At 62.8% G+C, this 111968-nt stretch carries 108 protein-coding genes, 1 tRNA gene and 4 pseudogenes (2 of these 113 cut by a window edge); 45 read left to right on the top strand and 68 right to left on the bottom strand.

Translation table 11 applies throughout. From position 1 onward, the window contains the following. Positions 1 to 1180: the 3' portion of a xanthine dehydrogenase molybdopterin binding subunit gene (gene xdhB, locus AC4P1R_RS11320; RefSeq protein ID WP_492176948.1), read on the top strand. The gene continues 1154 nt to the left of window position 1, outside the view; only the last 1180 of its 2334 coding nucleotides appear in the window; its start codon lies beyond the left edge, outside the window; the stop codon is at positions 1178 to 1180. Positions 1181 to 1240: 60 nt separating this feature from the next. On the opposite strand, the gene AC4P1R_RS11325 is transcribed toward xdhB, so the two are convergent. Then, entirely contained in the window at positions 1241 to 1525 is a 285-nt protein-coding gene (locus tag AC4P1R_RS11325) for a hypothetical protein (protein ID WP_492176949.1), read from the bottom strand. Positions 1526 to 1544: 19 nt separating this feature from the next. Between AC4P1R_RS11325 and AC4P1R_RS11330 the strand changes: the two genes are divergently transcribed. The 4 genes from AC4P1R_RS11330 (at position 1545) to AC4P1R_RS11345 (ending at position 6403) form a co-directional block, all read left to right on the top strand. Further along, complete coding sequence (locus AC4P1R_RS11330) at positions 1545 to 2444, top strand: LysR substrate-binding domain-containing protein (RefSeq protein WP_069458075.1); 900 nt, start codon at positions 1545 to 1547, stop codon at positions 2442 to 2444. Positions 2445 to 2620: 176 nt separating this feature from the next. Beyond that, complete coding sequence (locus AC4P1R_RS11335; RefSeq protein ID WP_225191273.1) at positions 2621 to 3853, top strand: urate hydroxylase PuuD; 1233 nt, start codon at positions 2621 to 2623, stop codon at positions 3851 to 3853. Beyond that, the gene (gene guaD / locus AC4P1R_RS11340) at positions 3850 to 5175 is read left to right on the top strand and encodes a guanine deaminase (RefSeq protein ID WP_492176950.1); all 1326 of its coding nucleotides are present in this window, start codon (positions 3850 to 3852) and stop codon (positions 5173 to 5175) included. Before AC4P1R_RS11335 ends, guaD begins: the two co-directional genes overlap by 4 nt. Before the next feature lie 91 nt (positions 5176 to 5266). Next, on the top strand, positions 5267 to 6403 hold the full coding sequence (locus AC4P1R_RS11345; RefSeq protein ID WP_492176951.1) for an alpha-hydroxy acid oxidase: 1137 nt from the start codon (positions 5267 to 5269) through the stop codon (positions 6401 to 6403). 25 nt (positions 6404 to 6428) lie between these two features. Here AC4P1R_RS11345 and uraH read toward each other — a convergent pair whose 3' ends face one another. The 6 genes from uraH to AC4P1R_RS11375 form a co-directional block, all read right to left on the bottom strand. After that, positions 6429 to 6791 carry a hydroxyisourate hydrolase gene (gene uraH / locus AC4P1R_RS11350; protein WP_069458079.1) on the bottom strand — a complete coding sequence of 121 codons (363 nt, stop codon included), beginning with the start codon at positions 6789 to 6791 and terminating at the stop codon, positions 6429 to 6431. Further along, positions 6788 to 7342 carry an ureidoglycolate lyase gene (locus AC4P1R_RS11355; protein WP_492176952.1) on the bottom strand — a complete coding sequence of 185 codons (555 nt, stop codon included), beginning with the start codon at positions 7340 to 7342 and terminating at the stop codon, positions 6788 to 6790. Before AC4P1R_RS11355 ends, uraH begins: the two co-directional genes overlap by 4 nt. Beyond that, positions 7335 to 7838, bottom strand: coding sequence for a 2-oxo-4-hydroxy-4-carboxy-5-ureidoimidazoline decarboxylase (gene uraD / locus AC4P1R_RS11360; protein WP_273360822.1), 504 nt, complete (start codon positions 7836 to 7838; stop codon positions 7335 to 7337). The genes AC4P1R_RS11355 and uraD overlap by 8 nt, the downstream gene beginning before the upstream one ends. Then, positions 7838 to 8767: an allantoinase PuuE gene (gene puuE / locus AC4P1R_RS11365; protein ID WP_069458208.1), complete on the bottom strand. Its 930-nt coding sequence runs from the start codon at positions 8765 to 8767 to the stop codon at positions 7838 to 7840. Before puuE ends, uraD begins: the two co-directional genes overlap by 1 nt. A gap of 113 nt (positions 8768 to 8880) precedes the next feature. Further along, complete coding sequence (locus tag AC4P1R_RS11370; protein WP_492176953.1) at positions 8881 to 9669, bottom strand: DUF1045 domain-containing protein; 789 nt, start codon at positions 9667 to 9669, stop codon at positions 8881 to 8883. Between the two features lie 107 nt (positions 9670 to 9776). After that, complete coding sequence (locus AC4P1R_RS11375; protein WP_069458083.1) at positions 9777 to 10910, bottom strand: NAD(P)/FAD-dependent oxidoreductase; 1134 nt, start codon at positions 10908 to 10910, stop codon at positions 9777 to 9779. 142 nt (positions 10911 to 11052) lie between these two features. On the opposite strand from AC4P1R_RS11375, the gene mnmC2 reads away from it, so the two are divergent. Continuing rightward, complete coding sequence (mnmC2, locus tag AC4P1R_RS11380; protein WP_492177742.1) at positions 11053 to 11769, top strand: tRNA (5-methylaminomethyl-2-thiouridine)(34)-methyltransferase MnmC2; 717 nt, start codon at positions 11053 to 11055, stop codon at positions 11767 to 11769. Positions 11770 to 11860: 91 nt separating this feature from the next. On the opposite strand, the gene AC4P1R_RS11385 is transcribed toward mnmC2, so the two are convergent. Then, positions 11861 to 12310 (bottom strand): host attachment protein, encoded by a 450-nt coding sequence (locus AC4P1R_RS11385; protein ID WP_069458084.1) that lies wholly within the window; start codon positions 12308 to 12310, stop codon positions 11861 to 11863. A 126-nt stretch (positions 12311 to 12436) separates the two neighbouring features. After that, on the bottom strand, positions 12437 to 13111 hold the full coding sequence (locus AC4P1R_RS11390) for a helix-turn-helix transcriptional regulator (protein WP_492176954.1): 675 nt from the start codon (positions 13109 to 13111) through the stop codon (positions 12437 to 12439). A gap of 145 nt (positions 13112 to 13256) precedes the next feature. Between AC4P1R_RS11390 and AC4P1R_RS11395 the strand changes: the two genes are divergently transcribed. The 3 genes from AC4P1R_RS11395 (at position 13257) to AC4P1R_RS11405 (ending at position 16503) form a co-directional block, all read left to right on the top strand. Next, positions 13257 to 13556: a hypothetical protein gene (locus tag AC4P1R_RS11395; protein ID WP_492176955.1), complete on the top strand. Its 300-nt coding sequence runs from the start codon at positions 13257 to 13259 to the stop codon at positions 13554 to 13556. A gap of 14 nt (positions 13557 to 13570) precedes the next feature. Continuing rightward, positions 13571 to 14671, top strand: a complete 1101-nt coding sequence (locus AC4P1R_RS11400) for a DNA alkylation repair protein (RefSeq protein ID WP_492176956.1) — start codon at positions 13571 to 13573, stop codon at positions 14669 to 14671. A gap of 323 nt (positions 14672 to 14994) precedes the next feature. Then, on the top strand, positions 14995 to 16503 hold the full coding sequence (locus AC4P1R_RS11405) for a DEAD/DEAH box helicase (RefSeq protein ID WP_069458087.1): 1509 nt from the start codon (positions 14995 to 14997) through the stop codon (positions 16501 to 16503). Positions 16504 to 16684: 181 nt separating this feature from the next. On the opposite strand, the gene AC4P1R_RS11410 is transcribed toward AC4P1R_RS11405, so the two are convergent. Further along, positions 16685 to 17596, bottom strand: a complete 912-nt coding sequence (locus AC4P1R_RS11410; protein WP_192803779.1) for a DMT family transporter — start codon at positions 17594 to 17596, stop codon at positions 16685 to 16687. A gap of 484 nt (positions 17597 to 18080) precedes the next feature. Here AC4P1R_RS11410 and AC4P1R_RS11415 point away from each other — a divergent pair, with 484 nt between their 5' ends. The 3 genes from AC4P1R_RS11415 to AC4P1R_RS11425 all read left to right on the top strand — a co-directional run bounded on the left by AC4P1R_RS11415 (position 18081) and on the right by AC4P1R_RS11425 (position 21345). Next, entirely contained in the window at positions 18081 to 19475 is a 1395-nt protein-coding gene (locus tag AC4P1R_RS11415) for a circularly permuted type 2 ATP-grasp protein (RefSeq protein ID WP_069458089.1), read from the top strand. Between the two features lie 4 nt (positions 19476 to 19479). Beyond that, positions 19480 to 20421: an alpha-E domain-containing protein gene (locus AC4P1R_RS11420; RefSeq protein WP_069458090.1), complete on the top strand. Its 942-nt coding sequence runs from the start codon at positions 19480 to 19482 to the stop codon at positions 20419 to 20421. Positions 20422 to 20496: 75 nt separating this feature from the next. Further along, entirely contained in the window at positions 20497 to 21345 is an 849-nt protein-coding gene (locus AC4P1R_RS11425; RefSeq protein ID WP_492176957.1) for a transglutaminase family protein, read from the top strand. Between the two features lie 164 nt (positions 21346 to 21509). Here the strand turns inward: AC4P1R_RS11425 and araD are convergent, their stop codons facing one another. The 6 genes from araD to chvE all read right to left on the bottom strand — a co-directional run bounded on the left by araD (position 21510) and on the right by chvE (position 30071). Next, positions 21510 to 23255: an L-arabinonate dehydratase gene (gene araD / locus AC4P1R_RS11430; protein WP_069458092.1), complete on the bottom strand. Its 1746-nt coding sequence runs from the start codon at positions 23253 to 23255 to the stop codon at positions 21510 to 21512. A gap of 169 nt (positions 23256 to 23424) precedes the next feature. Further along, positions 23425 to 24858: an aldehyde dehydrogenase family protein gene (locus AC4P1R_RS11435; protein ID WP_069458093.1), complete on the bottom strand. Its 1434-nt coding sequence runs from the start codon at positions 24856 to 24858 to the stop codon at positions 23425 to 23427. Positions 24859 to 24922: 64 nt separating this feature from the next. Continuing rightward, positions 24923 to 25918, bottom strand: coding sequence for an AraD1 family protein (gene araD1, locus AC4P1R_RS11440; protein WP_492176958.1), 996 nt, complete (start codon positions 25916 to 25918; stop codon positions 24923 to 24925). A gap of 148 nt (positions 25919 to 26066) precedes the next feature. Further along, on the bottom strand, positions 26067 to 27281 hold the full coding sequence (mmsB, locus tag AC4P1R_RS11445; RefSeq protein WP_492176959.1) for a multiple monosaccharide ABC transporter permease: 1215 nt from the start codon (positions 27279 to 27281) through the stop codon (positions 26067 to 26069). Then, complete coding sequence (gene mmsA / locus AC4P1R_RS11450; RefSeq protein ID WP_492176960.1) at positions 27281 to 28816, bottom strand: multiple monosaccharide ABC transporter ATP-binding protein; 1536 nt, start codon at positions 28814 to 28816, stop codon at positions 27281 to 27283. The genes mmsB and mmsA overlap by 1 nt, the downstream gene beginning before the upstream one ends. 187 nt (positions 28817 to 29003) lie before the next feature. Beyond that, positions 29004 to 30071 (bottom strand): multiple monosaccharide ABC transporter substrate-binding protein, encoded by a 1068-nt coding sequence (gene chvE, locus AC4P1R_RS11455; protein ID WP_492176961.1) that lies wholly within the window; start codon positions 30069 to 30071, stop codon positions 29004 to 29006. 273 nt (positions 30072 to 30344) lie between these two features. Between chvE and AC4P1R_RS11460 the strand changes: the two genes are divergently transcribed. Then, positions 30345 to 31319 (top strand): LysR family transcriptional regulator, encoded by a 975-nt coding sequence (locus AC4P1R_RS11460; protein ID WP_069458098.1) that lies wholly within the window; start codon positions 30345 to 30347, stop codon positions 31317 to 31319. Between the two features lie 66 nt (positions 31320 to 31385). Further along, positions 31386 to 31832 carry a hypothetical protein gene (locus tag AC4P1R_RS11465; RefSeq protein ID WP_069458099.1) on the top strand — a complete coding sequence of 149 codons (447 nt, stop codon included), beginning with the start codon at positions 31386 to 31388 and terminating at the stop codon, positions 31830 to 31832. Between the two features lie 28 nt (positions 31833 to 31860). Here the strand turns inward: AC4P1R_RS11465 and AC4P1R_RS11470 are convergent, their stop codons facing one another. Continuing rightward, positions 31861 to 32091, bottom strand: coding sequence for a hypothetical protein (locus AC4P1R_RS11470; RefSeq protein WP_069458211.1), 231 nt, complete (start codon positions 32089 to 32091; stop codon positions 31861 to 31863). A 347-nt stretch (positions 32092 to 32438) separates the two neighbouring features. Here AC4P1R_RS11470 and iolG point away from each other — a divergent pair, with 347 nt between their 5' ends. Then, a complete protein-coding gene (gene iolG / locus AC4P1R_RS11475; protein WP_492176962.1) occupies positions 32439 to 33431 on the top strand; it encodes an inositol 2-dehydrogenase in 993 nt (330 codons plus the stop codon). Positions 33432 to 33497: 66 nt separating this feature from the next. Here the strand turns inward: iolG and AC4P1R_RS11480 are convergent, their stop codons facing one another. Beyond that, positions 33498 to 34715 (bottom strand): ROK family transcriptional regulator, encoded by a 1218-nt coding sequence (locus AC4P1R_RS11480; RefSeq protein WP_492176963.1) that lies wholly within the window; start codon positions 34713 to 34715, stop codon positions 33498 to 33500. A 276-nt stretch (positions 34716 to 34991) separates the two neighbouring features. Between AC4P1R_RS11480 and xylF the strand changes: the two genes are divergently transcribed. The 4 genes from xylF to AC4P1R_RS11500 all read left to right on the top strand — a co-directional run bounded on the left by xylF (position 34992) and on the right by AC4P1R_RS11500 (position 38679). After that, the gene (xylF, locus tag AC4P1R_RS11485; RefSeq protein ID WP_492176964.1) at positions 34992 to 36032 is read left to right on the top strand and encodes a D-xylose ABC transporter substrate-binding protein; all 1041 of its coding nucleotides are present in this window, start codon (positions 34992 to 34994) and stop codon (positions 36030 to 36032) included. 250 nt (positions 36033 to 36282) lie between these two features. Then, positions 36283 to 37596, top strand: a complete 1314-nt coding sequence (locus tag AC4P1R_RS11490; RefSeq protein ID WP_492176965.1) for a sugar ABC transporter permease — start codon at positions 36283 to 36285, stop codon at positions 37594 to 37596. Positions 37597 to 37608: 12 nt separating this feature from the next. Next, positions 37609 to 38394 (top strand): ATP-binding cassette domain-containing protein, encoded by a 786-nt coding sequence (locus AC4P1R_RS11495; RefSeq protein ID WP_034856632.1) that lies wholly within the window; start codon positions 37609 to 37611, stop codon positions 38392 to 38394. A 208-nt stretch (positions 38395 to 38602) separates the two neighbouring features. Then, positions 38603 to 38679: transfer RNA gene (locus AC4P1R_RS11500), tRNA-Arg, on the top strand. A 343-nt stretch (positions 38680 to 39022) separates the two neighbouring features. On the opposite strand, the gene AC4P1R_RS11505 is transcribed toward AC4P1R_RS11500, so the two are convergent. After that, positions 39023 to 39724: a hypothetical protein gene (locus AC4P1R_RS11505; protein WP_492176966.1), complete on the bottom strand. Its 702-nt coding sequence runs from the start codon at positions 39722 to 39724 to the stop codon at positions 39023 to 39025. Between the two features lie 629 nt (positions 39725 to 40353). On the opposite strand from AC4P1R_RS11505, the gene AC4P1R_RS11510 reads away from it, so the two are divergent. After that, positions 40354 to 41454: a carboxynorspermidine decarboxylase gene (locus AC4P1R_RS11510; RefSeq protein ID WP_492176967.1), complete on the top strand. Its 1101-nt coding sequence runs from the start codon at positions 40354 to 40356 to the stop codon at positions 41452 to 41454. A gap of 34 nt (positions 41455 to 41488) precedes the next feature. Continuing rightward, a complete protein-coding gene (locus AC4P1R_RS11515) occupies positions 41489 to 42742 on the top strand; it encodes a saccharopine dehydrogenase family protein (RefSeq protein ID WP_492176968.1) in 1254 nt (417 codons plus the stop codon). A 113-nt stretch (positions 42743 to 42855) separates the two neighbouring features. On the opposite strand, the gene AC4P1R_RS11520 is transcribed toward AC4P1R_RS11515, so the two are convergent. Beyond that, the gene (locus AC4P1R_RS11520) at positions 42856 to 43431 is read right to left on the bottom strand and encodes an OsmC family protein (RefSeq protein ID WP_492176969.1); all 576 of its coding nucleotides are present in this window, start codon (positions 43429 to 43431) and stop codon (positions 42856 to 42858) included. A gap of 157 nt (positions 43432 to 43588) precedes the next feature. Here AC4P1R_RS11520 and AC4P1R_RS11525 point away from each other — a divergent pair, with 157 nt between their 5' ends. Next, positions 43589 to 44653, top strand: a complete 1065-nt coding sequence (locus AC4P1R_RS11525) for a GlxA family transcriptional regulator (protein WP_069458108.1) — start codon at positions 43589 to 43591, stop codon at positions 44651 to 44653. A gap of 5 nt (positions 44654 to 44658) precedes the next feature. On the opposite strand, the gene AC4P1R_RS11530 is transcribed toward AC4P1R_RS11525, so the two are convergent. The 9 genes from AC4P1R_RS11530 to AC4P1R_RS11570 all read right to left on the bottom strand — a co-directional run bounded on the left by AC4P1R_RS11530 (position 44659) and on the right by AC4P1R_RS11570 (position 53571). Next, positions 44659 to 45036, bottom strand: a complete 378-nt coding sequence (locus AC4P1R_RS11530) for a DUF488 domain-containing protein (protein WP_069458109.1) — start codon at positions 45034 to 45036, stop codon at positions 44659 to 44661. An 87-nt stretch (positions 45037 to 45123) separates the two neighbouring features. Continuing rightward, positions 45124 to 45525 carry an EF-hand domain-containing protein gene (locus AC4P1R_RS11535; RefSeq protein WP_492176970.1) on the bottom strand — a complete coding sequence of 134 codons (402 nt, stop codon included), beginning with the start codon at positions 45523 to 45525 and terminating at the stop codon, positions 45124 to 45126. A 94-nt stretch (positions 45526 to 45619) separates the two neighbouring features. Further along, positions 45620 to 47059 (bottom strand): FAD-binding oxidoreductase, encoded by a 1440-nt coding sequence (locus tag AC4P1R_RS11540; RefSeq protein ID WP_492176971.1) that lies wholly within the window; start codon positions 47057 to 47059, stop codon positions 45620 to 45622. A 163-nt stretch (positions 47060 to 47222) separates the two neighbouring features. Continuing rightward, on the bottom strand, positions 47223 to 47987 hold the full coding sequence (locus AC4P1R_RS11545; RefSeq protein ID WP_492176972.1) for an ABC transporter ATP-binding protein: 765 nt from the start codon (positions 47985 to 47987) through the stop codon (positions 47223 to 47225). Then, positions 47984 to 48817, bottom strand: a complete 834-nt coding sequence (locus AC4P1R_RS11550) for an ABC transporter ATP-binding protein (protein WP_069458113.1) — start codon at positions 48815 to 48817, stop codon at positions 47984 to 47986. Before AC4P1R_RS11550 ends, AC4P1R_RS11545 begins: the two co-directional genes overlap by 4 nt. Further along, positions 48814 to 49746, bottom strand: coding sequence for an ABC transporter permease (locus AC4P1R_RS11555; protein ID WP_069458114.1), 933 nt, complete (start codon positions 49744 to 49746; stop codon positions 48814 to 48816). The genes AC4P1R_RS11550 and AC4P1R_RS11555 overlap by 4 nt, the downstream gene beginning before the upstream one ends. Next, on the bottom strand, positions 49743 to 50804 hold the full coding sequence (locus tag AC4P1R_RS11560) for an ABC transporter permease (protein ID WP_492177743.1): 1062 nt from the start codon (positions 50802 to 50804) through the stop codon (positions 49743 to 49745). Before AC4P1R_RS11560 ends, AC4P1R_RS11555 begins: the two co-directional genes overlap by 4 nt. A 23-nt stretch (positions 50805 to 50827) precedes the next feature. Beyond that, a complete protein-coding gene (locus AC4P1R_RS11565) occupies positions 50828 to 52468 on the bottom strand; it encodes an ABC transporter substrate-binding protein (protein WP_069458116.1) in 1641 nt (546 codons plus the stop codon). A gap of 47 nt (positions 52469 to 52515) precedes the next feature. Next, positions 52516 to 53571, bottom strand: coding sequence for a dipeptidase (locus AC4P1R_RS11570; protein WP_069458117.1), 1056 nt, complete (start codon positions 53569 to 53571; stop codon positions 52516 to 52518). Positions 53572 to 53938: 367 nt separating this feature from the next. Between AC4P1R_RS11570 and AC4P1R_RS11575 the strand changes: the two genes are divergently transcribed. Beyond that, the gene (locus tag AC4P1R_RS11575; protein WP_069458213.1) at positions 53939 to 55168 is read left to right on the top strand and encodes an alpha/beta hydrolase; all 1230 of its coding nucleotides are present in this window, start codon (positions 53939 to 53941) and stop codon (positions 55166 to 55168) included. 12 nt (positions 55169 to 55180) lie between these two features. On the opposite strand, the gene AC4P1R_RS11580 is transcribed toward AC4P1R_RS11575, so the two are convergent. Together AC4P1R_RS11580 and AC4P1R_RS11585 are read right to left on the bottom strand one after the other, a co-directional pair. Beyond that, entirely contained in the window at positions 55181 to 55522 is a 342-nt protein-coding gene (locus AC4P1R_RS11580; protein ID WP_069458118.1) for a DMT family transporter, read from the bottom strand. Between the two features lie 94 nt (positions 55523 to 55616). Next, the gene (locus tag AC4P1R_RS11585; protein ID WP_492176973.1) at positions 55617 to 56177 is read right to left on the bottom strand and encodes a TetR/AcrR family transcriptional regulator; all 561 of its coding nucleotides are present in this window, start codon (positions 56175 to 56177) and stop codon (positions 55617 to 55619) included. 143 nt (positions 56178 to 56320) lie between these two features. On the opposite strand from AC4P1R_RS11585, the gene AC4P1R_RS11590 reads away from it, so the two are divergent. Together AC4P1R_RS11590 and AC4P1R_RS11595 are read left to right on the top strand one after the other, a co-directional pair. After that, complete coding sequence (locus AC4P1R_RS11590) at positions 56321 to 56707, top strand: globin domain-containing protein (protein ID WP_492176974.1); 387 nt, start codon at positions 56321 to 56323, stop codon at positions 56705 to 56707. Positions 56708 to 56713: 6 nt separating this feature from the next. Next, a complete protein-coding gene (locus tag AC4P1R_RS11595; protein ID WP_069458121.1) occupies positions 56714 to 57076 on the top strand; it encodes a DUF423 domain-containing protein in 363 nt (120 codons plus the stop codon). Positions 57077 to 57313: 237 nt separating this feature from the next. Here AC4P1R_RS11595 and hmuQ read toward each other — a convergent pair whose 3' ends face one another. The 5 genes from hmuQ to AC4P1R_RS11620 form a co-directional block, all read right to left on the bottom strand. Then, positions 57314 to 57628, bottom strand: a complete 315-nt coding sequence (gene hmuQ, locus AC4P1R_RS11600; protein WP_069458122.1) for a heme-degrading protein HmuQ — start codon at positions 57626 to 57628, stop codon at positions 57314 to 57316. Positions 57629 to 57631: 3 nt separating this feature from the next. Then, positions 57632 to 57898: a hypothetical protein gene (locus AC4P1R_RS11605; protein ID WP_069458123.1), complete on the bottom strand. Its 267-nt coding sequence runs from the start codon at positions 57896 to 57898 to the stop codon at positions 57632 to 57634. A 50-nt stretch (positions 57899 to 57948) separates the two neighbouring features. Then, positions 57949 to 58356, bottom strand: a complete 408-nt coding sequence (locus tag AC4P1R_RS11610) for a DUF2325 domain-containing protein (RefSeq protein WP_069458124.1) — start codon at positions 58354 to 58356, stop codon at positions 57949 to 57951. 212 nt (positions 58357 to 58568) lie between these two features. Beyond that, positions 58569 to 59483, bottom strand: a complete 915-nt coding sequence (locus AC4P1R_RS11615) for a TonB family protein (RefSeq protein ID WP_492176975.1) — start codon at positions 59481 to 59483, stop codon at positions 58569 to 58571. Positions 59484 to 59523: 40 nt separating this feature from the next. Then, positions 59524 to 59958: a hypothetical protein gene (locus AC4P1R_RS11620; protein ID WP_492176976.1), complete on the bottom strand. Its 435-nt coding sequence runs from the start codon at positions 59956 to 59958 to the stop codon at positions 59524 to 59526. Between the two features lie 228 nt (positions 59959 to 60186). Between AC4P1R_RS11620 and AC4P1R_RS11625 the strand changes: the two are divergent. The 4 genes and pseudogenes from AC4P1R_RS11625 to AC4P1R_RS11640 all read left to right on the top strand — a co-directional run. After that, a pseudogene (locus tag AC4P1R_RS11625) lies at positions 60187 to 60392 on the top strand (iron chelate uptake ABC transporter family permease subunit); the annotation flags it as partial. A 1-nt stretch (position 60393) separates the two neighbouring features. Beyond that, positions 60394 to 60764: pseudogene (locus AC4P1R_RS11630) on the top strand (ATP-binding cassette domain-containing protein); the annotation flags it as partial. A gap of 163 nt (positions 60765 to 60927) precedes the next feature. Further along, positions 60928 to 61290, top strand: a complete 363-nt coding sequence (locus tag AC4P1R_RS11635) for a hypothetical protein (protein WP_492176977.1) — start codon at positions 60928 to 60930, stop codon at positions 61288 to 61290. 103 nt (positions 61291 to 61393) lie between these two features. After that, a complete protein-coding gene (locus AC4P1R_RS11640; RefSeq protein WP_492176978.1) occupies positions 61394 to 61828 on the top strand; it encodes a phage holin family protein in 435 nt (144 codons plus the stop codon). 124 nt (positions 61829 to 61952) lie between these two features. Here AC4P1R_RS11640 and AC4P1R_RS11645 read toward each other — a convergent pair whose 3' ends face one another. From AC4P1R_RS11645 to AC4P1R_RS11655, 3 genes are all read right to left on the bottom strand, one after another. Continuing rightward, positions 61953 to 63455, bottom strand: a complete 1503-nt coding sequence (locus AC4P1R_RS11645) for a sensor histidine kinase (RefSeq protein WP_492176979.1) — start codon at positions 63453 to 63455, stop codon at positions 61953 to 61955. Between the two features lie 313 nt (positions 63456 to 63768). Further along, positions 63769 to 64323, bottom strand: coding sequence for an RNA polymerase sigma factor (locus tag AC4P1R_RS11650; RefSeq protein WP_069458131.1), 555 nt, complete (start codon positions 64321 to 64323; stop codon positions 63769 to 63771). Positions 64324 to 64330: 7 nt separating this feature from the next. Continuing rightward, positions 64331 to 64525: a NepR family anti-sigma factor gene (locus AC4P1R_RS11655; RefSeq protein ID WP_069458214.1), complete on the bottom strand. Its 195-nt coding sequence runs from the start codon at positions 64523 to 64525 to the stop codon at positions 64331 to 64333. Positions 64526 to 64708: 183 nt separating this feature from the next. On the opposite strand from AC4P1R_RS11655, the gene AC4P1R_RS11660 reads away from it, so the two are divergent. After that, the gene (locus AC4P1R_RS11660; protein WP_492176980.1) at positions 64709 to 65503 is read left to right on the top strand and encodes a response regulator; all 795 of its coding nucleotides are present in this window, start codon (positions 64709 to 64711) and stop codon (positions 65501 to 65503) included. A gap of 299 nt (positions 65504 to 65802) precedes the next feature. Here AC4P1R_RS11660 and AC4P1R_RS11665 read toward each other — a convergent pair whose 3' ends face one another. From AC4P1R_RS11665 to AC4P1R_RS11705, 9 genes are all read right to left on the bottom strand, one after another. Further along, on the bottom strand, positions 65803 to 67386 hold the full coding sequence (locus AC4P1R_RS11665; RefSeq protein ID WP_492176981.1) for an FGGY-family carbohydrate kinase: 1584 nt from the start codon (positions 67384 to 67386) through the stop codon (positions 65803 to 65805). 167 nt (positions 67387 to 67553) lie between these two features. Then, complete coding sequence (locus AC4P1R_RS11670) at positions 67554 to 68222, bottom strand: HAD family hydrolase (RefSeq protein ID WP_492176982.1); 669 nt, start codon at positions 68220 to 68222, stop codon at positions 67554 to 67556. Between the two features lie 3 nt (positions 68223 to 68225). Next, complete coding sequence (locus AC4P1R_RS11675) at positions 68226 to 69710, bottom strand: mannitol dehydrogenase family protein (protein WP_492176983.1); 1485 nt, start codon at positions 69708 to 69710, stop codon at positions 68226 to 68228. A gap of 27 nt (positions 69711 to 69737) precedes the next feature. Next, positions 69738 to 70511 (bottom strand): L-iditol 2-dehydrogenase, encoded by a 774-nt coding sequence (locus tag AC4P1R_RS11680; protein ID WP_069458136.1) that lies wholly within the window; start codon positions 70509 to 70511, stop codon positions 69738 to 69740. Next, complete coding sequence (locus tag AC4P1R_RS11685; RefSeq protein ID WP_069458137.1) at positions 70508 to 71509, bottom strand: ABC transporter ATP-binding protein; 1002 nt, start codon at positions 71507 to 71509, stop codon at positions 70508 to 70510. Before AC4P1R_RS11685 ends, AC4P1R_RS11680 begins: the two co-directional genes overlap by 4 nt. Positions 71510 to 71519: 10 nt before the next feature. Further along, complete coding sequence (locus AC4P1R_RS11690) at positions 71520 to 72350, bottom strand: carbohydrate ABC transporter permease (RefSeq protein WP_069458138.1); 831 nt, start codon at positions 72348 to 72350, stop codon at positions 71520 to 71522. Positions 72351 to 72354: 4 nt separating this feature from the next. Beyond that, a complete protein-coding gene (locus AC4P1R_RS11695; protein ID WP_069458139.1) occupies positions 72355 to 73227 on the bottom strand; it encodes a carbohydrate ABC transporter permease in 873 nt (290 codons plus the stop codon). A gap of 182 nt (positions 73228 to 73409) precedes the next feature. Next, a complete protein-coding gene (locus AC4P1R_RS11700) occupies positions 73410 to 74720 on the bottom strand; it encodes an ABC transporter substrate-binding protein (protein ID WP_492176984.1) in 1311 nt (436 codons plus the stop codon). 207 nt (positions 74721 to 74927) lie between these two features. Continuing rightward, positions 74928 to 75881 carry a sugar-binding transcriptional regulator gene (locus tag AC4P1R_RS11705; protein ID WP_492176985.1) on the bottom strand — a complete coding sequence of 318 codons (954 nt, stop codon included), beginning with the start codon at positions 75879 to 75881 and terminating at the stop codon, positions 74928 to 74930. Positions 75882 to 76078: 197 nt separating this feature from the next. Here AC4P1R_RS11705 and AC4P1R_RS11710 point away from each other — a divergent pair, with 197 nt between their 5' ends. After that, entirely contained in the window at positions 76079 to 77440 is a 1362-nt protein-coding gene (locus AC4P1R_RS11710) for an NAD(P)-dependent oxidoreductase (RefSeq protein WP_151611572.1), read from the top strand. A gap of 31 nt (positions 77441 to 77471) precedes the next feature. Then, positions 77472 to 78785, top strand: coding sequence for an NAD-dependent dihydropyrimidine dehydrogenase subunit PreA (gene preA / locus AC4P1R_RS11715; protein WP_151611573.1), 1314 nt, complete (start codon positions 77472 to 77474; stop codon positions 78783 to 78785). Positions 78786 to 78843: 58 nt separating this feature from the next. Here preA and AC4P1R_RS11720 read toward each other — a convergent pair whose 3' ends face one another. Next, a complete protein-coding gene (locus AC4P1R_RS11720) occupies positions 78844 to 79866 on the bottom strand; it encodes a zinc-dependent alcohol dehydrogenase family protein (protein WP_492176986.1) in 1023 nt (340 codons plus the stop codon). Positions 79867 to 79972: 106 nt separating this feature from the next. On the opposite strand from AC4P1R_RS11720, the gene AC4P1R_RS11725 reads away from it, so the two are divergent. Next, positions 79973 to 80872 carry a LysR family transcriptional regulator gene (locus AC4P1R_RS11725; RefSeq protein WP_069458145.1) on the top strand — a complete coding sequence of 300 codons (900 nt, stop codon included), beginning with the start codon at positions 79973 to 79975 and terminating at the stop codon, positions 80870 to 80872. A 64-nt stretch (positions 80873 to 80936) separates the two neighbouring features. Here the strand turns inward: AC4P1R_RS11725 and AC4P1R_RS11730 are convergent, their stop codons facing one another. Next, positions 80937 to 82232, bottom strand: a complete 1296-nt coding sequence (locus AC4P1R_RS11730; protein WP_492176987.1) for an IS701 family transposase — start codon at positions 82230 to 82232, stop codon at positions 80937 to 80939. 238 nt (positions 82233 to 82470) lie between these two features. Between AC4P1R_RS11730 and AC4P1R_RS11735 the strand changes: the two genes are divergently transcribed. After that, a complete protein-coding gene (locus tag AC4P1R_RS11735) occupies positions 82471 to 84144 on the top strand; it encodes an adenylate/guanylate cyclase domain-containing protein (protein ID WP_492176988.1) in 1674 nt (557 codons plus the stop codon). A gap of 76 nt (positions 84145 to 84220) precedes the next feature. Here AC4P1R_RS11735 and rutR read toward each other — a convergent pair whose 3' ends face one another. After that, a complete protein-coding gene (gene rutR / locus AC4P1R_RS11740; RefSeq protein WP_069458215.1) occupies positions 84221 to 84862 on the bottom strand; it encodes an HTH-type transcriptional regulator RutR in 642 nt (213 codons plus the stop codon). 276 nt (positions 84863 to 85138) lie between these two features. Between rutR and AC4P1R_RS11745 the strand changes: the two genes are divergently transcribed. Continuing rightward, positions 85139 to 86389, top strand: a complete 1251-nt coding sequence (locus tag AC4P1R_RS11745) for a Zn-dependent hydrolase (protein ID WP_492176989.1) — start codon at positions 85139 to 85141, stop codon at positions 86387 to 86389. Positions 86390 to 86471: 82 nt separating this feature from the next. Further along, positions 86472 to 87926, top strand: coding sequence for a dihydropyrimidinase (hydA, locus tag AC4P1R_RS11750; protein ID WP_492176990.1), 1455 nt, complete (start codon positions 86472 to 86474; stop codon positions 87924 to 87926). A 16-nt stretch (positions 87927 to 87942) separates the two neighbouring features. Here hydA and AC4P1R_RS11755 read toward each other — a convergent pair whose 3' ends face one another. Beyond that, the gene (locus tag AC4P1R_RS11755; protein ID WP_492176991.1) at positions 87943 to 88377 is read right to left on the bottom strand and encodes a cupin domain-containing protein; all 435 of its coding nucleotides are present in this window, start codon (positions 88375 to 88377) and stop codon (positions 87943 to 87945) included. Positions 88378 to 88498: 121 nt separating this feature from the next. Between AC4P1R_RS11755 and AC4P1R_RS11760 the strand changes: the two genes are divergently transcribed. The 8 genes from AC4P1R_RS11760 (at position 88499) to AC4P1R_RS11795 (ending at position 98508) form a co-directional block, all read left to right on the top strand. After that, a complete protein-coding gene (locus tag AC4P1R_RS11760) occupies positions 88499 to 89290 on the top strand; it encodes an ABC transporter ATP-binding protein (RefSeq protein ID WP_151611576.1) in 792 nt (263 codons plus the stop codon). 94 nt (positions 89291 to 89384) lie between these two features. Next, positions 89385 to 89774 (top strand): GNAT family N-acetyltransferase, encoded by a 390-nt coding sequence (locus AC4P1R_RS11765; protein WP_492176992.1) that lies wholly within the window; start codon positions 89385 to 89387, stop codon positions 89772 to 89774. Then, positions 89767 to 90651 carry an ABC transporter permease gene (locus AC4P1R_RS11770; RefSeq protein ID WP_069458151.1) on the top strand — a complete coding sequence of 295 codons (885 nt, stop codon included), beginning with the start codon at positions 89767 to 89769 and terminating at the stop codon, positions 90649 to 90651. Before AC4P1R_RS11765 ends, AC4P1R_RS11770 begins: the two co-directional genes overlap by 8 nt. After that, on the top strand, positions 90648 to 91517 hold the full coding sequence (locus AC4P1R_RS11775) for an ABC transporter permease (RefSeq protein ID WP_069458152.1): 870 nt from the start codon (positions 90648 to 90650) through the stop codon (positions 91515 to 91517). The genes AC4P1R_RS11770 and AC4P1R_RS11775 overlap by 4 nt, the downstream gene beginning before the upstream one ends. A gap of 139 nt (positions 91518 to 91656) precedes the next feature. After that, on the top strand, positions 91657 to 92649 hold the full coding sequence (locus tag AC4P1R_RS11780; protein ID WP_069458153.1) for an ABC transporter substrate-binding protein: 993 nt from the start codon (positions 91657 to 91659) through the stop codon (positions 92647 to 92649). 522 nt (positions 92650 to 93171) lie between these two features. Beyond that, positions 93172 to 94353 carry an efflux RND transporter periplasmic adaptor subunit gene (locus AC4P1R_RS11785; RefSeq protein ID WP_492176993.1) on the top strand — a complete coding sequence of 394 codons (1182 nt, stop codon included), beginning with the start codon at positions 93172 to 93174 and terminating at the stop codon, positions 94351 to 94353. A 15-nt stretch (positions 94354 to 94368) separates the two neighbouring features. After that, complete coding sequence (locus AC4P1R_RS11790) at positions 94369 to 97680, top strand: efflux RND transporter permease subunit (RefSeq protein WP_492176994.1); 3312 nt, start codon at positions 94369 to 94371, stop codon at positions 97678 to 97680. Between the two features lie 147 nt (positions 97681 to 97827). Further along, on the top strand, positions 97828 to 98508 hold the full coding sequence (locus AC4P1R_RS11795; protein ID WP_069458156.1) for a Crp/Fnr family transcriptional regulator: 681 nt from the start codon (positions 97828 to 97830) through the stop codon (positions 98506 to 98508). 12 nt (positions 98509 to 98520) lie between these two features. Here the strand turns inward: AC4P1R_RS11795 and ureG are convergent, their stop codons facing one another. From ureG to AC4P1R_RS11850, 11 genes and pseudogenes are all read right to left on the bottom strand, one after another. Then, a complete protein-coding gene (gene ureG, locus AC4P1R_RS11800; protein ID WP_069458157.1) occupies positions 98521 to 99132 on the bottom strand; it encodes an urease accessory protein UreG in 612 nt (203 codons plus the stop codon). A 48-nt stretch (positions 99133 to 99180) separates the two neighbouring features. Beyond that, the gene (locus AC4P1R_RS11805; protein ID WP_492176995.1) at positions 99181 to 99852 is read right to left on the bottom strand and encodes an urease accessory protein UreF; all 672 of its coding nucleotides are present in this window, start codon (positions 99850 to 99852) and stop codon (positions 99181 to 99183) included. Further along, positions 99845 to 100333, bottom strand: a complete 489-nt coding sequence (gene ureE, locus AC4P1R_RS11810; protein WP_492176996.1) for an urease accessory protein UreE — start codon at positions 100331 to 100333, stop codon at positions 99845 to 99847. The genes AC4P1R_RS11805 and ureE overlap by 8 nt, the downstream gene beginning before the upstream one ends. A 333-nt stretch (positions 100334 to 100666) precedes the next feature. Next, the gene (locus tag AC4P1R_RS11815) at positions 100667 to 101206 is read right to left on the bottom strand and encodes a peroxiredoxin (RefSeq protein ID WP_492176997.1); all 540 of its coding nucleotides are present in this window, start codon (positions 101204 to 101206) and stop codon (positions 100667 to 100669) included. Positions 101207 to 101432: 226 nt separating this feature from the next. Next, positions 101433 to 103145, bottom strand: coding sequence for an urease subunit alpha (ureC, locus tag AC4P1R_RS11820; protein WP_492176998.1), 1713 nt, complete (start codon positions 103143 to 103145; stop codon positions 101433 to 101435). 3 nt (positions 103146 to 103148) lie between these two features. Next, positions 103149 to 103799, bottom strand: coding sequence for a Urease operon accessory protein (locus AC4P1R_RS11825; RefSeq protein ID WP_492176999.1), 651 nt, complete (start codon positions 103797 to 103799; stop codon positions 103149 to 103151). A 2-nt stretch (positions 103800 to 103801) separates the two neighbouring features. Further along, positions 103802 to 104181 (bottom strand): annotated as a pseudogene (locus AC4P1R_RS11830) (lysozyme inhibitor LprI family protein). Then, positions 104178 to 104483 carry an urease subunit beta gene (locus tag AC4P1R_RS11835; RefSeq protein ID WP_069458163.1) on the bottom strand — a complete coding sequence of 102 codons (306 nt, stop codon included), beginning with the start codon at positions 104481 to 104483 and terminating at the stop codon, positions 104178 to 104180. Before AC4P1R_RS11835 ends, AC4P1R_RS11830 begins: the two are co-directional and overlap by 4 nt. A 125-nt stretch (positions 104484 to 104608) precedes the next feature. Then, complete coding sequence (locus tag AC4P1R_RS11840) at positions 104609 to 104911, bottom strand: urease subunit gamma (RefSeq protein WP_069458164.1); 303 nt, start codon at positions 104909 to 104911, stop codon at positions 104609 to 104611. Positions 104912 to 104937: 26 nt separating this feature from the next. Next, complete coding sequence (locus tag AC4P1R_RS11845; protein WP_151611579.1) at positions 104938 to 105771, bottom strand: urease accessory protein UreD; 834 nt, start codon at positions 105769 to 105771, stop codon at positions 104938 to 104940. A gap of 231 nt (positions 105772 to 106002) precedes the next feature. Then, a pseudogene (locus tag AC4P1R_RS11850) lies at positions 106003 to 106521 on the bottom strand (alpha/beta fold hydrolase); the annotation flags it as partial. Positions 106522 to 106758: 237 nt separating this feature from the next. On the opposite strand from AC4P1R_RS11850, the gene AC4P1R_RS11855 reads away from it, so the two are divergent. Next, positions 106759 to 107211: a MarR family winged helix-turn-helix transcriptional regulator gene (locus AC4P1R_RS11855; protein WP_492177000.1), complete on the top strand. Its 453-nt coding sequence runs from the start codon at positions 106759 to 106761 to the stop codon at positions 107209 to 107211. Positions 107212 to 107499: 288 nt separating this feature from the next. On the opposite strand, the gene AC4P1R_RS11860 is transcribed toward AC4P1R_RS11855, so the two are convergent. From AC4P1R_RS11860 to livM, 5 genes are all read right to left on the bottom strand, one after another. Then, positions 107500 to 108618 (bottom strand): branched-chain amino acid ABC transporter substrate-binding protein, encoded by a 1119-nt coding sequence (locus AC4P1R_RS11860; RefSeq protein WP_069458168.1) that lies wholly within the window; start codon positions 108616 to 108618, stop codon positions 107500 to 107502. Positions 108619 to 108732: 114 nt separating this feature from the next. Continuing rightward, a complete protein-coding gene (locus AC4P1R_RS11865; RefSeq protein ID WP_069458169.1) occupies positions 108733 to 109077 on the bottom strand; it encodes a DUF6867 family protein in 345 nt (114 codons plus the stop codon). 24 nt (positions 109078 to 109101) lie between these two features. Next, positions 109102 to 109827, bottom strand: coding sequence for an ABC transporter ATP-binding protein (locus AC4P1R_RS11870; protein WP_069458170.1), 726 nt, complete (start codon positions 109825 to 109827; stop codon positions 109102 to 109104). Next, the gene (locus AC4P1R_RS11875; RefSeq protein ID WP_492177001.1) at positions 109824 to 110711 is read right to left on the bottom strand and encodes an ABC transporter ATP-binding protein; all 888 of its coding nucleotides are present in this window, start codon (positions 110709 to 110711) and stop codon (positions 109824 to 109826) included. The genes AC4P1R_RS11870 and AC4P1R_RS11875 overlap by 4 nt, the downstream gene beginning before the upstream one ends. Beyond that, positions 110711 to 111968 carry the 3' portion of a high-affinity branched-chain amino acid ABC transporter permease LivM gene (gene livM / locus AC4P1R_RS11880; RefSeq protein ID WP_492177002.1) on the bottom strand. The gene runs 128 nt beyond the window's last position, so only the last 1258 of its 1386 coding nucleotides appear in the window; its start codon lies beyond the right edge, outside the window — the gene reads right to left on this strand; its stop codon occupies positions 110711 to 110713. The genes AC4P1R_RS11875 and livM overlap by 1 nt, the downstream gene beginning before the upstream one ends.

Raw genomic sequence — 111968 nt, forward strand, 5'->3', positions numbered from 1 at the left:
CATCCGCAAGCTGAATTTCTATGGCGACAAGGAGTCCGGCCGCGACATCACGCCCTATCACCAAAGGGTCGAGGACAACATCATCCGCCGGATCGTCGACGAGTTGGAGGCAAGCGCCGATTATCAGGCGCGGCGCACTGCGATCATCGAGTTCAACCGGTCCAGCCGGGTAATCCGCAAGGGTATCGCACTGACGCCGGTGAAGTTCGGCATTTCCTTCACGCTTACCCATCTCAATCAGGCGGGCGCGCTCGTCCATATCTATTCGGACGGCTCGGTGCATCTCAATCACGGCGGCACCGAAATGGGCCAGGGGCTCTACACCAAGGTGGCACAGGTCCTTGCCGACAGTTTCCAGATCGACATTGACCGCGTGAAGATCACCGCGACGACCACCGGCAAGGTGCCGAACACCTCGGCGACGGCGGCCTCTTCGGGTTCCGACCTCAACGGCATGGCCGCCTTCGATGCTGCCCGCCAGATCAAGGAGCGGCTCGTCGCCTTTGCCGCCGAGCGCTGGCAGACCACTGCCGAGAATATCCGCTTCGTGGCGAATCACGTGAAGATCGGTGAAGAACTGGTGCCCTTCCCGGACCTGATCCGCCAAGCCTACATTGCCCGCGTGCAGCTTTCCGCCGCCGGCTTCTACAAGACGCCGAAGATCCATTGGGATCGTCCCACCGGCCGCGGCGCCCCCTTCTATTATTTCGCCTATGGCGCCGCCGTCTCCGAGGTCTCGATAGACACGCTGACGGGCGAATACCTGGTCGACCGCGTCGACGTGCTGCATGATGTCGGCCGCTCGCTCAATCCGGCGATCGATCTCGGCCAGATCGAGGGCGGCTTCGTCCAGGGCATGGGTTGGTTGACGACGGAAGAGCTCTGGTGGGACGAAAAGGGACGGCTGAGAACGCATGCGCCCTCCACCTACAAGATTCCGCTGGCCTCGGACCGGCCGAGGATCTTCAACGTCCGCCTCGCCGAATGGTCGGAAAACGCCGAACAGACGGTCGGCCGTTCCAAGGCGGTGGGGGAACCGCCGTTGATGCTGCCCATTTCGGTGCTCGAGGCCCTCTCCATGGCGGTCGCGAGTGTCGCCGATTACCGCGAATGCCCGCGACTGGACGCGCCGGCGACGCCGGAACGTGTCCTGATGGCGGTGGAGCGGTTGAGACATTGAGATTGCCCTTCGCAGGGAGAGGATGCCCGGCACGAGGGGCAGTCGCGAAACGGCTCCCGATCAAAGCCCTTCATCATCCAGCCGGGGCGGGCGTCCGTCCATGAATCCCATATCTCTCTTCATGTGATCCGACACGGCACCGATATCCAGCCGCGGATAGGAGGGCCGCATCAGCGTGCGTACGCCCGAGGCCAGCCCGGACATAAGCTCGCGCGGCAAAAGTGCTTTTCGTTCAGTGCGTTCCAGTGCATCGCAAGTCATCGTCGCAAATCCTTCGGAATGGGAAAGTCGACTTGCAGGATGTCGATAAGCATGCTCGAATTCCAATCGAATATCCATCTGCATGCATCAAGAGAACTTATCCATGAAGCTATCGAAGCAGTTCCCGCTGAATGCACTGAGGGTTTTCGAAGCGGCCGCCCGGCTCGGCAGCTTCACCAGGGCGGGTGAAGAGCTCGGCATGACCCAGACGGCCGTCAGCTATCAGATCAAGCTCATCGAGGAGAGTGTCGGTGAGCCTTTGTTCTTGAGGCGCCCGCGGCAGGTCACGCTGACGGAAGTCGGCGCCCGACTGGCCCCCAAGGTTACCGAGGCCTTTGAAATGCTCAAGGACGCGGTCGCGTCCGCCCGTGGCGACACTGAAGCGGCCCTGCTCATCAGCTCGACGGCGACCTTTGCCTCGCAATGGCTCGCCCGGGAAATCGGCACATTCCAGCTCGAACATCCGAATATTGCCGTACGCCTGGTGGCGAACGACGCGATCGTCGATTTCAGCAAGGAATCGGTCGACGTTGCGATCCGTTCCGGCAAAGGTGACTGGCCGGGGCTCGTCAGCCACCGCTTGATGCGAGTGGAGTTTGCCCCCATGCTCAGCCCCGCACTTGCCGAGACGATCGGTGGCGTGCGCACGCCGCGGGATCTACTGAAGCTCCGCATCATCGACCCTCGAGATCCCTGGTGGCCGTTGTGGTTCCACGCTGCCGGTGTGGACGATCCGGATCTGGCCAGCCGTCCCGTGAGCCGGCTCGGCGCACAGGTCTTCGAGGCTCGTGCAGCGGTGGCCGGCCAGGGCGTCGCGATCCTGATGCCGGAATTCTATAGCGACGACGTGGCGCTCGGCAGGCTTTACCAGCCGTTCAATCTGCGCTGCAGCGATACTCACGACTACTGGCTCGTCTATCCGCATGCTCGCCGAAACACGCCGAAGATCCGTGCTTTTCGCGATTGGATTCTGGGCGCGCTTAACCCGGATAGCATCACTTGATGCAAATGCTGAAATGACTGAATCGCACGCCCAGGACATCAATCTAAGCTTTTGTAATAGATCAGCTTCGCGAGACGCTCACCGTTCGGCGAAAATGCGGAGGGCAGCGAAATCGCCCCTTCCCCGCCATCGCTTTTTCTCGCAAGGTTGGGCGAACGAAGACAAAGGGGAACTGAATGTATGAATTCGCCATTGCCTGGGAATGGCTGGCTTTTGCCGTCCGCTGGCTGCATGTGGTCACCGCCATCGCCTGGATCGGCTCATCCTTCTATTTCATCGCGCTCGACCTCGGCCTGGTGATGCGCGACCACTTGCCGCCGGGCGCCCACGGCGAGGAATGGCAGGTGCATGGCGGCGGCTTCTACCATATCCAGAAGTATCTCGTTGCGCCCGAGAGGATGCCGGAGCACCTCACCTGGTTCAAATGGGAGTCCTACTCGACCTGGCTCTCCGGCTTCGCCATGCTCTGCATCGTCTATTATGGCGGCGCCGATCTTTTCCTCGTCGACCGGCATGTGCTGGACATTTCGGCAACGACCGCGATCGCACTCTCCCTTGCCTCGCTCGGGCTCGGTTGGCTCCTTTACGACCTGCTCTGCAAATCGCTCCTCGGCAAGAACACCTGGGGGCTGATGATCCTGCTTTACGTCGTGCTCGTCGCAATCGCCTGGGGCTATACGCAGGTCTTCACCGGCCGGGCCGCATTTCTGCATCTCGGCGCCGTCACGGCGACGATCATGTCGGCCAACGTCTTCTTCGTCATCATCCCCAACCAGAAGATCGTCGTTGCCGACCTGATCGCCGGGCGCACGCCCGATCCGCGGCTCGGCGCGCAGGCCAAGCAGCGCTCGTTGCACAACAATTACCTGACGCTGCCGGTCATCTTCTTCATGCTGTCGAACCACTACCCGCTTGCCTTCGCGACCGCCTTCAACTGGATCATCGCGGCGCTCGTCTTCCTGATGGGCGTCACGATCCGCCACTGGTTCAACACGACCCATGCGCGCAAGGGCACGCCGACCTGGACCTGGCTCGCCACCGTGCTTCTCTTCATCCTCATCATCTGGCTTTCGACGGTCCCGAAAGTCTTGACCGGCGAAGAACGAGCCGAGGCCGCGCCGGCCTTTGGCCGCTTTGCCGACAACGCGCATTTTCCGGCGGTGAAGGAGGCGATCTCCACCCGCTGCAGCATGTGCCACGCGGCCGAGCCCGTCTATGAGGGCATCGCTCGCCCCCCGAACGGGGTCACCTTCGAGAGCGACGGCGAGATTGCCGCGCGCGCACGCGAAATCTATATCCAGGCCGGGCGCAGCCATGCGATGCCGCCCGGCAACATAACCGACATGACGGCGAAGGAACGTGGCCTGGTCACAGCCTGGTTCGAAAGCGCCGTCGGGGAGACACGATGACACCCGCCCTCATTCGCGGCCGCACCCTGAGCTTCAACCGAGCACCGCAAAGCATCGACGACAGCGCCGCCTATGCTTACGAAAGCGATGGCGCCCTGCTGATCGAGAACGGGCTGATCAAGGCCGCCGGCACCTACACGGCGGTCAAGGCGGCGGCACCGGAAGGGGTGGAGGAGATCGACCACAGACCGCACCTCATCGTGCCGGGCCTGATCGACACGCACCTGCACTTTCCGCAGATGCAGGTCCTCGCCTCCTATGCGGCCAACCTGCTCGAATGGCTGAACACCTATACGTTTCCCGAGGAGTGCCGCTTCGTCGAGACCGCGCATGCCGAGCGTATCGCCGGGCACTTCTTCGACGAGATGGCCCGCCACGGTACGACGACGGCGACTGCCTATTGCTCCGTGCACAAGGCGTCCGCGGATGCCTTCTTTGCCGAGAGTCTTAGGCGCGGGACGTGCATGGTCGCCGGCAAGGTGATGATGGACCGCAACGCTCCGCAGGGCCTCCTCGATACACCGGAGACAAGTTATGACGAGACACGCGCCGTCATTGCCAACTGGGACGGCAAGGGCCGCAACCACGTCGCCATCACACCGCGTTTCGCCATCACCTCGACGCCGGAGCAGATGGAAGTCGCGCGATCGCTCCTCAGCGAATTCCCGCACCTGCACGTGCAGACGCATCTTTCCGAGAACCGCGACGAGATCGCCTACACATGCGAGCTCTTTCCGGAAGCGCAGGACTATACCGACGTCTATGCCCGCTACGACCTGCTCGGGCGAAAGAGCCTCTTCGGCCACTGCATCCACCTCTCCGAGCGCGAGGCCGATGCGATGAGTGAGAGCGGCTCCGTCGCCGTCTTCTGCCCGACATCGAACCTCTTCCTCGGCTCCGGCCTTTTTCCATTGCGCGTGCTGACAAGGCGCGAAAAGCCGGTGCGCGTCTCGGTCGCCACCGACATCGGCGGCGGCACCAGCTACTCGATGCTGAAGACGCTCGACGAGGCCTATAAGATCCTGCAATTGCAGGGCGAACGGCTGAACCCGTTCGAGACCTTCTACATGATGACGCGCGGCAATGCCGAGGCGCTGTCGCTTACCGACCGCATCGGCACGCTGGAGCCGGGCACCGATGCCGACCTCACGGTCTTGAATATGGCGGCAACCCCACCCATGGCGCTCAGGGCGGAAGTGGTCAATTCGCTTGCCGACGAGCTCTTCCTGCTGCAGACGATGGGCGACGACCGCGCCGTGGCCGAGACCTATGTGGGTGGTCGGCCGGCCAAATCGCCGCTCGACGCAATTCAAGCAGATTAGAAAGTGGTCAATTTTTTTTACCTCTGCTATTACGCCCCCGCCTGAAACGTGATAATGGCTCGGCAGTCATCATTGCTGAAGGCCGAGCCCCATGACGCAAATCCTCGACATCCACGATCTGAAGGCGCTCGCTAGGCGGCGCGTACCGAAGCTCTTCTTCGACTATGCAGACAGCGGCGCCTGGACCGAGGGGACCTACCGGGCGAACGAGGAAGACTTCCAGAAGATCAAGCTGCGCCAGCGGGTTCTGGTCGATATGACCGATCGCTCGTTGGAAACGACGATGATCGGCCAGCAGGTTTCCATGCCGGTGGCGCTCGCTCCGACGGGCATGACCGGCATGCAGCATCCCGACGGCGAAATGCTTGCCGCCCAGGCGGCAGAGGCCTTTGGCATCCCCTTTACGCTGTCGACCATGAGCATCTGCTCGATCGAGGACGTCGCGTCGGTAACGACGAAGCCTTTCTGGTTTCAGCTCTATGTCATGCGCGAGCGCGAATTCGTGCTCAACCTCATCGACCGGGCAAAGGCCGCAAAATGCTCGGCGCTGGTCCTGACGCTCGACCTGCAGATTTTGGGCCAGCGCCACAAGGATCTGCGTAACGGCCTGTCGGCACCGCCGCGCATGACGCCGAAGCACCTCTGGATGATGGCGACGCGGCCGCGCTGGTGCATGCAGATGCTCGGCACCAGCCGACGCACCTTCCGCAACATCGTCGGACACGCGAAAAGCGTCACGGACCTTTCCTCGCTCAGCGCCTGGACGGCCGAACAGTTCGACCCGCAACTCTCCTGGAAGGACGTCGAGTGGATCAAGGAGCGCTGGGGCGGTCCGCTCATCCTCAAGGGCATTCTCGACCCGGAAGACGCCAAGATGGCGGCAAAGACCGGCGCCGATGCGATCATCGTCTCGAACCATGGCGGCCGGCAGCTTGACGGCGCCCCTTCCTCGATCAGCATGCTGCCGCGCATTGTCGATGCCGTCGGTCACCAGATCGAAGTTCATCTCGATGGCGGCATCCGATCCGGCCAAGATGTTCTGAAGGCGATCGCACTCGGCGCCAAGGGCACCTATATCGGTCGCCCGTTCCTGTATGGCCTTGGCGCCTTGGGCAGGGAGGGCGTGACGCTCGCCCTCGAGATAATTCGCAAGGAGATGGACATCACCATGGCGCTTTGCGGCAAGCGCCTCATCACCGAAGTTGGACGCGACGTCATCGTGGAATAGCGACCGCAGAATGCGCCGCGGCGCTTCAGCTGCCCCGATAGGTGGAATAGCCGTAGGGTGAGAGCAGCAGAGGCACGTGATAGTGGCTTTCGGGATCGGCGACGCCGAAGCGCAAGGGGATGAGATCGAGAAAGGCCGGTTCTGAAAGCGCCACGCCCGCCGTCCGAAGATAGTCGCCGGCGTGGAAGACCAACTCGTAGGTACCCGCCGTGAAGCCGGCGCCTTCGGCAAGCGGACCGTCGATCCGGCCGTCGCTATTGGTCTCTGCCGTGCAAAGCAGGCGCCGTTCCTCGCCCTCCACCCGATAGAAATCGATGCACAGCCCCTGGGCAGGCTTGCCGCGCGCGGTGTCGAGAACATGGGTCGTCAGGCGGCCGGATTTGCTCATCGGATATTCTCCACGGAGAACGGATCGGGAATGATGAAGGGAGCCTCGTAAAAGAACTCCTCCAGATTGTCGCCCGGTCCTGCACGATCGACGACGAGGAAATTGCTTACGGCACCGATCGCCATCAGCGGATGATGCCAGACATTGCGGCCATAATTCACGCCCTGCCGGCCGCTCGCCAGGAACACCCGCGGCCGCAGCGGCCGCCCGCCTTCGTCCTCGGCGACCACCACAAGCCAGGGCCAATCCTCGAGCGGCGAGAAGCTTTGGCTGCCGAGCGGATGACGCTCCATCATGGTGAGTGCGTAGGGAAAGGCCCGCGGCTCGCCACGGAAGAGGTTGATCACGACGCGCGCGCCTTCGCCGACGACCTCGGCCTCCGCAAGCGCGTGAAACCGCTCGGTATTGCCGCCATTGATGAGGCGCATCGACGCCGGATCCGCTTCGATCACCGTTCCGAACGGCGCGAATGCCTCCCGCGTCAGCGGTTCGATCGACAGCAGATGCGACGTCGGGCCTTGCTTCCTGTCAGGAACGGCACCATCAGGCATAATCATCTCCCGGAAGCATGGATTTGAGACGCAGCCGTGCGATCTGCTCCACCTCAGCGCAGGCGGCTTCAAATTCCTCTTCCGCGGGATTGTCAATGCGCCGCGCGAAGGCCGCGAGAATATCGTCCTTCGTCAGTCCCTTCACCGCAATGATGAAGGGGAAGCCGAATTTCTTCGTATAGGCCTCGTTGAGGGCCGTGAAGCGTGCATGTTCCTCGGGCGACAATCGGTCCAGTCCTGCAGACGCCTGTTCCGCGCGCGAATCGGGGGTGAGTTCCCCAGCGACCGCCAGCTTGCCGGCGAGGTCCGGATGCGCCTTGAGGACGGCGAGGCGTTCCGCAGGCGAGGCGGCGCGAAAGGCAGTGCAGAGCGCCGAATGCACATTGCCGGCGGTCAACCCGACGGAGGCTGCGCGATCATAGGCCCGCTCCGCCACCCAGGGGGAATGTTCGAAGACGCCGCCGAAGCGGCGGACGAATTCTTCGCGTCCGGACATCAGCGCATTCCTTCCGGCTTGTGATGCTCGTACCAGTGGCGTGCAATATCGACGCGCTGCGGCACCCAGACCTTGTCGTGCGACAGGACATAGTCGATGAAGCGGGCGAGCGCCGCCGCGCGTCCGGGCCGGCCGACCAGGCGGCAATGCAGGCCCACATTCATCATCTTCGGGCTGCCCTCCTTGCCTTCCTCATAGAGCACGTCGAACGTATCCTTGAGATAGGTGAAGAACTGGTCGCCGGAGTTGAAGCCCTGATTGGTGGCGAAGCGCATGTCGTTCGCGTCGAGCGTATAGGGAATGATGAGATGCGGTTTGTCGGGTGTCGGCCCCGGCACCCAATAGGGTAATTCGTCCGCATAGGAGTCGCAGGAATAGAGGAAACCGCCCTCCTCCAGAACCAGCTTCAGCGTATTGACGGACGGCTTGCCCTGGTAGATGCCGAGCGGCCGTTCGCCCGTCAGTTCCGTGTGCAGCCGCACCACCTCGCGAATGTGCTGCCGCTCGACCTCCTCGGGAAAATCCTTGTATTCGAGCCAGCGCAGCCCATGGCTGGCGATCTCCCAGCCCGCCTCCTTCATCGCCGCGACCGCCTCGGGGTTGCGGGCCATGGCAAGCGTCACCCCGTAGACAGTCAGCGTCACGCCGCGGCTCGTGAACAGCCGCCATAGACGCCAGAAGCCAACGCGCGCACCATATTCGTAGATGGATTCCATGTTGAGGTTGCGCTGCCCGGGCCAAGGTTGCGCGCCGACGATTTCCGACAGCAGGCTTTCGGACGTCGGATCGCCGTCAAGAATAGAGCTCTCGCCGCCCTCCTCATAATTCAGCACGAACTGGACCGCGATGCGCGCGTCGCCAGGCCAGCGCGGATCAGGCGGCGTGCGTCCATAGCCGACGAGGTCGCGCGGATAGGTCTTCTCTGCCATCAAATCACCCTTCGATTTTTCCGGAACGGTAGCACCGCGGGCCGGATTGTCGAGATGCAAATGACGGCGAAAGCGGAACCGAAGCAGGTCCGGAAAGGCCATCGAAAATCCGCTTAGCGTGGCGTCGGCAAGGGCGCGACTGTGCGCGGCAAGGGGTCTACCTTAGGGCGACGCTCCGTCGGCCGCCTTGCACGATCTCCACGCGGACGCGCGGAAATCTTGCCGAGTGGATGCTGCGAATGCACGCGCATCGGCGCCCTGGCATCCTGTTCGACGAACAGCGCAAGGCTGTCGACCACGTGCGGCTCGGCCAGACGCGGCTCGAATAATTCGCGCAGCGGCGTCTCCAGCCGCCGTTCGGCGGCAGCGCTCAAGGGTCCCGTAAGCTTAAGATGGAAACGATACTCGTCCATCACGAAGGGGTCGCCCCAGCGGTGAAGATTGGAGAATTGCGGTGCCGTCAGCCGATCCGGATCCGTACGCTCGATCTCCTCCTCGCTAAGCGGCGCGCGAAAGCGGTCGAACGCCTCGATGACGCGGGCCGCAAGCAGATGCATCGCATGGAAAGGCACGTGCGGCACCAGTCCCCAGCACTGGCTGATGCGCGCCAGTTCCATACGCTCGACCGTCAGCGGCGTTTCGGCGGTGGTGAAGTGCATCAGCGCCTTCAAAAGCTGGCCCTCGTCGGTCTCCGGCGCCAGGCGGAACGGTGCCATGATCATGGCATGGAAGCCGAACCGGCGCGGCACGGCGGTATGGAAGGCGATTTCCGAAACACTGAGGGCGCCAACGGAAGGAAACTCAACCGCCTCGCCCGAATAGACGCTCCGTCCAAGCCAACTCGCCGCAACGGCAGAGAGCGGATCGCTCATCGGCGGGGTGAAACATATGGCATACCGCATGTCGCAGGCTCCGAAACCGGTTCAGAGCAGGACGAGGCAACCCGCTCCGATACACATCGGCCGCGTGTTAGGTGATTTGCGTGACAGATTGACGAATTCGAACGGGGCTATCTGAGCGCTTCCATATGGGTCGCGCAACGGAATGAGTCCGGAAGATCTACGCGAGCCTGCCGCCCGGCAATTTCGTCGATCACCCATTGCGCCAGCACATGCGCCATCCCGAAACTGATCTTAAAGCCCCCCGTCAAGACCGACAGCCGGCCATGGTCGGGGTGTCGGCCGACCATCGGTTCGCGCCCGATGGCCTTCGGGCGCAGGCCCGCCCAGCGCTCGACGACCGGAGCGCCTAGAAGCGCGGGCGCGAGTGCCGCCGCGCGGTCGATCAGCACCTGCAACTGCTCGTCCGTCGAAAACGGCGCGTCGAACCGATTTTCGCTCGTGCTTCCGACCGCCACGTGGCCATTGTCATGGGCAACGATATAAAGCCCGTCGGTGAAGATGATCGGCGACGCCGGGTCGATGTCGGCGCGAAGCAGGGCCGCCTGCCCTTTGATGGCGACGCCGCTCGGCGCCTGCCCACTGCGTGCCAAATGGTCGATGAAGGCGAAGCTCTCGACGCCGGCCGCAAGGATACAATGGCCGAAGACCAGCGCCCTGCCATCGGCAAGCAGGAGCCGACCGCGCTCCGGATCGACCGACGCAACCTCAGCGCCCTCCTCGATCCGGACATGGGAAAAACCGGCGATTGCGGCGCGGAGCACCCGAAGCAGGTCTCGCGGCGAAACCCGGGCGGCCAGGGTGTCGTGCACGATACCAAAGGGTGCCGCCTGGATCGCTGGCCAATCGCCGGTTCCGCCATCCTTCACGTGCCAGTGGAAACGCCGCTCGCCCGCGATCCAGTGCCGCGCGGCATCCTGTTCATGGCCGCGGGCGATGTCCTTGAGATGCGGTTTGCCGAGCGGCATGACCCGGCCGGAACGGCGATAGCCTGCCGACAGGCCGGTCTCCTCCTCGAGCCGAGCGATTTCCCCTTCCAGCGACACCAGCGCGTCGAATTGGAACTGCTTCTTCGCGTTCCAGCGGTCCGGCATATGCGGCATGAGCGCGCCGAGCAAGCCGCCGCTCGCTCCCGCACCAATCCTCTTGCCTTCGATGAGCCGCGTCTCAATGCCGATGCGCCCTGCCATGAGGGCGGCCCACAGGCCCATGATCCCGCCGCCGACGATCAAGACTTCGCTCATCGATTGACCTACCACTGCATAATTCCTTAGATCGTATTCGATCTGACGATCAAATTATGCCGCAACTCGAAGTGCTACTGCGAGCTTTGCGCGCCCCAGGGGGCGCGCGGCGCTGTAGATTGGGAAAATGATCCGCATTGACATGACAGCAATCGATCTCCGCCAGACGCAATCGCCCGCCGCGCAAAGCCTCGAATGGCACGGGGGCGATATGCCCTATTCGGTGGAATTTGGCGATCACTTTTATTGCCGCACGGACGGGCGGCTCGAATGCGGTCATGTCTTCCTCGCCGGCAACAGGCTGCCCGGGCGATGGCGAGGATGCGGCGCCTTTACCATCGGCGAACTCGGCTTCGGCACCGGGCTCAATTTCTGCGAAACCTGGCGGCAATGGAAACAGGCCTCGCCGAATGGCGGACGCCTGCATTTCGTTTCCTTCGAGCGCTTTCCGATGCAAGCCGAGGAAATCGCCCGGGCATTGTCGCACTGGCAGGAAATCGATGCCGAGCGCCAGGCGCTTGTCGCCAGTTGGCCTCACCTCCCGGCGAGCCGGATCGATATTGATCTCGGCAAAGTACGGCTGACGGTCGTCTGCGGCACGGCGATCGACGGCGTAACCGCCGCAGCGGAACGCTTCGACGCCTGGTATCTCGACGGCTTTGCGCCGTCCCGCAACCCGGACATGTGGTCCGAGGAATTGATGCGGCTCGTCTTCGAGAGGACGGTGCCGGGAGGTACTTTCGCAACCTATGCCGCGGCCGGTTTCGTTCGCCGCAACCTCACGGCTGCCGGCTTCGCCGTCGAGCGCCTGCCAGGTTTTGCCGGCAAGCGGGAGATGCTGCGCGGCGATAAGGTCTGACGCGGCACCCTCTTGTACTCGCGGCGGCGCAAACGAAGTCCAGTGGATCGCCCCGTCCCATCCGGATCGGTCAAATCCACTGCCGTTGGCTTCAGGGGAAGACCACGGATTTCACCGTTGCGATCAGTTGATCGGTCGGGGCCGCGACGCAGTTGCGGTCGATCTCGGCAAGCGTCCTTTCCCTGACCTGGTGCGACAGCAGCTTTCTCAAGTCGCCGAGCGTCTTCGGCGCGGCACAGATCACCAGGTTCTCGAAAGCATTCTCGAGCGCGTAGTGATCGATCTTCCCCGCGATCTCGGCGGCAAAGCGATGTTGCTCCTCGCGGACCGGATCGCTGCTGTACTCCATGGCCGACCGACCGTGACCGACCGATGAATGGCTGCGGCCGGGCTTGTCAGCCATGATGTCCTGGGCCCGTTTGCCCTCGATTTGGTAGGTCTCCTCTGCCGGATGCTGATGGCCGTCCTTCAGCAAATTGACGTCCTTGACGATGCGCGCCGCGTTTCCGTCGGCTGCCAGTATCCAAACCCGGTTCCGCACTACGTCCTCCGCTCATATCGTGGTTGGCAGATAGGTCGGCGAATGCACAGGAAACGGAACGGTTGAAACTCGCGTCAGGTTCCCAATCGCCGATAGTCCTTTTGTCCAAAATCTCACGCGGCTTGGCTACAGGCGGGCAAGATAGGCTTCGAAATTGCGGTCCGGCGTCGACTCGTATCGCTCGCGCTCGGTCTTAAGCGAGAGGATCCGGTCGACCCGGAAATCGCGAAAGTCCTGGCGCAGTTCACACCAGGCCGTCAGCAGCCAATGATGCCCGAAAATGCTGAGGCCGAGCGGCCAAATTGTACGCTCCGACAGTTCTTGTGCAAGGCTTTCATAGGTGATGCTGAGTTTGCGCTCTCCGGCAATGGCCTGGCGGATGTCGCCCAGCAGCGCCGGCGGGGCGGGCTGCAGCGCCGATCGGAAGGCGCGAAGCGGTGCGCGGCGCAATTTCTCCGCATGTTCGGGCGGAAGGCCGTGGCCGATTTTCTCCATCGCCTCGCGCGCCGCCTGCGCCAGGCGCCCGTCGCCGAGCATTTGCACGGCGCGCACGCCGAAGGCCAGCGCCTCCAATTGCTCGAAGGTGAAGGTGAGCGGAGGCGCATCGAAAGCCTCACGCAAGAGGTAACCGACGCCGCGCTCGCCGTCGATCGGCGCACCCGAAGCAATCAGGTGCTGCATATCGCGATAGATGGTGCGCGGCGCGACCTCCATCCTTTCGGCAATTTCGCCCGCCGTCATCGCCCGGCCTGTGGCGCGCATGAGTTGGATGATACGGAACAATCGGTCGGCAGGCCGCATGGTCTTCTCCAATTCCGGACGGGCGGAGCGGAATGGGGGCCGAGAGTCGGTCACGCCTTTCCTCAGACAGCTTAGCCGGCTATGGCCATAAGGCTGTCAGTTGGAATGTGCTTAAGTCAAGCCGCATTCAAACAAGGAGATCCCGATGACAACGAAACACGTTCTCGAACTCGCCGTATGCACGGTCCCGGACAAGGAGATCGCGATAGCGGCACGCGGCAAGGCCATGCAGGTCGTCTCGCGTTATCCGGGCTTCGTCTCCTGGCGCGCAGTTACCGCCTGCGAAACGACCGACATGCTTGCCGATCTTGTCGAATGGGAGACGCTGGAGGCGGCGCGAGAGGCCGGAAAGCGCGTCATGACCGACCCCGATTTCGCACCCTACATGGCGGCGATCGGCTCGGTTCAGCTCATGCAGCATTTCCTGACCGAACGACAGATTTGAACGACGGCAAGGCGATGGCGGAACCCCTGAAAAATCTCCTGCATCCGGGCGTCGTGATGGAGATCGCCGATCGCCTGTCCCGCTGCGCCCCCGGCTTCGACCGCGACCGATTTGTCGCTTCCGCCGGCGGTGGCCTCGAGTCGCTAGAACTGATGCAGCGCTCGCTCAAGATCCGAGATGCCCTCATCGAGGGTCTGCCCCTGGACTTTCCCGCGGCCGTCTCGATCCTCGATGCGGCGTTGCCGAACGGCAATGCGCCCGGCCTCACCGGCTGGGCGCTTCTGCCGACGAGCCAGTTCGTCGCGGTTCGCGGGCTTGGCGACTTCGAGCTTTCCCTGTCGTTCCTCCGTCGGCTCACCCCCCACTTCACCGGCGAGTTCGCGATCCGCCCCTTCATCCAGCAGGAACAGGACCGGGCACTGAAGACGATCCGCCGCTGGGTCGAGGATGACGATCATCACGTCCGGCGGCTGGCAAGCGAGGGCACGCGCCCTCGCCTGCCCTGGGCGATGCGACTGCCAAGGCTCATCCTCGATCCGCGGCCGATCCTCCCGATCCTCACGGCGCTTCTCGACGATCCGGAGGAATATGTGCGGCGCTCCGTCGCCAACAGCCTCAACGACATAGCCAAAGATCATCCCGACCTCGTCGCGGATTTCGTGGCCGCGCACATGGCAGGCGCATCGCCTGAACGCCTGAAATTGCTGCGGCATGCCTCCCGCACGCTCCTCAAGCAGGGGCACCGCGGCGCGCTTGCCAATTTCGGCTTCGAGCCGCCGCTCGGTGTCGCCGCCCACCTTGCACTCGTGACGCCGACCGTCCGGTTCGGCAACGATCTCGTCCTCGGATTGACCATGCGCAATGCGGATGGCTCCAGGCAGCGAGTCATGATCGACTATGCCGTGCACCATCGGAAGGCGAATGGCGACACGTCGCCGAAAGTGTTCAAATGGACGACCGTGACGCTCGACCCCGGCAGCACCATCGAGTTCAGGAAGCACCACCCGATGCGGCCGATCACCACGCGACGCTACTATGGCGGCGCTCATCGCGTCGTGATCCTGGTCAACGGGCAACCCGCCGCCCAGGCGGATTTCGAACTTGTCATGGCTTAGACGGGAACTTTACCAAAATGCCCCGGGTCGAGCGCTGAATTCGGACCCAGCAGAAGAAGCAGCTTGACTTTTGGAGCCAAAGCAACGACATGAGGGTGCGTCACCTTCCGGCCGCCGCGTGAGCGCGCCCTCGGCAACCACTTTCAAGCCGTGAAGAAGGAAAGCGCGTGACATCGCCGCGAATTGCGGTCAGCACAGGCGCTTGACGACTTTTCTTTAACCCACAAGTTCCCAATTCACGCGGGGTTCTTGACGCCAGACGACACCGGAATTGCATCCTGCGGTTCCGGCGAGAGCGTTTGGCGCCCCGAAAGGTATACGCATTGTCCACTTTTGAAGCGCTCGGTCTTTCCGAGCATATTCTGGCAACACTCTCGGCCAACGGTTTCGAAAAACCGACGCCCATCCAGGCGCAGGCCATTCCGATGGTATTGAAGGGCCATGACCTCATCGGCCTTGCGCAGACCGGTACCGGCAAGACCGCTGCTTTCGGCCTGCCGATGATCGAAAAGCTGGTTGCCGATGGCAAGCGCCCGGATCCGCGCAACATCCGCGCTCTCGTGCTTGCTCCCACTCGCGAACTCGTCAACCAGATCGCCGCCAATCTGAAGCTCTTCGTCAAGAAGAGCCCGCTCAAGATCGGCGTCGTCGTCGGTGGCGTCTCGATCAACAAGCAGACCGAACAGCTCGCCCGCGGCGTCGACATTCTCGTCGCCACCCCCGGCCGCCTGCTCGACCTCGTTGCTCGCAAGGCGGTGACGTTGACGCAGGCTCGCTATCTCGTCCTCGATGAGGCCGACCAGATGCTCGACCTCGGCTTCATTCACGACCTGCGCAAGATTTCCAAGCTGGTTCCGAAGAACCGTCAGACGCTGCTTTTCTCCGCAACGATGCCGAAACTGATTGCCGAGCTCGCCGGCGAGTATCTGACCGATCCGGTCAAGGTCGCGGTCACGCCTCCGGGCAAGGCCGCAGACAAGGTCGAGCAATATGTCCATTTCGTTCCGGGCAAGGACCTGAAGACGCAGATCCTCAAGCAGACACTGACCGCCAACCCGGATGGCCTGTCGCTGATTTTCAGCCGCACCAAGCATGGGGCCGAGAAGCTGATGAAGCATCTCGACCATGTCGGTTTCAAGGCCGCCTCGATCCATGGCAATAAGAGCCAGGGCCAGCGCGAGCGGGCGCTCAAGGCTTTCCGCGATGGCGAAATCCGCGTGCTCGTCGCGACCGATGTCGCCGCCCGCGGCATCGACATTCCGGGCGTCACCCATGTCTACAACTATGATCTGCCCGAAGTGCCGGATGCCTATGTGCACCGCATCGGCCGCACGGCCCGCAATGGCCGTGAGGGCATCGCGATCGCCTTCTGCGCCCCCGACGAAATCCGCCTGCTTCGCGACATCGAGAAGCTGATGGGCATCGAGATCGCCGTCGCCAGCGGCGAGGCGCCGGCCGATCAGGCTCGCCCGTCGAAGGGACGCGGCGGACGCGGCAATGGTCAGCACCGCGGCAATGGCCAGAACCGCGGCAATGGCGGTGGTCCGCGGCAGGACAAGGCACCACGCCGGAATCGCCCGGCGCGCGAGGCGGCAGTCGGCTTTGCCGGCGACGAGCTCCTCCTCGAAGATCGCCCGCAGAAGCACGAGCGGCGCGACCAGCGTGCGGCGGGTCATGGGCATCATGACGGCCGTTCGGAAGGCAACCGCAACCACGAGGCCAAAAAGCACCATCACGGTCGCCCGGGACCGCAAGACGGCCGCCGCGGCGTGAGCGACGGCAATCGCCGCCAGGACATGCGCCGCGCCGGCAAGGGCGGCCGTTCAGCCTAGCGCATTGGCCCGAAAATCGTACCCGATTTTCGGAAAGCTCGATGCGCAGATTCAAAGCGTCACAGCGATCTTTGCGCGTCTGAAAAGACGCGCGGCGCTGTAGCGCATCGGCCCGAAAAAGCAGAAACCCGGCCGCAGAAGCACGTCCACGGCCGGGATTCACCCGTCTCTCTCTATCGCCTCACACAGCGGCAGCCTTACCGGTCTGCCCCTCGGAACGTGCCTCGCTTTCGCTCTTGCGATTGGTGAGATAGACGCCGGTCACTGCAATGACCGTACCAACGATCATCGGCCAGGTGAGCGCTTCGCCCAGGAGGAGTGCCGCCTCAACGGCCGCAAGCGGCGGCACCAGATAGATCAGCGATGCGGCGCGAGAGACCTGACCGCGGCGAATGAGATAGAGCAGGAGGGCGATCGCTCCCATCGACAGGCCGAGGACCGACCAGGCGAGCGCGGCGACAAGTTCGACGCTCCAGGTCACGCGCATATCCTCGAGCGTCAGGGCCATGGGCACGGTGACGATCAGGGCGCCGGCATATTGCAGCGTCGCGATCGCCCGGATGTCGCCGGTCTGCAGGTGCCGCTTCTGGTAAAGCGTGCCATAGGTCACCGCACCCATTCCGAGCACATTCACCGCCACCGGAAATAGACTGATATCGGCGTCGATCGCCAGCACCTTCGGCAGCACCGCAAGCGCAATGCCGGAGAAGCCGAGCGCGAGCCCAAGTCTCTGCACCCGGGTAATATTTTCGCCGATCAGGTAAGGCGCCGCGACCGCGGTCATCAGGGGCTGGAGGCCGGCGATGATGCCGGAGATGCCTGCGGGCACCCCCTCGCCGATCGCCCACCATATCGCACCCAGATAGAGGCCATGGAGAAACATGCCGGAGATCACCGCATGGCCGATTGTCTTCCCCGAGCGCGGCCAACGCGCGCCGGTCGCGGCACAGAAGCCGATGAAGAGCAGGATGGCGATGCTGTAGCGCAGCGCCAGGAAGGTCAGCGGTTCGGCGAAAAAGGCCGCATATTTCGCAACCACCCAACCCGTGGACCAGAGCAGCACGAAGAGGGCCGGAGCCAGACGGGCAAGCAACATCGGTGTTTTCCCGAAGCAAGGCGGATCATGGAGGCCCGCATGAGCCTCATGCCTGCAGCGCCTGCGCGTCTTATTCAGACGCGCAAACCTCGCTGCAGCACTCTATTGCTGCATGCGGTAGAGCGCTCGCCTCGCCCGGTCAAAGCAATTTTTCTGATGGCTGCAATCAGCGAATCGGAATTATCAGGCGCAGCGGGGAATGGGCTCGATTGATTCGAGGGCAAATCCTCGGGGCCGCTCGACTAGATTGATGAATATTGAGGCATTTGCCCTGTCGGCGACCGCCTGTTGAAATCAGCAGCCGCACGCAGTGGGGGTTGCAGCGGCGGCGGGCAGGGCGGCGTGAGCAAAACGCTTTCAATTTGCCCGGCGTCTGCCCGAAATTTCTTCGCGGGCGGACGTGCACGCTTCTTGCATTGCGTCATACGATGTACTCAAATGGTCGCAAAATAAGGGGACCACGCCTTTGGCATTTGACGAAATGATGAATGCGGATACAAGTCCGCGCCAGCCATATTCGACCTATCATGAATGGTATGCCAGCCAGGACCGAAACCGGCTCATAGCGAAATCGAAGGAAGCCGAAAATATCTTCCGTAAGACGGGCATCACCTTTGCGGTCTACGGACATGCGGATTCCTCCGAGAAGCTCATTCCCTTCGATCTCATTCCCCGCATCATTTCCGGCCGCGAATGGCGCAGGCTCGCCCAGGGCATCGAGCAGCGCGTGATCGCGCTCAATGCCTTCCTGGACGACATCTACCACAAGCAGGAGATCATCCGCGCCGGCCGCATTCCGCGCGAGTTGATCGAGAAGAACGATGCCTTCCTGCCGCAGATGATCGGCTTCCGCCCGCCGGGCGGCGTCTATACCCATATCGTCGGCACCGACATCGTGCGCACCGGCGAGGATCAGTTTTACGTGCTGGAAGACAATGCGCGTACGCCGTCTGGGGTCAGCTACATGCTGGAAAACCGGGAAACCATGATGCAGATGTTCCCGGAGCTCTTCCACCAGAACCGCGTGCGGCCGGTGGAAAACTATCCCTATCTGCTGCGCCAGAGCCTGGCCTCGCTCGCCCCGCCCGGCTGCACCGGCAAACCGCGTGTCGCCGTCCTGACCCCCGGCATCTACAACTCCGCCTTCTACGAGCACGCCTTCCTCGCCGACATGATGGGCGTCGAGCTGGTCGAGGGCTCGGATCTCCGCGTTATCGACGGCAAGGTGAAGATGCGCACGACCCGCGGCTACGAGGCCATCGACGTGCTCTATCGCCGTGTCGACGACGATTTCCTCGACCCCCTCACGTTCCGCCCGGATTCCGCACTCGGCGTTCCCGGCATCATGGACGTCTATCGTGCCGGCAACATCACCATTGCCAATGCGCCCGGCACCGGGATTTCCGACGACAAGGCGATCTATTCCTACATGCCGGAGATCGTCGAGTTCTATACCGGCCGCAAGCCTCTGCTCGAAAACGTGCCGACCTGGCGCTGTTCCGAACCACCGAGCCTCAAATATGTGCTCGAACATCTGGAGGAACTCGTCATCAAGGAAGTGCACGGCTCCGGCGGCTACGGCATGCTCGTCGGACCGACGGCGACGAAAAGGGAGCGCGCCGCCTTTGCGGAGAAGCTGAAGGAGCGCCCCGGCAACTATATCGCGCAGCCGACATTATCGCTCTCGACCGTGCCGATCCTCGTCAACAAGGGCATTGCGCCCCGGCATGTGGACTTGCGTCCTTACGTCCTCGTCTCCGACAAGGTGCAGATCATTCCCGGCGGCCTGACGCGCGTCGCGCTGAAGGAGGGCTCTCTGGTGGTGAATTCCAGCCAGGGCGGCGGCACCAAGGATACCTGGGTACTGGAGGACTGAGGCCATGTTGGGAAGAACTGCGAACGGTCTCTATTGGATGTTCCGCTATATCGAGCGCGCCGAAAACGGCGCCCGGCTGATCGATGCGGGCCTGCGCATGTCGCTGACGCGCAGCGAAGCGACGGAGGACGATTGGGACGGCGTGCTGCAGAGCGCCGGCGTGCGCGAGCTTTACGACCAGGTGCACGACAGGCTGACGAGCAGCGACGCCATCGACTTCCTCTTGCGCGATCGCGCCAACCCGTCGAGCGTCATGTCCTGCATCGAGGCGGGCCGCCACAATGCCCGCATGGTCCGCACGGCTCTGACCCGCGAGACCTGGGAAGCAACCAACGAATGCTGGATCGCGATGAAGGAGAGCCTCACCAGAAAGGTGCGGCCCGCAGAAATGCCCGAGGTCATCGATGCCATCAAGCGGCGCACCGGCCTCATTCGCGGCGCCTTCCACGGCACGATGCTCCGAAACGAGATTTTCAACTTCTCCCGCATCGGCACCTTCATCGAGAGGGCGGACAACACCGCCCGCATTCTCGACGTGAAATATTATGTGCTGCTCCCGGCTGTCGCCGCTGTCGGGTCGTCGATGGACAACGTGCAGTGGGAATCGATCCTGCGCTCGGTTTCCGCGCATCGCGCCTATGGCTGGGTCTATGACGCGGAACTCAAGCCGGCGAATATCGCGGACTTCCTGATTTCCAACGGCCGCATGCCGCGATCGCTCGCCTATTGCTATGAGAAGATCGTCAGCAATCTCGGCTATCTCGCGCGCGAGTATGGCGAGAAGCATGCCGCCCACGAGACAGCGGAACAAACTCTTCAATCGCTACGCAGCCGCTCCATCGACGACATCATGGACCAGGGGCTGCACGAATATCTGGAAGAGTTCATCAGCCACAACAACCGAGTGGGACAGGAAATCACCGACGGATACCGGTTCTACAATTAGAAGAGATTAGAGCGGGATGCGGGCGGAAAACCGCGCACAGTTTTCCTCATCCCGCTCCAGACTCGGGAGAAGGGCATGCGCTTGAAAATCAGCCACAGGACCGAGTATCACTATGACGAGCCGGTGTCCTATGCCCTGCAGCGTCTGCGCCTGACGCCGACGAACCAGCCCGGCCAGACGGTTCTCAACTGGCGGACGCTCGTCGAGGGCGCCGTCGTCGAAGTCGCCTATGACGACCATTTCGGCAACCGGACGCATCTCGTCAGCGTCGACGCCAACCGAACGAGCTTTAGCGTCGAGGCAAGCGGCGAGGTCGACACCGACGACAAGGCCGGTGTCCTCGGCGCACACCAATCCTGCGTGCCGCTGTGGCTCTACCTACGCGAAACGCCGCTCAGCAAGCCCGGCAAGCGCGTTCGTGATCTGGCGAAGTCGGCCACGGGCGAGACGGATCTCGACCGCATGCACGCGCTCATGGCGATAATCCACGAGAGCGTCGAATACAGGCCAGGCGAGACTCACGTCGAGACCAGTGCCGAAGAGGCGCTCGAGCGCGGCAAGGGCGTGTGCCAGGATCACGCCCACATTCTCATCTCCGCGGCCCGCACCCTTGGGCTGCCCGCTCGTTACGTCTCCGGCTATCTGATGGTGGATGGGCATCCCGAACAGACCGCGAGCCATGCCTGGGCCGACGTCCACCTGACCGGCCTCGGCTGGGTCGGCTTCGACGCCGCCAACAAGATCTGCCCGGACGACCGCTATGTCCGCGTGGCCTCCGGCCTCTGCTACCCGGACGCCGCCCCGGTCTCCGGTCTCGTCCACGGCGCCGTCAACGAGACGCTGAAGGTGGCCGTGACGGTCGAGCGGCAAGGGCAGACGCAAAGCCAGAGCCAAGGCGGTCAGAGCCAGACGCAGAGCCAGTGAGGCTAAAGTCGGCCCCTCATCGGCCTGCCGGCGCCTTCTCCCCGCAGGCGGGGAGAAGGTAGATGTGGCGCCGCCTCGATCCATCTTCACGATCGCGGCTATTCAAGGGAAGGCGCAGGGTGGCGAAGCGACGCGGCGGGCAACCGCCCTCGCCTCACCCCACCTCAATGGCTGTCGCGATCCATCGGGATGCGATCACCGCGTGCACCGACGAGGAAATCGAGGTCGGCGCCGGTGTCGGCCTGCATGACGGTCTTGATGTAGAGGCCGCCATAGCCGCCGACGAGCGGCTTGACCGGCGAGATCCAGGCTTCGCGGCGGCGGGCCAACTCCTCGTCCGAGACATGGATATGCAGCTTGCGGTTCGGGATATCGACCTCGATTAGGTCGCCGTTCTCGACCAGCGCCAGCGGCCCGCCTTCGGCGGCTTCCGGTGCCGTGTGGAGGATGACGGTGCCGTAGGCGGTTCCCGACATGCGCGCGTCCGAAATGCGGATCATGTCGGTGATGCCCTTCTTCAGGACCTTCGGCGGCAGGCCCATGTTGCCGACCTCGGCCATGCCCGGATAACCCTTCGGTCCGCAATATTTCAGCACCATGATCGAGTTTTCGTCGATGTCGAGATCGTCGCGGTTGATGCGGGCGTGATAGTCCTCGATGCTCTCGAAGACGACTGCGGGGCCCTTGTGCTGCATCAGGTGCGGCGATGCCGCCGACGGCTTCAGCACGGCGCCGCGCGGCGCCAGATTGCCGCGCAGGACGGCGATGCCGCCGGACGCGGTGAGCGCCTTCTCCTGCGGCAGGATCACGTCCTCGTTGTAGTTGACGACGCCCTTCACGTCGTTCCAGATCGTGTCGCCGCTGACGGTGATGGCGTCGTTGTGCAGGAGTCCCATCTCGGCGACCGCCTTGATCACCACCGGCAGACCGCCGGCATAATAGAACTCCTCCATCAGATATTTGCCGGAGGGCTGCAGGTTGACGATCGTCGGCACGTCGCGGCCGAGCCGGTCCCAATCGTCGAGCGAAAGATCGACGCCGATGCGGCCCGCAAGCGCCAGCAGGTGTAGCACGGCATTGGTCGAGCCGCCGACGGCGCCGTTGACGCGGATGGCGTTTTCGAAGGCCTGTTTCGTCAGGATGTCGGAGGGCTTCAGATCCTCCTTGACCATCTCGACGATACGGCGGCCGGTGAGCTGCGAGATCACCCGGCGGCGCGCATCGACAGCGGGAATGGCGGCATTGCCGGAAAGCGTCATGCCCAGCGCTTCGGCCATCGAGGCCATGGTCGAAGCGGTGCCCATGGTCATGCAGCTACCGGCCGATCGGGCCATGCCCTGCTCGGCATCCATGAACTCCTCCAGCGTCATCTCGCCGGATTTGACCATTTCCGAGAACTGCCAGACCGCCGTGCCCGAGCCGACATCCTTGCCTCGCCACTTGCCGTTGAGCATCGGACCGCCCGAGACGACGATCGCCGGGATATCGACGCTGGCTGCCCCCATCAGAAGGCTGGGCGTGGTCTTGTCGCAACCGCCGAGCAGCACGACGCCGTCGACCGGATTGCCGCGGATCGCCTCCTCGACATCCATCGCCGCGAGATTGCGGAACATCATCGCCGTCGGGCGAAGCGTGCTCTCGCCGGTCGAAAAGACCGGGAACTCCACCGGGAAGCCGCCTGCCTCGTAGACCCCGCGCTTCACGCGTTCAGCAAGATCGCGCAAATGCGCGTTGCAGGGGGTGAGCTCGGACCAGGTGTTACAGATGCCGATGATCGGCCGCCCGTCGAAGGTGTCGGCGGGGAGTCCCTGGTTCTTCATCCAGGAGCGATGCATGATGGCGTTCTTGCCCGTACCGCCGAACCAATCCTGCGATCGCAGCTTGCGCGGCCACTCAGCTTTCTTCTTCATCTCTTCTTCCTTCAGGCCCGGGGACGGGCGGAACGGGCTGGCCCGCTGTATTTCCCCTAATCGACATGATGTCGGGAACATGCAGCAATTCAAAGGGCTACACGTCTGACGAGACGTGCGGCGCTGTGGGCCGGGATGCGGAATTCCACCCGCATCCCGGCCCGGTCGATCAGGCCAGGGTGTAGGCTGTCTTGACGGTTGTGTAGAATTCGGCGGCGTATTTGCCCTGTTCGCGCGGGCCGTAGGAGGAGCCCTTGCGACCGCCGAAGGGGACGTGGAAATCGACGCCCGCCGTCGGCAGGTTGACCATCACCATGCCGGCTTCGGCATTGCGCTTGAAATGCGTCGCATGCTTGAGGCTCGTCGTGGCGATGCCGGAGGAGAGCCCGAAGGGCGTGTCGTTGGCGATAGCGAGCGCCTCGTCATAGTCCTTGACGCGGATAACCGCGGCGACCGGTCCGAAGATCTCCTCGCGAGAGATGCGCATGGCGTTGGTCGCCTCGGTGAACAGCGCCGGCTGCAGGTAGAAGCCGGGCGTATCGCGCGTGATCAGCTCGCCGCCGAAGGCGAGCTGCGCCCCCTCCTGCTTGCCGATGGCGATATAGTCGGTGTCCTGGTTCAGCTGGCCCTGATCGACCACCGGGCCGATATGGGTGCCGGCCTTCAGCGCGTCGTCGACGACGAGGCCCCGCATGCGCTCACCCATCGCCGCGACGAACCTGTCGTGGATGCCCTCGGTGACGATGATCCGCGACGAGGCCGTGCAGCGTTGGCCGGTCGAGAAGAAGGCGGAGTTGACCGCCGCTTCGACCGCCACCGACAGATCGGCATCGTCGAGCACGACGAACGGATTCTTGCCGCCCATCTCCAGCTGGAACTTGCGATTGTGCTCGACCGAGGCCATCGCCACGCGTTTGCCGGTGCCGACCGAGCCGGTGAAGGTGATCGCATGGACGTCCGCGCTGTCGAGCATCGCCTGGCCGACGACCGAGCCCTTGCCCATCACGAGGTTCAGGACGCCTTTCGGCAGGCCGGCGCGGTGCAGGATGTCGACGATCGCCCAGGAGCAGCCCGGCACCAGCTCCGCCGGCTTGAAGACGACGGTGTTGCCGTAGCAAAGCGCCGGCGCGATCTTCCAGGCCGGAATGGCGATCGGGAAATTCCAGGGCGTGATGATGCCGACGACGCCGACCGGTTCACGGGTGATCTCGACGCCGATGTTCGGGCGCACCGACGGGACGACCTCGCCGGCCAGGCGCAGGCACTCGCCGGCGAAGAAGTCGAAGATCTGGCCGGCGCGCACCGTCTCGCCGATGCCTTCGGCAAGCGTCTTGCCCTCCTCCCGCGACAAGAGCCGCCCAAGCTCGTCCTTGCGCGCCATGATCTCGTCGGCGGTCTTCTTGAGGATTGCGTGGCGCTCAAGGATGCCGGAGCGCGACCAGGCCGGAAAGGCCGCCTTCGCCGCGGCGATCGCGGCTTTCGCATCCTCGGCGCTTGCCCGGGCATATTCGCCGACGACGTCGTTGGTATTCGACGGATTGATGTTGGCAACGCCGTCGCCGCCGACCCATTCGCCGGCAATCAGGTTCTGGTGAAGTGTCATGGCTTCAGCCTCCTTGTCTTGTCGCAAGCGGCCGCCCGTCGCGGCCAGCCAGTCGTTTTACATATCAGAGCTGGTGGATTGCGATTTCTTCTTCCTCGGAGATCGCCAGCGGATTACGCAGCGCCAGACCGAAGCCTGCGGCCTCGATCTCGAAAACATCGCCCGCCTCCGTGCGGATGCCGTCGCCGAAGGACAGCGTTGCAGTGCCGAACATGTGCACATGCACGTCGCCGGGCACTCGGAAGAGCTCATACTTGAAGTGGTGGTATTCCAGATTGGCGAAGCTGTGGGACATGTTCGCCTCTCCGGAAAGGAAAGGCTTCTCCCACAGGACCTTGCCGCCGCGCAAGATTCGCGAGGTGCCGCGAATGTCATCGGGCGCGGCGCCGACGCGGATCTCCGGACCGAAGCTCGCCTGCCTGAGCTTCGAATGTGCCAGCCACAGATAGTTGACCCGCTCTGTCTTGTGGTCGGAAAACTCGTTGGCGACGGCAAAGCCGAGCCGATAGGGCACGCCCTTGTCGGAAATGACATAGATCCCCGCCATTTCCGGCTCTTCGCCGCCGTCCTCCGCAAAGGAGGGCGACGTCAGCGGCTGGCCGGGCGCGACCGCGGCGCTGCCGTTGCCCTTGTAGAACCATTCCGGCTGGACGCCCTTTTCGCCAGGCTTCGGCTTGCCCCCTTCGAGCCCCATGCGGAACATCTTCATCGAATCGGTCAGCGTCTCTTCCGCCGCCTCGGTCGTCTTCTTGTGCATGGCGTCGCGCGTCGCGGCGGAGCCGAGATGCGTCAGGCCGGTTCCGGTCAGGTGCAGATGGGCCGGATCGGGATGGGTGATCGGCGGCAGCATCCGCCCCTCGGCATAGGCCTTTTCGAGATCGACGGCTTCGGCCAGCCCCTTGGCATCGACGACGTCCTTCAGGCTCTTGCCCCCGTTCGCCGCCTCCATGGCGAGCGCATAGACGCTTTCTGCGCCCTTGACGACGCGCGCCGCTTCGCCGGGCACCCGCACCGCGACCGCGACCGATCCGTCTTGCATTCTGATCTGAGAAATCAGCACGTTCCTGTCCTTCCTGACTTGGATCCGGGCGATGTGCCTTCACGGCGAAGGCAACGCGCCACCTTCGGGGCGGCCCCGTGACCGCCCGGCTCCGGCAGCCTGGGCTGCCATTTCATCTGCGAGGTAAGGCGGCCGACCGGCGAACCGGTCAGCCCTTGCCCTTGTTCTTGTTGTAGACGTCGAAGAACACGGCTGCGAGCAGCACGAGGCCCTTGATGAGCTGCTGGTAGTCGATGCCGATGCCCATGATCGACATGCCGTTGTTCATCACGCCCATGATGAAGGCGCCGATCACCGCACCGGTGATCTTGCCGACGCCGCCCGATGCCGACGCTCCGCCGATGAAGCAGGCCGCGATCACGTCGAGCTCGAAGCCGACGCCGGCTTTCGGGGTCGCCGAGTTCAACCGCGCCGTGATGATCATCCCGGCCAGTGCCGCGAGCACACCCATGTTCACGAAGGCATAGAAGGTCAGCCTCTCGGTGTTGATGCCGGAGAGCTTCGCCGCCTTTTCATTGCCGCCCATCGCATAGACCCGGCGACCGACGGTCGAGCGCGTCGTGATGAAAGTGTAGAGAGCGATCAGGACACCCATGACGACGAGAACATTGGGCAGGCCGCGATAGGTCGCGAGCTGGAAGCCGATGAACAGCGCGACGACGGCGATCACCGCCATCTGCGTGGCGAAGAAGATGAAGGGCTCGTTGTCGGTGCCGTGCAGCTCGTTGATCCGACGGTCGCGCAGGCCCGCATAGATCGCATAGCCGACGAGCAGCAGCACCGCCACGAGCGCCACCATGTTCTTGATGACATCCGGGCTCGGGTTCAGGAAATAGAGGAAATCCGGAACGAAACCCGTCGAAAGAATCTGGAATTCCTTCGGGAACGGGCCGATCGGACGGCCGCCGAGCACTACATAGGTGAGGCCGCGGAAGACCAGCATGCCCGCCAGCGTCACGATGAAGGCCGGGATCTTCTGATAGGCGACCCAATAGCCCTGGGCCGCCCCCATGATGCCGCCGACGACGAGACAGGCGGGAATGACGACGAAAGCCGGCAGTCCCCATTTGACCAGCATGATGGCCGAGGCGGCACCGATGAAGGCGACGATCGAGCCGACCGAGAGGTCGATATGGCCCGCCACGATGATCAGCAGCATGCCGAGCGCCATGATGACGATGAACGAGTTCTGCAGCACCAGGTTGGTGATGTTGACCGGCTTGAAGAGAACGCCGTTGGTCACGAACTGGAAGAACAGCATGATGATCACGAGCGCGACCAGCAGGCCGTATTCGCGGATGTTGTTCTTGAGGTAGTCCCCGATCGACGGTTTGGTGGTGTGGGTGCTCGTATCGGCGACCATTAGTGTTTCTCCCCTGAACGCATGATGGCACGCATGATGGTTTCCTGGCTGGCTTCTTCCTTGGAAAGCTCGGCCACGATGCGTCCCTCGTTCATGACATAGATGCGATCGCAAGTTCCGAGCAGCTCTGGCATTTCCGACGAGATCATCAGAATGCCTTTGCCCTCGGCCGCGAGTTGGTTGATGATGGTGTAGATTTCATATTTCGCGCCGATGTCGATGCCGCGCGTCGGCTCGTCGAGGATGAGGACCTCCGGATTGGTGAACAGCCACTTCGACAGCACGACCTTCTGCTGGTTGCCGCCCGACAGGTTCACCGCCTCCTGATAGATCGAGTGCGAACGGATGCGGAGCTTGGAACGATAATCGGACGCGACCTTCGCCTCCCTGCGCTCGTCGATGACGCCGCTTGCGGAAACAGCGCCGAGGTTCGAGAGCGTGGTGTTGTGCATGATGTTGTTGATCAGCACGAGACCGAGTTGCTTTCGGTCTTCCGTCACATAGGCAAGCCCCGCCTTGATCGCCCGCGGGATGGTGCTCACATCCACGGGCTGGCCGCGCATGGTCACCTCGCCGGTGATCTTGTGGCCCCAGGAGCGGCCGAAAATGCTCATCGCCGTTTCGGTGCGTCCGGCTCCCATCAGCCCCGCAATGCCGACGACCTCGCCGGCGCGGACCTTGAAGCTGACGTCGTGCAGGAACTGCCGGTCACGGTGCTGCTGGTGGAAGACGTTCCAGTTCTTCACCTCGAGCAGCGTATCGCCGATTTTCGGCTCGCGCGGCGGATAGCGATCCTCGAGCGCGCGCCCGACCATCCCCTTGATGATCCGATCCTCGCTGACGTCTTCCTTGTGACAGTCGAGCGTTTCCACGGTGCCGCCATCGCGCAGGATGGTGATCTGGTCCGCGACCTTCTTGATCTCGTTCAGCTTGTGCGAAATGATGATCGAGGTCATGCCCTGGTTGCGGAACTCCATGAGGAGCTTCAGGAGCGCGTCCGAGTCGTTTTCGTTGAGCGATGCGGTGGGCTCGTCGAGGATCAGAAGCCTGACCTTTTTGGAGAGCGCCTTGGCGATCTCCACCAGTTGCTGCTTGCCGACGCCGATATCGGTGATGAGCGTCGCCGGCGACTCGTTCAGCCCGACCTTCTTCAAGAGCTCCTGCGTCCGCGCGAAAGTCTGCGGCCAGTGAATGACGCCCTTGTTGGCGACTTCGTTGCCGAGGAAAATGTTCTCGGCGATCGAAAGCAGCGGCACCAGCGCCAGTTCCTGGTGGATGATGATGATGCCGAGTTCTTCACTGTCGGCGATCGTGCTGAAGCGGCGGACTTCGCCGTCGTAGTGGATTTCGCCCTCATAGGTGCCGGCGGGATAGACGCCGCTCAGGACCTTCATCAAGGTCGACTTGCCGGCGCCATTCTCCCCGACGAGGGCATGAATTTCGCCTTCGCGGACCTTGAACGAGACATTGTCCAGCGCCTTGACGCCGGGAAACGTCTTCGTGATGCCCCGCATTTCGAGAATGATATTGTCCATAATCAGCCATTCCAGCGGCAGTCTCTCGCGAGAGACTACAGGCTTCCTCCCGCTGCGCCAATTCCGGATTCACCACCCGGCGAACGTGCAGCAGTTCAAAGTTTTGGAGCGACCGACGTGCATCCGCTAGAGGCCGGTCGGCTCAGACAAAAGGGGCCCGCGGTCACCGCGGACCCCTTCGACTGGATCAGTTGTCGATCTGCTCTTCGGTGTAGTAGCCGGAGCCGACGAGGATTTCCTTGGCGTTCGTCTTGTCGACCGAAACAGGCTTCAAGAGGTAGGACGGAACGACCTTGACACCGTTTTCATAGGTCTTGGTGTCGTTCACTTCCGGCTCCTTGCCGTCCATGATTGCGTTGACCATGTTGACCGTGAACTTGGCGAGTTCGCGGGTGTCCTTGAACACCGTCGAATACTGCTCGCCGGCGAGGATCGACTTGACCGACGGCAGTTCGGCGTCCTGGCCGGTGACGATCGGCATCGGCAGGTCGCCGGAACCGTAGCCGACACCCTTCAGGGCCGAGATGATGCCGATGGAGAGACCGTCATAGGGCGAAAGAACGCCATCGACCTTGGCATCCGTGTAGGTGGAGGACAGCAGGTTTTCCATGCGGGACTGGGCGACGGAACCGTCCCAGCGCAGCGTGCCGACCTGGTCCATGCCCATCTGGCCGGACTTGACGACGATCTTGCCGCTGTCGATCAGCGGCTGCAGGACCGACATCGCGCCGTCATAGAAGAAGAAGGCGTTGTTGTCGTCCGGAGAGCCGCCGAAGAGTTCGATGTTTTTCGGTTCGGTGGCTTCGTCGAGCTTCAGCCCTTCGACGAGCGAGGTTGCCTGCAGCACGCCGACCTGGAAGTTGTCGAAGGTGGCGTAATAGTCGACATTGCCCGAATCGCGGATGAGCCGGTCGTAAGCGATGACCTTGACGCCCGAATCGGCAGCCTTCTGCAGGATGTCGGAGAGCGTGGTGCCGTCGATGGCGGCGATGACGAGAACCTTCGCACCCTTCGTCACCATGTTTTCGATCTGCGACAGCTGGTTCGGAATATCGTCGTCGGCAAATTGCAGATCCGGCGTGTAGCCGGCTTCCTTGAACAGCTTCTCCATGGTTTCGCCGTCGGAGATCCAGCGGGTGGACGTCTTCGTCGGCATGGAGACGCCGACCATGCCCTTGTCCTGGGCGAATGCCGGCGCAGCGAAAGACGCGACGGTCACGGCCGCGGCTGCGAGAAGCGAAGTAACAAATTTCATCAGATCTCTCCCTGAGTGTTGAAGCGGCGGGCCAGAGCCCCCCGCCTATGCACAGCGAACCCGCCTGCCGAGACTCCGGTCTCCGGCGGCGTTTCAAGATGAAGGAAGCCCTCCCCTCTTACATACTCCCGCATGCGCTGTCGCACAGGCTGCGAAACTGGAATCAATTGCCATAACTGTCAAATACAATATCGCTTTGCATGCATACCAAAATTGGTATACCACTAACAAAGAGTGTGATTTTTGAATCTCTTGATAAACGAGTTCGAAAGAATGGTCCCCGACAGCACGATTGCACCCGCGGGCGAACCGCTCGATGCCGGCCTTTTCCGGTCGGGATTGAAGATCAATCACCTGCGCCTCGTGCTGGCGCTCGACGACCATCGCCGCATCAGCGCCGCCGCCGAATCGCTCGGCATTTCGCAACCGGCCGCCTCGCGCATGCTCGCGGAAATCGAAGCCATCGTAAAGGCGCCGATCTGCGCGCGCGTCGCCCGCGGCGTCGAACTCACCCGCTACGGCGAGGCGCTTGCCCGGCGGGCCCGCACCATCTTTCTTGAATTACGCGAGGCCGCCCGCGAAATCAATGAATTGAAAAGCGGCAGCGGCGGGTCGGTTTCGCTCGGCTCCGTTACCGGCCCGGCGCTCGCTCTTGCCGTCCCTGCGATCCGCCAGGTTTCCACCGCCTATCCCGGCATCGAGATCAACGTGCAGATCGACAATAGCAATGTGCTGACGCGGGAATTGCTCGCCGCCCGCCACGATTTCGTCATTGGCCGCATTCCGGACGACCTAAATCCGCGCCTGTTTAACGTCGTCGAGGTCGGCTTCGAGGAGGTCTGTCTGATCGTACGGGAAGGTCATCCGCTGATCGGGAAAGCCTCGGTGAGCGCCGACGACCTGCCGGGTTACGACTGGGTGTTCCAGCCGCCGGGCACGCTCCTGCGCCGCGCCGTCGAAGACAGCTTCCTCTCCGCAGGCGTCCGGCTGCCCGCGACCGTCATCAACACCTCCTCCATCATCCTGACGCTGTCGATCGTGCGCAATACCAACGCCATTGCCCCGGTCGCGCTCGACGTCGCCCGGCTGGTGGCCGGCAACGGCACCCAGGCCGGCGAGATCCGCATCCTCAAGACCGAGTTCCCGGTCCGCATCAAACCCTACGGCTTGATCACCGCCGAGGGCCGGGCGCTTCCCCCGAGCGCCAAGCTGCTCTACGACCTGATCCTGAAGCAAAGCCGCATGTGATCAGGCCCGCATAACCTTCGCCCGGCAGGATGGCCCGATGGTCGAAAAGGGATTTGCGGAGGCTTCATGTTCGGCATGTCGGTGTTCCAGTCGGTGGTCGAGCGCCTCAAGGCCGAACGAGACATGGAAGGGGACGGGGACGCAGCCGGCGACGTCCAGGCGTGGCGTTCGCCGATCGATCGATCACCCGCCTTCGTCATGGCGACGCCCGCCTGCGCCACGCCAGCCCTCAACGCCGTCGCCCGGGCCTATCGAGAGCTGGCACCCGCCGAGAGGACGGAGCCGCCGGTCATGCCCGCCCATCTGAAGCGCACGAGCCTCGCCGATGTCGCCGAAGAGCTGGCGATCGCGGAAGACGAAACCACCCTGACGCTTGCGGCCAAGCGCAGGCACTTTGCCGCGGCGAACCATCCGGACAGGCTGCCGGCAGAATTCCGGGCGAATGCGACCGTTCGCATGAAACTCGCCAACATGCTGATCGACGAAGCGACGAGACGGCTTGTCCGGCCTTGAACGGTCGATTCGATCCGCGCTACCCCCATCACTTCGGCTCGTCAGGCGCACCCGCCTCTTTTTCCTCCGGCTCCTTCGGCCGGTAGAAGACGAGGAGAGCAGAACCGGCATAGGCGGTGACGACGAGAAAGATCGTCGCCCACATCATCTGCCCGCCATAGAACTCGACGCCCGTCCACACCGCGCAGAGGCCGACGATCAGCAGCCGGATCCACAAGGGCCGATAGAAAGGGTGGTCCGGATCGATGAATTTGATCATGCTCATGCCTCTGAAGTTAACGGCCAACAGACATTTCCTTAGCCCGTAACCGAGCCTGGGTAAAATCCTGTCGCAGCCGTAGCCCGCCATCTTGACGTCACTCGGACAAAATGGAATAAACGTTCTGAAAATTTGGCGGATGGCCATTTCGTTCCGATATGCGTAAAGATGTGCAGGCGGAGTCAGGGTGAAGGGCATGGGAGAGGAACCGAGGCGGGAAGCGCCACTATATTTCCCCCATTGATCTGCTATTCGCGGGGCCGGTCGTCCCGTGACGCCTTTGCGCGATGAGCGGCATATCATCGCGCCCCAACCCGGTTGCGGACCGGAATTCGAGAGAAACGAAGATGACAGTAAGATTTGGTCTTCTGGGCGCCGGACGTATCGGCAAGGTTCACGCGAAAGCCGTCAGCGGCAATCCGGACGCCGTTCTCGTCGCCGTCGCCGATGCCTTCCCGGCCGCCGCCGAGGCGATTGCCAAGGCCTATGGCTGCGAGGTCCGCACCATCGAGGCGATCGAGGCGGCCGGCGATATCGACGCCGTCGTCATCTGCACGCCGACGGATACGCATGCCGATCTGATCGAGCGCTTCGCCCGCGCCGGCAAGGCGATCTTCTGCGAAAAGCCGATCGATCTCGACGTCGACCGCGTCAAGGCCTGCATGAAGGTGGTTTCCGAGACCGGCGCGAAACTGATGGTCGGCTTCAACCGCCGCTTCGACCCGCATTTCATGGCCGTGCGCAAGGCGATCGACGAGGGCAGGATCGGCGACGTCGAGATGGTGACGATCACGTCGCGCGACCCGGGCGCCCCGCCGGTCGACTACATCAAGCGCTCCGGCGGCATCTTCCGGGACATGACCATCCATGACTTCGACATGGCGCGCTTCCTGCTCGGCGAGGAGCCCGTTTCGGTGACGGCAACCGCCGCCGTCCTCGTCGACAAGGCGATCGGAGCCGCCGGCGACTACGACAGCGTCTCCGTCATCCTGCAGACGGCCTCCGGCAAGCAGGCGATCATCTCCAACTCGCGCCGCGCCACCTACGGCTACGACCAGCGCATCGAGGTGCACGGTTCGAAGGGTGCCGTTTCGGCCGAGAACCAGCGCCCCGTCTCCATCGAAATCGCCAATGGCGAAGGCTATACGCGCCCGCCGCTGCACGATTTCTTCATGACCCGCTATACCGAAGCCTATGCCAACGAGATCGAGAGCTTCATCGCCGCGATCGAAAAGGGCGCGGAAATCAGCCCCTCCGGCAAGGACGGCCTCGCCGCCCTGGCGCTCGCCGATGCGGCCGTGAAGTCGGTCGCCGAAAAGCGCCAGATCAGCCTCGACTGACGCAGATCGTAAACCTGATCGAGACGGCCGGGCGCGATGCCCGGCCTTTTCCTGTCCGGCAGCGCGTCACGCGGCCTGCTGCCCGGCCGCCGCGATGTCGCCGTCGACCGCGGTGAGAGCACGGTTCAGATGCCCGTCGAAGACAAGCTGCTGCTCATCGGTGGCGACGGCGATTTCCGGCATGCCCTGCAGCCGCACCTGCAGCGATTGCTGCAGCCCCTCCTCCACGCCTTTCTGAAGCAGATCGAAATAGCGCAAGCCCGGACCGGTGACGAAGATCGGCATCGGCTCGTAAAGGCTGATGAGCCGGGAAATGCCGATGCCGAGCGCAAGACCCGCCTGACGGAAGGCATAGCCGGCCATACGCTGGCCCTGGCGCGCGCCGGCCGCGATCTTGTCCATCTCCACGAGCGGCACGAATTTCGCGGGTATCGTGTCGGACGGCACCTCGAAGGCGGTGCGCAGGATACCGTAGAAGCCCGCCGCCGCCTCGATGCAGCCATGGGCGCCGCAGCGACAGAGCCCGGCCGTGACCGCATGCAGCATATGGCCGAAATTCGGTGCGGAGACGTCGAACTCGCCTGAGCGGCTCCGTCTCGCCAGTCCCAGGCCGATGCTGTGGCCGAGCGAGATGGCGGCCAGCGCTCTCGGCGCTCCACCCTTGTTCTCCGCCTGCACCGCAAGCGCCTGGGCGACGAGCAGGGTCTCGTTGCTGAGCATGATCCGCCCGCGCCACCCGTCGCCGAGCAGGTCCGCGAAATCGAGTTCCTCATTGCCGAAGACCGGCGACCAGATGAGCCGCGCTCCATCGGCGGCGACAAGCCCCTTGCTGCTGATGGACACGGCCAGCACCTGCGCCTTGGCGATCCCGGAGCGCGCCAGCAGGCGCTCGAGCGCCGCCGCAAAACGGCGCCCGAAGGCGGCCGCACCGGCATGATCCTCGCCGCGCGCCTCGTCGAAACGGTCGAGCAGCACGCCGCCATAATCGGCGAGGGAATATTGCACGAGATCGGAGGAAATCCGCACGACGATCACGTAGCCGCAGTCGCGTTTCGGCGCGAAGAGCACGCGCGGCCGGCCCCTGCCCCCCTGGACGTGATGCTCGCTCTTGGCGATCGCGCCGATGCGCTCCAGTTCGGCGGTGATCGCGGAAACCGTCGCCGAGGCAAGGCCGGTCTGCTCGGCGATTTCCGTGTGGGCGAGCGCGCCCCTGCGGCGGAGCGCCGAAAGCACGAGGGCCGAGTTCTGCTGACGCACCAGTTCGGTGCTGGACTTGGTCAGCATTCCTCGCCCCCGCCGGTAGCGCCCGCTTGAAACACATACTCCTCCAAAGCAGCGGCGACCGCCTGAACAAGAACCCCATGCCCGGGAGACATGCAGTTTCGAAGTCCTGAAGTGCCCTTGTTGACAGCCTTTCAAAACTCTGACATTTATTTTCTCGACTGTCGAGAAAAAAGCCTGCCCGCCGTGGCAGCGATCTTCGAGACAGCATCAAACGGCTCGTCGGGTGCGCGCGGGAGGGTTCGTGCGCATCAACTCAAAGCCATTGGGAGGTAAATAATGAAATCCGTTTTGAAGCTGATGGCGGGTGCCGCCATCATCGCATCCATGCATTCCGCAGCGCTAGCCAAGGACCTCGTCATCGGCGTCTCCTGGTCGAACTTCCAGGAAGAGCGCTGGAAAACCGACGAGGCCGCAATCAAGGCCGCGCTTGAAGCCTCCGGCGACAAGTATATCTCGGCCGACGCGCAGTCCTCCGCCGCCAAGCAGCTGACCGACATCGAGTCGCTGATCGCCCAGGGCGCCAATGCGCTGATCGTGCTGGCGCAGGACTCCGACGCGATTGCGCCGGCGATCGAAAAGGCGACCGCCGAGGGCATCCCGGTCGTCGGCTATGATCGCCTGATCGAAAACCCGGACGCCTTCTACATCACCTTCGACAACAAGGAAGTGGGCCGCATGCAGGCGCGCGAGGTGTTCAAGGTGAAGCCGGAAGGCAATTACGTCTTCATCAAGGGCTCCTCCTCCGATCCGAACGCCGATTTCCTCTTCGCCGGCCAGATGGAAGTGCTGCAGGAAGCGGTTGACGCCGGCAAGATCAAGAATGTCGGCGAAGCCTATACCGATGGCTGGAAGCCGGAAAACGCCCAGAAGAACATGGAACAGTTCTTGACCGCCAACGACAACAAGGTCGATGCGGTCGTCGCCTCCAACGACGGCACCGCCGGCGGCGCGATCGCGGCGCTTTCCGCCCAGGGTCTTGCCGGCTCCGTTCCGGTCTCCGGACAGGACGGCGACCACGCCGCGCTCAACCGCGTCGCCCTCGGCACGCAGACGGTTTCCGTCTGGAAGGATGCCCGCGAACTCGGCAAGAAGGCGGCTGAGATCGCCGCAACACTCGCCGGCGGCAAGACCATGGACGAGATCGAAGGCGTACAGACCTTCAACGGCGGTCCGAAGGGCGTCGAGATGAAGTCGGTCTTCCTGGCGCCGATGCCGATCACCAAGGACAATCTGAACGTCGTCATCGACGCCGGCTGGATTTCCAAGGACGCCGCCTGCCAGGGCGTTCCTGCCGGCTCGGTTGCAGCCTGCAACTGACGGCCCTTGCATTGACCTCATCGACGCCGCAACGGCAGACCGTTGCGGCGTTTGCTTACAGCGCCGCGCGTCTTATCAGACGCGCAAAGGTCGCTGTAGCACTTTGAGTTGCTGCATGTCTTTGTCCTAAAATCGAGGACGTTTTAAGGAGACATGCAGTGAGGTCCGATCGCTCTTGTCTTGCGGGTGCTAAGATGGCGACGCCCAAGGGCGACCCGCGTGAAAGCAGAACAAGTGGGGGACGGCGGCCATGGCCGACACGACGAATACCGCACATTTCAATCGCGCCCGCAGCGCCACCGAAAGCCCGGTGAAGCGCTTCTTCCGCGCCACCGAAATCGACACCCGCCTGCTCGGCATGGTCGGCGCGATGCTGATCATCTGGCTCGGCTTCGACATGCTCTCCGGCGGCCTCTTCCTGACGCCGCGCAACCTCTGGAACCTTTCTGTCCAGACCGCCTCGATCGCCGTGATGGCGACCGGCATGGTGCTCGTCATCGTCACGCGCAACATCGATCTTTCGGTCGGCTCCATCCTCGGCTTCGTCGGCATGATCATGGGCGTGCTGCAGGCGGAAATCCTGCCGCAGCTCCTCGGCTTCAATCATCCTGCCACCTGGGTCATCACGCTTCTGGCCGGCCTCGCCCTCGGTGCGTCGATCGGCGCGCTGCACGGCATGATCATCGCCTTTCTGAACGTGCCGTCCTTCATCGTCACGCTCGGCGGCCTGCTCGTCTGGCGCGGCGCCACCTGGTTCGTCACCAGCGGCCGCACCGTCGCGCCGATGGACGCGACCTTCCGCCTGATGGGCGGCGGCACCGCCGGCTCGATTGGCGCGACCGCGAGCTGGATCGTCGGCGTCATCGCCTGCGTGGCGATCGTCGCCAGCATCCTGCACTCGCGCCGGCAGCGCAAACGCTTCGGCTTCCCGCTCCGCCCGGTCTGGGCCGAGTATTTCCTCTCCGTGGTCGGCTGTGCCCTCGTGGTCGGCGCGGTGGCGATCGTCAACAGCTACCCCTGGCCGGTCAACATCGCACGCCGCTACGCGGAGGCAAACAGCATCGCCTGGCCCGACGGCGGCCTCTTCATCGCCCACGGCATCGCCATTCCGGTGCTGATCGCGATCGTCATCGGCATCATCATGACCTTCATCGCGACGCGTCTGCGCTTCGGCCGCTACGTCTTCGCGATCGGCGGCAATCCCGAAGCGGCCGAACTCGCGGGCATCAAGACCCGCTGGGTTACCGTCCGCATCTTCGCGCTGATGGGCATGCTCTGCGCCATCGCCGCCGCCATCTCGACGGCCCGCCTCAACGCCGCCACCAATGCTCAAGGCGAGCTTGACGAGCTCTATACGATCGCCGCGGCCGTCATCGGCGGCACCTCGCTTGCCGGCGGCATGGGCACGATCGCCGGCGCCATGCTCGGCGCGCTCGTCATGCAGTCGCTGCAGTCGGGCATGGTTCTGGTCGGCATCGACAGCCCGCTGCAGCGCATCGTCGTCGGCGTCGTGCTCGTCACCGCCGTCTGGCTCGACACCGTCTACCGCGCCCGCGCCAAGTAAAGGAGTTCGAACATGACCGAACAACGCACTCCGCTCGTGGAAATGAAGAACATTTCCATCTCATTCGGCGGCATCCATGCGGTGGACAACGCTTCCGTCGATCTCTATCCCGGCGAGGTCGTCGCCCTTCTCGGCCACAACGGCGCCGGCAAGTCGACGCTGATCAAGATACTCTCCGGCGCCTATCGGCGCGATGCCGGCGAGATCCTGATCAATGGCGAGCCGGCCGAGATCAGCAATCCGCGCGACGCCAAGAAATACGGCATCGAGACGATCTACCAGACGCTCGCCGTCGCCGACAATGTCGACGCCGCCGCCAATCTCTATCTCGGCCGGGAGCTCCGCACCCCCTGGGGCACGCTCGACGACGTGGCGATGGAGGCGAAGGCCCGCGAGGTGATGGGGCGCTTGAACCCCAACTTCCAGCGCTTCAAGGAGCCGGTGAAGGCGCTTTCCGGCGGCCAGCGGCAATCAGTGGCAATCGCCCGCGCCATCCTCTTCGACGCCCGCATCCTGATCATGGACGAGCCGACGGCGGCGCTCGGCCCCCAGGAGACGGCGCAGGTCGGCGAGCTCATCAAGCAATTGAAGCGCGAGGGCATCGGCATCTTCCTGATCAGCCACGACATCCACGACGTCTTCGACCTCGCCGACCGCGTCTCGGTGATGAAAAACGGCCAGGTCGTCGGCCACGCCCGCACCGAGGACGTGACCAAGGACGAAGTGCTCGGCATGATCATCATGGGCAAGGTGCCGCCCAAGGCCATCCCCGGCCCCGGCGCGATGCAGATGGCCTGAGCCGCCTCGCCTCCCGATGCCGCATCCCTCGAGGATGCGGCATTTTCCTTGGGGTGATACCTCGCCGCGAGCGATGCATGGGGAACACAGGCCGGCAGGCGAAATCAAATTTCCCCCACGATCTCCTGCAATTGACCATTGAAGCGCGGCGCAAGCTAGGCTAAGAACCGCTCACAGCCTGCTTCGGCGGCCTTGGCCGCCAACGGATGCACCCGTAGCTCAGCTGGATAGAGTGTTGGATTCCGATTCCAAAGGTCACAGGTTCGAATCCTGTCGGGTGCGCCATTTCTTGGCTATGTCTTCGGTTTGTTATGGGCAATCGTCGCTATTATAATGTTTGCGCGCCGCTGTCTTTGGTGTGACGCGGCGCTGCCTTTGGCACAGATCAGCATCAATCTCGTACCCATGGTTATGCGCGGAAAGCCCCATTGCCGCTGACTACACAATTGATCGAGCACGACAAGCTCAACTTCAATATCATAGCTGAAGCCACCGCGGGCTGCGCGCCAAGGAGCGCGATGCGCCTTGCCCTCGGTCGCCCTCTCGAACGCCATCAAGTGGGCCGCGAACACGGTCGCGTCCCCCGGTGCCATGCGTTACCAGCTAACGTCAGAAGCCAACCGACGGCTCATTTTATCTTCATACAGATATCGCCTTGGTGACCATAACCAAGAACATAGACGTCTGAAAAGGAAAGTCGCTTCACTTCTTCGCTCTGGAGAAGCAGAGCTTCCAGATCACGAACCCGATCATCGGTCAAGGCATACATATCCGGCAGTATTTCAATAAGCAGCGTGTCTCCTTTGTGACGAGCCTTTCTCTTGGCGCGTGTCTCCACAGCATCGACGATAAGGCTGAAAAGCTGCTCGGTCGAATATGCTCCCACCTTGTCCGGATCGCCGGCGTGCTCCGCATGGCGCCTAAAGACGACCAGCTCTTCGTGATCCTGAACATTGATGATCCCGCGTACTTCGCCGCCCTTGATCGCCCGCTCCATCAGTGCAAGCCGTTCCTGGGCCCGTGCGACGGTAACCTCAATCTCTCGCTTGCAGCCGTGCCGATTGCGGACGACACAATCAGGATAAGTACCATCTAAGGCGAATTGAATTTCGTCATCAGGCCGGGCATGTCCCCTGACGAATCGGGCAGCGGGGGTGACCTCATCGCGCAGCTTGGCCATCCGTCTGCGTCCGAGCACGTAGCCGTCAATAAGGCCGATTGACTTAACGAACTGAAAGATTTGTTTGCGCCGCCGCAAGAAGTCGTCCACCGCAAGCCCCTCTTTTAGCGCCGCGTAGAAATCGTCGAGTGCGTCGCTATCTGGTTTCACTTCGATCTGTCTCCTTGGTCTGCGGCTCTTTCGTTCCAACCTAGTCCGTTGACAGCAATCCTCAAAGCGCTCGCTGCGGGGCCACCGCTTTAGGCGTGTTGTCGAAGAGGCCTTGGCGAACCTGCTAGAAATCGCAAGCTGGCAAAAGCTGAGCCCGGATGTGACGGCTGCCTTCCATGGCAAGTTGAGAGGAAGTTGGCGCTCCTAGGAATGCTGACAGAGCTATGAACATCCTCGACGTGCTTACCCTGACGCCGCCTCAATCAAGCACCCACCCATGTTGCCCTCCCCCACCCCCTGTGCTAGACACCGCCCCACTTTTGCAGGTTTCATCTGCTGGTTGGAGAGGACGCCATGGCTGACGACGCCCTCTTCCAATCGGGGATGGGCTCGGTCGATGCCCCCCGAACGGAAGAACGCTTTTTGATGCGCGCTGATGTAGCGCTCCCGGGGAAATCTTGTGAGGAGCCGGCCTGTCGCCGGGCCGCGGCGACGATTCCGACGTAACGTCGCCTCCAATTCCATCGATCCCGATCCTCAACCGGAGGCGCCGCCCGCGCACCCCGCGTTCAGGGTTACCGCTCGCCGAGGCCGTCCCGGCGATCCAAGGCAAATTGCAAGAAAACATCATGCATCTGACGACACCCTATTACCTGATCGACAAGTCCAGGCTCCTCCGCAATATGGAGAAGATCGCGCGGCTGCGAGAGGCATCCGGCGCCAAGGCGCTGCTCGCGCTGAAATGCTTCGCCACCTGGTCGGTCTTCGACCTGATGCGCGACTACATGGACGGCACCACCTCCTCTTCGCTCAACGAGGTTCGTCTTGGGCATGAGCGCTTCGGCGGTGAGACGCATGCCTATTCGGTCGCCTATGCGGATTACGAGATCGACGAGGTCGTCAGCCACGCCGACAAGATCATCTTCAACTCGATCGGCCAACTGGAGCGTTTCGCCGACAGGGCTTCCGGCATCGCCCGGGGCCTGCGCCTCAACCCGCAGGTGAGCTCCTCGAGCTTCGATCTCGCCGATCCCGCCCGGCCCTTCTCCCGCCTCGGCGAGTGGGATGTCGCCAAGGTCGAGCGGGTGATGGAGCGGATCTCCGGCTTCATGATCCACAACAATTGCGAGAATGCCGATTTCGACCTCTTCGACCGCATGCTCGGCGTCATCGAGGAGCGGTTCGCGCCGCTCTTGAAGAAGGCCGAATGGGTGAGCCTCGGCGGCGGCATCCATTTCACCGGCGAGGACTATCCGGTCGAGTGCTTCGCCGAGAGGCTGAAGCGCTTTTCCGGCGACTATGGGGTTCAGGTCTATCTGGAGCCGGGCGAGGCATCGATCACCAAATCGACGACGCTCGAGGTGACGGTGCTCGATACGCTCTATAACGGCAAACACCTCGCCATCGTCGACTCCTCGATCGAGGCGCACATGCTCGACCTGCTCATCTACCGCGAAAGCGCCAAGCTTCGGCCGAATAAGGGCTCACACCACTACATGGTCTGCGGCAAGTCATGCCTCGCCGGCGATATCTTCGGCGAGTTCGATTTCGAGAAGGAACTGAAGGTCGGCGACCGCATCTCGATCGAGGATGCGGCCGGTTACACCATGGTCAAGAAGAACTGGTTCAACGGCGTGAAGATGCCGGCGATCGCCATCAGGGAACTCGATGGCAGCATCACAACGGTCCGCGAATTCACCTACGCGGATTACGAACAGAGCCTCTCCTGAGGCCTTATCCGGATAGAAGGAGATATCCCGCAAAATGAAGAAGAACGTGCTCATCATCGGCGCCGGCGGCGTCGCACAGGTGGCGGCGCATAAATGCGCCCAGAACAACGACGTGCTCGGCGACATCCATATCGCTTCGCGCACCAGGGCGAAGTGCGACAGGATCATCGAGTCGGTCCATGAGAAGAAGGCGATGAAGCAGCCGGGCGTGCTCGAGGCCCATGCGCTCGACGCCCTCGACATCGAAGCGACCAAGGCGCTGATCCGCAAGACCGGCTCGCAAATCGTCATCAATGTCGGCACCGCCTTCCTCAACATGTCGGTTCTTCGCGCCTGCATCGACACGGGCGCCGCCTATATCGACACCGCCATCCATGAAGAGCCCGGCAAGATCTGCGAGACGCCGCCGTGGTACGGCAATTACGAATGGAAGCGCGCCGCCGAATGCGAGGAAAAGGGCATCACCGCCATCCTCGGCGCCGGCTTCGATCCGGGCGTCGTCAACGCCTATGCGCGGCTTGCCAAGGACGAGTATCTCGACAGGGTGACGGATGTCGACATCGTCGACATCAATGCCGGCAGCCACGGCAAGTATTTCGCCACCAACTTCGATCCCGAGATCAATTTCCGCGAATTCACCGGCGTCGTTTATTCCTGGCAGAACCAGCAATGGCAGGTGAATAAGATGTTCGAAATCGGCAAGGAATACGACCTGCCGGTGGTCGGCAAGCGCAAGGCCTATCTCTGCGGCCATGACGAGGTGCACTCGCTTGCCAAGAACATGGACGGCGCCGACGTGCGCTTCTGGATGGGTTTCTCCGACCACTACATCAACGTCTTCACGGTGCTGAAGAACATCGGCCTCCTCTCCGAGCAGCCGGTCAAGACGGCGGAGGGCCTCGAGGTCGTGCCGCTCAAGCTGGTCAAGGCCTGCCTGCCGGACCCGGCATCGCTCGCGCCGGAATACGAAGGCAAGACCTGCATCGGCGACTTCGTGAAGGGCATCAAGGACGGCAAGGAGCGCACCGTCTTCATCTATAATGTCGCCGATCACAAGGAAGCCTATAACGAGGTCGGCTCGCAGGGCATCTCCTACACCGCCGGCGTGCCGCCGGTGGCCGCGGCCATGCTGATCGCCACCGGAGAGTGGGACGTGAAGAAGATGGCGAATGTCGAGGAACTGCCGCCGAAGCCCTTCATCGACATCCTCAACCGCATCGGCCTGCCGACCCGCATCAAGGATGAGAACGGCGACCGGGCGGTGAGCTTCGAAATGGCCGCGGCCTGAAACGCATCGAGGCCGCACCGATCGAGGAATCGGTGCGGCCTCGCTGTACGAAACGCCGTCCTGTGTCACTTTGACTTGCAGCGCGTCTCCGGCGACATCCGGCGGCGGCTTTGCTAATCCATCGCGCGCTCGATGATGACCGGCACGGGCCGACAGACCGTATTGCAGACGGGCGAATGCTGCTGGGTGTAGGCCAGCAGATCGTCAAGATCCTTCTCCGGGCAGTCCGCCTTGACATGCATGCGGATGCGGATCTGCTCATATCCGGGCGAAACGGCGTCGTCGAGACCGAGCAGTCCCTGCAGGTCGATGTCTCCCTCGAGCTCTGTCCGGAGCTCACGGACGGTGATCCCGCGCGCCATCGCATGCAGGATGAAGGTCGTCGTGACGCAACCCGCCAGGGCATGCAGAAGAAATTCGACCGGATTGGCGCCCTCGTTGTTTCCGAGCAGCACCGGCGGCTCGCCATTGATGAACTCGAATGCCGACATGCGCGAGCAGTCTTCACGCCCGGCCCCGTAGAAATCCTTGATGGTCGAGCGGTTCTCCCCGCCGTCGATCCACCGGTTGCGCGCCCGGAATTCGAAACGGGCGAGGCTTTTGTCCGCCTTGATCGCGGCGATCGTCTCAAGCGCTGCCTGCACATTGAGACCGTTTACGCGGACGCTGTTCACGACGTGCTCATTCATGGGTCATCTCCATTCCTTTGATCTGCTTTGGCTCGCATCGCCGAGCGGTCTGCAATCGGGCAATGCCAACGAAGATCAGACTAGGGCTTGAGGCGCGTTGGCTTTAGGACGATTCTGGCCGAAAGCGATCCTTTCGTGCCAATATGGAGCGGTTAGCGTGAAACCAGCCGTCAAAGCCTTCATCGTGGCCCTGCCGGAAACCGCAGGCTCCGCGCTCTACGGAATTGTCGACGTCCTCGCCGCGACAGGCACGCTCTGGCGGGAACTGGTGGGCGCGGAACCCGGCGTCGGGCTCATACGTCCAATGATCGTCTCCCCGTCACGGCAATCGTTCCGCTGCGGAAACGGCATTCCGGTCTCCCCCGATCTCGCAATGGAAGAGGCGCGCGACGCGGACATCGTGATCGTGCCTGAACTCTGGCTCGCCCCCGACGACGACATGCGCACACGCTATCCGCAAGTGAAGCAATGGATAATCGATCGCTATCGGGAGGGAAGCACCATCTATTCCGCTTGCTCCGGTTCGGTGCTACTTGCGGCAACCGGTTTGCTCGATGGTCGCGAGGCGACATCGCATTGGGGATATCAGGATCTCTTCCGTCGGCGCTTTCCCGACGTGCGCTTCAATCCAACCCCCAACCTGGTCTTCGGCGATCCCGCCGGCCGCATCGTCACGGCCGGCGGGACGACCTCCTGGCACGATCTGGTGATCCACATCGTCGCGCGTCATTGCAGTCCCGGCGAAGCTCTGAGGATCGCCAAGGTCTATCTCTTGAAATGGCACGGGGAGGGTCAGCTTCCCTATACGAGCCTGGTGCGGCACCAGCCGCATGCGGATGCGGCGGTCCGACGGGCCGAGGAATGGCTCGCCGCCAACTTCCGGCTGCCAAATCCGGTCGCGGGCGCCGTGGCCGCTTGTGGCATCGCCGAACGAAGCCTGAAGCGACGGTTCAAGGCGGCGACCGGGTCGACCCCGATGGAGCGCGTACAGAACCTGCGTATCGAAGAGGCCAAACGACTCCTGGAAGCCGGCGGCGGGGCTTCGTCGGAAGATATCGCGCCGGAAGTCGGTTACGAGAACCCGGCCTTCTTCCGGCGGCTGTTCAAGCGCCATACCGGGCTGACAACCGCAGAATACCGGCGAATGTTTCGCTCTATCTCCCTGGCGGCCGACAGCCGGGATGAGCGGGAAGCTGCCGAGGGGCATGCCCGCGCCAGCTGAGACCGCTACCCCGGCGACCCCTCCCCCCGTCGCTCCAGCCAATCCTTCAGCGCGACCGCATTGTTGCGGCTCTCGTCGCGCGCCGCATAAAGCAGCGTCACCGGTCCTTGCGCCAGCCGGTCGAGAAGCTCGCCTGCCGCCGCCGCCTGTGCAGCCCCGCCTTCCAGTTCGCCGGCATAGGCTTCGCAGAACGCCTCCCAGTCGTCCGGCTTGCCATGGAAGCGCTTGCGCAGCGCGTCGCTCGGCGCGATCTCCTTCAGCCAGAGGTCGATCCGCGCCTTCTCTTTGGCGATGCCGCGCGGCCACAGCCGGTCGACGAGAATGCGCGTTCCGTCGTCCGGCCCCGGCGCTTCATAGACACGTTTCAGTCGCAGTTCCCCCATCCGTCCCCCGGAAGCACTTTACGTGAAGTGACCATCCATCCCGCCCGAATGCAAGAGTCCGGGCGAGATGCGGCGCCTCAGCGGACGCTATTCGCGCATGAAGGTCTCGACCTCCTCCTGCGTCACCTCGCCATTGCCGTCGGCGTCGATCGCGTCAAAAATGCGCTTGTGAATGGTGCTGATCTCCTCGAAGGAGAGCGCATCGTTGCCGTCGGCATCGGCGATCGCGAACATCATCTTCATCATGTGCCTGCGTCCCCCCATCATCCGGCCGTGATATCCCATACGGCCCTGCCGCATCATGTCGCGCGGCATCGCGCGCTGCTGCCCCGCCTGGGGCGCCTGATCCGGCGTTTCCGCCTGCGGCGCCTCCGGCGCGGCCTCCGGTTCCTGAGGCGCATCGGCCGCCTGGGCGGCGGCGATGTTCGTCGAGCCCAGGGTCATGATGACAGCGAGGGCGGCCACCGCTGGCAATCGCATCGATAACATGAGCTTCCTCCTTTGGTTGGACAGAACAGGGTGGGCGGGAAAGCGCGCCTTGCGCTTGACCCCCCCGCGCTTGCGTCGCGGCCTCCTCTCCGGTTCATGCCGCTCCGCGGGCGTCTACCGGCTGCACATTCTGGTTCATGCGGAACAGATTGCCAGGATCGTAGCGGCGCTTGACCTCGACGAGCCGGTGATAATTGCCGCCATAGGCCGCCTCCACCCGGTTGACCTCGTCGGCCGGCATGAAATTGACATAGACGGTGCCGGCGGCATGCGGCCTCATCGCCTCGTAAACCTGGCGCGCCCACCCGATACAGGTCTCGTCCATGGCCGGTTCGCGCCAACGGGCATGCACATTCATGACGAAATGCGAATGGCGCTGCGGAAATGCCGTCTCCTCCGCCGCGATCCGGCCGGCCAGGCCTCCCACATGGCCGATGAAAACCTCGCATTCCGGCCCCGGCAGCTTCCGGATCGCCTCGATCAGAACATCGATCGCTGCGTCGGAAAGCTCGAGGAGATCATGGCTCTTCCAGTAGTTGCGGGCCCCCGGCGTCAGCAGCGGATCGAAAGCCTGCTCCCAGGCGAGGAAGGGATGGGGCGAGACCACGTCCACGATCGGATTGCCGATCGCGCGCAGGGCGGCCGTTGCTTTCTCGCCCGCCGCGATGTCACCGCAATAGCAGATGGCGAGCACCACGACTTCCTTGCCGTGCCACTCCTCAGGAATGAACGGCAACGGTGGTGCCTGACGCAGGACGACCCAGCAGGTGAGTTCGTCCGGCGCCGCCTCCAGCGCCTGCCGGTATTGCGCAAGGACTTGGCGCGCATCGTCGAAGGGGTGCACGACCAGCCCCGAAAGCACCTCTGGGCCGAGCTCGTGCAGGGCGAATTCGAAAGCCGTGACGACGCCGAAATTGCCGCCGCCGCCCTTCAAGGCCCAGAAAAGGTCGCGATGCTCCGTGGGATTCGCGCGCAGCAGCTCGCCGTTCGCCGTCACCACGTCCGCGGAGAGCAGGTTGTCGCAGGTCAGGCCGAATTTGCGCGCGGTCCAGCCGAACCCGCCGCCAAGCGCCAGTCCCGCAATGCCGGTGGTGGAGTTGATGCCGACGGGCAGCGCCAGTCCGAAGGCCTGGGTTTCCTTGTCGACATCGGCGAGCGTCGCGCCGGGTTCCACCCAGGCCCGTTTCGTCGTCGCATCGACGCGCACGGATTTCATGGGCGAGAGGTCGATCATCAGCCCGCCGTCGCACACGGCATTGCCGGCGATGTTGTGGCCGCCGCCCCGCACCGCCACCAGCAACTGGCTCTCCGCCGCGAAGCGAACGGCATTGATGACGTCGGACGCGCCGGCGCATTGCACGATCAAGCCGGGCCTGCGGTCGGTCATCGCATTCCAGATCGAGCGAGCCTCCTCGTAACCCGGATCACCTTGCTTCAGCACCCGCCCGCGCAATCGGCCTTGAAGCGCTTCGACAGCCGCGGCGCCGACGGTTGTTTTTCCTGCTTGCAGATTGGTGAGGCTCATATCGTTCATGATCCGCTCCTCCCGCGGTGGACCTCTGCCCCAGCAGTCGAGCATTCTGCGCCCTTGTAGGTCGGCCCGCAAGCAAGGCCGGCCCCGGCCGTCTACACATCTGTGGGAGCGGCCCCGCTCATGACAAACTCAGCGGTTCTGCCCGCATCAAGGAAGGATGGGATCAACCCGGCGCCGGCGCGGCCTCTCGGCGGAAGCCCTCGCTCGCCACCATCAGGTTCAGCGTGTAATTCTCGGCAATGCGGCCGGCTACGAGATCGGCCGAGGTGAGCCGCTCGACGACGCGCCCGCCCTGCATCACCGCCAGGCGATCGCACATATGGGTGACGACGCCGAGATCGTGGCTGACCAGGAGAAATGTCAGCTTGCGCCGCTGGCGCACCTCTTCGAGTAGGTTCAGCACCTCCGCCTGAACGGAGGCATCGAGCGCCGATGTCGGTTCGTCGAGGAGCAGGATCGAAGGCTCGAGGATCAGGGCCCGCGCGATCGCCACGCGCTGCCTCTGGCCGCCGGAAAGCTGATGCGGATAGCGGAAGCGGAAGCCGGAGCCGAGGCCCACCTCGTCGAGCGCCGTCACGATACGCCGCTCGCTATCGCCGAACCCGTGGACCGCGAGCGGCTCCGCCAACTGCCGGTCGATCGTCTGGCGTGGATGCAGCGATCCGTAAGGATCCTGGAACACCATCTGCACCGCGCGGTAAAAGGTCTTGTCGCGCGCGCCTTCAAGCGCCCGCCCCTGGACCCGAATGATGCCTGCGCTTGTCGGCGCAAGCCCGGCGATCGCGCGCAGGAGCGTCGATTTTCCCGAGCCGGACTCGCCGACGAGGCCGAAGGATTCTCCCGCCGCGATCTCGACGCCGACGTCGTCCACCGCCTTGAAGCCGTCGAAGAGGACGCTGAGATTTTCAACCGATACGGCCGCGGTCATAGCGCCCACTCCGGCTTGCGGTCGAGCACCGGCAGGGGGTGGCGGTCGGCGCCGATCACCGGCATGCAGTTCAGGAGACCCTGCGTATAGGGGTGTTTCGCATTGGCGAGATCCAAGGCGGCGATCTCCTCGACGATCCGCCCCGCATACATGACGAGCACCCGGTCGCAGAAGGAGGACACGAGCCGCAGATCGTGTGAAACGAAGATCAGCCCCATGCCGCGCTCCGACACAAGTTTGTCGAGGATCGACAGCACCTCGAGCTGCACGGTCACGTCGAGGGCCGAGGTCGGCTCGTCGGCGATCAACAGTTCCGGCCCGGCAATCAGCATCATCGCGATCATCGCCCTTTGACCCATGCCGCCCGAGACCTCATACGGATAGAGGTCGAACACACGCTTCGGGTCGCGGATCTGCACCGCGGCCAGCATGTCGAGCGTCCGTTCGCGCGCCTCCGCGCGACTGACCTTCTCATGTTGCCGCAGCGTCTCGACGATCTGCCGACCAATGCTCATAACCGGGTTCAGCGAATATTTCGGGTCCTGCAGGATCATGGCGATCCGCTTGCCGCGCAGATCCCTGCGCCGCTTCGGCGGGGCGTTCAAGAGATCGATGCCGTCGAAGGACAGCGTCTTCGCCGTCACCTCTGCCTGCGGCGGCGTCAGCCCCATGATCGCCCGGCCCGTCTGCGACTTGCCAGAGCCGCTCTCGCCGACGATGCCGAGGCGTTCGCGCCCCAGCGTGAAGGACACGCCGCGGACCGCCTCGACCACGCCGGTGCGGGTCGGGAAGCGGACCTTCAGGTCCTCGACCGTCAGAAGGACGCTCATTGGCCGCTCTCCCGCGGGTCGAGCGCGTCGCGCAGACCGTCGCCCAGCAGGTTGAATCCGAGGCTGACGATGAGGATGGCGATGCCCGGCATGGTGGCGACCCACCATTGATCGAGAATGAAGCGCCGCCCCGAGGCGATCATCGCACCCCATTCGGGCAGCGGCGGCTGCGCCCCGAGGCCGAGGAAACCGAGGCCCGCCGCCGTCAGAATAATGCCGGCCATGTCCAGGGTGACGCGCACGATCAGCGATGACAGGCACATCGGCATTACATGGCGGAAGACGATGCGCGCCGGCGACGCCCCCATCAGCCGTACCGCGGCGATGTAGTCGGAGTGGCGCACCGTCAGCGTCTCGGCGCGGGCGATGCGCGCATAGGGTGGCCAGGAGGTGATCGCGATGGCGATGACGGCATTCTCGATGCCCGGCCCGAGGGCTGCGACGAAGGCGAGCGCCAGCACAAGCTTCGGAAAGGCGAGGAAGATATCGGTGATGCGCATGAGGACCGCGTCGATCCAGCCGCCGGCATAGCCGGCGACGGCGCCGACGATCAGGCCAACGGGGGCGGCGATGATCGCGACGAGCCCGACGACCACGAGCGTCAGACGCGAACCATGGATCAGCCGCGACAGGATATCGCGTCCCTGATCGTCGGTGCCGAGCAGATAGCCCTCGCTGCCCGGCGGCTGCAGCCGCGCGCCGGCGAGATTGCCGACGAAGGGCGAATGCGGTGCAAGGAAGTCGGCAAAAGCGGCGACGAGCACGAGTGCCATGAGGATCAGAAGTCCGGCAACGGCGAGGTGGTTTGCCGAAAACCGACGCCAGGTCATATAGGCGCGGCCAAGCCGCGCCTGCATCCGCGATTGCGGCCGGTCGGAAAGAAGCCATTCGCGCCGCGTCATCGGGCGGCTTTGGGATGCAAGGCTCATCGCGCGCGCGTCCTCGGGTCAAGCGTCCGATAAAGGAGATCGGACAGGAGATTGATGCCGATGAACGCCGAGCCTATAACGATGGTGCCGCCGAGCACGGCGTTCATGTCGGCATTCTGCAGCGAATTGGTGATGTAGAGCCCAAGCCCCGGCCAGGCGAAGACCGTTTCGGTCAGCACCGAGCCCTCGAGCAGCCCCGCATAGGAAAGCGCGATCACGGTCACCAGCGGCACCGCCGCATTGCGCAGTGCGTGGCCCCAGATGATCCGCACCTCGGAAAGTCCCTTAGCGCGCGCGGCGACGATATATTCCTGCTGCAACTCGTTCAGCATGAAGCTGCGGGTCATGCGGCTGATATAGGCAAGCGAGAAATAGCCGAGCAGCGAGGCCGGCAGGATGATATGCCGGAAGACGTCGCGGAAGACGTCCCACTGACCCTGCCAGAGCGCATCGAGAAGATAGAAGCCGGTAATCGGCGTGAAGCTATATTCGTAGACGATGTCGATGCGGCCGGGATAGGCGACCCATCGCAGCCGCGCATAGAAGACGAGGAGGGCGAGCAGAGCCAGCCAGAAGATCGGCACGGAATAGCCGACGAGACCGATGATGCGGACGATCTGATCGGCAAGACTGCCGCGTTTGACGGCGGCGAGCACCCCGAGCGGCACGCCGATCAGCGCGCCGATCAAGGTCCCGAGCGTCGCAAGCTCGATCGTCGCCGGGAAGACGCGGCGGATATCGGTCATCACCGGATTGGTCGTCAGCACGGAGGTGCCGAAGTCGCCGGAAAGCGCCTGCCGAACATAGATGAAGAACTGCTGGTAGAGGGGCAGGTTGAGCCCCATCGCCTCGCGCGTCCGTTCGACGACATGCGCCGGCGCGCGGTCGCCGAGCACCGCCAGCACCGGATCGATCGGAATCACCCGGCCGATGAAGAAGGTGACGGCGAGCAGGCCGAGATACGTGGTCGCCACCACGACGAGGAATTGCAGCGCCGCGGCAATGATCTTGCGGGGACGGGCGCGCCGTTGCCCGTTCTCCCGCTCTGTTGCACTCAAGCTCAAGGACACGGTCCTTCCGGCTATTCCTTGGAGACGTTCCAGACGAAGTTCGTATCGAAGCTCGGCCCGAGCTTGTAGTCCTTGACGTTGCCGCGCAGGCCCGCGACCTCCGTCTTCTGGTAGATAATCGCGAAGGGGCTATCCTCGAGAACGGCCTTCTGGAGCTCCTTGTAGATCTCGGCACGCTTGGCGCTGTCGCGCTCGAGAAGCGCCTCCCTGGTCTTCTTGCTCAATTCCGGAATATCCCAGGCGTTTCGCCAGGCAAGCGTCTTCACCTTGCCTTCGTCGGAATTGTCCGGATTGCTGGCGAATGTCTCGGCATTCGAATGCGGGTCGAAATAGTCCATCCCCCACTCGCCGATATACATGTCATGGTTGCGGGCGCGATATTTCGTGAGCGTCTGCTTGCCGTCGCCAGGAATGATTTCGAGCTTCACGCCGGCTTGCCCCAGCGTCTGCTGGAAGGACTCCGCAATGCCGGTGACGGGCTGGGTGTTGCGCACGTCCATCGTCACGGAAAACCCGTCCGGATAACCGGCCTTGGCCAGGAGGTCCTTGGCCTTGGCGACGTCGAGCTTATAGGGGTTTTCGTCGAGCGCGCCGAGCACGCCCTTCGGCAGGAACGTCTGGTGGATTTCACCGATCCCCTTGATCAAGGTCGCGCCGATCGCGTCATAGTCGACGAGATATTTGAAGGCCTCGCGCACCTCGGGTTTCGCGAGGTCTTCGTTCTTCTGGTTGAGACTGATGTAATAGATGGTGCCCTTCGCCGCGTCGGTCGTCCAGAGGTCCGCATTTTTCGAAACCGCCTCGTAGTCGCCCGGCTCGAGATTGCGCGCGACGTCGACATCGCCGGCTTCGAGCGCGAGGCGTTGGCCGGAGCTTTCCTTCATATGCCGGTAGATGACCCGGGCGAGCTTCGCCTGTTCGCCGTAGTAATTGTCGTTGCGCTCCAGCACGACAACCTCGTTGGCTCGCCATTCGCGCAGCTTGAAGGCCCCGGAGCCGGCATAGCCGGTCTTCAGCCACTCATTGCCGAAGTCGTTGTCGTATTTGTAGGTGTCGCTCGGCTCGACGGATTTCACATGCTCGAGCACCAGCTTCTTGTCGACCACCGAAGCAACGGTGGCGGTCAGGCAGTTGAGCACAAAACTCGGCGCGTAGGGCTGGTCAACCGTGAACACAAAAGTCCCTTCGTCAACGGCCTTGGCCTTTTCGGTGACGTTGTCTCCCGTCAGACCGAATTGCGTGAGAATGAAAGCCGGGCTCTTGTCGAGCTTGACGGCGCGTTCGAAGGAATAGGCAACGTCCTCGGCGGTGATCGGATTGCCGGACGCGAATTTCATGCCGGGCTTCAGCTTGAACGTATAGGTGAGGCCGTCGTCGGACACCTCCCAGCTTTCGGCGAGATCGCCGATCACCTTGCTCGTGTCGTTGAGATCGAGGCGGACGAGCAGGCTGTAGGTGTTGCTGGTCATCTCGGCGGTCGAAATCTCGAAGGCCTCACCCGGATCCATGGTGATGATGTCATCAATCGCCCAGGCCTGGACGAGCGTGTCTTTCGGCGTCTCGGCAAATGTCGGCTGAGCCACGCCCATGGCAAGTGCCATGGCCGCAGATGCAGCCAGGAGTCGAAAACGTCCATGGAGCTTGTGCATCATTTTACGCTTCCCTCTTTTTTGCCCTTTGCGGGCTCTTCTTCACGAATTCAGGCATCCTCGTGCCAGGCTTTTGCGAGAACTCTCAACCAGTTCTCGCCGCATATCTTCTTGAGCTCGCGATCGCCATAGCCGGCCTCCCTCAGCGCTGCGACGAGCCGCTGATTGCCCGCCGCGTCGCCGATTGCCTCCGGGATCGTCGCGCCGTCGAAATCCGAGCCGAGCGCGATGCAGTCGATGCCGAGGCGCTCGACCATGTAGTCGACATGACGGACCATGTCGGCAAGCGGCGTCGCGGCGTTTTCCTGTCCATCCGCGCGGAGCATCGTCGTCGCATAATTGAGGCCGACGAGCCCCTGGCTTTCCCCGATCGCATCGAGCTGCCGGTCGGTGAGATTGCGGGCGACGGGCGTCAGTGCATGCGCATTGGAATGGCTGGCGACGAGCGGCTGGTCGGTGGTCTTCGCGACGTCCCAGAAGCCCTTTTCGGTGAGGTGGGCGAGATCGACCAGGATGCCGAGCCGGTTGCAGGCGCGCACGAGTTCGAAGCCGGCTTCCGTCAGGCCGCCGCCGCTATCCGGCGACATCGGATAGGCGAAGGGCACGCCGTGGCCGAAGACATTGTGGCGGCTCCACACGGGACCGAGCGAGCGAAGCCCGGCCGCATGGAAGGTCTCGAGCCCAGCCAGGTCCGGTCCGATCGCCTCGCAGCCTTCCATGTGGAGCACTGCCGCGAAGACCCCGTCGTCGATCGCTCTCCGGATTGCGTCGGTCGAGCGGCAGAGCCGCCAGGCGCCGGCCCGGTCGAGCCTGAAGGCGATGTCTGCGATCTCAAGCGCAGTTGCGAGCGACGGCAGGTGGTCGAGCGGAGCGGAGAGCGGCGTCGCATAATGGCCATTGGTGTCCGGCACCCTCAGGACAAGATCGCCGGACGGGATGTATATGGCGCAGAGCCCGCCGATGAGGCCGCCCTCCCTCGCCCGCGGCGCATCGATATGCCCCTTGTCGGTTCCGTCGATAAACTCCGCCACCGGATCGCTGCCGCCGCGTTCGCGCTGCCAAAGCCGCAGGAGCACGTCGTTATGGCCGTCGAATACCGCCTGCATGCGCAGAATTCCTCGTTATATCAGGGAGATCGGATGGATCATCCGCCATGCCGCGCCCGTGGGTGGACCGGTCGATGCTATTGAAAGGCACCGGCCATTTCAATGAATTTCCAGGGGCCCGCCCGCGGGCACCTGTAGCGAAATGTTGCAGGAAAGCCGCAATCGCATGGCGAGGACCTGTCGAACGAGACGCGCAGGACGATCGAATTGGTGTCAGGCGAGCGAAAATCTGCGATAGCTATGCGCAAAGAGCCGATGACCGCCGGTCATGACGACCGTCTGCCGCATGTCTCCTCGAGAGGCAAGGCGCTGAAGGACAGGCCGAGGGGAATCTGACGTGTCGTCGATCGCTGTTCTCAACCTCGCAATGCGGCTGGCGCGCACCTTCATCTGCCTGGCGCTGATGTTCGGCATTGCCGGCTGCGGCGGGCGACCCGTCGGGGTTCTCGTTCCCTCCGGTTCCGCCGACGGCGCCTCCAAGGTCGATCTCCTGGTCGCCACCACCCGGAAACCCTCCGAGGATCCCGGCATCCTTTTCACCGGCGAGCGCGCCCGGCAATTGTCGCTGACGGAAATCGTCGTCTCGATACCGCCCGAGAAGAACCGAACGGTCGGCCAGGTGCAATGGCCGAAGAAGCTTCCGCCCGACCCGAGCCGCGCTTTCTCGACCGTCAGCGTCGAGCCGATCGAGGCGGGCCCGCAAACGCGCGCCTGGCTCGAGGGGCATCTGCCCCGGAGCCGGCGGGTGCTGATCTTCGTCCACGGCTTCAACAATCGCTTCGAGGATGCGGTTTATCGCTACGCCCAGATCGTCCACGATTCCGGCGCCGACGTCGCTCCAGTGATCTTCACCTGGCCGTCGCGCGCGAGCATCTTCGACTATAATTACGACAAGGAAAGCACCAACTACTCGCGCGATGCGCTGGAGGAACTGCTGCAGCGCGCATCCAAGGATCCCGCAGTCGGCGAGATCACGCTGATGGCCCATTCCATGGGCTCGTGGCTCACCGTCGAAGCACTCAGGCAGATGGCGATCCGCGACGGCCGCGTTGCGCCCAAGATCACCGACGTGATCCTCGCGTCGCCTGACCTCGACGTCGACGTCTTCTCGCAGCAGATGCGGGCGATGGGCAAGGATCGGCCGAAATTCACGCTTTTCGTCTCCCGCGACGACCGGGCGCTGACCGTCTCTCGGCGCATCTCCGGCAATATCGACCGGCTCGGCCAGATCGATCCCACCGTCGAACCGTATCGCAGCCAGCTCGAAAACGCCGGCATCACCGTGCTCGACCTGACGGCACTCAAGGGCGGGGATCGGCTCAACCACGGCAAGTTCGCCGAAAGCCCGGAAGTGGTGCGGCTCCTCGGCAACCGGCTGATTGCCGGCCAGACCGTGACGGATTCGGATGTCGGACTTGGGGAGCGTGTCGGCGCCGTCGCGCTTGGAACCGCGCAAACCGTCGGCAGCGCGGCCAGCGTCGCCGTCTCGACCCCGATCATGATCTTCGACCCGCGTACCCGGCAGACCTATGACGACCAGCTGCGCCGCCTGGGCCAGTCGATGGAAAACACCGTCGGCTCCGCGGTCGCGCCGTAAACGCCTACCGCCTCAATGGAAAGTCGATTTCGAAAAGAGATTGAGAACCAGAACTCCGGCAATGATGAGCGCCAGGCCGAGGATGGCGGCAAAGTCCAGCTTCTGCCCGAAGGTCATGTAACCGACGAGCGAAATCAGCACAATGCCGAGGCCGCTCCAGAGCGCGTAGGCGATGCCAACCGGAATGTAGCGCAGCGTATAGGATAGGAAGAAGAAGGCAACGGCATAGCAGACGACCATGAGCAGGGTCGGCGCAAGCCGGGTGAAATGCTGTGCCGCTTGCATGGCCGAAGTGCCGAGCACTTCGAAGACGATGGCGATCACCAGGACAGTATAGAGCATGGCGGGGTTCATGGGCGACGTCTCCGGTCGGTTAGAGCATGGGATTACAGCGCTGCGCGTCTCTTCAGTCGCGCAAAGGTCGCCGTAGCACCTCGAAATTCGCGCCTCACTGCAACGACAGCGCCTTCAGCCTTTCAAGCAGCTCGGCGCGCATCGCCGTGTGGAGCTTGTGACTCCGCATCAGGTCTGCGAGCCAGACGCCGTCGGCGGCAAACCGGGCGATCAGGCAGTTGGGCGAGCCGTCGGTCTTGGCGAACTCGACCGAACGCCGCGCCACCCAGTCTCGCCAGCGCGCCTTGAGCTGCGGTTCGGCAAGCAGCGCGATCGCCAGCACCTGCCAATCCTGTCCTTCCGCTTCTCCGTCGAGGGCGAAGCAGACGGCGAGATAGGCGCGAGTGAAACGTCCCCGTTCGATATCGTCTTCGGCCATCGCCGCCGCGATCGCCCGGTCGAAGCGGGCGACGAGTTCGTCGAACAGGCCGTCGAGCAGGGCCAGCTTGTTGGGAAAATGGTGCAACAGCCCGCCTTTGCTGACCCCGGCCGCCTGCGACACCCGATCGAGCGTCACCGCGGCGATGCCCTGTTCGAGCGACAGCCGCGCGGCAACCTCCAGCAATTGCTGGCGCACGCGCTCCGGCTGCTTCTTCCTCTGATGGGCACTGATCATCGCATATTAAACATACCGTCTGGACGGTTTGTCAAGAGGCGCATTTCAAATGCGGCGCCGCCGCGATGAAACGCCGCAAGCGGCGAGCAGGCATTGTCCGCGGGTCGGGCCCGCGATACGACATCCGTTCGAAGGAAACGGCGATGACGGAAACGACGACGCTTTACGAGGCGATCGGCGGCGACGCGACGGTGCGGACGCTGACGCGGCGCTTCTATGAACTCATGGACAGCCTGCCGGAGGCGACTCGCTGCCGCGCCGTGCATCCGCCGGACCTCGCGGGCAGCGAGGAAAAGCTCTACGAGTACCTGACCGGCTGGCTCGGCGGCCCACCGATCTATGTGGAGAAGCGCGGCCATCCGATGCTGCGCCGCCGCCATTTCATCGCCGGGATCGGACCGGCCGAACGCGATGAGTGGCTGCTCTGCTTCACCCGCGCCCTGGAGGAAACCGTCTCCCATCCGAAGCTCAGGGAAATCATTCTCGCGCCGATCACGCGGCTCGCCTTTCACATGCAGAACAAGGAATAGTGTCGAATGCCGAACGGGGCGCTGCGCTCGACCATGCTTTTCGTCGCCGGGCTGATGGGCCTCTTCGGCGTCGCCGCGGCCGCCGCCGCTTCGCACGGGGCCGATCCGCGGCTCCTCGGCGGCGCATCCGCCATGTGCCTCGCCCATGCGCCGGCGGTCGTCGCGCTCCATGCCGGATGGGCGCATTTTCGCACGGCGGCTATCGCGGCCCTGCTGCTCGCCGCAGGAACGGCCGTCTTCGCCGGTGACCTGACGCTCCGTCATTTCGCCGGCCACGGCCTCTTCCCGATGTCGGCACCCCTCGGCGGGCTGACGATGATGGCGGGGTGGCTCGCCGTGGCGCTCGGGGCGTTTTTTCCGCGTCGATAGTTTTGCTGGGTCGGAGGCGTTATTCGCGCTGGTGCCCTGGATACCCCCTCTGGCCTGCCGGCCATCTCCCCCACAAGGGGGAGAAAATGTGCGGTGCGCTTTGCGCCTCAAGGGGAGCTTTCCGCTGCAGAAGCCTTCGGTCGGAGCGAGGAGCTAGCCGCGTGTATTCTCCCCCCTTGTGGGGGAGATGGCCGGCAGGCCAGAGGGGGTAAGAACGGGCGCGCCTGAAGCCTTCCCCTACGCCCCCTCGACGACCGTATAGCCCTCGAACTTCGGCGGCCCCAGATACATGGCGCGATTGTCGCCGGCATTGCGGTGGGCCGCCCGGAAGTTTTCCGATTTCGTCCAGGTGAGGAACGCGTCCTTGCTTTCCCAGGTCGACTTGGAAATGAACGGCGTATAGCCCTCTTCCGGCACGCTCTCGCCACGCAGCAGATGAAAATCGATGAAGCCGGGCATTTCGGCAAGACCCGAATCGCGCCCCTTCCAGACGGCCTCAAAGGCCCCCTCCTGTCCGAGGGCGACACGGAAACGGTTCATCGCGAAATACATGGGCTACCTCCCAAGCGCCTTCTTCTGCGTAGCGCACCTCGCCTCCGCATCCGGGAATGGCAGGATAACGCCCTCGGGCGAAGGCACAAGACCGTGCGGCGCCCTGCCCGGCTGCCGCGCCGGGAACTCCGCCAAGCCGGGGTTGTCCTCCAGCATCCGCGCGCGGCGCGTCAGCAATTCGTAGAGTTCCGGCACCAGCCCATCCCCGAACTGGGAGGCCAGCTTATGAAGACCGATCATCATCATCTGATCGGGACGCTCGTCATTCATCGTCACTTCTCCATGCGCTGACGCCCGCTCGACGTCGATGTTGCCGGGGCTCAATCCTCGCTGCCGGCGGTGAGGTCGTTCAGTGCCCGCTCCAGGCTCGATTTCGAGCCGTTGCGCAGCGGCACGAAGGCCTTGCCCCACTTCTTGCAGCCGGTCTTCACGCGAAGACATGCATCATGGCTGATGCAGTCGATCGGGCAGAAGACACAGTCGACCGACGGCAAGACCCGGTCGATGCGCGAAACCGCCTCCCGTAAACCGCCATCGTGGTGGATGAGTTCCGCTCCGAAGGAACTGGCGATCTCGCGCAGATGCGCCACCTGGCAGTCGCGGCCGCCGACATAAAGGAAGCTGCGGCCTTCGAGCGTTGCCTTGCCGCTACCGGTGCTCGCCTCTGGCTTCGGCTTGCCCCTGCCGCCCGTGGCTGAATTCTGGCCTTGCTGCCGTTTGCCGCGCATCCATTTTTCTCCGTCTTTTTCTCGCGGGCGCGTTTTCTGCCGCCGACCGCCATCAGATATCTTCCGGCGCCCACAGCGCCCGGTTGCATGGTGGGCGGCAACTTATTAAACTTGATTATGCGAGTAAAGTATAAACATGACTTTATAACTCATATTATTTCTGAAGAGATCCCTGGCCACGCCGGGCGGCGTGGCTGGTCCATGGCGCTTCGTCAGCGTTTGAATTCAAGCGGTATGGTAAAAGCCCAGTTGTCGCGCCCGGCGCCGGCCGGGATTGCCGGAAAGGGCGCTGCGCGACGCACGGCCCCGAGCGCGGCCTCGTCGAGAAGCGCCGAGCCGGCGCTCTTGGCGATGCCAACGCCGGCAAGCCCCCCATCGGAGGTGACGGTGAAACGTACATGCGCGACGCCGCGCAGGCCCTGACGCTTTGCCTCCGCGGGATAACGGAAGGCGCGGTTCAGCCTCCGCCGCACTTTGCCGGGATAATTCGAGACGGCCGCGTTACCCGCCTGTGATGCGCTGCCTTTGGCGCCCGTGGCCGCACTCGCAGCCGCATTTTCCACGCCGTCCGCCTGACCTTTGACCTGCGTCTTCGCCTGGCTTCCGGCTTCGCCCGCCTTCTTCCGCGCGACCTTCTTTCTTTTCACCGGCTCCTTCTTCGGTTCCGGCTTTTCGACGTTCTCCACGGTCTCCGGCGGCTCCGGCCTCGGATGCGGAACGACGGTCTCGACCGGGGCGACACTTGTCACCACTGCCGGCTCCGCGATTTCGGCGATCGGCACCTGCTCGGCCGGGAGGATCACGTCCGCTTCCGCGGGCGCAACCTCGGACGGCGGTTCGGAAACGAGATCGGGGATCGTCGGCTCGACCTCTTCGACCGCCTCTTCTACCGGCGGGATCTCTCTCGGCGCCAGTTCCGCCGGCGTCTCCTCGGTCGGCTCGACCACGTCGGACAGATCGCCGGCCTGTACTGTCTGTTCGAACGCGTTGCCGAGCAGCGCAACCTCCATGGCGGCGCCCCCGGCCATCTGAATGTCGTCTTCGTCGGGCTCGAACAGCATGGCGCCGCCGGCATGCGCGAGCAGCGACAGGGCGATCGCCCCGGTCCATTTGACGATTTGCTTCATCCGAACTCGCCTTCCGTTGGCCTGCGAGAGCCGGGCTTTATCAGCCCTTGAGTTCCACCGCCGATTTGGAACCGGTCTTCAGACCCCTCATGCAGGCGCCCTTCTCGATCCCCTCGCCGACGCACGCCGGGGCATCGTTGATGAGCAAGCTTTTGACCGCCTCGCATTTCGTGCCCGGCAGATCGAATTGCCGGACCTTCGTCTTGCCGGCAGGCAGGTCCCGAAAATCGAGCACGGCCATTCGCTCGACCAAACCTTTCTGGTCGAAGAGGATGAATTCGAACGAAGCCTTGGAAAGCGACTGCTGGAGACTGTTGTCGGCAACAAACGTGAGCTTGCAGCCTTTCTCCGACGGGGCAATCTCGTTGAGCTCGATCGAGAGTCCGCCGGATCGAGCGTCCTCTGCGGCAACGGTTCCTGCCATGCCGAGAACCACGATTGCGGCCGAAAAGGCCGAAAAGGAAAGATGGGCCATCGTTTCGTCACCCCTGGTCCGCGACCCCGCCCACCAACTCTTCGCCGGCGGCGCGATCAACTAACTTGACTTGAATTATCCCGTATTGCGTAAAAAAATATGAGTAACGAAGTCAAGATAGCAAATGGAAGACGCGGGGATAAAAGGGGGGATTTTGCCTGAAGTTCTCGCCTTCGCGAGCGGGCCGAAGCCGTGAATGACCCCGAAACCGAACACTCCCTGCAGCCGACCGCGATCATGAACGGGGCGGCCGATGCGTCGCTCGGCAATGTGCTCGGCTGACTCCCGGCGATGCACCCGCCGATTGGGCGCTGAGCACGCGCGATCGCATCATCATCCTCGACATCCGCCTGACGCGGGCCGTGCTCGGCATGCTGGTCGGTGCGGCCCTTGCGGTCTCCGGCGCCATCATGCAGGGCCTCTTCCGCAATCCGCGGTGAGCAGCGCCGGGTCCAGCTCGCGCGCGTGCTCTGCCAGCTATTCGCGCCGGTCGCCGAGGGCGAGCCCCGCTACCTCCTGCTTGACGAGTCGGTGTCGAGCCTCGACATTCTTCACCAGCTGAACATCATGCCTTCTGCGAACGGGGCGGCGGCGTCATCGCCATCATGCACGACCTCAATCTTACCGCCATGTTCGCCGATCAGATGATGATGATGAAAAAATCCGGCCGCATCCGCGCCCGCGGCGCGCCGGGCGACGTCCTCACCGACGAGCCCATGGAAGCCGTGTTCGGCTGCCGGCTGCAGGGGGGCGTCGCGCCGGCGCGCGACGTCCCCTTCGTGTTGCCGCAGTCGGCCGCCCGCTGAGCTTCAGCAGCAAACCGTAGCAACGCCAAGATTTATCGAAACAAATCTCTCCCTCATGCGTTGATCGGGCATGCCCGCGGCGCGGCCGGTTTCGCCGACAGCATCGTGTGTCTTGCAGGTCACACGCCGGCTCCTGCCGGCGTTTTTAGCGGAGGGAGCGAAAATGGCGACTGGTCTCTTCTCAAGTTCGAGCACGAGGAAGCACAACGGCGGATCCGGCGAGACGTCGATCCAGGACCAACTCGACGAAATCCGCAACGACGTCGGAAAACTCGTGGCCTTGCTGGCGGATCGCGGCCTCGCCGCATCCGAGGAGGCGAAGGCGAGGGCGCAAGGCGCCCGTGCCAGAGCGGCAACAGACCTCGAGGACCTGCTGGCAAGCGGAGAACAGATGCTCTCCGAACTGCGCGGCCGCTATGCGGGTACCGAAAGACAGCTTCGCACGGTCGTGCGCGAACACCCGGTCGCAACGCTCGGCACCGCGGCGGCAATCGGACTGATCGCGGCCGCTCTCCTGCGCAGGTAACCAGGCGATCACGATATATCCAGGCGAAATCTCGAAGAGGCGCCCGGAATCCGGACCGGAAAGGATGCCTTTCCGGTCCCCATTGCGATGAGGAGCAATTTACATGGGGACACTGGGGGCCGTCTTGTCCGCCCTGCTCGCGGCCGATCTGAGTGCCACCGTAGCACGCTACAGGCGCAACGCGATCCTGTGGGCGATCATCGCCGTTCTGCTCGGCAGCACCTATGTCTTCGTTCTCGTTGCCATTGCCCTGGCACTTGCCGAACACTATTCTCCGGTCATCGCCGCGGCAATAGTCGCGGCCGTGCTCTTTTTAAGTGCCCTTATCCTCATCCTTGTGCTGGTCGTTCTTCACGCTCGCGATCGCCGGCTGGCCGAGGAACGCCGGCGCCGCGCGTTGCTCCAGGCCAATGTCGGTCTGATTGCCGCCACAAGCGTCGCGCGCAGCCAGCCCTTGCTCGCACTGGCCGCCGCGATCGCAGTCGGCACCCTGCTCGGCCTTCGCACGGGCAGGCGGCGCGGAAAGCCTGAGCGCTAGCGCATCGGCCCGGAAATCGTATCCGATTTTCGGAAAGCTCGATGCGCAAACTCAAAGGATTGCAGCGACCTTTGCGCGCCTGAAAGACGCGCGGAGTGTAGGTCGACAGGCCTAAGAAACATCGTCAAAGCGGCAGATGTATCAGCGCCGTGACGCCGGCCGACATGTATTCGACCTTCACCGAGCTGCCGATGATCTTGTCCAGGCTGCGCTCGATCAGGAGCGAGCCGAAGCCGCGCCGCCGCGGCTCCCGGACAGGCGGCCCGCCGACCTCGGTCCAGGTCAGGTGCAGGACGGCACTATCCTCCTCGACGACGCTGCGCGCGGTGAGCACGATTTTGCCCTTCGGTGCCGAGAGCGAACCGTACTTCACCGCATTGGTCGCCAACTCGTGCAGCACAAGACCGAGCCCCACGGCCTGGTCCGGTCCGAGGAGGATCTCGTCCTTGTGCAGTTCGACCTGTTCCGCATAGTCGCTGACATAGGGCCGCAACTGCTTCGAGATCAGCTCAGAAAGTCGGATCGTGCCCCATTCATGATCCGACAGAAGCCCATGCGCTTCGGAGATCGCCTGCAGCCTGCCGGCAAAGGCCATCATGAATTCGGCCGGGTCGCTGGTCTGGCGCAGTGTCTGACGCGCCAGCGATTGCAGCATCGCAAGCGTATTCTTGACCCGATGGTTCAATTCCTTGAGCAGAAGCCTGGTCCGCTGGACGGCCACCTGCTGCTCGGAGACATCGATCGTCATGCCTAGAAAGGTGAGCGGTGCGCCCTTGCCGTCGCGGTCGTGCACGCGGCCGCGGCCGAGCAGCCAGCGCTCGTTTGCCCGGATCCGAAACATGCCGTCATATTCCTCGTCTGCGGCCATTGCCGCGCGAAGCTTCGAGAAGGTTGCGGCACGGTCATCCGGATGTATGGCGGAAAAGACCACCTTGGCGCTCAGCGACCGCTCCGACGGCAGCCCGAACATGCGCGTCATGGCACCATCGCCCGCGACCGTCCCCGCACGAATATCCCAGAGCCAGCTGCCGACATTCGCGGCTTCGAGCGCCATGGCGAGACGCTGCTCCTGACGCAGAAGCGCCGCTTCATTGAGCGAATGCCGATGCGCCTTGTCCTTGACCTTCAACAACGTCGCCGCGACTTCGGCAATCCGCCGCAACTCCTCGACCTGTTTTGCCGAGACGCCGTTGTGCGGGACGACGTCGAGGACGCACACGGTCCCGACGGCCTGCCCCTCGAGCATGATTGGAACGCCGGCATAGAACCGCAGGGAGGGCGCCTCGGCGACCCTGCGCCAGTGGCGGAAAACCGCATGCTTCGAGGCATCGAGCACGAGGAAAACCTCGCGTGTTTCCTGCGCAATCGTGTGCACACAGAACGATTCCTCCACGCGCACACGCGTGTCCGGCGTTCCGACGGCGGCTTTGGACCATTGCCAATCCTGACCAATGAGCGTGACGTGAGCGATCGGTGCCTCGAAGATGCCGGACGCCAGCCTCGCCAGCGCGTCGAAGTCACCGTCCGGCTGGGCCATGTCCGGCACGGCGGCATATAACGCGCCGAGTCGATCCTGCGAGCCGAGCACTCGAGCAAGCGTCGGAAGCATCGCTGTTACCTCATGCACTCGATCCGAGCTCCCATAGGCCTCCTCCAGCAGGGCGAGGCGCCATCGCGAAAATGCCTGCAGCGCCGCGGATCTTAACAGACCTGCAAAGGTCGCTGCAGCATTTTGAGTTGCTGCATGTCTTTGAACCGAGATTGATTTAACGAGACATGCAGTAGGGTGTATCGACTGAAATCACAGCGCCTGCTCTTCGAATTCGATATTCCGTGAGGACAAGAGATTGCAGGTTCCCGTGCACGGCGGCAAGCTTTGCCTCGACCATGCTGCCGCAGGACACAGGCCGCGTCGAGCGAACCGGCAAAGCGCCTGGCTGTCACGAAACGAAGGCACGGGACGTTATGGGAGCCGAAGTCTCATCCGGCCCGTAGTCGTTTTCACCCTGAACCTGAAGGATCTCCTGAAGGCGCTGGCGGGCGCGGTTGACGCGGCTCTTGATGGTGCCGAGCGCGCAGCCGCAGATCGTCGCTGCCTCCTCGTAGGAAAACCCGGAAGCCCCGACAAGGATGATCGCTTCCCGTTGATCCGGCGGCAATTGGTCGAGCGCCCTGCGGAAATCCTGCAGGTCGAGGGAGCCATATTGTTCCGGATGATGTGCCAGCGTCTCGGTCAAATGGCCGTCGCTGTCCTGAACCTCGCGCCCACGCTTGCGCATCTGGCTATAGAGCTCGTTGCGCAGGATCGTGAAGAGCCACGCCTTCATGTTGGTGCCGATCTGGAAATGGTCCTGCTTGGCCCACGCCTTCATGATCGTGTCCTGCACCAGATCGTCGGCCCGGTCGTGGCGTCCGATCAAAGACATGGCGAAAGCCCGCAAGCTCGGCAGGGCAGCAAGCATCTCGCGCTTGAACTCTTGGTTTTCGGATGGCATCCGGCGCCTACTCCTTGCCTTGCCGCACGGTTCTTTGCTCGGCAGCTTCCAGCCTCTCCAAAAGCTCGAGAAAGCGCGCCGGTATCGCCTCCTCCTGCACGGACTGGTAGAGCGCCTTCAGCTTCGTCGCGATCTGCGCGTTCGGATCGTCGCTTTTAGGGTTCGCCCCCATCGGCCTCCCTGCCCCTGAAGTATATCTCATTTTTAACGGTCGCCCTTGTTTGAACGCGCATTCTTGCCCGCGCATGTCGCCGCGGAGAAAAATGCCTGCTCATTAACGCCACAAAAATTTGAAATGTTCCCGTACGGAACCTTTTTTTCGACGGCACGTTTCCGCAGCGGAACAAATCAAAAATGAATAATGAATGGATCGAGGGAGTCCTGCATGACACTGTCCACCCGCATCGCTCCGTTTCTTCCCTATCTGCGTCGCTATTCCCGCGCTCTCACCGGATCTCAGACCTCGGGCGACGCCTATGTCGCAGCCGTTCTCGAGGCGCTGATCGCGGACCAGGCGATTTTCCCCGACTCGAGCAATGACAAGGTAGGGCTGTTTCGCCTCTTCACGTCCTTGTTCGGCTCGTCCTCGATGCTGGTCCCGGAACCGGCATCGCCGTTTGCCTGGGAACAGCAGGCATCCGTCAATCTCGCCGCCGTCACCCCGCTCGCCCGCCAGGCCTTCCTGCTCGTTTCGGTCGAAGGTTTCAACGCGCGCGAGGCCGCGGAGGTGCTCGATATCGGCGCCGAAAAGCTCGCCTCTCTGCTGGAACGCGCCTCGGCGGAAATATCCCGCCAGGTTGCGACCGATATCATGATCATCGAGGACGAGCCGCTGATCGCGATCGATATCGAGCAGATGATGGAAAGCCTCGGTCACCGTGTCACCGGAATCGCAAGGACCAGGGACGAGGCTGTCGCCCTCTTCCATTCGACGAAACCCAGCATGGTGCTCGCCGATATCCAGCTTGCCGATGGCAGCTCGGGCATCGATGCCGTCAACGAGATCCTGAAGACGAACGCCATCCCGGTGATCTTCATCACCGCTTTCCCGGAACGACTGCTGACCGGCGAGAGACCCGAGCCAACCTTCCTGGTTACCAAGCCCTTCAATCCGGAAATGGTCAAGGCGCTGATCAGCCAGGCACTGTTCTTCAACGAATCGACGAAAGCTGCGGCCTGATCCGCACCCATACCCGTCATTCCTGCGCATCGCGGGAATGGCCTGTCGCCGCATCGCGCTACAGCGGCCTCCCAGGGGGCCAGAAATCGTCAGGTCTCCACATGCAAAACAGCCAGTGCCGAGGGAAGGCACTGGCTGAGCTAATGCAACTCACTGAGGGGGATCGTGAGTTGGCAACCGGCGGTATGCCTCCGACGTCACATTGGGGGCCATGTGCGTCACCGCTCGGCTATGGCCAAAAACGCGCCAAGAAAAAAAAGGTTCCGCCGGGGCAGAAAATCTTTGAGCCGCGCGTGCGGCTAGCGGATCGCTTCCAGTTCGGCGCGATGGCGGTGGAGGGCAAGAAGGCGCCTATAGTCCCGGTCGTAGAAGCTGCGCAGCGTCGAATCCGGAAGCCGCTCCTTGCCCGCCGAGGCCATGGCGCCCCCCGCGGCAGGCAAGTCCGTATAGAGCTCCCCCGCGACGGCTGCCGCCATCGCCGTGCCGAGCAGCACGGCGTCAGGCGTTTCCGGCGCGACTACCCGGCATCCGGTGACGTCGCAATAGAGTTCCATCAACAGCGGGTTGCGTACATGGCCGCCGGTGACGTGCAGCGTGTCGAGATCGTAACCGGCCTTTTTCATCATTTCGAGGATGTGGCGGATCCCGAGTGCGATCGCGACGCAGGTCCGCCAATAGAGACGGCACAGCGCGTCGAAGGACGAATCGAGCGCCAGCCCGCTGATGACGCCGAGCGCGTGCGGGTTGGCCAGCGGGGAGCGGTTGCCGTGAAAATCCGGCAGCACATGGAGACGATCGGCGAAATCGGCGCCGTGCAGCTCGCGCAATTGCTGCACGCGCTCGATGATGCTGCTGTGCGTGTCGGGCGAAGGCTGGCGCCCGCCACCATGCAGGCGAACAACATAGTCGAGCAGCGCTCCCGTTGCCGACTGCCCGCCCTCAATCAGCCAGAAGCCCGGCAGCACTGCCTCGAAATAGGGTCCCCACATGCCGAAGCCGGGCTTCATTTCCTTGGAGAAGGCAACGATGCAGCTCGACGTGCCGGCGATCAGCGCCAGCTGCCTTTCGAGTTTTGCCGGATCGCCGGCAAAGCCTCCGAGCACGCCGAGGGCGCCGGCATAGGCATCGATCAGCCCCGGCGCCACCCGGCATTCGGTGTCGAGTCCAAGCGCCGCCGCCGCGCTCGCCGTCAGCTTTCCGACGGCGCCTCCGACCGGCAATGTCTCTTCCGGCAGTCCACCGCGCTCGAGCAGGTCGGCAAGGCCGATCCGCTCGAGATAGTCCTGCTGCCAGCCGCGTTTCCGATGCGCAAGATAGTTCCATTTCGCCGTCAGCGTGCAACGCGAGCGAGCGGTGCTTCCGCTCGCCCGCCACGACATGAAATCGGCCAGGTCAAAGAAATAGCCCGCCTTCGCCCACTGCAGCGGCAGGTTACGCTTCAGCCACATCAGCTTCGGCATTTCCATCTCCGGCGAAAGGACGCCGCCGGAATGATCGAGCACCGGATGCTTGGTGGCGGTGCAAAGATCGGCCTCGTCCAAGGCCCGGTGGTCGAGCCAGACGATGGTGTCCCAGCGCCCCTCGCCTTCGCGATTGACCGACAGCGGCGCGCCCTCGCGATCGCGCACCACCAGCGAACAGGTCGCGTCGAAACCGATCGCCGCGACGCTTTCGGCGCTGACACCCGCTTCCTCACGGGCCGAACGCACCGCCGCGCACGCGGCCGCCCAGATGTCTTCGGAATCATGCTCGGCGTGGTTCTCCGCCGGCTGGTTCATGGCGATTGGCCGGTCGGAGCGCGCCAGAAGCTTTCCCCTCCGGTCGAATAGGCCGGCACGGGCGCTGCCGGTTCCGATATCGACCGCAACGACGTATTCCCGCATCGATGGATTCCCCGTCCCGAGATATGCAAGTGCCGCCGGTCTCTACAGCGCCGCGCGTCTTATCGGACGCGCAAAGATCGCTGTAGCACTTTCAGTGACCGCATGTGTGTTAATCGAGGTCGATTTAACGGCACATGCAGTTGGTGTAGGCGTTCGGTTCGTTCCGATCATTGTCGGACAAACTGTATCAATTCGCCCATGTCGTCAAACAACACATCGGGATCGAGACTGGCGAGCGCCCGCCGGTGTCGCTCGTTGCGCGCGTGGCTGGCGCCCGCAAAGGCGAAGACGCGCATTCCCGCGGCCTTTGCCGCCTCAATTCCGGCTGGGCTGTCCTCGATGACGATGCAATCGGCCGACCTGTAACCCATCTCGGCGCTCGCATACAGGAAGAGGTCGGGAGCCGGCTTGCCGTGTGTCACCATGCTCGCACTGAAAATATGCGGCTCGAAGAGATCGATGAGGCCGGTCACCGTCAGTGAAAGGCGGATGCGTTCCGGTTGGCTCGACGAGGCGACGCAGCATGCGCCGCCGAGCTGCGCAGCGGCTTCGCGGACGCCGCGGATCGGTTTCAATTCCTGACGAAAGCGGGCGTAAAGCCGCATCCGCATTCCTTCGAGGAAGACGTCGTCCGCTGCAAGCCCGTACTCCGCGTGCAGGATCGCCGACATGCTCTTGAGGCTGCGTCCGAGGAAGCGTTCGCTCGCCTCTTCGATCGTCATGGAAACTCCCGCGGCCTGGAGCGACTCGACCAGGACAGCGAGCGAGATCGGCTCGCTGTCCACAAGCACGCCGTCACAGTCGAAAATGACCAGTCCGGACGCGTGCACCGCCATTGCCTATTCCCTAAGTTCGCCATCCGAATAGAGCTGGAGTGTGGCGCGGGTACCCTTTTCCGAGAGTGTTTTCAAGGCATGTGCGAAGCGGCGGCGGAAGATATCGGACTGCGCGACTTCGCCGAATATGTCGGAAAGCGCGAGGAACGCCGCAGGCTCGTCCTTTGCCGCGAGCGCTGCGGCATGCAGCCGGTCGGCGTTTGCGTCGTTGAAGACGATGTCCTTGCCGCTCTCGGATTTGCCTGCGAAATAGTGGCACCAGAGCGCGGAGACCAGCGACAGCCCGACCACATCCTCGCCGCGGCTCAGCCGGTCGGCTGTCGATGGCAGGATGAATTTCGGCTGGCGGTTGGAGCCGTCCTGAGCCAGGCGGGCAATCGTATCGCCGATCTTCGGGTTTGAGAACCGCTTCTCGATGAGTCTGTAGTAGTCCTTCAGGTCCGTGTCCGGAACCGGTGGGATCACCGGGATGATCTCCTCATGCTCGAGCTTTGCCAGGAAGCCGCGGATCAGCGGCTCCTCCATGGCCTCGTGAACGAAATGAATGTCGAACAATGCCGCCGGATAGGCGATCGCCGCATGACCGCCATTGAGGATGCGGATCTTCATATGCTCGTAGGGCGCCACGTCGGAAACGAATTGCACACCGACCTCTTCCAGCGCCGGACGGCCCTGGGGAAAGTTATCTTCGAGCACCCACTGTTTGAACTCCTCGCAGAAGACCGGCCAGGCATCGTCGATACCGTAATCCGATGCGACGATGCCGATCTCGCGAGCGCCGGTCGCCGGCGTAATACGGTCTACCATGCCGTTCGGAAAGGCGACATTCGCGTCGATCCAGTCGGCGAAGCCCGGGTCGGAGAGGCGCGCGAGACCGGAAACGGCGGCATGCGTCACCTCGCCATTGCCCGGGATATTGTCGCAGGACATGATGGTGAACGGCGGCATTCCCTTTGCCCGCCGCTCGGCAAGGCCCGCCAGAATGAGACCGAAGACAGTCTTCGGTGACGACGGATTGCGTGCATCCTCGACCATCGCCGGATGCTCAGGATTGAAGACCCCGGACGCCGGATCGATGAAATAGCCCCCCTCGGTGATCGTCAGCGACACGATATGGATGAAGGGACTTGCCAGTTGGGCGACGATGGCCGGCGTATCGCCGAGCTTCAGATAGGCGATCATCGCGCCGGTCACCCGAGCCGCCGTGCGGTTGTTATCCTGCTCGACGACGGTCGTCAGGAAATCCTGCGCTTCGAGTTTGGCGCGGATGATCTCGTCCGAGGGCAAGACGCCCGCCCCGATGATCGCCCAATCGCGGTCGCGCCCCAGATTGAAGAGATCGTCGAGGTAGACGGCCTGGTGAGCGCGATGGAAATTGCCTACGCCGAAATGCAAGATTCCGGCCCTGAGATCATGCCGGCCATACCCGGGCACGCCGGCTTTGGCCTTGATCGCGTCGAGCGTGGCAAGCGAGAGTTTGGTCGTCATCCTGTCGTTCCTTTCGAGAACCCGGCCTCAGCTCATCCAGTTGCCGCCGTCGACGTTATAGGTTTGGGCCACGACATAGTCGCTTTCCGATGAAGCGAGGAAGATCGCCATTCCGCTCAAATCCTCGGCAGTGCCCATGCGGCCATAAGGCACGGCCTCACCGACGAGCCGCTTCTTCTCACCGAGAGGCCGGTTCTCATATTTGGCAAACAGCGCATCGACCCCGTCCCAGTGCTCGCCCTCGACCACGCCGGGGGCGATCGCGTTCACATTGATCCGATGCTTGATGAGATCGAGGCCTGCGGACTGGGTGAGGCTGATGACGGCCGCCTTGGTGGCACAGTAGACAGCGACCAACGCTTCGCCGCGCCGGCCGGCCTGGCTCGCCATGTTGATGATCTTGCCGCCCCGCCCCTGCGCGATCATCTGTCTTGCCGCCGCCTGCAGTGTGAAGAGCGTGCCGGCGACGTTGATCGAAAACAGTCTCTCATAGCTTTCGCGCGTGATCTCGACGATTGGAGCGAGGTCGAAGAGAGCGGCGTTGTTCACGAGGATGTCGAGCCCGCCGGCCTGCTGCACGGTCGCGGCGATAGCCGCATCGATCGACCCCTGTCGGGTGACGTCCATTTCGACTGCGTAGGCCGCCGACCCGATTTCCGCGGCGGTCTCCCTCGCACGTTCCATATCGATGTCGGCGATCGCGACCGTCGCGCCCTCGCGTATATAGGCTTCCGCGAACGAGCGGCCGATGCCCCGCGCCGAGCCGGTGATGAGCGCATTCTTGCCGTCGAGACGTTTCATCGGATTGCCATTCCCTTCTCGTCGAACCTGTGCACGCGCTGGGTATCCGGCGTCAGGAACACCTGATCGCCATGAGTCACGGGGAAGTCGCCGCTGACGCGCGCCGTCATCGTGTCGATGCCGTCGGCTTTCACATGCAGGAAGGTGTCGGAGCCGAGATGTTCGGCGACGCCGACGGTGCCGCGCCATGTCCCGTGGTCCTTCGAGAGCACGAGATGTTCGGGGCGGATGCCGATCGTGTGGGCCTGGTAGGCCGCAGCCGGCGCTCCCGAGACGAAGTTCATCTTCGGCGAGCCGATAAACCCCGCGACGAAGAGATTGTCCGGCCGGTGATAGAGCTCCAGCGGCGAGCCCACCTGCTCGATACGGCCGCGATTGAGCACGACGATCTTGTCGGCCATCGTCATCGCTTCGACCTGGTCATGGGTGACATAGATCATCGTCGTCTTCAGCTGCTGGTGGAGCTGGCTGATCTCGAGCCGCATATTGACCCGCAGTGCCGCGTCGAGATTCGACAGCGGTTCGTCGAAGAGGAAGGCGTCCGGCTGGCGGACGATCGCCCGTCCGATTGCAACGCGCTGGCGCTGACCGCCGGAAAGCTGGCGGGGCTTGCGCTCGAGATAGTCGGTCAGGTTCAGGACACGTGCCGCATCCTGAACCTTCCTGTCGATCACCGACTTGTCCTCGCCCGCCATCTTCAGCGGGAAGGCGATGTTGCCGCGCACGCTCATATGCGGGTAGAGCGCATAGGACTGGAACACCATCGACAAACCGCGTTTGGCCGGCGGCAGCTCGGTCGCGTTCTTGCCATCGATGACGACTTCGCCGCCGCTGACGTCTTCCAGCCCGGCAATCAGCCTCAGAAGCGTGGACTTGCCGCAACCGGAGGGGCCGACGAAGACGACGAACTCGCCGTCATTGATATCCAGATCGATCGACGGGATCACGGCGTGGGCGCCGAAGACCTTCGAAACGTTCTTCAGTGTAATGCTTCCCATTGTCGTTTCCTTATTTGACCGCGCCGAAGGTGAGGCCCCGCACCAGTTGCTTCTGCGAGAACCAGCCGAGGATGAGGATGGGGGCGATCGCCATCGTCGAGGCCGCCGACAGCTTCGCGTAGAAGAGGCCCTCGGGGCTCGAATAGGAGGCGATGAAGGCGGTCAGCGGCGCGGCACGTGCCGCGCTGAGATTGAGCGTCCAAAACGCCTCGTTCCAGGCGAGAATGATGTTGAGCAGGAAGGTCGAGGCGATGCCGGGGATCGCCATCGGCGTCAGGACATAGATAATCTCCTTGGCAAGCGATGCGCCGTCCATACGCGCCGCCTCGAGGATCTCGCCGGGGATTTCCTTGAAATAAGTGTAGAGCATCCAGATGATGATCGGCAGGTTGATCAGCATCAGCACCAGGACCAGACCGACGCGGGTATCAAGCAACCCCGTATTGCGGAACATGAGATAGAGCGGCACCAGCACGCCGACCGGCGGCATCATCTTGGTGGAGAGCATCCACATCAGCACGTCCTTCGTGCGTTTCGTCGGCGCAAAGGCCATCGCCCAAGCGGACGGAACGGCAATCACCAGGCCGAGCAGCGTCGATCCGAAGGAAATGACGACCGAATTCATGAAGTGCTTGAAGTAGTCGGACCGGCTCTGCACCTCGAAATAGTTTTCCACCGTCCAATCGAAGAACAGAAAGGCGGGCGGCGAGGCGATCGCCTGGGCTTCCGTCTTGAAACTCGTGAGGAACGTCCAGAGGATCGGGAAGAAGATGAGGATGCCGATGGTCCAGGCCGCGGCGGTCGTCAGCAGCTTGCGCCGGGTCGAAACATTGCGTGCCATTTGATCAAGCCTCCAGCGTCTTGCCGATCATGCGCATCAGGAAGATTGCGACGATATTCGCGAGGATGACGGCGATGATGCCGCCGGCGGATGCACCACCGACATCGAACTGCAGCAACGCCTGCGCGTAGACCAGGAAGGTGAGATTGGTGCTCTGCGTGCCGGGGCCGCCATTGGTGGTGACGAGGATCTCCGCAAAAACGGACAAGAGAAAGATCGTCTGGATCAGGATCACCACGGTGATCGCGCGCGAAAGGTGCGGCAGCACGAGATAGATGAAGCGGCTCCAGGCGCCGGCGCCGTCCATTTGGGCTGCCTCCTTCTGCTCCTCGTCGAGCGACTGCAGCGCCGTCAGGAGGATGAGCGTCGCAAACGGCAGCCATTGCCAGGCGACGATGAGGATAATGGAGAAAAGCGGCGCATTGGCGAGGAAGTCGAAGGGCTGCAGGCCGACGAGCTTGGCGAGCCAGGCAAAAAGCCCGTTCACCGGATTCATGAACATGTTCTTCCAGACGAGCGCCGCAACGGTCGGCATGATCAAGAAGGGGGCGATGACCAGGATGCGCACGATGCCCTGCCCGAACATCGGCTGGTCGAGCAAAAGCGCGAGCGCGATGCCTCCGGCGACAGTAATGAACAGCACGCCGAGGACGATGGCGAGCGTGTTGAAGATTGCCTGGAAAAAGGCGGGATCCGTGAGGAAGTAGGTATAGTTGGAAAGGCCCGCAAACTCCTCCATTCCCGGCATCAGCAGATTGTAGCGGAGCAGCGAGAAATAGATCGTCATCGACAGCGGAATGATCATCCAGGCCAGAAGCAGGAGCACCGAAGGTGCGATCATCAGCCGCGCGGCAGAGCGGGTGTGCAAGGTCGCCATCGCATTCCCCATGAGGTGTCGGCGCTGTTGCGGAGCATGCGGGTCGCATGTGGAACGCGCCTGTCGCCGTTTTGAAAAGGCAGAGCGGAACGCGGATCGGGAAGGTTCGCCTTTTCCTCGTTCCGCTCCGGAGTTTGCCGGGGCGCCGGCCGGTTCCGGCCAGCACCCCGACCCTTGGGAGCTTACTTGATGTAGCCGGCGCGAGTCATTTCGCGCGTCGTCAGTTGCTGCGCATTGGCAAGCGCCTGGTCGACGCTGACCTGCCCGGCGAGGGCTGCGGAGAACTGCTGGCCGACTGCCGTGCCGATGCCCTGGAATTCCGGGATGGCCACGAATTGAACGCCGACATAGGGCACGGGCTTCACTGTCGGGTTTTTCGGATCCGCCGAATTGATGGATTCCAGCGTCATAGCCGCAAATGGCGCAGCCTTCTGGTATTCCGGATTCTCATACAGAGACTTGCGGGTACCCGGAGGGACGTTGGCCCAGCCTTCCTTCTCCGCCACGAGTTTCAGGTAGTCCTTGCCGGTCGCCCAGGCGATGAACTTCTGGGCGGCGTCCGCCTTCTGCGAACCTGCCGGAATGGCAAGGCTCCAGGCCCACAGCCAGTTGCCGCGCTTGCCGAGCCCGGTATCCGGGGCCAGTGCAAAGCCCACCTTGTCGGCAACCGTGGATTCGTCGGGATTGGTCACGAAGGAGGCGGCGACGGTCGCGTCGATCCACATGCCACATTTCCCCGTCTGGAACAGCGATAGATTTTCGTTGAAGCCGTTGGACGAGGCGCCGGGCGGGCCGGCATCGTTCATCAGCTTGACGTAGAAGTCGAGAGCGTTCTTCCATTCCGGCTGATCGAACTGCGGCTGCCAGTTCTCGTCGAACCAGCGCGCGCCGAAGGAATTGGCGGTGGCCGTGAGGAAAGCCATGTTCTCGCCCCAGCCGGCCTTGCCACGCAGGCAGATGCCGTAGATCTCATTGCCCTTGTCGGTGATCTTTCGGGCCGCATCGGCGATGAACTCCCAGGTCGGCGCATCGGGCATGGTGAGCCCCGCCTTCTCGAACAGGTCCTTGCGGTACATGACCATCGAGCTCTCGCCGTAGAACGGTGCGGCGTAGAGCTTGCCGTCGACCGTCAGGCCGCTGCGGATCGCCGGCAAAAGGTCGTCGACATCATAGTCGGAGCCGAGATTGTCGAGCGGCAGAAGCCAGTCCTGCTTGGCCCAGATCGGCACTTCATAGGTCCCGATCGTCATGACGTCGTACTGACCGCCCTTCGTCGCGATGTCCGTGGTAACGCGCTGACGCAGCACGTTCTCCTCGAGCGTCACCCACTCGAGATCGATGTCCGGATTTTTCGACGTGAAATCGTCTGCCAGCTTCTGCATCCGAATCATGTCGCCATTGTTCACCGTCGCAATAGTCAGGGTCTCGGCCTGGGCCAAACCCGCCATAACGACCGCCGAGCACGTGCCCAGCAGGAATGTTCTCAAATTCATCGATTTCCTCCCAGAAGAACTGAGCATTTGCCTTGCTCGTGAGCAATTACTCACTTTTCGGGAAAAAATGTCAATGCGGATTCCATGCTGCAGTGCAGAATGAAGCGCTAAATGGCTGTTTTCGCTGTAGTGTTCTTGGAGAAGTTCCGTTCGGGAGCGGCCGATCCGCAACCGCGGCGGCCTGGCCAAGTTCCGACTTGGGCGTTTTCAGGCCTTGAGCAGATATTCGGCCGTGTCTTCATCGGTGATGAGACCGTTGATGATTCCACCCCTCAAGGCAGCCCGCAGGGCCTCGTACTTGCGTGTTCCCTTGGCGATGCCGATCACCGCGGCGCGGTCGCGCGGCGGCAGCGGAATCGAGGCGACGCGCTCGTTGATGCTGCCCGTGAGCAAGGCGCCGTCATGGTCGAACATCCATCCACAGATCTCGCCGACGGCCCCCGCCGCCATCAATCCCGCCATTTCCTCCCGGGCGAGGAAGCCGTCCTCGCAGAGCGGTGCCTCGGCGCCGAGTTCGCCGACGCCGACGAAAACGGCATCGGCGCGGGCGCCGAGTTCCAGCGCCATCTTCACCAGGCTTTGCTTGTGCAGCACTTCGCGCTCTTCCGGCGACGAGACGAGAACCGGCAGCGGCATGGGGAAATGGCGCGCATTGATCACGTCCGCCATGCTGAAGATCACGTTGTAATAGGCAGCCGAACCATCGAGCCGGATATTGCCGGTGAGCGAGACGATGCGGTGCTGTGGACAGTCCATCGGCGGCAACTGGTCGATCGTCGCCTTCAGCGTCCTACCCGTGCCGACCGCGAGCACCACCGGCTCGGCGGATTTCAGCCAGCGCTCGATTTCCGTCGCCGCGGCCTCGGCGATGCCGACCGTCGTCGACGCCGAGCCCGGGTCGCTCGGCACCACGTCCGCATATTTCAGCTCGTATCTGTCCTTGAGCCGGGCGGCCGCTTCCAGGCAGGCGGCGATCGGATGGTCGAGCCGCACCTTGACAAGCCGCTCGGCCATGGCAAGCGACACGAGGCGCTGCGCCGACTGGCGCGAAATGCCCATGATCGACGCAATCTCGTCCTGCGTGCGACCGGCAACATAATAGAGCCATCCGGCACGGGCAGCATCGTCCAGCCTGTTGTTGTTCTCCGGCTTGCGCGCCATGGTTCGCCTCCTTCCTTTTGATTTGCTGCCACTATTTGGCATGCCCTGTCAAACCAGGGCGTAAATCGACCGGGCCTCGAGGAAAAAAGACCGCAAACTCTCCGGATTCGCGGAAGGCGCGTCCAAAATTTTACCGTTTGATAAAAAAATAAAGCGTGATACCGTTACCCATCCTGAGAAGACATTGGGAGCCAAAAATGGGAACGACGCAATCTGGGATTCTCGGCGGGCGCCTGCCGCTCGCGGAGTACGAAAAGAACTTTTCCGACCTACATCCGCCGCTCGACAGACACGAAGCGCTCGTGGCCGCGGACCGCTGTTACTTCTGCCACGACGCGCCCTGCATGACGGCCTGTCCCACCTCCATCGACATTCCGCTGTTTATCCGACAAATCGCGACAGGCAACCCGATCGGCTCCGCCAAGACCATCTTCGACCAGAACATCCTGGGCGGCATGTGCGCCCGCGTCTGTCCCACCGAGACGCTCTGCGAACAGGCCTGCGTGCGCAACACCGCCGAGGAGCGGCCGGTCGAGATCGGGCGACTGCAGCGCTATGCGACCGACATCGCGATGAAGGAGAACAAGCAGTATTATGCGCGGGCGGCGTCTTCCGGCCGCAGGGTTGCGGTTGTCGGCGCAGGGCCTGCCGGCCTTGCCTGCGCCCATCGCCTCGCCGTCAACGGTCATGACGTGGTGATCTATGACGCGCGTGAAAAGTCCGGCGGTCTCAACGAATATGGGATTGCCGCTTACAAGTCGGTCGACGATTTCGCCCAGAAGGAGGTCGATTACGTGCTGTCGGTCGGCGGCATCGAGGTACGCCATGGTCAGGCGCTCGGCCGCGACTTCTCGCTCGCGGACCTCGCCGAGCAGCATGACGCCGTTTTCCTGGGTCTCGGCCTTGCGGGCGTCAACGCTCTCAGGACCGAAGGCGAGAATGCCGATGGAGTGGAGGACGCCGTGGATTTCATCGCGGCGCTACGCCAATCGAATACCAGGGCCGACATTCCGGTGGGTCGGCGGGTCGTCGTCCTCGGCGGCGGCATGACCGCCATCGACGCGGCCGTACAGGCAAAGCTGCTCGGGGCCGAAGAAGTGACGATCTGCTACCGCCGCGGCAAGGAGCACATGAACGCCTCCGAATTCGAGCAGGATCTGGCCACCTCCAAGGGTGTCACCATTCGCCACTGGCTGCAGCCAAAGCGTATAGCCGCGAAGGACGGCAAGGTCGCCGGCATCGAGCTCGAATACACCACCCTCGAAGACGGCAAGCTGACGCCGACCGGGGAGACCGGCATCATTGCCGCCGACCAGATCTTCAAGGCGATCGGCCAGACCTTCGAAGCCTCCGGTCTCGGCGCGCTGCAGATGGAGGGCGGACGCATTGCCGTCGATCAGGAGGGCCGCACCTCGCTGGCAAAAGTATGGGCGGGCGGCGACTGCGTGCACGGCGGCGAAGACCTGACCGTCTCGGCCGTCGCCATGGGACGCGACGCAGCCGAATCGATCAACCGGGCTCTCGCCGCGGAAGCGCCGCTGGCGAGCGCCGTTGCTTGAAAAGCGGAACAGGATCGAGAGGACGAGAACAATGGCTGATCTTCGCAACAATTTTGTCGGGATCAAATCCCCGAACCCGTTCTGGTTGGCCTCGGCGCCGCCGACGGATAAGGCCTACAATGTCGAGCGGGCCTTCAAGGCCGGCTGGGGCGGCGTCGTCTGGAAGACGCTTGGCGAGGAAGGACCGCCGGTCGTCAACGTCAACGGCCCGCGCTACGGTGCCATCTGGGGCGCGGACAGGCGGCTTCTGGGCTTGAACAATATCGAACTCATCACCGACCGCGACCTCTATGTGAACCTGCGCGAGATGAAGCAGGTGAAGATGAACTGGCCCGACCGGGCGCTGATCGCATCGATCATGGTGCCTTGCGTCGAGGAGGCGTGGAAGGCGATCCTGCCGCTCGTCGAGGAAACCGGTGCCGACGGCATCGAACTCAATTTCGGCTGTCCCCACGGCATGTCGGAGCGCGGCATGGGCTCCGCGGTCGGCCAGGTGCCGGAATATATCGAGATGGTCGTGCGCTGGTGCAAGCAGTATACCCGCATGCCGGTGATCACCAAGCTGACGCCGAACATCACCGACGTTCGCAAGCCCGCCCGCGCCGCCAAGGTCGGTGGCACCGACGCGGTCTCGCTGATCAACACGATCAACTCGATCACCTCGGTCAACCTCGACACCTTCTCGCCGGAACCGTCGATCGACGGCCGCGGCAGCCATGGCGGCTATTGCGGACCGGCGGTCAAGCCGATCGCGCTCAACATGGTCGCCGAGATCGCGCGCGACCCCGAGACCCGCGGCCTGCCGATCTCCGGCATCGGCGGCATCACCACTTGGCGCGATGCTGCCGAGTTCCTGGCGCTCGGCGCCGGCAACGTGCAGGTCTGCACGGCGGCGATGACCTACGGCTTCAAGATCGTCCAGGAAATGATCTCGGGCCTCTCCGAGTGGATGGACGCCAAGGGCCACAGATCGCTCGACGACATATGCGGTCGCGCCGTGCCGAATGTCACCGACTGGCAGTATCTCAACCTCAACTACGTCTCCAAGGCGAAGATCGACCAGGACGCCTGCATCAAGTGCGGCCGCTGTCACATCGCCTGCGAGGACACCTCGCACCAGGCGATCACCCAGTTCGTCAACGGCGTGCGCCATTTCGAGGTGATCGAGGAAGAGTGCGTCGGCTGCAACCTCTGCGTCAACGTCTGTCCCGTCGAGAACTGCATCACCATGGAGCCGCTCGCCGCCGGCACTCTCGACAGGCGCACCGGCAAGCCGGTCGATCCGAACTACGCCAACTGGACGACCCACCCCAACAACCCGATGGCCCGCCAGGCCGCCGAGTAAGGGATGGAGCAACAAGGCCGCCGGGGAGCGCCGGCGGCCTTCTGCATTTGCACTGGCGTCAGAACTCGATCACGACCTTGCCGAAAGGCCCGCGGTCGAGATGCGCGAGCGCCTCATTGAACTCCGTGAACTTGTAGCGCTTGTCGATCACCGGCTTCAGGCGCAAGCGATCGACCGCGCCGACCAGGTCTTCCAGCGCCCGGCGATGTCCGACGCTGATGCCCTGCAGCACCGGCGACTTGAGAAGCAGCGGTGCTACGGGACCGGAAACCTCGAAGCCTTCGAGCACTCCGATCACCGAGATGCGCCCGTCCGGGGCGACCGCCTTCAGCGATTGGCCGAGAGCGGCGCCGCCGGCGATCTCAAGAATATGGTCGGCGCCATGGTCGCCGGTGAGCGCATAGACGCGCTCTACCCAGTCTTCGCTGAGGCGGTTGATGCCGTGGTCGGCGCCAAGCGCAAGCGCCTTCTCGAGCTTTTCCCGGCTGCTCGATGTGACGATCACTTCGGCGCCGACAGCCTTGGCGATCTGCAGGCCAAAGAGTGCGACGCCGCCCGTGCCCTGCACGACGACACGGTCGCCGGGCTTCAGATGACCCTTTTCGATCAGGGCGAACCAGGCAGTCAGGCCAGCGCAGGGCAGCGTGCTCGCCTCAGCGGCATCGAGACTTTTCGGCGCGCCGACGAACCAGTCCTCCGGAAAGGCGACATATTCCGACATCACGCCTGGATGGACGCCACCAAGCGTGTCATATGCAGGCGTCCTGCCGTTTCCGGGCCGCAGGCCGTCGAGCCAAACGGGCGCGAAGGTCGAGATCACGCGGTCGCCGGCCTTGAAGCGAGTCACACCCTTGCCGACCGCTTCGACGACGCCGCTCATGTCCGAGGCCGGAACGAAGGGAAAAGTGAGAGCCAGGCCCATGCCGGATTCCAGTATCAGCTTGTCGCGATAGTTGAGCGACACCGCCGTCGTGCGAACAAGTACATCAAACTCGCCGATTTCGGGCACCCTGCGCTCCGCGATCTTCAGCTTATGCGGGCCAACAGCCTCGGTGCTCCATTCCTGCATCCATTTCGACATGTTCGTTCCTTTCCAGTTGTTGTGCTGGGACGAACATAATGTTGAAAATGAGATCGCCAGTTGCGATAAGAATTCCCCTCATTGGTTCTTCAACGGACACAATCGCATGGAACATCTCAACGGCATCCCGGTGTTTGTCGAGGCGGCGGAGGCCGGCGGCTTCTCCGCTGCGGCGGAGCGGCTGAACCTTTCACGCTCAGCCGTCGGCAAGACGATCGCCCGGCTCGAGCAGAAGTTCGGCGTCCGCCTCTTCCATCGCACCACCCGGGCGCAGAGCCTGACCGAGGAGGGCCAGCTCTTCTATGAGAGCTGCCAGAGAGCGCTCGGCGAAATCCGCAGCGCCGAAGCCCTTCTCGAATCCGGGAGACAGGAAATCCGTGGCCGATTGCGGATCTCCATGCCGGTGCTCTTCGGCCGCCAATGCGTGGCACCGCTCTTTCGGGACCTGTTGCGCAGCCACCCGCATCTCGAGCTCGATCTGTCCTTCAGCGATCGCGTCATCGACCTTCTCGACGAAGGCTTCGATCTTGCCATCCGCAACGGTTCATTGGGCAACGATTCCGGGCTGATGACGCGTGCCGTCGCCGAGCAGCGCATGACAGTCTGTGCCTCTCCCGCCTATCTCGCGGCGCGCGGTGCGCCGCATACCGTGGCAGACCTCGCATCCCACGATGCGGTGGTCTACTGCCGCGGCGGCCAACAGCGACCATGGTCCTTTCCTGTCGAAGGCAGGACCGCCGAGACGATCTTGCCGAAGACCCGGTTGCGGCTCGACGATCTCGCGGCGATCGCTGATGCGGCAGCCGAGGGCATCGGCCTTGCCTGGCTGCCCTGCTGGCTGGTGCGCGAGCGCGTGCAACGCGGTGAACTCGTCCGCGTCCTGAGCGATCGGCCCGGTCTCGTTTTCAAGGTGCATGCCGTATGGCCGCGAACGCGGCTGCTGTTGCCGAAATTGCGGGTGGCGATCGACGCCCTCGCCGCGGGTCTGCCGCGCATCATGGAATAGATGCGCTGGCCACGCCTAGCACTACTTTGGCACTTTTGGCTTGGGGCGTTCTGTGAGGAGCATCTCACAGTGGGGGCATCGTAGCGGCGGTGGCCGTGCGAAGATGTCGAGGATCGCTTGCCTGACGGTCGGCATGCTCGGTTGTGGCGGCGGACCTGTGAGTCTTTTTTTTCCGTCCCGCGGCCTTGAGGCGGCGGGATTGGAGAAAGGCGTAGGCGATCATCGTCATCAAGGCATGTCGATGTAACCCCGTCCAGGACCTGCCTTCGAAGTGGTCGAGCCCAAGCTCCTCCTTGAGTTGTTGGTGTGCCTGCTCGCAGACCCATCTCGCTTTGATCGTGGCGGCGAGCGTCTTGAGGGTGGTATCGGTCGGCAGGTTCGACAGATAGTATTTTTGCTCTCCGGTCGACCGCCGCTCGCCGACGAGCCAGACTTCGTCGCCAGGCATGCATTGCACACGATTATCGAGCATCCGGTGCTTATGGCCATCCGCAACCCGGACACGGCAGGCTGCGAAGAGACATGTCAGCCGGCCTTTAGTGCCCCGGCGCCAGCTAACCTTTTGCCATTTCTCGCCCGCCAACATCGCCTCGGCAGAAACCGGGGGCCGGTCGGCAATGTGGTATTTGCGGCGCTTGCCGGTGCTGGCGACGGGGAAGACCAGAGCAACGTCGGCCGGATAGACGTTCTGGCGACGCGACAGGCCAACGGCCCAGAGCAGACCGCGCTCGCTCAAGGCCTGACGGAACGGCCCGCTTGATCCATATCCGGAATCGGCAAGCACGCAGCCGAAACGGACGCCGGAGGCGATGACACGGTCGATCTCTTCAAGCGCAATCTCCGGCTTCGTCCGAGCAATCTGTCGATCCGTCGGCACGCCGGCCCGCGCCATGCGCTCTTTATCGTCCATCCAGGTCTCGGGCAGAAACAGCCGCAGCCCCACCATCACCGGAACCTCGCGCGATGCCAGCGTCACCGAGACCAGAGTCTGACAGTTGGCTGTCTTCCCAAGCGCGGAGGCGTATTGGGGCGCAACGCCAACCGAGTGACATCCCTTCTTCGGCAACGCCGTGTCGTCGATGATCAACCAGGCGTTGTCGCCGCCAACCAACTTGTCGGCTTCAATGAGCAGGGCCGTTTCGAGCGCAGAGGCATCCCAGACGCCGCTGCCGATGAAATGATGGAGCTGGTCATAGCTCACGCCGCTATCTCGGGCCGCCATCGGCTGAACGCTCTTGCGATCGCCAGGGCCGATCAGCCCCGCTACATAGGCCGGGCACATCCGCCGCCGCCGCTTGTGCCCCAGCGGCGCCAGAAACGGTTGAAGCCAGTCCATCAATTCCTCATGCCATCCCACCATGACGCGCTCCTCCTCATCGGAGCGCGCAGCATCAAGCCATCTTGGATAACAAATCGTTAACGTGCCAAAGTAGTGCTAGGCGTTCGAATCTCAGCATATTCCTTAGATTGAGGGGATTTTCGCGCGAACACGAACGCTAAACAGATTGTGTAGAAAACGTAAGTTGTCGCCACCCGCAATCTGGTCGATAAGGGGAAAAACCAGCAGCGGCCGGCCGCCGCAGACCCGGGCAAACTGTTTGACTATCATTTCCGCCAGCACGCGCAAGAAGACACACCTGATCTCCGGTGCCGTTCTCGGCGTCTTCGTGCTCTCGCATTTCACCAATCACTCGCTTGGCCTGATCTCCATCGGTGCGATGGAAGCCGGTCGGCGTGTCTGCACATTCTTCTGGCAAAGCATACCAGGAACCGTTCTGCTCTACGGCGCCTTGCTCCTGCACTTCGTGATGGCCCTCGACAGTCTCTATCGCCGCCAGACCCTCAGGATGCCCATCGGCGAAGCCCTGAAGATCGCCTTTGGCCTGAGCCTGCCCTTCTTGCTGATACCCCATGTGGTCGCCACACGGGTGGAGCCGTTCCTGACCGGGATCGGTGCCGATTATCCCGGCATTCTGCGCGCACTGTGGTCGAGTTCGGTCGGCACAACCCGCCAGACGATCGCGCTGCTGTTCGTATGGAGCCACGCTTGTCTTGGTGCCTGGTTCTGGACGCGCGGCCGAGACTGGTTTCCGCGATACGAGATCCTGCTCTATACCGTTGCCCTGCTCGTACCCATCTTCGCGCTGCTTGGCTTCGTCAACGGCGCCCGTTCCCTCGTCCGCGACTATGCCGAACATGGCGCCTATGGCGACACGGCCTATGTCAATGAGCGGCAGCGCCTCGATCCCGCCCTTGCCGAAAACATCCGGCTCGCCTTCTATGCCGGCTTTGCCGGCCTGATCGGCGGCACCCTGGCGCTGCGCGCCATGCCCGCGCGCGGCCGCATCCGCGTTCGCTATCCGGATGGGCGCGTGGCGGCGGTCAGCCTCGGCTTCAGCGTGCTCGAGGCGAGCCGCGCCGCCGGTTTCCCCCATGTCTCGGTCTGCGGCGGCCGCGGCCGGTGCTCGACCTGCCGCGTACGCGTCATTGAGGGCCTCGAGGGCCACCCGGCGCCGGAGGCCGCGGAATTTGCGACCCTCAGCCGGATCGGCGCCCCCGACAATGTCCGCCTGGCCTGCCAGTTCCGGCCCACCCACAATGTCACGGTCGTGCCCATTCTCGATACCGACAGCCTCGGGATCAAGACGCAGATTGCCCGCCAGAACGGCGGTGGGCGCGAGCGGCGCGTCGCCGTGCTCTTCTGCGACCTGCGCGATTTCACCCGCATCGCCGAGCACCGGTTGCCCTACGACACTGTGTTCCTGCTCAACCGCTATTTCGCAATGATCGGCGAGGCGGTCGAGGGGTCGGGCGGCGTTGTCGACAAATTCATCGGTGACGGCGCATTGGCGATTTTCGGATTGAAGAGCTCTTACAAAGACGCCTGCCTGCAATCGCTGACCGCCGCCATGCGGTTGTCGGAAGGCGTGGAGGCGCTTAACCAGACGTTCGAAGCTGAACTCCAGCAGCCGCTGCGGCTCGCAATCGGCCTGCATGCCGGGCGGGCGATCATCGGCGAGATGGGCTACGGCCAGGCGACATCGCTGACTGCAGTCGGCGACACGATCAACACCGCAAGCCGGCTGGAGGGCCTGGCGAAGGAGCATGACGCGGAGCTTGCCGTCTCCGTCGAGCTCGTTAACCGCGCCGGCGTCAGCCTCGAGGGCAATCGCCGTCTGGATATCGGCCTGCGCGGCCGCCAAGCACGGCTCGAAATCTGGATCCTCGAAAACGCCGGGGCAATATCAAACGCGCTCCCGGCAGAGGATTGAGCCATCATCGGTTGCCCCCTCACCCTCTCGCGGCAGCGGGATGAGGGACGAAGATGACCCGCAAACGCCGACGTACCTACTCCCGCACCTGCAGGCCATCGATGAACAGCCGCTCGAGGAACCGCGCCGCATCCTCGAAGCGCCCGTCACCGGCATGCTCCTGGCCGAGGACGGCGCGCACCTGCACGTCGAAGTCGGCGTAATGCTGCGTCGTCGACCAAATCGCGAAGATCAGGTGATAGGGATCGCATTTGGCGATCTTGCCCGCCTTCGCCCAGGCCCTGATCACCTCGGCCTTATCGTCGACCAGTTGCTTCAGAGGTCCTTTCAGTTCGTCCTCGATATGCGGTGCTCCCTGAAGCACCTCATTGGCGAAGAGGCGGCTTTCGCGTGGGTAATCCCGCGCAAGTTCGAGCTTGCGCCGGATATAGCTTCGGATCTCGGCAACGGGATTGCCGCCTGCGTCGAGCGCGCGCAGCGGATCGAGCCAGGTGTCGAGCACTCGGTCGATCAGGGCGCGGTGCATCGCCTCCTTGGTGCGGAAATAATAAAGCAGGTTCGGTTTCGACATGCCGGCGACCTCGGCGATCTGATCGATGGTCGAGCCGCGGAAGCCGTGCGCGGAGAAGACCTCCAGCGCCGCTTCCAAGATCTGCTCCTCCTTCTCCTCCTGAATACGCGTGCGCCTTTGGGTCTTGGCCGCTCTTGGAAGTACCATATCTCCCCCTGTCGATGCCCGCACCGGATCGGAAAGGGACCCGATCTGTCCGAAATTCGGACGCGCCATTTTATGGGCAGCAGTTCCGATTTTTTCTTTTTCCCGCTTGAGTGCCGCCGCGGAAGTTGTAATGTTTACCAACCGGTCAAATTATCAGCCAGAACGCCAATAAAGGCAACGGCTGTTCGAAGGGCATAAAACAAAGCTCCAATTTGGCCAACGGGAACATGAGGGCTATCCCCGGGGAGGGCCCAGCCGAAAACAGAGGAGAACGCCATGGCAACACCTGGCGAGAATAGGCGCGTCAATGCCGACCGCCTGTGGGATTCGTTGATGGAAATGGCGAAGATCGGCCCAGGCGTCGCTGGCGGTAACAATCGCCAGACTTTGACGGATGCCGACGGCGAAGCCCGACGGCTCTTTCAGTCCTGGTGCGCAGCGGCCGGGCTCTCCATGGGTGTCGACAAAATGGGCACCATGTTCATGACTCGCCCCGGAACCGATCCCGATACCCTGCCCGTCCATATCGGCTCCCATCTCGATACCCAGCCGACCGGCGGCAAGTTCGACGGCGTGCTCGGGGTGTTAAGCGGCCTCGAGGTCGTGCGCACGATGAACGATCTCGGGATCAGGACCAGGCGCCCGATCGTCGTTACCAACTGGACCAATGAGGAAGGCGCGCGCTTCGCGCCGGCAATGCTTGCCTCCGGGGTCTTCGCCGGCGTCCACACGCTCGACTATGCCTATGCCCGCAAGGATCCCGAAGGAAAGATCTTCGGCGACGAGTTAAAGCGCATCGGCTGGGTCGGCGACGAAGACGTCGGCGATCGCAAGATGCACGCCTATTTCGAATATCACATCGAACAGGGGCCGATCCTCGAAGCCGAGAACAAAGAGATCGGCGTCGTCACCCACTGTCAGGGTCTCTGGTGGCTCGAGTTCACGCTGACCGGCCGGGAGGCCCATACCGGCTCGACGCCGATGAACATGCGCGTCAATGCCGGGCTCGCCATGGCGCGCATCCTCGAAATGGTGCAGACCGTCGCCGTTGAAAATCAGCCGGGAGCCGTCGGCGGCGTCGGCCAGATGTTCTTCTCGCCGAATTCTCGCAACGTGCTGCCGGGCAAGGTCGTTTTCACCGTCGACATCCGCTCGCCCGACCAGGCCAAGCTCGACGGCATGCGCGCGCGCATCGAGGCGGAAGCGCCGAAGATCTGCGAGCCCCTTGGCGTCGGGTGTGCCATCGAGGCGGTCGGCCATTTCGACCCGGTCACCTTCGATCCCAAGCTGGTCTCAACCGTCCGCGGCGCCGCCGAGAAGCTCGGCTACAGCCATATGAACATCATTTCCGGTGCAGGGCACGACGCCTGCTGGGCGGCAAAAGTCGCCCCGACGACGATGATCATGTGCCCCTGCGTCGGAGGGTTGAGCCACAACGAGGCCGAGGACATTTCAAAGGAATGGGCCGCGGCCGGCGCCGACGTCCTATTCCACGCCGTGCTCGAAACGGCGGAAGTCGTCGAGTGAGAATTGCTGCAGCGGGACGGAAGTTCCGCCCGTTTGGCTGGTGGCCTACCGCCGCCCAACAGATCATTGCGAGGAAAGAACAATGAGCACCGTCATCAAGGGTGGAACCATCGTCACAGCCGACCTGACGTACAAGGCCGACATCAAGGTCGAAGGCGGCAAGATCGTCGAAATCGGCCCCAATCTCTCGGGCGCCGAAACGCTTGACGCGACCGGCTGCTACGTGATGCCGGGCGGCATCGACCCGCATACCCATCTCGAAATGCCCTTCATGGGCACCTATTCCTCCGACGATTTCGAGAGTGGCACGCGCGCGGCTCTGGCCGGCGGCACAACCATGGTCGTCGATTTCGCCCTCCCCTCGCCCGGCCAGTCGCTGCTCGAAGCCCTCACCATGTGGGACAACAAGTCGACTCGCGCCAATTGCGACTATTCCTTCCACATGGCGATCACATGGTGGGGCGAACAGGTTTTCAATGAGATGGAGACCATCGTCAAGGATAAGGGCATCAACACCTTCAAGCACTTCATGGCCTATAAGGGCGCGCTGATGGTGGACGACGACGAGATGTTCTCGTCGTTCCAGCGCTGCGCCGCGCTCGGCGCGCTGCCGCTCGTCCACGCCGAAAACGGCGACGTGGTGGCGCAACTGCAAGCGAAACTGCTCGCGGACGGCAACAATGGCCCCGAGGCGCATGCCTATTCGCGGCCGGCCGAGGTCGAGGGCGAAGCCACCAACCGCGCGATCATGATCGCCGACATGGCCGGCTGTCCCGTCTATATCGTCCATACTTCCTGCGAGCAGGCGCACGAGGCGATCCGCCGCGCCCGCGCCAAGGGCATGCGCGTCTTCGGCGAGCCGTTGATCCAGCATCTGACGCTCGACGAGAGCGAATATCTCAACAAGGACTGGGACCACGCCGCCCGCCGGGTGATGTCGCCGCCCTTCCGCAACAAAGCGCATCAGGACAGCCTCTGGGCGGGGCTTGCCTCCGGCTCGCTGCAGGTGGTCGCAACCGACCATTGCGCCTTCACGACGGCGCAGAAGCGCTTCGGCGTCGGCGACTTCACCAAGATCCCGAACGGCACCGGCGGGCTGGAGGATCGCATGCCGATGCTCTGGACCTATGGCGTCGCGACCGGTCGGATCACCATGAACGAATTCGTCGCGGTGACGTCCACCAACATCGCCAAGATCCTCAACATCTATCCGAAAAAGGGCGCAATACTCGTCGGCGCCGATGCCGACCTCGTCGTCTGGGATCCGGAGCGCTCGAAGACGATCTCGGCCAAGACCCAGCAATCGGCGATCGACTACAACGTTTTCGAGGGCAAGACGGTTACCGGTCTGCCGCGCTTCACGCTGACGCGCGGCGTTGTCGCAATCGAGGAAGGCACGGTGAAAACCCACGAAGGCCATGGCGAATTCGTCCGTCGCGATCCCTTCCCGGCCGTCAGCACGGCGCTCACGACCTGGAAGGAAGTGACGGCGCCGCGCGCGGTGCAGCGTACCGGCATCCCGGCAAGCGGCGTCTGACGCGATGCCGCATCCGTCATTGGTCAGGCGCGAAAGGATCGGCCGGCACAAGTCCCTCCAGTTCCGGCAGCAGCACGACGCTCTCCTGCTCCTTCGGATCCGTCCGGGCGATCACTGCGGTGCAGGGGCTGTCGGAGAGGTTCGCCGGCAGATGCGGCACGCCGGCGGGGATGTAGAACATCTCGCCGGCCTTGACGACCACATGCTCCTCGAGCCGGTCGCCGAACCAGGTGTGCGCCTCGCCGGAGAGCACGTAAATCGCTGTCTCGTGGCTCTCATGGAGATGCGCCTTGGCGCGGGCGCCCGGCGGCATGGTCAGGAGATGCATGCAGATGCCCGTCGACCCCACCGTCTCCGCGGCAATGCCTTCGAAATAGTTGAGCCCCTGCCTTCCGGCGTAACCGTTGCCCGGGCGCACCACGCGACAGCCAGGATTGGATGATCGAGACATGAATCTTCTCCAGAATTCGCTGAAAAACCCGCAACCGGAGCCGTCTGCGGCAAATCCGCGATTGCATGTTGCGCGCCCTGATAGCAGTCTGGCACAGACAAATGAGAATGAGAATTCACCGATGACATCCAATCCCGCTTCCGTCGTCTCGGCCCGGAACCTTGGGCTGACGTTCGAGACGAGCGACGGGCCGGTCAACGCGCTCACCGGCGTCAACCTCGACGTCGGCAAGGGCGACTTCGTTTCGTTCATCGGTCCCTCCGGCTGCGGCAAGACGACGTTCCTGCGCGTCATCGCCGACCTGGAAAAGCCGACCTCCGGTTCGATCGCCGTCAACGGCCTAACGCCTGAGGACGCTCGCCGCAAGCGGGCCTATGGCTATGTCTTCCAGGCAGCCGCCCTTTATCCCTGGCGGACGATCGAGAAGAACGTCGCTCTTCCGCTCGAGATCATGGGTTACTCGCGGGAAGAGAAGAAGGCGCGGATCGAACGGACGCTGGAGCTCGTCAACCTTGCGGGCTTCGGCAAGAAATATCCCTGGCAGCTTTCCGGCGGCATGCAGCAGCGCGCCTCGATCGCCCGCGCGCTTGCCTTCGACGCCGATCTCCTGTTGATGGACGAGCCCTTCGGCGCGCTCGACGAAATTGTCCGCGATCACTTGAACGAACAGTTGCTCAAGCTCTGGGCCGCAACCAGCAAGACGATCTGCTTCGTGACGCACTCGATCCCCGAGGCCGTCTACCTCTCGACCAGGATCGTCGTCATGAGCCCCCGCCCCGGCCGCGTTACCGACATCATCGAATCGACGTTGCCGAAGGAACGACCGCTCGGCATCCGCGAAACGCCGGAATTCCTCGAAATCGCCCATCGCGTCCGCGAGGGCTTGAGAGCGGGGCACAGCTATGAGGAATAGCCCCTCCTGTCCGGCGCGCTGCCGCGATGCGGATTTGGCAGATATGGCGGTATGCGCCGGTATCCTCAGCAGCTGGATAGACGCGACGCCGTGGATGCCAAGAGTCCATTCAACAGGCGAAGTGGAGCGGTATTACCGGGAAACTGTCTTTGCCGAGCGCTCGGTTGTCGTCGCAGAACGTGAAGTTGAAATCGCAGGCTTTCTCACTTTTTCCGACGAGCACCTCGTAACGGCGCTCTATGTCGATGAACGCCACAGGGGCACTGGAGTTGGAGCCGCGTTGCTCGGCGTAGCCAAGAAGCGGTCGGGAACCGAGCTCAGACTTTGGACCTTCGAACACAATACGCGTGCTCAGCGCTTCTATGAACGCGAGGGCTTCGTGCCGGTAGGCAGAACGGCCGGTGAGAACGAGGAAGGCCTGCCGGATATACTCTATCTTTGGCGTGCCGAACTGCCGCGCGGGAGGGAAGCGTTCCATGCGTGACTATAGCTTCGTCCGCGACAAACTCCTCCCCATCTCCACCGTCGTCCTGATTCTGATCGCCGTCTGGTATGTCGCCGCCGTGTTCCTGAACGCACCCTTCGAGCGCGACACCGCGGCGCGCGGCGGCACCGAGATCGCCCTGTCCGATCTCGTCCGAAACACGATGTTCCAGGAGCGGCCGGTCCTGCCGGGGCCGCATCAGGTCGTGGCCGAGATCTGGGATACGACCGTCAACAAGGCGATCACGTCGAAGCGCAGCCTCGTCTATCACGCCTGGATCACGCTCTCGGCCACCTTGCTCGGCTTCGGAATCGGCGCGGCGCTCGGCATTCTTCTCGCCGTCGGCATCGTCCACAACAGGGCGATGGAACGCTCGCTAATGCCCTGGGTGATCGCCAGCCAGACGATCCCCATCCTGGCGATCGCGCCGATGATCATCGTCGTGCTCAATGCGATCGGCATCGCCGGCCTGCTGCCGAAGGCGCTGATTTCCACCTATCTCTCGTTCTTCCCGGTGGTCGTCGGCATGGTCAAGGGGCTGCGCAGCCCGGAAACGATCCAGCTCGATCTCATGCATACCTATAACGCATCGCCGGCCCAGACCTTCTGGAAGCTGCGCTGGCCCTCCTCGATGCCCTTCCTCTTCACCTCGCTCAAGGTCGCAGTCGCCATCTCGCTCGTCGGCGCCATTGTCGGCGAACTTCCGACGGGCGCGGTGGCTGGGCTGGGTGCTCGCCTGCTTGCCGGTTCCTATTACGGCCAAACGGTGCAGATCTGGGCGGCTCTGTTCATGGCGGCAGCGCTCGCGGCCGTCCTCGTCATGATCGTCGGCCTGGCGCACTCGGCGGTGCTGAGACGCATGGGGGCCAAGCCATGAATACGACCCCTCTCGCCGGCGCGATTGCCTTCTGGCTTGTCGCCTGGGCCGTCAACGAATGGCTGGTCCGGCAGCATTTCGCGAACCGCACGGTTGGCAACCTTGCACGCTTTGCGGTACCGTTCCTGTTCGGCATCACCATCCTCGTCCTCTGGGAGGGCATCGTCCGTGGCTTCGGCATCCCGTCGGTCCTGTTGCCGGCGCCGTCGATGATCTGGCAGAGGCTGGTAAATTCCATACCTACGCTCTCGGCCGATTTCCGGCAGACCTTCCTGAAATCGGTGCTGACAGGCTACGGGCTCGGCTGCGGCCTCGGCTTTCTGGCGGCGATCCTGATCGACCGCTCGCCCTTCCTGCAGAAGGGCCTGCTGCCGCTCGGCAATTTCGTCTCCGCCCTGCCCGTCATCGGCGTCGCGCCGATCATGGTGATGTGGTTCGGCTTCGACTGGCAGTCGAAGGTCGCGGTCGTCGTGATCATGACCTTCTTCCCGATGCTGGTGAACACCGTTTCGGGACTTGCCGCCGCGAGCCATATGGAGCGCGACCTGATGCGCACCTATGCGGCCAGCTGGTGGCAGACGCTTATCAAATTACGGCTGCCGGCCGCTTGGCCCTTCATTTTCAACGCACTCAAGATCAACTCCACCCTGGCGCTGATCGGCGCCATCGTGGCCGAGTTCTTCGGGACGCCCATCGTCGGCATGGGCTTCCGTATCTCCACGGAAGTGGGCCGCATGAACGTCGACATGGTTTGGGCCGAAATCGCCGTCGCGGCGGTGGCTGGCTCCGCCTTCTACGGGACGGTTGCGCTGATCGAACGGGCCGTCACGTTCTGGCATCCGTCCATCCGCAGTGGCCGGGGCTAGATCACCATGAATTGGGGTCGACTGTCCCAAATCAAAGACGTGGTCGACACTGACGATCTGGAGCAGGATGCGGGCGGAAACCCCGCTGATATTTCCTCATCCCGCTCTGACGATGAAGCAACGATAAGAGGGAACTGACATGAAAAAAAGACTTGCATCTCTGCTGACAGCCGGCGTCCTTTCGCTCGCTGCATTCCACGCTAATGCCGCCGACAAGGTCACCCTGCAATTGAAATGGGTGACCCAGGCCCAGTTTGCGGGCTACTATGTCGCCAAGGAGAAGGGTTTCTACGAGGAGGAGGGTCTCGACGTCGAGATCAAGCCCGGCGGTCCGGACATCGCTCCGGCGCAGGTGATCGCCGGCGGGGGCGCCGACGTCATCGTCGACTGGATGCCCTCCGCGCTTGCCTCGCGCGAAAAGGGCGTACCGCTCGTCAACATCGCCCAACCCTTCAAGAAGTCCGGCATGATGCTGACCTGTCTCAAGGAGACCGGCGTGCAGAAACCGGAAGACTTCAAGGGCAAGACGCTCGGCGTCTGGTTCTTCGGCAACGAGTATCCCTTCCTCTCCTGGATGGCGCACCTGAAGATCCCGACCGACGGTGGGCCGGACGGCGTAACTGTGCTGAAGCAGGGCTTCAATGTTGATCCGCTCATCCAGAAACAGGCGGCCTGCATCTCGACAATGACCTACAACGAGTATTGGCAGGTCATCGACGCCGGCATCAAGCCCGAGGATCTCGTCACCTTCAAATACGAGGACCAGGGTGTCGCCACGCTCGAAGACGGTCTCTATGTGCTCGAGGACAAGCTCAAGGATCCGGCCTTCAAGGAGAAGATGGTGAAGTTTGTCCGCGCCTCGATGAAGGGGTGGAAATATGCCGAGGAAAATCCGGATGAAGCGGCCGAGATCGTGCTCGAGAACGACTCGACCGGCGCCCAGACGGAAAAGCACCAGAAGCGCATGATGGGCGAAATCGCCAAGCTGACCGCGGGCTCGAACGGCGCCCTCGACGAGGCCGACTACAAGCGCACCGTGGAATCCCTGCTTGCGGGCGGCTCCGATCCGGTCATCTCGAAGGAGCCGGAAGGCGCCTGGACGCATGAGATCACTGACGAAGCCCTGAACTAAACAGTCCTGTCGAATACGGGAAAGCGAGCGGCGGCTGCCGCTCGCTTTCTTCCTGCCCTGCCTCGGTTGCCAAACCTACATCATAAGTTGTATCGATATAGCCTTGGAGTGGCGGACGGTCAAAAATATTGAGGCACCATCGCTTCGCCAGCCCTTGCAAGCGTTTGCTACGAAGATTACATAGGCCGCAACGTTTGGTTGGAAGGTGGCGCAGGGGGAGCCGTTTATTCTCTCTTCCTGTCCTGTGGGGGAAATTTATCCCTGACGCTTGGTTTCGTTCGATGCGGAAGCCGATCCGACGACAACCACGCGGCAGTTCGAAGTGTCACCGTATCCTGTGCGGGTTTGAAAACGCAGTTAAAATAGCGGGCCGTTTCTGTTTGACCGGATCGGTCGGAAAGAATTCGATGCCGCGGCCGCGACCGGCAATCGGGCGGCATAGCCGGCAAAGCCGCGAGTACAGATAAGCGCCTCGTCTTTCGATTGGCGAGCGGGCATGACTTTCTTTGGGACGACAGGCCGATGGTTCAGATATTTCTTCCTTTTCTCGGCGCCTTCGCAGCGATTGCACTCGGCTTTTCCGCAGCCTCGGCCGAGGAACCGGCACCGCAGCAGGAACAGCTTTTGCCGTCGATCGTCGTTACCGAAGCCACGGAGCGATCGATCAGGGATCGCGTCCTCGCAACCGGTTCGATCGAGGCGGTCGAGGAGACCTATGTTTCCCCGCTGGTGGACGGGCTTTCCATTCGGTCGCTGAACGTCGACGTCGGCGACCGGGTCGAAAAAGGTAGCACGCTCGTCGTTCTCAACGACGATGCGCTGCTCCTTCAGAAAAGCGAACTCCAAGCCAATTTGGCCAAGGCGGCGGCCGCGCTTGCCCAATATCGTGCTCAGCTCGCCGAAACGACGGCCAATGCGGAAGAGGCGACGCGCGTTGCCGATCGCGCCGAGCAGCTTTCGGCAAACGGCACCGTCTCGACCGCGGAGGCCGACCGGCTGAAGGCGCTCGCCGCAGCCGCGCGCGCCCGCGTCCGCTCTGCCGAGCAATCCGTAGGTGTTGCGGCCGCCGATATCAAGGTCGTTCAGGCGCAGATCGACGATGTGAACCTGCGTCTTGCCCGCACGGAAGTAAAGGCGCCGGTCAGCGGTGTGATCTCCGCCAAGAATGCCAAGATCGGTGCGATTGCCAGCGGCACCGGCGCGCCGCTTTTCGCGATCATCCGTGACGGCGCCATCGAGATGAAGGCGGACGTTACCGAGGCCGACATTCTCAAGCTTGCCATCGGCCAGGCTGCAACAATGAAGCTTGCCGGGGGCAGCACGACGATTGACGGCAAGATCCGACTGATCGCGCCGACGATTGATCCGGTGACGCGGCTCGGCACCGTGCACATCACCCTCGCCGATGCGACAGAGGCACGTGCAGGCATGTATGCCAGCGCCGTCATCACCGTCGCGCAGAAACAGGCGGTGGTTTTGCCGCAAACGGCGGTCACCGCGGAGAACGGCAAATCGATCGTCCGCAAGGTCGAGGACGGCGTCGTGCACCTGGTTCCGGTGACGACCGGCATTCAGGACGGGCAGTTCGTCGAGATTGTTTCCGGACTCGAGGCGGGCGAACAAGCGGTTGCAAAGGCCGGCGCCTATGTGCGCGACGGCGACCGCATCAATCCGGTCAAACCGGCGCAGCCGATAACCAATTGACGGGAAACCGAGACCATGAACTTCTCCGCCTGGTCCATTCGTAATCCGGTCGCGCCGATCCTGGCCTTTTTCGTGCTCGTCGTGCTCGGCTGGCAGTCCTTCAATTCGCTGCCGATCACCCGTTTCCCGAACATCGACGTGCCGATCGTCTCGGTCGCGGTGACCCAGAGCGGTGCGGCGCCAGCCGAACTCGAAACCCAGGTCACCAAAGAGATCGAGGACGCGGTCGCCGGCATTTCGGGCGTCGACCATATTCAATCGACCATTACCGATGGCACCTCCACCACCGCCGTGATCTTCCGCATGGAAGTGCCGACAACCCAAGCGGTTCAGGACGTCAAGGACGCGATTGACCGCATCCGTGGCGATCTGCCGACGACGATCGACGAGCCGATCGTCTCGAAGGTCGACGTCGAAGGTCAGGCGATCCAGACCTTTTCCGTCTCCTCGCCGGGCATGACGCTCGAAGAGCTCTCCTGGTTCGTCGACGACACGATCAAGCGCGAGATCCAAGGCAAGAGCGGCATCGGCCGCGTCGACCGCTATGGCGGCTCCGACCGCGAAGTCCGAATCGAACTCGACGAGGACCGGCTGAATTCCTTCGGCATCAGTGCCGCCGACGTCAACGGTCAGCTCCGCCGCATGAACCTCGATCTCGGTTCCGGCCGGGGTCAGGTCGGCGGCAGCGAACAGGCGATCCGCACGCTCGGCGATACGCGCGACGTGGCAGGCCTCGCCAACACGATGATCTCGCTGCCGAACGGCCGCTTCGTCCGCCTCTCGGAACTCGGCACCGTGACCGACACCTATGAGGAACAGAAGTCCTTCTCGCGCTTCAACGGGCATCCCGGCGTTACCTTCGCGGTCTTCCGTGCCAAGGGTGCGAGCGAGGTGACGGTGGCCGAAACGGTCGCCGAGACGCTGGAGGGGATCCGGGCCAAACATCCGGACGTCACGATCGAGATGGTCGATGACTCGGTCTATTTCACCTATGGCAATTACGAGGCGGCCATCCACACGCTGATAGAAGGTGCGCTGCTTGCCGTCATCGTCGTCATGCTGTTCCTGCGCAATTGGCGGGCGACCCTGATCGCCGCGGTCGCGCTGCCGCTTTCGGCCATTCCCACCTTCTGGGTCATGGAACTCCTGGGCTTCTCGCTGAACCTCGTGAGCTTCCTCGCCATGACGCTTGCGACGGGCATCCTTGTCGACGACGCCATCGTCGAGATCGAGAACATCGAGCGGCACATTCAGATGGGCAAGTCGCCCTACCGCGCTGCGATCGAGGCGGCGGACGAGATCGGCCTTGCGGTCATCGCCACGACTTTCACCATCATCGCCGTCTTCGTACCCGTCTCCTTCATGCCGGGCATTCCGGGGCAATATTTCATCCAGTTCGGCCTGACTGTCGCCGTCGCCGTTTTTTTCTCGCTTCTGGTCGCACGCCTGATCACGCCGGTAATGGCGGCCTATCTGATGAAGCCCACGGACGTGGGCGGCCACTACGGCGACGACGGCTTCATAATGCGCCAGTACACGCGCCTCGTGCAATTCACCACGAAGGCCTGGTACACGCGCTATTCGACGCTTCTTGCCGCGATCGTCCTCTCGGTCGGCTCGGTGGTCGCCCTCATCCTCTTCGTCCCCGGCAGCTTCCTGCCGCCGGAGGACAACTCGCGCGTCAGCCTGTCGATCGAACTGCCGCCGGACGCGATGCTCGAGGACACGGATCGGACGACCACCGAGATCTACAACCGGATCAAGGATATCGACGGCGTCGAAGACGTCTTCGTGCTTGGCGGCGCCTCTCCGAAGGGCGATCTCGAGCTCAGGCGCGCGGCCGTGACCGTACTTCTCGGGAAACTCGACCATTCACTGGTCAACAGGATCGTCAATGACGTGATCGGCGGCATGCCGTTGATCGGCGAATATCTGCCGAAGCTACCGCCGGCCGGCCGCACCAAGCCGCAATCTCAGATCGAAAAGGAAATCTTCACACGGCTGCAGTCGATCCCGGACGTCCGCGTCATCAAGCTGAACGACCGCGGTGAGCGCGATCTCTCGTTCAACTTGCTCTCCAACGACGAGGCCGATCTGGACAAGGCGGTCGCGACTCTCGAAGCAAAGCTCCGTAGCGACCCGCTGCTTGCCAATGTGAGTCCGGACGGCGCTCTGCCGCGGCCTGAACTGCAAATCCGTCCGCGCGACGAGCAGATGTCCCGTCTCGGCATCACTACGGCGCAGATTTCGGAGGTGATCCGCGTAGCCACGATCGGCGACGTCGACGCGCAGCTGACGAAGATCGCGCTTGATGGGCGCCTCATCCCGGTCCGGGTGCAGCTCGATCGCGATTTCCGCAGTGACCTGGCAGCGATCCGCAATCTCAAGGTTCAGACCGCCTCCGGCGCCATGGTTCCGCTGTCGAGCGTCGCGGATATCAACTACTCTGAGGGCCCGAGCTCGATCAAGCGTTACGACCGCTATCGGGTTGTCGCGCTCGGCGCGGACCTGCCGGCCGGCGTCGCGCTCGACACCGCATCGGCCCGCTTCAAGCAGATCGCCGCCCAGGCTGAGCTCCCCTCCACCGTCCAGTTCCTGGAGAGCGGCGATGCCGAGGTTCAGGCGGAGATGCAGCAGAGCTTCGGCAATGCAATGCTGCTCGGCCTGATGATGGTGCTTGTCGTGCTCATCCTGCTGTTCAAGGACGTGATCCAGCCCTTCACCATTCTGTTCTCGCTGCCGCTCGCCATCGGCGGCGTGGCGGCAAGCCTGATCCTGACGCAGAATGCGCTGTCCATGCCTGTTCTGATCGGCATATTGATGCTGATGGGTATCGTCACCAAGAATGCGATCCTGCTCGTCGATTTCGGCATCGAGATGATGCACCACGGCATGGACCGGACGCTGTCGATGGTCGAGGCCGGCCGCAAGCGCGCCCGCCCGATCGTCATGACCTCGATCGCCATGTCCGCGGGCATGCTGCCTTCGGCGCTCGGCGTTGGCGAAGGCGGTTCCTTCCGCGCGCCGATGGCGATTGCGGTGATCGGCGGCATCATCGTGTCGACGGTCTTGAGCCTCGTCGTCGTCCCCTCGTTCTTCCTGATCATGGACGACCTGTCGCGGCTGCTCGCCTGGATCTTCGGCCGCTTCGTCGGCAAGAAGGACGAGGAAGTCCTGCCTCTCGACCGCGAGGCCCTGAGCAAGCTCGCCGCCGAGCAGGGCAGCACGATCGAAAGCCTGGACGAGCGCGTCAATGCGCTGGAGGCGGAACGGCGCGGCAAATCCGACCGCAAGGTCATCAGCCATCCGGCCCTTGCAGCCGAATAGTCCTTAAGACGCGTCCTAGCGCTGCGCGTCTGACAAGACGCGCAGCGCTAGGACGCGGATTCTTTCGCGAAGTTGTTTGATCAAGGTCAATTTCCGGCGCGGCCCGAACCGCTAGTTTCGTCCCTGGCTTTTTTGGGAACGAGCGGTATGAAGACATTGCGATTGACCTCGGGCGACAGGGCCATTCTCCTCCACTCGCGCTTTTTCTCGCGGCTGGCACGGGCGACGGTGGAAGCAATTCTCGCGGACACGACAGTCTCCACACATGAGGAGCACGACGTGCTGTTTCGCGAGCAGGAGCGGATCGACGAGGTATTCTTCGTACTCTCCGGTCTCGTGCGTCTCTACCGCCTCGGCAAGGACGGCCGCGAGGCGGATGTCGCCGTCTTCCAGCGAGGCGATATGTTCGGCGTCAACGCCATGTTCCTGAACCACCGCGCGACAGCGAATGCGCAGGCCGCCGAGCCATCGATCGTGGCGCGCGTCGAGAGCCGCCGGCTCAGCCAGCTCGCGGCCGAAGAAACCGACGTCGCCCAGGCGCTCCTCGAGGTCGTCTGTCACCATGGCAAGATGACCGAGGATTGCCTCGCGGATGACCGGCTGCTGACGGCGCCGCAGCGGGTTGCCAACTATATCCTCAGCCATTGCCCGAACGGCTCTGAGACCTTCTCCTTCCGGCTGCCGTTTCAGAAGAACGTGCTCGCCGGCAAGCTCGGTCTCGCGCCGGAGGCGCTTTCGCGCGCCTTCTCGATGCTGCGCCCGTCCGGCGTCGTCGTGAAGGGACGCGTGATCGAAATCCGCAACCGCCAGGCGCTCGAGGAGTTCTGACGCCCAGCCGGCTCAAAGGCCGCCGTTTGCTGTCAGGAATTCGACGATCAGGTCGATCCCCTCCCCCCGTTTCATGTCGGAGAAGACGAAGGGTTTTTGCGCGCGCATTCGCGCCGCGTCGCGCTCCATCACCTCGAGGTCGGCGCCGACATACGGAGCAAGATCCTTCTTGTTGATCACAAGCAGATCGGACTTCGTGATGCCCGGTCCGCCCTTTCGCGGGATTTCCTCGCCTTGGCAGACGGAAATCACGTAGATGGTCAAATCCGCCAGATCGGGCGAAAAGGTGGCCGCAAGATTGTCGCCGCCGGATTCGATGAAGACGACGTCCAGGTCGGGAATGCGGCGGTTGAGTTCGGCGATCGCCTGCAGATTGATCGAGGCGTCCTCCCGGATTGCCGTATGCGGGCAGCCGCCGGTTTCGACGCCGACGATCCGCTCGGAAGACAACGCCTGCATGCGCACCAGCGCCTCCGCGTCTTCCTTGGTGTAGATGTCATTGGTGACGACGGCGACGGAATATTTCTCGCGCATCGCCTTGCAGAGCTTGTCCGTCAGCGCCGTCTTGCCGGACCCGACCGGACCGCCGATCCCGACGCGAAGAGGACCGTTTTTCGATGGCATGTCTCTTGTCCTTTCCCGTCACCTGTGGGCATGCATGTGGCACATGCATCAAGAGCGAAACAGGCGCGAATGCAAGGTTTCGTGTCTCAGGCAAGCAATATCGGCCATGATTGCCGCCGACCCAAGATCGTCGAGCGATCCGCGTGCAGCGCGCGCCGAGACGCTCATGACCGACTTCTCCAACCCCGCCAGCACGCCGACGCCGTCGCGCTGGCCGGTTACGCCGCAGCGTATGGCGACCGAGACGGCATTGGAGGCGGTGGCGTGAAGATAGGCGGCGATTGCCGGTTCGAGCCCGGTCCGATGGGCTCCGGCAACCGCACCCACGGTCACCGGATAGGCCGCCTCGGGGCCCAGCGACTCGAACACCGGATGCGGCCAATGGCGGGCAGCGGCGAGAAAAGCGCCACCGAGAAGCATGGTTTCCAGGTGCCGTTCGCGCGAACCGGCGAGCGCCTCCGCCAATTCGGCGACCGCCCGCAAGCGCTTCGCATCCTCGTGGTTCCTGTAGCTCTCGGCCAGCAGCAGCGCATCGTTCCAGGCCGCTCCCCGATGCATGAGCGTCTCCAGCCAAAGATCGAGGTCTTCGGCGCCTGTCACCAGGCCGTCATGAACCGCCTGCTCCAGCCCCCCTGAATAGGAAAAGGAGCCGACGGGAAACGCAGGAGAAAGCCAGGTGACGAGGCGGATCAACGCCTGTGTATTGGCGCGTTCAGCCATCGTGGTGGTGATCGCCGCCATGCACATGATGATGATGGTGGCCGCCCGTGCCGTGATAGGCGCCGCGCAAGGGATGAAACGGCTCGACCACGTCGCTCACCGCCGCCCCGAGGCCCTCGAGCATCACGCGGATGACTGGGTCGCGGGCGATCAGGATCCGCCCCTCCTCCACCGCCGCCGGCAGGTGCCGGTTGCCGAGGTGCCAGGCGAGTTCGATCAGGTGCAGCCTGTCGCGCGGACGTATTTCATAAAGCTGTTCTTGCGCCGCCTTCACCTCGATATGACCGCCGCCCTCCAGCACCAGGAGGTCGCCATCGGCAAGCATCACCGGCTCCTTCAAATCGAGCATCACCACGTCGTCGTTTTCGAGATGCAGGAGCTTGCGGCGCAGGTGCCGTTGGTCATGCGTCAAGGTCACACGATGGAGAGGCATCCTGTCGGCGGGCCCGGGCGAAAGGACTGCGGTCGAACGATAGGGCACGTTAGATCTCCTCGACCTTTTCCGGATGCGCCTTCAGATGTGCGATCACGTAAACCATTGAGCTCCCACCGTTTTGGCTTGGCACTCTAGGCATTTTGCGGTCAGCTGGAAACGGCTGGCGTCACACACATTCGGAAAAAACAACAAATAGCGCCGTGTAAGAATGCATTTGAGCGCTGATTTCCATAACGTTTATGCTTTCGGTTCGATTAGACCTAAAATCAACGTGATCCGCCAATAAAAGGCCCCGGCGCCAGCGAGGCGGCGAAAATCCAAAGGACTTTCTAGGACCTACTCGCGGCAACCGGGGCCTTGTTCGGACCGTCTATTCGATCAGGCGGCGATCTTCTGCGACTTCAGTGCCGCAAGGATGTTGTGCGGCGATGAGATGCCGTAGGGATCGCTATCGCAATTGTCGGAATAGCCTTCTTCCTCGAACCATTGCTCGACCACGCCATTGTTGATGACGGCGGCGTAGCGCCAGGAGCGCATACCGAAGCCGAGATTGTCCTTGGCGACCAGCATGCCCATTTTGCGCGCAAATTCACCCGAGCCGTCCGGAATGAGCTTCACGCTTTCGAGGCCTTGCGACTTGCCCCAGGCATTCATGACGAAGGCGTCATTGACCGAAATGCAATAGATCTCATCGATGCCGAGCGCACGAAACTCCGGCGCGAGTTTCTCGAAGTCCGGCAGCTGGTAGGTCGAACAGGTAGGCGTGAAGGCGCCCGGTAGGGAAAAGAGCACAGCGCGCTTGCCGGCGAAGTAGTGATCCGAGCCGACATCCTGCCAGCGAAATGGATTGGAGCCGCCGACGGATTCGTCGCGGACACGGGTGCGGAAGGTTACTGCAGGAACTTTTCTGCCGAGCATCAGGGTCTCCTTCGAATTGCTGCCGACCGCGTCAGAGAGGAAAACGCAGGCCCGCGGAAAGCGAGCGCTCTTCCTACAGGAGTTTGCGCTGCAGTGCAGCATCAAAGCTGCGATTTGAGACTGCATGGCAGCGTTGCGGCAGACGCATGGCTGATGTCGAGGAGCAATCGACGAGTTTGCCCATCAGCCCCAAATCCGACCATTTTATTAGACGAATGCGACAGATTCAGAACAGGAAGTAGCGTTGTGCCATCGGCAGCACTGTTGCCGGTTCGCATGTCAGCAGTTCCCCGTCGGCACGGACCTCATAGGTTTCGGGATCGACCTCGATATGCGGCGTCAGCCTGTTGTGGATCATCGACGCCTTGCCGATGCCGCCTCGGGTGTTCTGAACCGCGACGAGTTCCTTGGCGACGCCGAGCCTGCCCGCAAGCCCGGCATCGAGCGAGGCCTGCGAGACGAAAGTGACGGAGGAATTGGTAAGACTCTTGCCATAGGCGCCGAACATCGGTCGATAATGCACCGGCTGCGGCGTGGGGATGGAGGCGTTCGGATCGCCCATCGGCGCCGCGGCGATCGTGCCGCCGATCAGCACCATGTCCGGCTTAACGCCGAAGAAGGCCGGGTTCCAGAGGACGAGATCCGCGCGCTTGCCGACCTCGAGCGAGCCAATCTCGTGGCTCAATCCATGGGCGATCGCCGGGTTGATCGTGTATTTGGCGATGTAGCGCTTGACGCGGAAATTGTCGTTGTCGCCCGCCTCTTCCTTCAACCGCCCGCGCTGCCGCTTCATCTTGTCGGCGGTCTGCCAGGTACGGATCGCCACTTCGCCGACGCGCCCCATGGCCTGGCTGTCGGAGGAGATGATCGAGAAGGCGCCTATGTCGTGCAGGATATCCTCCGCTGCGATCGTCTCCTTGCGGATACGGCTTTCCGCAAAGGCGATGTCCTCCGGGATCGACGGCGACAGGTGATGGCAAACCATCAGCATGTCGAGATGCTCCGCCACGGTGTTGAGCGTGTAGGGCCGCGTCGGGTTGGTCGAGGACGGGATGACATTCGGCTGGCCGCAGATCTTGATGATATCCGGCGCATGGCCGCCGCCCGCCCCTTCCGTGTGGAAAGCGTGGATCGTCCGCCCCTTGATCGCCGCGATCGTATCCTCGACGAAACCGCTCTCGTTCAGCGTGTCGGTGTGGATCATCACCTGCACGTCATACTCGTCGGCAACCGAAAGGCAGCAGTCGATCGCCGCCGGCGTCGTGCCCCAATCCTCGTGCAGCTTGAGCGACGAGGCCCCACCCATCACCATTTCGACCAGCGCGCCCGGCTGCGAGGCGTTGCCCTTGCCGGCAAAGGTGAGGTTCATCGGGAAGGCGTCGGCCGCCTCGATCATGCGGGCGATGTGCCAGGGCCCCGGCGTGCAGGTGGTGGCGAGCGTGCCATGCGCCGGCCCGGTGCCACCGCCGAGCATGCAGGTCAGCCCGCTCGTCAGCGCCTCTTCGATCTGCTGCGGGCAGATGAAGTGGATATGCGCGTCCATACCCCCTGCGGTGACGATTTTCCCTTCGCCGGCGATCGCCTCGGTACCCGGACCGACGATGATGTTCACGCTCGGTTGCGTGTCCGGATTGCCGGCCTTGCCGATGGCGGCGATGCGCCCGTCCCTGAGGCCGATATCGGCCTTGACGATTCCCCAATGGTCGACGATGAGCGCATTGGTGATGACCGTGTCGACAGCGCCTGCAGCGCGCGTCACCTGGCTCTGGCCCATGCCGTCGCGAATAACCTTGCCGCCGCCGAACTTCACCTCTTCGCCATAGGTGGTGAGATCCTTCTCGACTTCGATGAAAAGCTCGGTATCGGCAAGCCGCACCTTGTCGCCCACGGTCGGACCGAACATGTTGACATAGGCCGCACGCGACATCTTGTAGGACATGGTTCAGGCTCCTTGAGGCAAGTCTGACGAAATGGATTGATCGAGGCGGCGAAGGCGGCCATCGGCGGCGAGCGCATCGACATAGCGACGCTCGGCCGCGAAGGGGTGCCACGCCCAGCCGCTATGGCCGAAACCGGCAAGCACGATGCGGTCGCCGCTGGAGGCGGCATTCAAGAGAATGTCGGCGACCGCAACGAGGCCGCTCGACGGAACGACGTAAGGAGTGGGCTCGAAGCGGGCGAGGTCACGCTCCAGCCGTTCCTGCGTCTCTGCGGGAACGGCGCGGTGTTTACGCCCGGTCGCACGCGCAAAGCTTTCGAAGCCGGCGGTATAGTCATCGCAGAAATCGTCAAGATCCGGGTGCGTTGCGGCAAGACCAGCCCGCATGGCGGCAAACTTCGCACCGGAGCGTACGCTCCAGATCTCGCGCGCCTGCCTCACCGGGTCGCTTGTTTTCCAGCGGCCGCCGCCGAGCATCGCGAGCGCGGGGCGACCGGTGTTGCAGACCGCGATAATGTCGGTCTTGCTGCCGCCCTTGCCGATCGAGCGGCAGTCGTTGAAGCGGATCACCAGATCGGCAGTGTCGATCATCGCGGCGGCACCCTCCGACACCTCGCCATTGCCCACGATCATGACGACGCGGCCCTCTTGCAACGTCAGTTCCCTGCGGGCTCGAGCAGTTCTTTGAGTTCTGCCGTCCGCTTTCGCGTCAGGTCCGCTAGACAGCCAGAGACGAGCATGGGCTCCATCGAGCCACCGCGCGCCTCGAAACCGGCCAGTTCACACTGGCCGTCGCGATAGCCGATCCAGGCGCGCTGCGCCTTTTTCAGCGCCCCCACGGCTCCGACATGGGCCGCGTTGATATCGCCCAGTTCCTTGTCGGTTGCCTGCATCGCGGCGATCGCCTGTCGGTAGATGCTGTTCAGTTCCATGTCGGCCGCCTCGCCTGGCAATTCACTTCCGGCTGCTCCTGGGCGAACGCGGAAGCCGTTGAAACGATGAGGAGTAGAGCGGTGGCGGGAGCAATTGGCCTCATAGCTTGCCCATCACCTGCTGGCGGAAGCCGAACACCTCGCGCTTGCCTGATAGCGGGATCAGCGTAACCTGGCGGGTCTGGCCCGGCTCGAAGCGAACGGCCGTGCCGGCAGGAATATCGAGACGCATGCCATAAGCTACCTGGCGATCGAAGTTCAGGCCAGGGTTCGTCTCCGCGAAGTGGTAATGGCTGCCGACCTGCACCGGCCGATCGCCGGAATTGGAGACCTCGATGGTGGCGGTCTCAAGACCGGCATTCAATTCGATGTCGCCGGCGGCTGCGATGATTTCCCCTGGAATCAAGTTTCTGTCCCCTCACGCAGGTCTTAGAGCGGAATGCGCTCACATACGTTCGCGCAACCGCTCTGTCTGTTTGTTTTTGCCGCATTTATGCGACGTCAGGCGATTCCACCTGACTGCAAAATGCTCTAACGGATCGGTTCATGAACGGTGACGAGCTTCGTCCCGTCCGGGAAGGTCGCCTCGATCTGAATGTCGTGGATCATGTCCGGGATGCCCTCCATCACCTGATCGCGGGTCAGCACATGCGCACCCGCCTCCATCAGTTCGGCCACGGACCGGCCGTCGCGCGCGCCTTCGACGACGAAGTCGGTAATCAGCGCGATCGCCTCCGGATGATTGAGCTTGACGCCCCGCTCCAGCCGCCGACGCGCGACCATCGCCGCCATGGAAATCAACAATTTGTCTTTTTCGCGCGGAGTGAGATTCATGAGTCGGCATCCGGGTTATTGCAGGATCAGAGAGTCCAGACTTTCGGCACAGATGCGTCCTTACGCAAGTGCGAAATGAGCGGGACGAGGATTTTTCTGAGTTCGTAACCATCGGCGGCGACCATGCGGGCGACGACCTTGTCGCGCCCGCCGACCCTGTGGTGGCTAACGCCTGCCCATGCCACCGCTGCAAGTGCTGCGCGCAGCTTCGAGAGCATCGCTTCGCTATCCGGCGCCACATAGAGAAGCGTCGCGAACGCGGCCGCGCCGCCAAGGACGGGAGGTCTTGCGGCAAGTCGGGCAATCTCGTCGGCGAGCGTCAGATTTTCGGCGTGAATCAGCTTGCCGCCGCTCGAGACGCGCCAGCGATCGCGAAAGAGGCCGGTATGCACCGTCTCGCCCATTGCCTTGCGACCGAGCAGCACCGCCTCGACGGCGAGCAGCACGGCATCGCTTGCCAGATCGACCTCGAGCACGCGCGACAGCGACGCCCGATCGAAGAGGATCGTTTCCTGCGGCAGCCAGTCGATACGGGCGCCGGCCGAGACCGACAGGCGTGTCTCGATCTCTGCGGTGCCTGCGCTCGCCTTGTAGATTTTCTCGCAGGCCTGCGTCGCCAACGTTAGGCTCGTCCCCTCCCCGGCCTCGAAGGCCCAGTTCAAACGGTCGCCGCCCGTGACGCCCCCTGACGAGTTGATGAGCACTGCTTCCATGGTACCGTCGAAGGTCTTCGGCAGGCGGAGCTTGGCGCAGCCTTCCTGGTAGAGTTCGGCTATGCGCGTGCGTCCCCCTTGAAATTTGGCGATCAGCCGCCCCTTTCCCCACGCCCTTTGCGGAGCGATGATTGCCGACGCGGTCAATGTCTCGGAGTTCCCCTGCCGGCGCGCGACCCTCGCGCAATTCCTGATCCGGCATCGTCGGAAACCGGGTGACCAAAGTCAAGCCACTGTTTCCCAAGCCAAATCGCCATCCACGACAACGGCGCCTCGACCAAGTTCCAGCGCAGCACAACACCGCCTCGGTTCGGCCGCCGCTTTCGCCGACAAGGAGGACCCCTCGTCGGGGCCCTCCTCCAACACGCGTTGCTAAGATCAGGACCGTGCGAATTCCAGAAGATCCCTGTTGAGTTCGTCCTTATGCGTGTCGGTGATGCCGTGCGGAGCACCCGGATAGACCTTTAGCACCGCATGCGGAATGAGCTTCTTCGAGGCGCGGCCGGCTGCGTCGATCGGCACGATCTGGTCGTCGTCGCCATGGATGATAAGCGTCGGCACGTCGAACTTCTTCAGATCCTCGGTGAAATCCGTCTGCGAGAAGGCGACGATTGAATCATAGGTGTTCTTGTGGCCGGCCGTCATGCCCTGCAGCCAGAAACTGTCGATCATGCCTTGGGAGGGCTTTGCACCGGGCCGATTGAAGCCGAAGAACGGACCCGACGCAATGTCCTTGTAGAGCTGCGAGCGATCGGCAAGGCTGGCGGCCTGCAGTCCGTCGAACACATCCTTCGGCAAACCGCCCGGATTGCTCTCAGCCTTCACCATCAACGGAGGAACGGCCGCGATCAGCCCCACCTTGGCTACACGCTCGGTGCCATGCCAGCCGATACCCCGGCCAGGATTCTACGCCGGAAAATGCCATCAGCAATCATCCGTGCTTGACCGTTCTTCATACATGTACTCCTTTAGATCTCGCGATTTAATGGTGCACGATATAAAACTCTTTTCTTTTATATATCGCGTACGCTTAGATCGTGTACGATATTTAACGCTCTGGAATTCGGTTGTCAATGCGTTGCGATTATATCGCGAACGATTTACTTTGTGGGTCTCGACGTTTGGAAGAAGGCCATGGCAAACGCAGATACCCGCCCCTCCGAGGAGGTGATGAAGCTCGACGAATTTCTGTGCTTCGCCATCTATTCCGCGAATCACGCGTTCACGCGTGTCTACAAGCCGCTGCTCGATGAGTTGGGGCTCACCTATCCGCAGTACTTGGTCATGGTCGTGCTTTGGGAAAAGGACGACCAGACGGTGGGCAGCCTCGGCGAAAAGCTTTTCCTTGAATCGAGCACGCTCACGCCCATGCTGAAACGGCTGGAAGCAATGGGTTATCTTTCCAGGGTTCGCGACAGGACGGACGAGCGGCAGGTACGTGTCCGCCTCACCGAAGCCGGTCGCGCTCTCAGGGAAAAAGCTAGCTCCGTGCCAAACGGAATTGTCGACGCGACTGGAATGGAGCCGGCCGAGATGACCCGGCTCAAACGGGAAATCGCGGCGCTTCGCACATCGTTGTTGCGTTAGCGCATCGATCTTTGCGCGTCTGAAAGACGCGCGGCGCTGTAGCCTGTCGGACCCGAACCTTCGGTGAGCCCAGATGCGGACTTGGAGAGTTAAAGCGTCCGTAGCAGGTCTGAACTGACGCTCCACGCCGTCGAGCTGCCGTCCGGTCCCACGAAGCTCCCCCAGTTGATCGTCGACGCGCCGTTTTTTGGGTACGCACTCACATTATTGCCGTACGCCCGAGGACGCACAAAAGAGAAAGGCCCGGCTTTGTGACCGGGCCCTTCACTTGACTATTTCAAACGAGGACTACTCGTTCTGGAAGTAGCTGTACTTGCCGTCATCACCCTTCTTCCAGGTGTACATGACGTAGTCCGGACGCGTGATGTCGCCCTTTTCATCGAAGCCGAGTTCGCCGATCGCCGTCTGGAACGGGCCCTTTGCCTTGATGGCTTCGGCAACCGCCTGCGGGTCGTTGCCGCCGGCCGCCTTGGCGCCCTCAGCGATCACCTGAAGCGCCGCATAGGAATAGAGCGTGTAGGCTTCCGGCTCGAAGCCGGCTGCGCGGAACTTCTCGACGAGTTCCTTGGCATTCGGATTCTTGCGCGGATCCGGAGCGAAGGTCATCAGCGTGCCGTCGACCGCATCGCCGGCGATCGAGGCCAGTTCGTTCGAAACGATACCGTCGCCCGACATGAACGTCGCCTGCAGGCCCTGGTCCTTCATCTGACGCATGATGAGGCCGGCTTCCGTGTGCAGACCGCCGTAATAGACGACCGAAACGCCGGCTTGTTTCATCTTGGCGATCAGCGCCGAGAAGTCCTTGTCGCCGGTGTTGATGCCTTCATAGAGGGCTTCGGTGACGCCGGCTTCGCCCATGGCCTTCCTGGTTTCATCGGCAAGGCCCTGACCATAAGGCGTCTTGTCGTGAACGACGGCGACCTTTGCATCCTTGAAGTTGGCGGCGATATAAGCGCCGGCAACCGCGCCCTGCTGGTCGTCACGGCCGCAGGTGCGGAACGTGTTCCAGAGACCACGCTCGGTGAACTGCGGGTTGGTCGAAGCCGGGGTGATCTGCAGGATGCCGTTTTCGGCGTAGATGTCCGACGCCGGGATAGAGACACCCGAGTTGAAGTGGCCGATCACGAACTGCACGCCATCGGCAACGAACTTGTTGGCTACCGATACGCCCTGCTTGGCGTCGGAAACGTCGTCGCCGAGTACGATCTTGATCTGTTCCCCGTTGATGCCGCCTGCCGCATTGAGGTCGGCAGCAGCCTGCTCCGCACCTTTCTGGAGCTGAGCGCCGAACGCCGCATTCGGGCCCGTCAGCGGACCAGCGACGCCGACAAGAATATCGGCCCACGCGGTGCCGCTGAAGGCGACCATTGCGGTCAGCGCCACAGCCGACAGAAGAGACTTTTTCATCTTGTTACTCCCAAATTGTCGAGCGGGTCTCATTTCAAAGCCAGCGCAATGCCCACTATTCTTGCGCCGGTGATCCTTTGCACCGGCCGCTTGCGACCGGCACATGCTGTTCCCCTATTTCGCCCTCCAAGAGAAAGGCGAGGCTTTTTCATATAACCAATAATAGTTGTTTGCCATTTGCTTGGTCAGGTAATACCGGAAACCGGCGGTAGCAAACAACAAAAGCACGACCGTGTCTACAATATAGTATTGCAGGCTGAACATCGTTCCTCCGAAAAGGGCGTGATGCACGAAACGGATAGCGAGGCCGAGCAGTGCCACATAGATCAGCAAACGCTGAACCGTCTGCCAGTTTTCGGCGACATTTTTGCCCGTTCTCCAGGCAGTCCAGCCGCCTAGGACACAGGTGACGAACAGAAACTGCCAGATTGACGCTTCTTCGTAGAGAATTCCCTGCATGTCATTAACTCCAGACGCGGCGCATCAGTGACGGCCGCCTTCGAGATAGGCGGCGCGAACTTCCGGGTTGGCGAGCAGGTCCTTGCCCGACCCGCTCATCGTTACCCGGCCATTGACCAGAACATAGGCCCGATCGGACAATTTGAGCGCGCCGAAGGCATTCTGCTCCACCAGGAAGACCGTCAGCCCCTCCTGTTTGTTGAGCTTTTTGATCGCGTCGAAAATGCCTTTGACGATCAGCGGCGCAAGGCCTAGCGACGGCTCGTCGAGCAGCAGCAGCTTCGGCCGCGCCATCAGCGCCCGGCCGATCGACAGCATCTGTTGCTCGCCGCCGGAAAGCGTTCCGCCGCGCTGGGTCTGACGCTCCTTCAGGCGCGGAAAAAGCGCAAAGACCTTCTCGACGTCCTCCTTGAAGTGCTTCAGATTGTCAAGGCTCGCTCCCATCTGGAGGTTCTCCAGAACCGTCATGCGCGGGAAGATCCGCCGCCCTTCCGGAGACTGGGCGATTCGTAGGCGGGCGATCTCGTGCGTCGGCAGACGCGTGATGTCCTGTCCCTCGAAAACGACGGAGCCGGTGCGCGCCTGCGGGCTGCCGCAGATCGTCATCATCAGCGTCGACTTTCCGGCGCCGTTCGCACCGATCAGCGAGACAATTTCCCCGCGGTGAACCTCGACGTCGACGCCGGAAAGCGCCCGGATATTGCCGTAATAGGTTTCGACACTTCTCACATTCAAAAGCGGAGCAGTCATTGCGTCCTGCCTCCCTGCTCGCTTTCGATTTCCTCGATCTCTTCGATCACCTCTTCAACCTCTTCGTCCTCGACGCCCAGATAGGCCGCGATGACCTTCGGATCGTTCTTCACGTAATCCGGATTGCCGTCGGAAATCTTCTGCCCGTATTCCAGCACAACCACATGGTCGGATATCTCCATCACCACCGACATGTCGTGCTCGATCAGCAGGATGGACGTCCCTGTTTCGCCGCGAATGGTCTGCAGCAGGTCGTTGAGGGCGAGCGACTCGCGCGGGTTCAGACCGGCAGCCGGCTCGTCGAGGCAAAGCAATTCCGGACCGGTGCACATGGCGCGGGCAATTTCGAGTCGCCGTTGTGCACCATAGGGCAGGTCGCCCGCCGGATCGTCCGCACGGTCGACGAGCGATGCCATCTCGAGCCAATGCTTTGCAACCTCGATCGACTCCTTGGAGGCCTGCCGATAGGCCGGGAAGCCCAAGAGGCCGAGGATGGTAAAACCGGAGGCCAGCATCAGCTTGTTGTGCTGTGCCACCAGCAGATTTTCGAGAACCGTCAGGCCGGAGAACATCCGGATGTTCTGGAAGGTCCGCGCCACTTTGGCACGCTTGGCGATCTCGAAATCCGGCAGGCGCTCCAGGAGGAACTCTCCGCCGGACCTCTGCCTCATGGTGATCATGCCCATGGTCGGCTTGTAGAAGCCGGTGATGCAGTTGAACACCGTCGTCTTGCCGGCCCCGTTCGGGCCGATCAGTGCGGTGATTTCGCCCCGCGCCGCCTCGAAGGAGAAGTCGTTGATGGCCATGAGACCGCCGAAGCGCATCGACAGGTGCTCGACCTTGAGAATGGGGTCATTTGTCATTGTCGTTGTCTCGAGGGCCATCAGCCGTGCCCTTCCTTGGTGAAGCTGCCGGAGATGGCCTTTCGCTCATGGAGGAACGCGGTCGGCTCGCGCGATCCGACGAAGCCGCGCGGCTTCCACACCATGACGACGACCATGGCCAGGCCAAAGATCAGCATCCGGTAAAGTTCAGGCGTAAAGGTCGGCCCGAAGACCGCTTTGAGGAAAGTGAGCTCGCGCAGGATTTCCGTGCCGCCGACCATCACCACCGCCGCGATTGCGATACCCGTCAGCGACCCCATGCCGCCGAGAACGACGATGGCGAGGATAACGGCCGATTCCAGGAACACGAAGGATTCCGGCGAGACGAAGCCCTGGCGGACGGCGAAGAAGGAACCCGCAAAGCCGCCGAACATCGCTCCCGTAGCAAAGGCCGTGAGTTTAGTCATCGTCGTGTTGATGCCGAGCGACCGACAGGCGATCTCATCCTCGCGAAGCGCTTCCCAGGCCCTGCCTATCGGCATCCGGCGCAGGCGGATCGTGACGTAGGCGGTCAGCAGCGCCAGTGCGAGGATCAGATAGAAGAGGAAGATCTTGTAGTAGGCCGAAGATATCGGCAGGCCGAACAGGGCTGCAAAGCCATCCTTGGAGGCATCGAACTTGATGCCGAACAGCGTCGCCTTGGCAATGCCGGAGACCCCGAACGTTCCCTTGGTGACCTCGGTCCAGTTGATCAACACGAGGCGGATAATTTCACCGAAAGCAAGCGTCACGATCGCCAGGTAGTCGCCCCTAAGGCGCAGAACCGGAAAACCGAGGATCACGCCCCAGAGAGCCGCGAGAATGCCGGCGATCGGCAGCAGTACCCAGAAGGACAGGCCGAAATAGCTGGAGAGCAGCGCATAGGAATAGGCGCCAACCGCATAGAAGGCCACATAGCCGAGATCGAGCAGGCCGGCGAGACCGACGACGATGTTGAGCCCCCAGGCAAGCATCACGTAGATCAGGATCTGGATGCCGAAATTGTCCACCCACTTCAGGGAACCCTGGACGCCGACAAGGGCCAGGATGACCGGCGGGTAAAGCACCAGAGCGACAATCGCGATCTTGGAAAAATTGCGGCTAAAGAAGCTTTCCCCCTTCGCAATGTCCGGCGCCGCCGCCCTCGCGGCCTTCCGCTGGGCGAGCCAAGGCTGGACATAGGCGACGATCAGGAATCGGCCGACCGTGGCGACGGCGACAAAGATGGCCAGCAGCCCCCAGCGCTGCCTGAGAACGAGTTCGTTGCGGATGTTCTGG

The sequence above is a fragment of the Sinorhizobium sp. Y406 genome, assembly GCF_058732025.1.

Bases quoted from the DNA above. Each gene is read 5' to 3' on its own strand.
- AC4P1R_RS11325 (WP_492176949.1), bottom strand. From the start codon at position 1,525: ATGCAGATGGATATTCGATTGGAATTCGAGCATGCTTATCGACATCCT.
- AC4P1R_RS11330 (WP_069458075.1), top strand. From the start codon at position 1,545: ATGAAGCTATCGAAGCAGTTCCCGCTGAATGCACTGAGGGTTTTCGAA.
- AC4P1R_RS11335 (WP_225191273.1), top strand. From the start codon at position 2,621: ATGTATGAATTCGCCATTGCCTGGGAATGGCTGGCTTTTGCCGTCCGC.
- guaD (WP_492176950.1), top strand. From the start codon at position 3,850: ATGACACCCGCCCTCATTCGCGGCCGCACCCTGAGCTTCAACCGAGCA.
- AC4P1R_RS11345 (WP_492176951.1), top strand. From the start codon at position 5,267: ATGACGCAAATCCTCGACATCCACGATCTGAAGGCGCTCGCTAGGCGG.
- uraH (WP_069458079.1), bottom strand. From the start codon at position 6,791: ATGAGCAAATCCGGCCGCCTGACGACCCATGTTCTCGACACCGCGCGC.
- AC4P1R_RS11355 (WP_492176952.1), bottom strand. From the start codon at position 7,342: ATGCCTGATGGTGCCGTTCCTGACAGGAAGCAAGGCCCGACGTCGCAT.
- uraD (WP_273360822.1), bottom strand. From the start codon at position 7,838: ATGTCCGGACGCGAAGAATTCGTCCGCCGCTTCGGCGGCGTCTTCGAA.
- puuE (WP_069458208.1), bottom strand. From the start codon at position 8,767: ATGGCAGAGAAGACCTATCCGCGCGACCTCGTCGGCTATGGACGCACG.
- AC4P1R_RS11370 (WP_492176953.1), bottom strand. From the start codon at position 9,669: ATGCGGTATGCCATATGTTTCACCCCGCCGATGAGCGATCCGCTCTCT.
- AC4P1R_RS11375 (WP_069458083.1), bottom strand. From the start codon at position 10,910: ATGAGCGAAGTCTTGATCGTCGGCGGCGGGATCATGGGCCTGTGGGCC.
- mnmC2 (WP_492177742.1), top strand. From the start codon at position 11,053: ATGACAGCAATCGATCTCCGCCAGACGCAATCGCCCGCCGCGCAAAGC.
- AC4P1R_RS11390 (WP_492176954.1), bottom strand. From the start codon at position 13,111: ATGCGGCCTGCCGACCGATTGTTCCGTATCATCCAACTCATGCGCGCC.
- AC4P1R_RS11395 (WP_492176955.1), top strand. From the start codon at position 13,257: ATGACAACGAAACACGTTCTCGAACTCGCCGTATGCACGGTCCCGGAC.
- AC4P1R_RS11400 (WP_492176956.1), top strand. From the start codon at position 13,571: ATGGCGGAACCCCTGAAAAATCTCCTGCATCCGGGCGTCGTGATGGAG.
- AC4P1R_RS11415 (WP_069458089.1), top strand. From the start codon at position 18,081: ATGATGAATGCGGATACAAGTCCGCGCCAGCCATATTCGACCTATCAT.
- AC4P1R_RS11420 (WP_069458090.1), top strand. From the start codon at position 19,480: ATGTTGGGAAGAACTGCGAACGGTCTCTATTGGATGTTCCGCTATATC.
- AC4P1R_RS11425 (WP_492176957.1), top strand. From the start codon at position 20,497: ATGCGCTTGAAAATCAGCCACAGGACCGAGTATCACTATGACGAGCCG.
- araD (WP_069458092.1), bottom strand. From the start codon at position 23,255: ATGAAGAAGAAAGCTGAGTGGCCGCGCAAGCTGCGATCGCAGGATTGG.
- AC4P1R_RS11435 (WP_069458093.1), bottom strand. From the start codon at position 24,858: ATGACACTTCACCAGAACCTGATTGCCGGCGAATGGGTCGGCGGCGAC.
- mmsB (WP_492176959.1), bottom strand. From the start codon at position 27,281: ATGGTCGCCGATACGAGCACCCACACCACCAAACCGTCGATCGGGGAC.
- mmsA (WP_492176960.1), bottom strand. From the start codon at position 28,816: ATGGACAATATCATTCTCGAAATGCGGGGCATCACGAAGACGTTTCCC.
- chvE (WP_492176961.1), bottom strand. From the start codon at position 30,071: ATGAAATTTGTTACTTCGCTTCTCGCAGCCGCGGCCGTGACCGTCGCG.
- AC4P1R_RS11460 (WP_069458098.1), top strand. From the start codon at position 30,345: ATGGTCCCCGACAGCACGATTGCACCCGCGGGCGAACCGCTCGATGCC.
- AC4P1R_RS11465 (WP_069458099.1), top strand. From the start codon at position 31,386: ATGTTCGGCATGTCGGTGTTCCAGTCGGTGGTCGAGCGCCTCAAGGCC.
- AC4P1R_RS11470 (WP_069458211.1), bottom strand. From the start codon at position 32,091: ATGATCAAATTCATCGATCCGGACCACCCTTTCTATCGGCCCTTGTGG.
- iolG (WP_492176962.1), top strand. From the start codon at position 32,439: ATGACAGTAAGATTTGGTCTTCTGGGCGCCGGACGTATCGGCAAGGTT.
- AC4P1R_RS11480 (WP_492176963.1), bottom strand. From the start codon at position 34,715: ATGCTGACCAAGTCCAGCACCGAACTGGTGCGTCAGCAGAACTCGGCC.
- xylF (WP_492176964.1), top strand. From the start codon at position 34,992: ATGAAATCCGTTTTGAAGCTGATGGCGGGTGCCGCCATCATCGCATCC.
- AC4P1R_RS11490 (WP_492176965.1), top strand. From the start codon at position 36,283: ATGGCCGACACGACGAATACCGCACATTTCAATCGCGCCCGCAGCGCC.
- AC4P1R_RS11495 (WP_034856632.1), top strand. From the start codon at position 37,609: ATGACCGAACAACGCACTCCGCTCGTGGAAATGAAGAACATTTCCATC.
- AC4P1R_RS11510 (WP_492176967.1), top strand. From the start codon at position 40,354: ATGCATCTGACGACACCCTATTACCTGATCGACAAGTCCAGGCTCCTC.
- AC4P1R_RS11515 (WP_492176968.1), top strand. From the start codon at position 41,489: ATGAAGAAGAACGTGCTCATCATCGGCGCCGGCGGCGTCGCACAGGTG.
- AC4P1R_RS11520 (WP_492176969.1), bottom strand. From the start codon at position 43,431: ATGAATGAGCACGTCGTGAACAGCGTCCGCGTAAACGGTCTCAATGTG.
- AC4P1R_RS11530 (WP_069458109.1), bottom strand. From the start codon at position 45,036: ATGGGGGAACTGCGACTGAAACGTGTCTATGAAGCGCCGGGGCCGGAC.
- AC4P1R_RS11535 (WP_492176970.1), bottom strand. From the start codon at position 45,525: ATGTTATCGATGCGATTGCCAGCGGTGGCCGCCCTCGCTGTCATCATG.
- AC4P1R_RS11540 (WP_492176971.1), bottom strand. From the start codon at position 47,059: ATGAACGATATGAGCCTCACCAATCTGCAAGCAGGAAAAACAACCGTC.
- AC4P1R_RS11545 (WP_492176972.1), bottom strand. From the start codon at position 47,987: ATGACCGCGGCCGTATCGGTTGAAAATCTCAGCGTCCTCTTCGACGGC.
- AC4P1R_RS11550 (WP_069458113.1), bottom strand. From the start codon at position 48,817: ATGAGCGTCCTTCTGACGGTCGAGGACCTGAAGGTCCGCTTCCCGACC.
- AC4P1R_RS11555 (WP_069458114.1), bottom strand. From the start codon at position 49,746: ATGAGCCTTGCATCCCAAAGCCGCCCGATGACGCGGCGCGAATGGCTT.
- AC4P1R_RS11565 (WP_069458116.1), bottom strand. From the start codon at position 52,468: ATGATGCACAAGCTCCATGGACGTTTTCGACTCCTGGCTGCATCTGCG.
- AC4P1R_RS11570 (WP_069458117.1), bottom strand. From the start codon at position 53,571: ATGCAGGCGGTATTCGACGGCCATAACGACGTGCTCCTGCGGCTTTGG.
- AC4P1R_RS11575 (WP_069458213.1), top strand. From the start codon at position 53,939: ATGCGGCTGGCGCGCACCTTCATCTGCCTGGCGCTGATGTTCGGCATT.
- AC4P1R_RS11580 (WP_069458118.1), bottom strand. From the start codon at position 55,522: ATGAACCCCGCCATGCTCTATACTGTCCTGGTGATCGCCATCGTCTTC.
- AC4P1R_RS11585 (WP_492176973.1), bottom strand. From the start codon at position 56,177: ATGATCAGTGCCCATCAGAGGAAGAAGCAGCCGGAGCGCGTGCGCCAG.
- AC4P1R_RS11590 (WP_492176974.1), top strand. From the start codon at position 56,321: ATGACGGAAACGACGACGCTTTACGAGGCGATCGGCGGCGACGCGACG.
- AC4P1R_RS11595 (WP_069458121.1), top strand. From the start codon at position 56,714: ATGCCGAACGGGGCGCTGCGCTCGACCATGCTTTTCGTCGCCGGGCTG.
- hmuQ (WP_069458122.1), bottom strand. From the start codon at position 57,628: ATGTATTTCGCGATGAACCGTTTCCGTGTCGCCCTCGGACAGGAGGGG.
- AC4P1R_RS11605 (WP_069458123.1), bottom strand. From the start codon at position 57,898: ATGAATGACGAGCGTCCCGATCAGATGATGATGATCGGTCTTCATAAG.
- AC4P1R_RS11610 (WP_069458124.1), bottom strand. From the start codon at position 58,356: ATGCGCGGCAAACGGCAGCAAGGCCAGAATTCAGCCACGGGCGGCAGG.
- AC4P1R_RS11615 (WP_492176975.1), bottom strand. From the start codon at position 59,483: ATGAAGCAAATCGTCAAATGGACCGGGGCGATCGCCCTGTCGCTGCTC.
- AC4P1R_RS11620 (WP_492176976.1), bottom strand. From the start codon at position 59,958: ATGGCCCATCTTTCCTTTTCGGCCTTTTCGGCCGCAATCGTGGTTCTC.
- AC4P1R_RS11635 (WP_492176977.1), top strand. From the start codon at position 60,928: ATGGCGACTGGTCTCTTCTCAAGTTCGAGCACGAGGAAGCACAACGGC.
- AC4P1R_RS11640 (WP_492176978.1), top strand. From the start codon at position 61,394: ATGGGGACACTGGGGGCCGTCTTGTCCGCCCTGCTCGCGGCCGATCTG.
- AC4P1R_RS11650 (WP_069458131.1), bottom strand. From the start codon at position 64,323: ATGCCATCCGAAAACCAAGAGTTCAAGCGCGAGATGCTTGCTGCCCTG.
- AC4P1R_RS11655 (WP_069458214.1), bottom strand. From the start codon at position 64,525: ATGAGATATACTTCAGGGGCAGGGAGGCCGATGGGGGCGAACCCTAAA.
- AC4P1R_RS11660 (WP_492176980.1), top strand. From the start codon at position 64,709: ATGACACTGTCCACCCGCATCGCTCCGTTTCTTCCCTATCTGCGTCGC.
- AC4P1R_RS11665 (WP_492176981.1), bottom strand. From the start codon at position 67,386: ATGCGGGAATACGTCGTTGCGGTCGATATCGGAACCGGCAGCGCCCGT.
- AC4P1R_RS11670 (WP_492176982.1), bottom strand. From the start codon at position 68,222: ATGGCGGTGCACGCGTCCGGACTGGTCATTTTCGACTGTGACGGCGTG.
- AC4P1R_RS11675 (WP_492176983.1), bottom strand. From the start codon at position 69,710: ATGACGACCAAACTCTCGCTTGCCACGCTCGACGCGATCAAGGCCAAA.
- AC4P1R_RS11680 (WP_069458136.1), bottom strand. From the start codon at position 70,511: ATGAAACGTCTCGACGGCAAGAATGCGCTCATCACCGGCTCGGCGCGG.
- AC4P1R_RS11685 (WP_069458137.1), bottom strand. From the start codon at position 71,509: ATGGGAAGCATTACACTGAAGAACGTTTCGAAGGTCTTCGGCGCCCAC.
- AC4P1R_RS11690 (WP_069458138.1), bottom strand. From the start codon at position 72,350: ATGGCACGCAATGTTTCGACCCGGCGCAAGCTGCTGACGACCGCCGCG.
- AC4P1R_RS11695 (WP_069458139.1), bottom strand. From the start codon at position 73,227: ATGGCGACCTTGCACACCCGCTCTGCCGCGCGGCTGATGATCGCACCT.
- AC4P1R_RS11700 (WP_492176984.1), bottom strand. From the start codon at position 74,720: ATGAATTTGAGAACATTCCTGCTGGGCACGTGCTCGGCGGTCGTTATG.
- AC4P1R_RS11705 (WP_492176985.1), bottom strand. From the start codon at position 75,881: ATGGCGCGCAAGCCGGAGAACAACAACAGGCTGGACGATGCTGCCCGT.
- AC4P1R_RS11710 (WP_151611572.1), top strand. From the start codon at position 76,079: ATGGGAACGACGCAATCTGGGATTCTCGGCGGGCGCCTGCCGCTCGCG.
- preA (WP_151611573.1), top strand. From the start codon at position 77,472: ATGGCTGATCTTCGCAACAATTTTGTCGGGATCAAATCCCCGAACCCG.
- AC4P1R_RS11720 (WP_492176986.1), bottom strand. From the start codon at position 79,866: ATGTCGAAATGGATGCAGGAATGGAGCACCGAGGCTGTTGGCCCGCAT.
- AC4P1R_RS11725 (WP_069458145.1), top strand. From the start codon at position 79,973: ATGGAACATCTCAACGGCATCCCGGTGTTTGTCGAGGCGGCGGAGGCC.
- AC4P1R_RS11730 (WP_492176987.1), bottom strand. From the start codon at position 82,232: ATGGTGGGATGGCATGAGGAATTGATGGACTGGCTTCAACCGTTTCTG.
- rutR (WP_069458215.1), bottom strand. From the start codon at position 84,862: ATGGTACTTCCAAGAGCGGCCAAGACCCAAAGGCGCACGCGTATTCAG.
- AC4P1R_RS11745 (WP_492176989.1), top strand. From the start codon at position 85,139: ATGGCAACACCTGGCGAGAATAGGCGCGTCAATGCCGACCGCCTGTGG.
- hydA (WP_492176990.1), top strand. From the start codon at position 86,472: ATGAGCACCGTCATCAAGGGTGGAACCATCGTCACAGCCGACCTGACG.
- AC4P1R_RS11755 (WP_492176991.1), bottom strand. From the start codon at position 88,377: ATGTCTCGATCATCCAATCCTGGCTGTCGCGTGGTGCGCCCGGGCAAC.
- AC4P1R_RS11760 (WP_151611576.1), top strand. From the start codon at position 88,499: ATGACATCCAATCCCGCTTCCGTCGTCTCGGCCCGGAACCTTGGGCTG.
- AC4P1R_RS11765 (WP_492176992.1), top strand. From the start codon at position 89,385: ATGCCAAGAGTCCATTCAACAGGCGAAGTGGAGCGGTATTACCGGGAA.
- AC4P1R_RS11770 (WP_069458151.1), top strand. From the start codon at position 89,767: ATGCGTGACTATAGCTTCGTCCGCGACAAACTCCTCCCCATCTCCACC.
- AC4P1R_RS11775 (WP_069458152.1), top strand. From the start codon at position 90,648: ATGAATACGACCCCTCTCGCCGGCGCGATTGCCTTCTGGCTTGTCGCC.
- AC4P1R_RS11780 (WP_069458153.1), top strand. From the start codon at position 91,657: ATGAAAAAAAGACTTGCATCTCTGCTGACAGCCGGCGTCCTTTCGCTC.
- AC4P1R_RS11785 (WP_492176993.1), top strand. From the start codon at position 93,172: ATGGTTCAGATATTTCTTCCTTTTCTCGGCGCCTTCGCAGCGATTGCA.
- AC4P1R_RS11790 (WP_492176994.1), top strand. From the start codon at position 94,369: ATGAACTTCTCCGCCTGGTCCATTCGTAATCCGGTCGCGCCGATCCTG.
- AC4P1R_RS11795 (WP_069458156.1), top strand. From the start codon at position 97,828: ATGAAGACATTGCGATTGACCTCGGGCGACAGGGCCATTCTCCTCCAC.
- ureG (WP_069458157.1), bottom strand. From the start codon at position 99,132: ATGCCATCGAAAAACGGTCCTCTTCGCGTCGGGATCGGCGGTCCGGTC.
- AC4P1R_RS11805 (WP_492176995.1), bottom strand. From the start codon at position 99,852: ATGGCTGAACGCGCCAATACACAGGCGTTGATCCGCCTCGTCACCTGG.
- AC4P1R_RS11815 (WP_492176997.1), bottom strand. From the start codon at position 101,206: ATGCTCGGCAGAAAAGTTCCTGCAGTAACCTTCCGCACCCGTGTCCGC.
- ureC (WP_492176998.1), bottom strand. From the start codon at position 103,145: ATGTCCTACAAGATGTCGCGTGCGGCCTATGTCAACATGTTCGGTCCG.
- AC4P1R_RS11840 (WP_069458164.1), bottom strand. From the start codon at position 104,911: ATGAATCTCACTCCGCGCGAAAAAGACAAATTGTTGATTTCCATGGCG.
- AC4P1R_RS11855 (WP_492177000.1), top strand. From the start codon at position 106,759: ATGGCAAACGCAGATACCCGCCCCTCCGAGGAGGTGATGAAGCTCGAC.
- AC4P1R_RS11860 (WP_069458168.1), bottom strand. From the start codon at position 108,618: ATGAAAAAGTCTCTTCTGTCGGCTGTGGCGCTGACCGCAATGGTCGCC.
- AC4P1R_RS11865 (WP_069458169.1), bottom strand. From the start codon at position 109,077: ATGCAGGGAATTCTCTACGAAGAAGCGTCAATCTGGCAGTTTCTGTTC.
- AC4P1R_RS11870 (WP_069458170.1), bottom strand. From the start codon at position 109,827: ATGACTGCTCCGCTTTTGAATGTGAGAAGTGTCGAAACCTATTACGGC.
- AC4P1R_RS11875 (WP_492177001.1), bottom strand. From the start codon at position 110,711: ATGGCCCTCGAGACAACGACAATGACAAATGACCCCATTCTCAAGGTC.